This is a genomic window from Rhizobium sp. 01N447_2 (genome assembly GCF_056399245.1).
Window position 1 is genome coordinate 54,164 of record NZ_JBFTQY010000002.1, and the last position, 114,186, is coordinate 168,349.

108 protein-coding genes and 2 pseudogenes (2 of these 110 only partly in view) are annotated in these 114,186 nt (G+C 61.5%); 39 read left to right on the top strand and 71 right to left on the bottom strand.

Annotation, left to right across the window (positions count from 1 at the left end; genetic code table 11):
* From AC1ECN_RS01610 to AC1ECN_RS01625, 4 genes and pseudogenes are all read left to right on the top strand, one after another.
* A protein-coding gene (locus AC1ECN_RS01610; protein ID WP_130673453.1) for a sugar ABC transporter ATP-binding protein crosses the window boundary here: on the top strand, positions 1-1,325 show its 3' portion. 196 nt of this gene lie to the left of the window's left edge; the window shows 1,325 of its 1,521 coding nt (coding positions 197-1,521); the start codon falls outside the window, past its left edge; the stop codon is at positions 1,323-1,325.
* Entirely contained in the window at positions 1,309-2,331 is a 1,023-nt protein-coding gene (locus AC1ECN_RS01615) for an ABC transporter permease (protein WP_477951966.1), read from the top strand. The genes AC1ECN_RS01610 and AC1ECN_RS01615 overlap by 17 nt, the downstream gene beginning before the upstream one ends.
* Positions 2,332-2,477: 146 nt before the next feature.
* Positions 2,478-3,425: a glutathione synthase gene (gshB, locus tag AC1ECN_RS01620; protein WP_130662696.1), complete on the top strand. Its 948-nt coding sequence runs from the start codon at positions 2,478-2,480 to the stop codon at positions 3,423-3,425.
* Between the two features lie 274 nt (positions 3,426-3,699).
* A pseudogene (locus AC1ECN_RS01625) lies at positions 3,700-4,347 on the top strand (magnesium chelatase domain-containing protein); the annotation flags it as partial.
* Positions 4,348-4,422: 75 nt separating this feature from the next.
* Here AC1ECN_RS01625 and AC1ECN_RS01630 read toward each other — a convergent pair.
* The 8 genes from AC1ECN_RS01630 to AC1ECN_RS01665 all read right to left on the bottom strand — a co-directional run bounded on the left by AC1ECN_RS01630 (position 4,423) and on the right by AC1ECN_RS01665 (position 14,740).
* On the bottom strand, positions 4,423-5,412 hold the full coding sequence (locus tag AC1ECN_RS01630) for a ComEC/Rec2 family competence protein (RefSeq protein WP_477951968.1): 990 nt from the start codon (positions 5,410-5,412) through the stop codon (positions 4,423-4,425).
* On the bottom strand, positions 5,402-6,094 hold the full coding sequence (locus tag AC1ECN_RS01635) for a response regulator (protein ID WP_477951970.1): 693 nt from the start codon (positions 6,092-6,094) through the stop codon (positions 5,402-5,404). Before AC1ECN_RS01635 ends, AC1ECN_RS01630 begins: the two co-directional genes overlap by 11 nt.
* Positions 6,094-8,145 (bottom strand): ATP-binding protein, encoded by a 2,052-nt coding sequence (locus AC1ECN_RS01640; RefSeq protein WP_477951972.1) that lies wholly within the window; start codon positions 8,143-8,145, stop codon positions 6,094-6,096. The genes AC1ECN_RS01635 and AC1ECN_RS01640 overlap by 1 nt, the downstream gene beginning before the upstream one ends.
* Positions 8,146-8,160: 15 nt before the next feature.
* The gene (locus AC1ECN_RS01645; RefSeq protein WP_477951974.1) at positions 8,161-9,903 is read right to left on the bottom strand and encodes an N-6 DNA methylase; all 1,743 of its coding nucleotides are present in this window, start codon (positions 9,901-9,903) and stop codon (positions 8,161-8,163) included.
* 180 nt (positions 9,904-10,083) lie between these two features.
* Positions 10,084-10,752, bottom strand: a complete 669-nt coding sequence (locus AC1ECN_RS01650) for an HNH endonuclease (protein WP_477951975.1) — start codon at positions 10,750-10,752, stop codon at positions 10,084-10,086.
* Positions 10,753-12,522: 1,770 nt separating this feature from the next.
* Positions 12,523-13,287, bottom strand: coding sequence for a ParB N-terminal domain-containing protein (locus AC1ECN_RS01655; RefSeq protein WP_477951977.1), 765 nt, complete (start codon positions 13,285-13,287; stop codon positions 12,523-12,525).
* A complete protein-coding gene (locus AC1ECN_RS01660) occupies positions 13,284-13,445 on the bottom strand; it encodes a hypothetical protein (protein ID WP_477951978.1) in 162 nt (53 codons plus the stop codon). Before AC1ECN_RS01660 ends, AC1ECN_RS01655 begins: the two co-directional genes overlap by 4 nt.
* 620 nt (positions 13,446-14,065) lie before the next feature.
* On the bottom strand, positions 14,066-14,740 hold the full coding sequence (locus AC1ECN_RS01665) for a recombinase family protein (RefSeq protein ID WP_477951980.1): 675 nt from the start codon (positions 14,738-14,740) through the stop codon (positions 14,066-14,068).
* Between the two features lie 142 nt (positions 14,741-14,882).
* On the opposite strand from AC1ECN_RS01665, the gene AC1ECN_RS01670 reads away from it, so the two are divergent.
* Positions 14,883-15,320 carry a hypothetical protein gene (locus AC1ECN_RS01670; protein WP_477951982.1) on the top strand — a complete coding sequence of 146 codons (438 nt, stop codon included), beginning with the start codon at positions 14,883-14,885 and terminating at the stop codon, positions 15,318-15,320.
* A 147-nt stretch (positions 15,321-15,467) separates the two neighbouring features.
* Here the strand turns inward: AC1ECN_RS01670 and AC1ECN_RS01675 are convergent, their stop codons facing one another.
* The gene (locus tag AC1ECN_RS01675) at positions 15,468-16,094 is read right to left on the bottom strand and encodes a hypothetical protein (protein WP_477951984.1); all 627 of its coding nucleotides are present in this window, start codon (positions 16,092-16,094) and stop codon (positions 15,468-15,470) included.
* A 117-nt stretch (positions 16,095-16,211) separates the two neighbouring features.
* On the bottom strand, positions 16,212-17,750 hold the full coding sequence (locus AC1ECN_RS01680) for a recombinase family protein (protein ID WP_477951985.1): 1,539 nt from the start codon (positions 17,748-17,750) through the stop codon (positions 16,212-16,214).
* 33 nt (positions 17,751-17,783) lie between these two features.
* On the opposite strand from AC1ECN_RS01680, the pseudogene AC1ECN_RS01685 reads away from it, so the two are divergent.
* A pseudogene (locus tag AC1ECN_RS01685) lies at positions 17,784-18,686 on the top strand (YifB family Mg chelatase-like AAA ATPase); the annotation flags it as partial.
* 444 nt (positions 18,687-19,130) lie between these two features.
* Positions 19,131-19,634, top strand: a complete 504-nt coding sequence (locus tag AC1ECN_RS01690; RefSeq protein WP_130662697.1) for a hypothetical protein — start codon at positions 19,131-19,133, stop codon at positions 19,632-19,634.
* An 81-nt stretch (positions 19,635-19,715) separates the two neighbouring features.
* On the opposite strand, the gene cysK is transcribed toward AC1ECN_RS01690, so the two are convergent.
* Both cysK and AC1ECN_RS01700 read right to left on the bottom strand, forming a co-directional pair.
* Positions 19,716-20,678 carry a cysteine synthase A gene (cysK, locus tag AC1ECN_RS01695; protein ID WP_003544751.1) on the bottom strand — a complete coding sequence of 321 codons (963 nt, stop codon included), beginning with the start codon at positions 20,676-20,678 and terminating at the stop codon, positions 19,716-19,718.
* Positions 20,679-20,823: 145 nt separating this feature from the next.
* A complete protein-coding gene (locus tag AC1ECN_RS01700) occupies positions 20,824-21,441 on the bottom strand; it encodes a LysE family translocator (RefSeq protein ID WP_130662865.1) in 618 nt (205 codons plus the stop codon).
* A gap of 232 nt (positions 21,442-21,673) precedes the next feature.
* On the opposite strand from AC1ECN_RS01700, the gene AC1ECN_RS01705 reads away from it, so the two are divergent.
* Positions 21,674-22,192 carry a Dps family protein gene (locus AC1ECN_RS01705; RefSeq protein WP_003544754.1) on the top strand — a complete coding sequence of 173 codons (519 nt, stop codon included), beginning with the start codon at positions 21,674-21,676 and terminating at the stop codon, positions 22,190-22,192.
* A gap of 47 nt (positions 22,193-22,239) precedes the next feature.
* On the opposite strand, the gene AC1ECN_RS01710 is transcribed toward AC1ECN_RS01705, so the two are convergent.
* Positions 22,240-23,142 (bottom strand): DMT family transporter, encoded by a 903-nt coding sequence (locus AC1ECN_RS01710; protein ID WP_130673454.1) that lies wholly within the window; start codon positions 23,140-23,142, stop codon positions 22,240-22,242.
* A gap of 111 nt (positions 23,143-23,253) precedes the next feature.
* Here AC1ECN_RS01710 and AC1ECN_RS01715 point away from each other — a divergent pair, with 111 nt between their 5' ends.
* Positions 23,254-23,718: an Lrp/AsnC family transcriptional regulator gene (locus AC1ECN_RS01715; protein ID WP_018070015.1), complete on the top strand. Its 465-nt coding sequence runs from the start codon at positions 23,254-23,256 to the stop codon at positions 23,716-23,718.
* Between the two features lie 6 nt (positions 23,719-23,724).
* Here the strand turns inward: AC1ECN_RS01715 and AC1ECN_RS01720 are convergent, their stop codons facing one another.
* Both AC1ECN_RS01720 and dut read right to left on the bottom strand, forming a co-directional pair.
* On the bottom strand, positions 23,725-24,624 hold the full coding sequence (locus AC1ECN_RS01720) for a GNAT family N-acetyltransferase (protein ID WP_130673455.1): 900 nt from the start codon (positions 24,622-24,624) through the stop codon (positions 23,725-23,727).
* Positions 24,624-25,094, bottom strand: coding sequence for a dUTP diphosphatase (dut, locus tag AC1ECN_RS01725; protein WP_130656832.1), 471 nt, complete (start codon positions 25,092-25,094; stop codon positions 24,624-24,626). The genes AC1ECN_RS01720 and dut overlap by 1 nt, the downstream gene beginning before the upstream one ends.
* 91 nt (positions 25,095-25,185) lie before the next feature.
* On the opposite strand from dut, the gene AC1ECN_RS01730 reads away from it, so the two are divergent.
* Positions 25,186-26,769 (top strand): peptide chain release factor 3, encoded by a 1,584-nt coding sequence (locus tag AC1ECN_RS01730; protein WP_017990055.1) that lies wholly within the window; start codon positions 25,186-25,188, stop codon positions 26,767-26,769.
* Positions 26,770-26,772: 3 nt separating this feature from the next.
* Here AC1ECN_RS01730 and AC1ECN_RS01735 read toward each other — a convergent pair whose 3' ends face one another.
* Positions 26,773-27,663, bottom strand: coding sequence for a LysR substrate-binding domain-containing protein (locus AC1ECN_RS01735; protein ID WP_477952092.1), 891 nt, complete (start codon positions 27,661-27,663; stop codon positions 26,773-26,775).
* A gap of 114 nt (positions 27,664-27,777) precedes the next feature.
* On the opposite strand from AC1ECN_RS01735, the gene AC1ECN_RS01740 reads away from it, so the two are divergent.
* A complete protein-coding gene (locus tag AC1ECN_RS01740) occupies positions 27,778-28,485 on the top strand; it encodes a glutathione S-transferase family protein (RefSeq protein WP_130673456.1) in 708 nt (235 codons plus the stop codon).
* Positions 28,486-28,530: 45 nt separating this feature from the next.
* Here the strand turns inward: AC1ECN_RS01740 and AC1ECN_RS01745 are convergent, their stop codons facing one another.
* A complete protein-coding gene (locus AC1ECN_RS01745; protein ID WP_130673457.1) occupies positions 28,531-28,917 on the bottom strand; it encodes a RidA family protein in 387 nt (128 codons plus the stop codon).
* Positions 28,918-28,944: 27 nt separating this feature from the next.
* On the opposite strand from AC1ECN_RS01745, the gene AC1ECN_RS01750 reads away from it, so the two are divergent.
* Positions 28,945-29,526, top strand: a complete 582-nt coding sequence (locus AC1ECN_RS01750) for an Lrp/AsnC family transcriptional regulator (protein ID WP_130673458.1) — start codon at positions 28,945-28,947, stop codon at positions 29,524-29,526.
* A 129-nt stretch (positions 29,527-29,655) separates the two neighbouring features.
* On the opposite strand, the gene AC1ECN_RS01755 is transcribed toward AC1ECN_RS01750, so the two are convergent.
* From AC1ECN_RS01755 to AC1ECN_RS01775, 5 genes are all read right to left on the bottom strand, one after another.
* The gene (locus AC1ECN_RS01755) at positions 29,656-30,057 is read right to left on the bottom strand and encodes a GFA family protein (protein WP_130673459.1); all 402 of its coding nucleotides are present in this window, start codon (positions 30,055-30,057) and stop codon (positions 29,656-29,658) included.
* A 75-nt stretch (positions 30,058-30,132) separates the two neighbouring features.
* Positions 30,133-31,665 (bottom strand): S10 family peptidase, encoded by a 1,533-nt coding sequence (locus AC1ECN_RS01760; RefSeq protein WP_477951991.1) that lies wholly within the window; start codon positions 31,663-31,665, stop codon positions 30,133-30,135.
* A 101-nt stretch (positions 31,666-31,766) separates the two neighbouring features.
* Positions 31,767-33,059 (bottom strand): CynX/NimT family MFS transporter, encoded by a 1,293-nt coding sequence (locus tag AC1ECN_RS01765; RefSeq protein WP_018070023.1) that lies wholly within the window; start codon positions 33,057-33,059, stop codon positions 31,767-31,769.
* A complete protein-coding gene (locus AC1ECN_RS01770) occupies positions 33,056-33,733 on the bottom strand; it encodes a FadR/GntR family transcriptional regulator (protein ID WP_018070024.1) in 678 nt (225 codons plus the stop codon). Before AC1ECN_RS01770 ends, AC1ECN_RS01765 begins: the two co-directional genes overlap by 4 nt.
* Positions 33,734-34,065: 332 nt before the next feature.
* On the bottom strand, positions 34,066-34,977 hold the full coding sequence (locus AC1ECN_RS01775) for a pirin family protein (protein WP_130673461.1): 912 nt from the start codon (positions 34,975-34,977) through the stop codon (positions 34,066-34,068).
* Positions 34,978-35,233: 256 nt separating this feature from the next.
* Between AC1ECN_RS01775 and AC1ECN_RS01780 the strand changes: the two genes are divergently transcribed.
* Positions 35,234-36,046, top strand: coding sequence for a class II glutamine amidotransferase (locus AC1ECN_RS01780; RefSeq protein WP_024322213.1), 813 nt, complete (start codon positions 35,234-35,236; stop codon positions 36,044-36,046).
* Positions 36,047-36,056: 10 nt separating this feature from the next.
* Here the strand turns inward: AC1ECN_RS01780 and coaBC are convergent, their stop codons facing one another.
* From coaBC to AC1ECN_RS01795, 3 genes are all read right to left on the bottom strand, one after another.
* Positions 36,057-37,262 (bottom strand): bifunctional phosphopantothenoylcysteine decarboxylase/phosphopantothenate--cysteine ligase CoaBC, encoded by a 1,206-nt coding sequence (gene coaBC / locus AC1ECN_RS01785; RefSeq protein WP_018070027.1) that lies wholly within the window; start codon positions 37,260-37,262, stop codon positions 36,057-36,059.
* A gap of 175 nt (positions 37,263-37,437) precedes the next feature.
* Positions 37,438-38,187 (bottom strand): SDR family oxidoreductase, encoded by a 750-nt coding sequence (locus tag AC1ECN_RS01790; protein ID WP_130673462.1) that lies wholly within the window; start codon positions 38,185-38,187, stop codon positions 37,438-37,440.
* Positions 38,188-38,315: 128 nt separating this feature from the next.
* A complete protein-coding gene (locus AC1ECN_RS01795) occupies positions 38,316-39,080 on the bottom strand; it encodes an SDR family oxidoreductase (RefSeq protein WP_130662707.1) in 765 nt (254 codons plus the stop codon).
* Positions 39,081-39,206: 126 nt separating this feature from the next.
* Here AC1ECN_RS01795 and AC1ECN_RS01800 point away from each other — a divergent pair, with 126 nt between their 5' ends.
* Positions 39,207-40,112 (top strand): LysR family transcriptional regulator, encoded by a 906-nt coding sequence (locus AC1ECN_RS01800; protein WP_130673463.1) that lies wholly within the window; start codon positions 39,207-39,209, stop codon positions 40,110-40,112.
* Position 40,113: 1 nt separating this feature from the next.
* Here AC1ECN_RS01800 and AC1ECN_RS01805 read toward each other — a convergent pair whose 3' ends face one another.
* Complete coding sequence (locus tag AC1ECN_RS01805) at positions 40,114-40,992, bottom strand: LysR family transcriptional regulator (protein ID WP_130673464.1); 879 nt, start codon at positions 40,990-40,992, stop codon at positions 40,114-40,116.
* Positions 40,993-41,083: 91 nt separating this feature from the next.
* On the opposite strand from AC1ECN_RS01805, the gene AC1ECN_RS01810 reads away from it, so the two are divergent.
* Positions 41,084-42,334 carry an MFS transporter gene (locus tag AC1ECN_RS01810; RefSeq protein ID WP_477951996.1) on the top strand — a complete coding sequence of 417 codons (1,251 nt, stop codon included), beginning with the start codon at positions 41,084-41,086 and terminating at the stop codon, positions 42,332-42,334.
* A complete protein-coding gene (locus tag AC1ECN_RS01815) occupies positions 42,331-42,717 on the top strand; it encodes a VOC family protein (RefSeq protein ID WP_130673465.1) in 387 nt (128 codons plus the stop codon). The genes AC1ECN_RS01810 and AC1ECN_RS01815 overlap by 4 nt, the downstream gene beginning before the upstream one ends.
* 17 nt (positions 42,718-42,734) lie before the next feature.
* Here the strand turns inward: AC1ECN_RS01815 and AC1ECN_RS01820 are convergent, their stop codons facing one another.
* From AC1ECN_RS01820 to ubiE, 8 genes are all read right to left on the bottom strand, one after another.
* Entirely contained in the window at positions 42,735-44,396 is a 1,662-nt protein-coding gene (locus AC1ECN_RS01820) for a urocanate hydratase (RefSeq protein ID WP_130673466.1), read from the bottom strand.
* An 18-nt stretch (positions 44,397-44,414) separates the two neighbouring features.
* On the bottom strand, positions 44,415-44,744 hold the full coding sequence (locus AC1ECN_RS01825; protein WP_130673467.1) for a TfoX/Sxy family protein: 330 nt from the start codon (positions 44,742-44,744) through the stop codon (positions 44,415-44,417).
* A gap of 3 nt (positions 44,745-44,747) precedes the next feature.
* The gene (locus AC1ECN_RS01830) at positions 44,748-45,845 is read right to left on the bottom strand and encodes a DUF917 domain-containing protein (RefSeq protein WP_130673468.1); all 1,098 of its coding nucleotides are present in this window, start codon (positions 45,843-45,845) and stop codon (positions 44,748-44,750) included.
* On the bottom strand, positions 45,826-47,106 hold the full coding sequence (locus tag AC1ECN_RS01835; RefSeq protein ID WP_130673469.1) for a Zn-dependent hydrolase: 1,281 nt from the start codon (positions 47,104-47,106) through the stop codon (positions 45,826-45,828). Before AC1ECN_RS01835 ends, AC1ECN_RS01830 begins: the two co-directional genes overlap by 20 nt.
* Positions 47,103-48,482 (bottom strand): dihydroorotase, encoded by a 1,380-nt coding sequence (locus AC1ECN_RS01840; protein ID WP_130673470.1) that lies wholly within the window; start codon positions 48,480-48,482, stop codon positions 47,103-47,105. The genes AC1ECN_RS01835 and AC1ECN_RS01840 overlap by 4 nt, the downstream gene beginning before the upstream one ends.
* Positions 48,483-48,628: 146 nt before the next feature.
* Positions 48,629-50,200 (bottom strand): aromatic amino acid lyase, encoded by a 1,572-nt coding sequence (locus AC1ECN_RS01845; RefSeq protein ID WP_018485317.1) that lies wholly within the window; start codon positions 50,198-50,200, stop codon positions 48,629-48,631.
* A gap of 198 nt (positions 50,201-50,398) precedes the next feature.
* The gene (ubiB, locus tag AC1ECN_RS01850) at positions 50,399-51,973 is read right to left on the bottom strand and encodes a 2-polyprenylphenol 6-hydroxylase (protein WP_130673471.1); all 1,575 of its coding nucleotides are present in this window, start codon (positions 51,971-51,973) and stop codon (positions 50,399-50,401) included.
* A 62-nt stretch (positions 51,974-52,035) separates the two neighbouring features.
* Entirely contained in the window at positions 52,036-52,812 is a 777-nt protein-coding gene (gene ubiE, locus AC1ECN_RS01855; protein ID WP_130665426.1) for a bifunctional demethylmenaquinone methyltransferase/2-methoxy-6-polyprenyl-1,4-benzoquinol methylase UbiE, read from the bottom strand.
* Between the two features lie 149 nt (positions 52,813-52,961).
* On the opposite strand from ubiE, the gene mutM reads away from it, so the two are divergent.
* From mutM to AC1ECN_RS01880, 5 genes are all read left to right on the top strand, one after another.
* The gene (gene mutM / locus AC1ECN_RS01860) at positions 52,962-53,852 is read left to right on the top strand and encodes a bifunctional DNA-formamidopyrimidine glycosylase/DNA-(apurinic or apyrimidinic site) lyase (RefSeq protein WP_130673472.1); all 891 of its coding nucleotides are present in this window, start codon (positions 52,962-52,964) and stop codon (positions 53,850-53,852) included.
* A gap of 23 nt (positions 53,853-53,875) precedes the next feature.
* On the top strand, positions 53,876-54,649 hold the full coding sequence (locus AC1ECN_RS01865) for an enoyl-CoA hydratase (RefSeq protein ID WP_130673473.1): 774 nt from the start codon (positions 53,876-53,878) through the stop codon (positions 54,647-54,649).
* A 192-nt stretch (positions 54,650-54,841) separates the two neighbouring features.
* On the top strand, positions 54,842-55,120 hold the full coding sequence (gene rpsT / locus AC1ECN_RS01870) for a 30S ribosomal protein S20 (RefSeq protein ID WP_003556028.1): 279 nt from the start codon (positions 54,842-54,844) through the stop codon (positions 55,118-55,120).
* Positions 55,121-55,975: 855 nt separating this feature from the next.
* Positions 55,976-57,526 carry a chromosomal replication initiator protein DnaA gene (gene dnaA, locus AC1ECN_RS01875; RefSeq protein ID WP_018070045.1) on the top strand — a complete coding sequence of 517 codons (1,551 nt, stop codon included), beginning with the start codon at positions 55,976-55,978 and terminating at the stop codon, positions 57,524-57,526.
* A gap of 137 nt (positions 57,527-57,663) precedes the next feature.
* Positions 57,664-58,746 (top strand): saccharopine dehydrogenase family protein, encoded by a 1,083-nt coding sequence (locus tag AC1ECN_RS01880; protein ID WP_130671821.1) that lies wholly within the window; start codon positions 57,664-57,666, stop codon positions 58,744-58,746.
* Positions 58,747-58,812: 66 nt separating this feature from the next.
* Here the strand turns inward: AC1ECN_RS01880 and hemW are convergent, their stop codons facing one another.
* Genes hemW through rph form a run of 4 tightly spaced genes read right to left on the bottom strand, consistent with a single transcriptional unit; the run spans position 58,813 to position 61,811 of the window.
* Complete coding sequence (gene hemW / locus AC1ECN_RS01885; protein ID WP_130654453.1) at positions 58,813-60,015, bottom strand: radical SAM family heme chaperone HemW; 1,203 nt, start codon at positions 60,013-60,015, stop codon at positions 58,813-58,815.
* 9 nt (positions 60,016-60,024) lie between these two features.
* Complete coding sequence (rdgB, locus tag AC1ECN_RS01890; RefSeq protein ID WP_018070047.1) at positions 60,025-60,669, bottom strand: RdgB/HAM1 family non-canonical purine NTP pyrophosphatase; 645 nt, start codon at positions 60,667-60,669, stop codon at positions 60,025-60,027.
* Positions 60,670-61,095, bottom strand: coding sequence for a VOC family protein (locus AC1ECN_RS01895; protein WP_477952005.1), 426 nt, complete (start codon positions 61,093-61,095; stop codon positions 60,670-60,672). It abuts the gene before it with no gap.
* A complete protein-coding gene (rph, locus tag AC1ECN_RS01900) occupies positions 61,092-61,811 on the bottom strand; it encodes a ribonuclease PH (protein WP_477952007.1) in 720 nt (239 codons plus the stop codon). Before rph ends, AC1ECN_RS01895 begins: the two co-directional genes overlap by 4 nt.
* Before the next feature lie 128 nt (positions 61,812-61,939).
* Between rph and hrcA the strand changes: the two genes are divergently transcribed.
* On the top strand, positions 61,940-63,028 hold the full coding sequence (gene hrcA / locus AC1ECN_RS01905; RefSeq protein WP_477952009.1) for a heat-inducible transcriptional repressor HrcA: 1,089 nt from the start codon (positions 61,940-61,942) through the stop codon (positions 63,026-63,028).
* Between the two features lie 111 nt (positions 63,029-63,139).
* Positions 63,140-63,772: a nucleotide exchange factor GrpE gene (grpE, locus tag AC1ECN_RS01910; RefSeq protein ID WP_018070049.1), complete on the top strand. Its 633-nt coding sequence runs from the start codon at positions 63,140-63,142 to the stop codon at positions 63,770-63,772.
* A 38-nt stretch (positions 63,773-63,810) separates the two neighbouring features.
* Here grpE and AC1ECN_RS01915 read toward each other — a convergent pair whose 3' ends face one another.
* Positions 63,811-64,755 (bottom strand): nucleoside hydrolase, encoded by a 945-nt coding sequence (locus AC1ECN_RS01915; protein ID WP_477952012.1) that lies wholly within the window; start codon positions 64,753-64,755, stop codon positions 63,811-63,813.
* 277 nt (positions 64,756-65,032) lie between these two features.
* Here AC1ECN_RS01915 and AC1ECN_RS01920 point away from each other — a divergent pair, with 277 nt between their 5' ends.
* The gene (locus AC1ECN_RS01920) at positions 65,033-65,458 is read left to right on the top strand and encodes an Hsp20 family protein (RefSeq protein WP_130660777.1); all 426 of its coding nucleotides are present in this window, start codon (positions 65,033-65,035) and stop codon (positions 65,456-65,458) included.
* A gap of 47 nt (positions 65,459-65,505) precedes the next feature.
* Positions 65,506-65,763, top strand: coding sequence for a BQ00720 family protein (locus tag AC1ECN_RS01925; RefSeq protein WP_003556039.1), 258 nt, complete (start codon positions 65,506-65,508; stop codon positions 65,761-65,763).
* 262 nt (positions 65,764-66,025) lie between these two features.
* Here the strand turns inward: AC1ECN_RS01925 and AC1ECN_RS01930 are convergent, their stop codons facing one another.
* The 8 genes from AC1ECN_RS01930 to miaB form a co-directional block, all read right to left on the bottom strand.
* The gene (locus AC1ECN_RS01930; RefSeq protein WP_130671824.1) at positions 66,026-66,727 is read right to left on the bottom strand and encodes a tRNA (guanine(46)-N(7))-methyltransferase TrmB; all 702 of its coding nucleotides are present in this window, start codon (positions 66,725-66,727) and stop codon (positions 66,026-66,028) included.
* 8 nt (positions 66,728-66,735) lie between these two features.
* Positions 66,736-67,974 carry a methionine adenosyltransferase gene (gene metK, locus AC1ECN_RS01935; protein WP_477952016.1) on the bottom strand — a complete coding sequence of 413 codons (1,239 nt, stop codon included), beginning with the start codon at positions 67,972-67,974 and terminating at the stop codon, positions 66,736-66,738.
* Positions 67,975-68,152: 178 nt separating this feature from the next.
* On the bottom strand, positions 68,153-68,569 hold the full coding sequence (locus tag AC1ECN_RS01940) for a helix-turn-helix domain-containing protein (RefSeq protein WP_017966725.1): 417 nt from the start codon (positions 68,567-68,569) through the stop codon (positions 68,153-68,155).
* A 152-nt stretch (positions 68,570-68,721) separates the two neighbouring features.
* Entirely contained in the window at positions 68,722-70,326 is a 1,605-nt protein-coding gene (lnt, locus tag AC1ECN_RS01945) for an apolipoprotein N-acyltransferase (protein WP_026170752.1), read from the bottom strand.
* An 80-nt stretch (positions 70,327-70,406) separates the two neighbouring features.
* Positions 70,407-71,552: a hemolysin family protein gene (locus tag AC1ECN_RS01950; RefSeq protein WP_018070055.1), complete on the bottom strand. Its 1,146-nt coding sequence runs from the start codon at positions 71,550-71,552 to the stop codon at positions 70,407-70,409.
* Positions 71,549-72,064 carry an rRNA maturation RNase YbeY gene (gene ybeY / locus AC1ECN_RS01955; protein ID WP_018070056.1) on the bottom strand — a complete coding sequence of 172 codons (516 nt, stop codon included), beginning with the start codon at positions 72,062-72,064 and terminating at the stop codon, positions 71,549-71,551. The genes AC1ECN_RS01950 and ybeY overlap by 4 nt, the downstream gene beginning before the upstream one ends.
* The gene (locus tag AC1ECN_RS01960) at positions 72,064-73,116 is read right to left on the bottom strand and encodes a PhoH family protein (protein WP_024322191.1); all 1,053 of its coding nucleotides are present in this window, start codon (positions 73,114-73,116) and stop codon (positions 72,064-72,066) included. The genes ybeY and AC1ECN_RS01960 overlap by 1 nt, the downstream gene beginning before the upstream one ends.
* Before the next feature lie 18 nt (positions 73,117-73,134).
* Positions 73,135-74,544 carry a tRNA (N6-isopentenyl adenosine(37)-C2)-methylthiotransferase MiaB gene (miaB, locus tag AC1ECN_RS01965; protein WP_477952020.1) on the bottom strand — a complete coding sequence of 470 codons (1,410 nt, stop codon included), beginning with the start codon at positions 74,542-74,544 and terminating at the stop codon, positions 73,135-73,137.
* A gap of 102 nt (positions 74,545-74,646) precedes the next feature.
* On the opposite strand from miaB, the gene AC1ECN_RS01970 reads away from it, so the two are divergent.
* A complete protein-coding gene (locus tag AC1ECN_RS01970; RefSeq protein ID WP_130671826.1) occupies positions 74,647-74,850 on the top strand; it encodes a hypothetical protein in 204 nt (67 codons plus the stop codon).
* 12 nt (positions 74,851-74,862) lie between these two features.
* Here the strand turns inward: AC1ECN_RS01970 and olsA are convergent, their stop codons facing one another.
* The 8 genes from olsA to AC1ECN_RS02010 all read right to left on the bottom strand — a co-directional run bounded on the left by olsA (position 74,863) and on the right by AC1ECN_RS02010 (position 80,391).
* A complete protein-coding gene (gene olsA, locus AC1ECN_RS01975) occupies positions 74,863-75,660 on the bottom strand; it encodes a lyso-ornithine lipid O-acyltransferase (protein ID WP_024322189.1) in 798 nt (265 codons plus the stop codon).
* Positions 75,661-75,687: 27 nt separating this feature from the next.
* On the bottom strand, positions 75,688-76,116 hold the full coding sequence (locus AC1ECN_RS01980; protein ID WP_003544875.1) for a Fur family transcriptional regulator: 429 nt from the start codon (positions 76,114-76,116) through the stop codon (positions 75,688-75,690).
* 82 nt (positions 76,117-76,198) lie between these two features.
* On the bottom strand, positions 76,199-76,699 hold the full coding sequence (locus AC1ECN_RS01985) for a GNAT family N-acetyltransferase (protein ID WP_197727373.1): 501 nt from the start codon (positions 76,697-76,699) through the stop codon (positions 76,199-76,201).
* Positions 76,696-77,358, bottom strand: a complete 663-nt coding sequence (gene tsaB / locus AC1ECN_RS01990; RefSeq protein ID WP_018495656.1) for a tRNA (adenosine(37)-N6)-threonylcarbamoyltransferase complex dimerization subunit type 1 TsaB — start codon at positions 77,356-77,358, stop codon at positions 76,696-76,698. The genes AC1ECN_RS01985 and tsaB overlap by 4 nt, the downstream gene beginning before the upstream one ends.
* A gap of 88 nt (positions 77,359-77,446) precedes the next feature.
* Entirely contained in the window at positions 77,447-78,013 is a 567-nt protein-coding gene (locus AC1ECN_RS01995) for a NifU family protein (protein WP_017958704.1), read from the bottom strand.
* 185 nt (positions 78,014-78,198) lie between these two features.
* Positions 78,199-78,690 (bottom strand): universal stress protein, encoded by a 492-nt coding sequence (locus tag AC1ECN_RS02000; protein ID WP_003544884.1) that lies wholly within the window; start codon positions 78,688-78,690, stop codon positions 78,199-78,201.
* 107 nt (positions 78,691-78,797) lie between these two features.
* Positions 78,798-79,862, bottom strand: a complete 1,065-nt coding sequence (gene trpS, locus AC1ECN_RS02005) for a tryptophan--tRNA ligase (RefSeq protein ID WP_024322187.1) — start codon at positions 79,860-79,862, stop codon at positions 78,798-78,800.
* Positions 79,863-79,992: 130 nt separating this feature from the next.
* Complete coding sequence (locus tag AC1ECN_RS02010; RefSeq protein WP_024322186.1) at positions 79,993-80,391, bottom strand: VOC family protein; 399 nt, start codon at positions 80,389-80,391, stop codon at positions 79,993-79,995.
* Between the two features lie 188 nt (positions 80,392-80,579).
* Here AC1ECN_RS02010 and AC1ECN_RS02015 point away from each other — a divergent pair, with 188 nt between their 5' ends.
* Entirely contained in the window at positions 80,580-81,008 is a 429-nt protein-coding gene (locus AC1ECN_RS02015; RefSeq protein ID WP_018070065.1) for a YcbK family protein, read from the top strand.
* Between the two features lie 24 nt (positions 81,009-81,032).
* Here AC1ECN_RS02015 and murJ read toward each other — a convergent pair whose 3' ends face one another.
* From murJ to mutS, 4 genes are all read right to left on the bottom strand, one after another.
* Complete coding sequence (gene murJ, locus AC1ECN_RS02020; RefSeq protein WP_018070066.1) at positions 81,033-82,613, bottom strand: murein biosynthesis integral membrane protein MurJ; 1,581 nt, start codon at positions 82,611-82,613, stop codon at positions 81,033-81,035.
* Positions 82,614-82,637: 24 nt separating this feature from the next.
* Entirely contained in the window at positions 82,638-85,544 is a 2,907-nt protein-coding gene (locus AC1ECN_RS02025) for a [protein-PII] uridylyltransferase (protein WP_024322184.1), read from the bottom strand.
* A 134-nt stretch (positions 85,545-85,678) separates the two neighbouring features.
* Complete coding sequence (locus AC1ECN_RS02030; RefSeq protein ID WP_003544896.1) at positions 85,679-85,954, bottom strand: hypothetical protein; 276 nt, start codon at positions 85,952-85,954, stop codon at positions 85,679-85,681.
* A 9-nt stretch (positions 85,955-85,963) separates the two neighbouring features.
* Positions 85,964-88,690, bottom strand: coding sequence for a DNA mismatch repair protein MutS (gene mutS, locus AC1ECN_RS02035; protein WP_477952028.1), 2,727 nt, complete (start codon positions 88,688-88,690; stop codon positions 85,964-85,966).
* A gap of 113 nt (positions 88,691-88,803) precedes the next feature.
* Here mutS and AC1ECN_RS02040 point away from each other — a divergent pair, with 113 nt between their 5' ends.
* Together AC1ECN_RS02040 and AC1ECN_RS02045 are read left to right on the top strand one after the other, a co-directional pair.
* Positions 88,804-91,089, top strand: coding sequence for an NADP-dependent malic enzyme (locus AC1ECN_RS02040; RefSeq protein WP_477952030.1), 2,286 nt, complete (start codon positions 88,804-88,806; stop codon positions 91,087-91,089).
* A gap of 290 nt (positions 91,090-91,379) precedes the next feature.
* Entirely contained in the window at positions 91,380-91,919 is a 540-nt protein-coding gene (locus AC1ECN_RS02045) for a L,D-transpeptidase family protein (protein ID WP_130671830.1), read from the top strand.
* A gap of 31 nt (positions 91,920-91,950) precedes the next feature.
* Here AC1ECN_RS02045 and olsB read toward each other — a convergent pair whose 3' ends face one another.
* From olsB to AC1ECN_RS02075, 6 genes are all read right to left on the bottom strand, one after another.
* Entirely contained in the window at positions 91,951-92,829 is an 879-nt protein-coding gene (gene olsB, locus AC1ECN_RS02050; protein WP_130671831.1) for a l-ornithine N(alpha)-acyltransferase, read from the bottom strand.
* A 108-nt stretch (positions 92,830-92,937) separates the two neighbouring features.
* Positions 92,938-95,220, bottom strand: a complete 2,283-nt coding sequence (locus AC1ECN_RS02055) for a PAS domain-containing hybrid sensor histidine kinase/response regulator (protein ID WP_130671832.1) — start codon at positions 95,218-95,220, stop codon at positions 92,938-92,940.
* Between the two features lie 55 nt (positions 95,221-95,275).
* Entirely contained in the window at positions 95,276-95,779 is a 504-nt protein-coding gene (gene lspA / locus AC1ECN_RS02060) for a signal peptidase II (RefSeq protein WP_018070073.1), read from the bottom strand.
* Entirely contained in the window at positions 95,776-96,636 is an 861-nt protein-coding gene (locus tag AC1ECN_RS02065; RefSeq protein ID WP_024322180.1) for a TrmH family RNA methyltransferase, read from the bottom strand. Before AC1ECN_RS02065 ends, lspA begins: the two co-directional genes overlap by 4 nt.
* Complete coding sequence (locus tag AC1ECN_RS02070) at positions 96,633-97,730, bottom strand: class I SAM-dependent methyltransferase (protein ID WP_477952035.1); 1,098 nt, start codon at positions 97,728-97,730, stop codon at positions 96,633-96,635. Before AC1ECN_RS02070 ends, AC1ECN_RS02065 begins: the two co-directional genes overlap by 4 nt.
* A gap of 187 nt (positions 97,731-97,917) precedes the next feature.
* Complete coding sequence (locus tag AC1ECN_RS02075) at positions 97,918-98,565, bottom strand: NUDIX hydrolase (RefSeq protein ID WP_018070076.1); 648 nt, start codon at positions 98,563-98,565, stop codon at positions 97,918-97,920.
* 68 nt (positions 98,566-98,633) lie between these two features.
* Here AC1ECN_RS02075 and AC1ECN_RS02080 point away from each other — a divergent pair, with 68 nt between their 5' ends.
* Together AC1ECN_RS02080 and AC1ECN_RS02085 are read left to right on the top strand one after the other, a co-directional pair.
* A complete protein-coding gene (locus AC1ECN_RS02080; RefSeq protein ID WP_018070077.1) occupies positions 98,634-99,089 on the top strand; it encodes an SRPBCC family protein in 456 nt (151 codons plus the stop codon).
* A gap of 37 nt (positions 99,090-99,126) precedes the next feature.
* On the top strand, positions 99,127-99,561 hold the full coding sequence (locus AC1ECN_RS02085) for a GNAT family N-acetyltransferase (RefSeq protein ID WP_018070078.1): 435 nt from the start codon (positions 99,127-99,129) through the stop codon (positions 99,559-99,561).
* A 39-nt stretch (positions 99,562-99,600) separates the two neighbouring features.
* Here AC1ECN_RS02085 and AC1ECN_RS02090 read toward each other — a convergent pair whose 3' ends face one another.
* The 3 genes from AC1ECN_RS02090 to sppA form a co-directional block, all read right to left on the bottom strand.
* Positions 99,601-99,933 (bottom strand): LapA family protein, encoded by a 333-nt coding sequence (locus AC1ECN_RS02090; RefSeq protein ID WP_017966752.1) that lies wholly within the window; start codon positions 99,931-99,933, stop codon positions 99,601-99,603.
* Positions 99,934-100,092: 159 nt separating this feature from the next.
* On the bottom strand, positions 100,093-100,392 hold the full coding sequence (locus AC1ECN_RS02095; protein ID WP_003544934.1) for an integration host factor subunit beta: 300 nt from the start codon (positions 100,390-100,392) through the stop codon (positions 100,093-100,095).
* Between the two features lie 29 nt (positions 100,393-100,421).
* Complete coding sequence (gene sppA, locus AC1ECN_RS02100) at positions 100,422-101,372, bottom strand: signal peptide peptidase SppA (RefSeq protein ID WP_024322176.1); 951 nt, start codon at positions 101,370-101,372, stop codon at positions 100,422-100,424.
* A gap of 225 nt (positions 101,373-101,597) precedes the next feature.
* Between sppA and lptC the strand changes: the two genes are divergently transcribed.
* The 7 genes from lptC (at position 101,598) to ptsN (ending at position 107,901) form a co-directional block, all read left to right on the top strand.
* Complete coding sequence (gene lptC / locus AC1ECN_RS02105; protein WP_024322175.1) at positions 101,598-102,263, top strand: LPS export ABC transporter periplasmic protein LptC; 666 nt, start codon at positions 101,598-101,600, stop codon at positions 102,261-102,263.
* A gap of 15 nt (positions 102,264-102,278) precedes the next feature.
* The gene (locus tag AC1ECN_RS02110; RefSeq protein ID WP_477952040.1) at positions 102,279-102,914 is read left to right on the top strand and encodes an LptA/OstA family protein; all 636 of its coding nucleotides are present in this window, start codon (positions 102,279-102,281) and stop codon (positions 102,912-102,914) included.
* Positions 102,915-102,954: 40 nt separating this feature from the next.
* The gene (gene lptB / locus AC1ECN_RS02115) at positions 102,955-103,731 is read left to right on the top strand and encodes an LPS export ABC transporter ATP-binding protein (RefSeq protein WP_020397421.1); all 777 of its coding nucleotides are present in this window, start codon (positions 102,955-102,957) and stop codon (positions 103,729-103,731) included.
* Between the two features lie 155 nt (positions 103,732-103,886).
* A complete protein-coding gene (rpoN, locus tag AC1ECN_RS02120) occupies positions 103,887-105,446 on the top strand; it encodes an RNA polymerase factor sigma-54 (RefSeq protein ID WP_477952042.1) in 1,560 nt (519 codons plus the stop codon).
* A 129-nt stretch (positions 105,447-105,575) separates the two neighbouring features.
* The gene (locus AC1ECN_RS02125; protein ID WP_130671835.1) at positions 105,576-106,499 is read left to right on the top strand and encodes a DMT family transporter; all 924 of its coding nucleotides are present in this window, start codon (positions 105,576-105,578) and stop codon (positions 106,497-106,499) included.
* 291 nt (positions 106,500-106,790) lie between these two features.
* A complete protein-coding gene (gene hpf, locus AC1ECN_RS02130; RefSeq protein WP_017958734.1) occupies positions 106,791-107,366 on the top strand; it encodes a ribosome hibernation-promoting factor, HPF/YfiA family in 576 nt (191 codons plus the stop codon).
* Positions 107,367-107,436: 70 nt separating this feature from the next.
* On the top strand, positions 107,437-107,901 hold the full coding sequence (gene ptsN / locus AC1ECN_RS02135; protein WP_477952044.1) for a PTS IIA-like nitrogen regulatory protein PtsN: 465 nt from the start codon (positions 107,437-107,439) through the stop codon (positions 107,899-107,901).
* A gap of 88 nt (positions 107,902-107,989) precedes the next feature.
* Here the strand turns inward: ptsN and AC1ECN_RS02140 are convergent, their stop codons facing one another.
* The 3 genes from AC1ECN_RS02140 to AC1ECN_RS02150 all read right to left on the bottom strand — a co-directional run bounded on the left by AC1ECN_RS02140 (position 107,990) and on the right by AC1ECN_RS02150 (position 112,885).
* Entirely contained in the window at positions 107,990-110,329 is a 2,340-nt protein-coding gene (locus AC1ECN_RS02140; protein ID WP_130671836.1) for a methyl-accepting chemotaxis protein, read from the bottom strand.
* Positions 110,330-110,677: 348 nt separating this feature from the next.
* On the bottom strand, positions 110,678-111,577 hold the full coding sequence (locus AC1ECN_RS02145) for a ribokinase (protein WP_018070087.1): 900 nt from the start codon (positions 111,575-111,577) through the stop codon (positions 110,678-110,680).
* A gap of 81 nt (positions 111,578-111,658) precedes the next feature.
* Positions 111,659-112,885 (bottom strand): DNA recombination protein RmuC, encoded by a 1,227-nt coding sequence (locus AC1ECN_RS02150; protein WP_130671838.1) that lies wholly within the window; start codon positions 112,883-112,885, stop codon positions 111,659-111,661.
* A 204-nt stretch (positions 112,886-113,089) separates the two neighbouring features.
* On the opposite strand from AC1ECN_RS02150, the gene AC1ECN_RS02155 reads away from it, so the two are divergent.
* On the top strand, positions 113,090-114,186 hold the 5' portion of the coding sequence (locus AC1ECN_RS02155) for a globin-coupled sensor protein (RefSeq protein WP_130671839.1). Its footprint extends 400 nt past the window's final position; 1,097 of the gene's 1,497 nt are visible here — the first part of the coding sequence; it begins with the start codon at positions 113,090-113,092; its stop codon lies beyond the right edge, outside the window.

The following is a 114,186-nucleotide window of genomic DNA, read 5'->3' on the forward strand; positions in this document are numbered from 1 at the left end:
TTCTATTCGACGGCAAGCAATACCATCCGGCCTCGCCGTTGGAGGCGTTCAAGGCGGGCATCCGAGTCATTCACCAGGAGCTGCACCCGCTTTCCAACCTCACGGTGGCGGAAAACCTGTTGTTCGAGCATCTGCCGCGCCGCTACGGCCTCGTGAACTACAAGGAAATGAACAGCAGAGCGGCGGAACTCCTGGAAGAGGTCGGCCTTGACGTCGCCCCGACGACACTGGCGAGCCGCCTCAGCGTCGCCCAGCTTCAACTGGTCGAGATCGCCAAGGCGCTTTGCTACGAAAGCAAGCTTCTCGTTCTCGACGAACCGACGGCAACCCTGACCTCCAAGGAGGTCGATCGTCTCTTCGAGATTCTCAAGCGGCTGAAGCGGCGTGGCGTGACCACGCTCTACATCTCGCACAGGCTGGAGGAGATCTTTGACGTCGGCGACGATGTGACGGTGCTGCGCGACGGCCAGCATGTGATCACGCGTCCGCTGTCCGGACTTGCTATTCCTGACATCGTCGAACTCATGGTCGGGCGCAAGCTTTCGGATCATGGCATTTTTCGCAACGACAGCACCGTGTCCGGCGAGGCGCTCGGTGTTTCCGGCCTGAAGGTGACGCGCAATAGCCCGGAACTGTCATTTTCCGTGGCAAAGGGGGAAATCGTCGGCATTGCCGGCCTTGTCGGCAGCGGCCGGACGGAAGCGGTTCGCGCCATATTCGGCGCCGATGCCAAAGCGGCCGGCGAAATTCGCGTGAATGGCGATCCGGTTGAGATAAATTCGCCTAGGGATGCCGTTGCTGCCGGGCTCTGCCTGGCAACCGAAGACCGCAAGATGCAGGGCTTGATGCTCGACATGAGCTGCGCTGAAAATGCCACCATAACCGATCTCGGCAAGATCTCCCGCAACGGCTTGATCATGCGAAGGACGCAGGACGATCATTCGCAGCGCCTCGTGCGTGAACTGCGCATCAAGACCCCGTCCATCCATCAGGCGGTCAGGACCTTTTCCGGCGGCAACCAGCAAAAAGTCGTCATTGCAAAATGGCTGTTCCGCGGTCCAAAAGTGCTGATTTTCGATGAGCCGACCCGTGGAATCGACGTCGGTGCAAAGGCCGAGATTTATGAGCTTCTGTGGAAGTTTGCGGCTCAGGGAAAAGGCGTTCTGGTAGTCTCTTCGGATCTGCCGGAGCTCATCGGCATTTGCCATCGCATCATCGTATTCTCCGACGGCAAGATATCGGGCGAAATAGTTCGGGAACAATTTGACGAGAGCAGGATCCTTTCGCTCGCCTACAAGGAGTACAGTCGTGTCCGCCAACATTGAAAAACAGACCGAGGCGAAAGAGGTGAGCTTCTGGGACAAGCTTGTCCGGATCTCGCTGAAGGAGGCGGGCGTCGCCATTGCCCTCATTCTGATCCTGGCGTTTTTCTCGGCGACGGCGCCCTATTTCGCAACGCCGGAGAACTTCCTGAAGATCTTCGTGCAGATTGCCATCAACACCGTGCTTGCTGCGGGCATGACCTTCGTCATCCTCGTTGGCGGCATCGATCTCTCGGTCGGATCGCTGCTTGCCCTTTGCACGGTGATCGGTGCGACGATCATGATCAATCCGGCATTTTCGCCATGGCAGGCGATTGTTCTCGCATGTCTTGCGTCGATGGGCACGGGTGCTGCCCTTGGCGCCGTCAACGGGTGGATTTGTGAGAAGTGGAAGCTTCCTTCCTTTATCGTCACCCTTGGAATGCTGAACGTCGCGAGCGGCCTGGCGCGCGTGGTCAGCGACAATTCCACGATCACCGGCMTGCCTCAGCCTTTCGTCGATTTCGGCAACCTGATCTTCTGGGGCATATTTCCGTCAATCTTTCTGATTGCGATCGTCGTCGTCCTCATCGGCTGGTTCGTGCTGCGCTATACCGTCTTCGGGCGCTTCGTCTTCGCGATCGGCACCAATGAAGAGGCTGTGCGGCTATCGGGGCACGAGCCGAAACGATACAAGATCGCGGTCTTCACGATCTCAGGGCTGACGGCCGGCATCGCGGCCATGGTCTATCTGCTCCGCCTCAATGTCGGCAGCCCGGTTGCGGGCATCGGCTACGAGTTGAATGCGATCGCCGCCGTTATTATCGGCGGAACCAGCCTTTCGGGTGGCAAAGGCTCGATTGTCGGCACGCTGGTCGGCGCCTGCATTCTGCAGGTGCTGTCAACGGGATTGCAGCTCTTGGGCGCCGACGACAATATCAAGCCGATCGTTATCGGCGCCGTCATCGTGCTCGCCGTCATTCTCGACAGCTATCGCGGCCGGTTGATGCGGAAACTCGAGACGCGGTGAAAAGCAATTGCAGCAAAACTGTGCAGCGGTTTTGCGTCCGGAGTTGCACAAAAGCGAAAATGCTCCAGCGCCGGAAGCCCTTGATTGACCGTTGCGTTTGATATCTGGCCGACCTACATCTGTCCGGCATTCAGCGAGGGATGGAAATGGCCAAGATCACCAATGTAGCGGTCCAGATGGACCATGTCGCAGGCATCAATATCGCAGGCGATTCCACCTTCGCCATGAGCCTGGAAGCCCAGGCGCGCGGCTACAGGCTCTTCCATTACACGCCCGATCGCCTGAGCTTCCGCGACAACAGGCTCTATGCCAGCGTCGAGCCGATGGTGCTGCGCGACCTCAAGGGCGATCACTACGAGCTTGGCGCGCCGGAGCGCGTCGACCTCGCGACCATGGATGTCGTGCTGCTGCGCCAGGATCCGCCCTTCGACATGGCCTATATCACCTCGACGCATCTGCTCGAGCGCATCCACCCGAAGACGCTCGTCGTCAACGATCCGGCTTGGGTGCGCAATTCGCCGGAGAAGATCTTCGTCACCGAATTCTCCGACCTGATGCCGAAGACGCTGATCACCAAGGATGCCGCCGAGATCCGCCGCTTCCGCGACGAGATGGGCGACATCATCCTCAAGCCGCTCTACGGCAATGGCGGCGCCGGCGTCTTCCATTCGACCCGCGACGACCGCAACCTCTCTTCGCTGCTCGAAATGTTCGGCCAGCTTTTCCGCGAGCCCTTCATCGCCCAGCAATATCTGCCCGACGTGCGCAAGGGCGACAAACGCATCATCCTCGTCGACGGCGAATTCGCCGGCGCCATCAACCGCGTGCCGGCCGAACACGACAGCCGCTCCAACATGCATGTCGGCGGCCGCGCCGAGGCGACCGAGCTGACGGCGCGCGAAAGTGAAATCTGCGCCCGCATCGGCCCGGCGCTGAGGGAGCGCGGCTTCCTGCTCGTCGGCATCGATGTGATCGGCGATTACATGACCGAGATCAACGTCACCTCGCCCACAGGCATCCGCGAGGTGAAGAAGTTCGGCGGCGCCGATATAGCAGCCCTGCTTTGGGATGCGATCGAGCGCAAGCGCGGCTGAGCCAGCCGGCCCATGACCGTTCTGGTCCCGCGACCGAGCACAACCCTGGTCACAGCGGATGCAAGATTGTGTTCTTTGATTGTTCTTGTTTTATTCCGTCTTCCATGCCAGATTGCAACCGCTAGCCTTAATGCATGTCGCCCAAAAGTGTGCAGCGGTTTTGGGACCACGACATGCATCGAATAAAGACTTGAAGCGCATCGCATCGATGCGACGCGCTTCAGGGGTCGGAGGGCGGCGGTATGGTAGAGTTTGCGGGACAAGGGATGGGCTTATGGTCGCGCGTGTCAGTACGGTGGCATTTCAGGGCATCGAAGGTGTGCCGGTCGAGGTCCAGGTCATGGTCGCTCCCGGCAAGGTCGGCATGCAGATCGTCGGCCTGCCCGACAAGGCGGTTGCCGAAAGCCGCGAGCGCGTGCAGGCCGCTCTCCACGCCTCCGGCCTGGCGCTGCCGGCCAAGCGGGTGACGGTCAATCTGGCGCCTGCCGACCTGCCGAAGGAAGGCTCGCATTTCGATCTGCCGATCGCGCTTGCCCTGATGGCCGCCCTCGGCGCCATTCCCGCCGATGCGCTGTCGGACTTTGTCGTCGTCGGCGAACTCAATCTCGACGGAACGATCGCCGCCATATCAGGCGCGCTGCCGGCTGCGATCGGCGCCAATGCGCTCGGCAAGGGGCTGATCTGCCCGGCCGAAAGCGGCGCCGAAGCCGCGTGGGCGGGTTCGGAAGTCGATATCCTCGCCCCCCGCAGCCTGATTGCCCTTGCCAATCATTTCCGCGGCACGCAGGTCCTGTCTCGGCCGGAGGCGTCGATCCGCGCCAATGCCGCAAACCTGCCGGATCTTGCCGAAATCAAGGGCCAGGAAAGCGCCAAGCGGGCGCTCGAAGTGGCCGCGGCCGGCGGTCATAACCTTTTCCTGTTGTGAACAAAAGACCCTGTTCGAGATCGAGGCTAGTCTCGCGGAAAGACGCACGGTGTGCGCCGACCGGCGGAGACATCATTTCGCTGCTAGCGGCTTCGTACAGAGGGAATCGGAGATATTTTTTCCAATCCAATCATAATGGTTCTTTAGGCCAAGATGAGTTTCCGCAGCCTCATCAAGCGCGAAGGTTATTGTACCAGCGCAACAAGCATTGGTCTTTTTCCCATGGGCGGGCGCGGTGTCGAGATGGTTGTAATCCAATCCGGTGATATCGGCTGCACAAGATTTGGATAACTGAGTGCACGCAATGTGAGCGTTCGGCTTGGTCTCTCTGATTGCGTTGACGATCTCTGGCCTTGGCGTTCCGTATCTGCCTCTTCCTAGTGAAAATATAACAAGCTGGGGATCAACTGCCTCGATCAAAGTCTTCGCAAATTCCGTGGCGTCGCCGTACTCTGGCGTGCCTCCATGATGTGGAAATATCAAGATCTCAGCATGCAGGTCGATACCTCTACGCCTAAGATCTAACAGAGTTGCTGAACTCATATCTCCAGGCAACAGCGCCTTGGAGACGCCGTCTTTGACTACCTTAATGACCGCCGATGCGGCGTTGGTAGTGATCGCATTCCCGGAGATGTCGGTTCCTCCGACGCCCACAAAAGCTGAGGCACCCCCGGGCGATAGGACTTCCAAGCTCACCTCACCGAGGTTCATAACCCCCGGACTTTCCGCCGTTAGGGAGCTTTTTGCATCGACGCCACGAGAGATCGCATCCTCAACTGCTACCAAGAACGTTTTGAATGCCAATGAGGTTCGTTCTGAGTTCGGGTTTGCCCGGAGCGCCCCTACAGAAATATCCTTCGACAAAAGTATGTTAGTTATGCCCACGAGATGATCAGCGTCCGCATGGGAAACCAGAACAATATCGATGTGCTTTATTTTTTTCTCGATGAGCGTGTCAAGCAATACGGTATTGCCGGGGCAATCTATAATGCAGTTCTTCTCGGAAAGAATTAACGTGCTGTTTCCGTGGCCAACATCGAGGATTCTCAGCTCAGAAGCCATGATCTTGAGGCTCCGGTGCCAATTCGAAGTCCTCGTAATATAAGTCCGCTGCTTTCTCTGCGTTGAGGTTGACCCTAACGAATAGGAAGCCCCCTGGTTTCACATGCGTTTGAAGTGCAGCTGGGATCAAATCGAGCGGGAATGTCACAGCCGAGTTCTGGCTCCAACTTGGCAGGAAACCTACGACCATAGGCGGATTGCCTTCGACAGATTCCACCGCGAATGTTGACCTGTATAGCTGACGATCTGGCGAGTGTTGACCCGTCAACTCAAGCCTGACTCTCTCGAAAAGCTCTCGAAAGTCAGCTTTGTCTATTTTGTTTCGCGGAAGTATAACCGGGACCTGGGAGCGGAAAGGTTTGAACTTCGCTTCGTCCGTCTCAGTGAATTGAGTGACCAATATGGTTGGCTTATTTATTTTATTCAAACGGGCAGCAAGCTCGATACCTTGTATTTGCGCAAAGCCGTGAGTGGATAGTCGCTGGTCAGTGAAGACGTAATCTACGCCGTCGCAAGCATCCGAAACCAGCCGGTCAATATCTTGGCCATATTTTCCATTAAGCGGCTTGGCGTTGAATCCACCTTGTTGCAGCCAAAATACAGCTTCTTCGCGAGTGTGCGTATCATCATCGATGATTGCCACGACAGGGGGAGAGTATGTAGCGGTACCTTGTTGCAGCATTACACAGTCGGCCTCTTCAAATTGATCCGAAACTCAGCGCCACCATCTTCGCCCAGCGCGATAGCTTCCACGGTGCCACCAAGATCCGCGACCGAATCACGGACAATTGTAAGCCCAAATCCGGTTCCTTCGGGAGAAGTAGTAACCCCCGGAAGCCAAAYTTCTTTGAGGTCAACGCCTTTAATCCCACCAGCGTTATCCGAAATGACCATCGTTATCTGGTCGAGATCTTCTTGTATCTTAACAAATATCTTGCGGTCGCTTTGATCTATATCGTCCCGTTCAAACGCAGCGATGGCATTAGCGAACAGGTTTGCCAAAATGCCCTCGACGAGAGCGACACTCCCAGTGATTGCCGCGCTCGAAGGGAGATCGGTCTCAACCGAAATGCCAGCATTCGAGAAAATCAGTTCGAACGTTTTAATAATGTCTTGCAGACAGCTAACAAGATCTACCCGGCCGGGTCGGCGTTTCTCCTTCTTTAGAAGCGATAGGGGCAATGATACATAACTCTCTAGTCGCGTTGCTGCATTGATGGCGAACTGAAAAACCTGCTGTGCTTGGCTCCGGACGGCTTCGGGAAGACGGTCCACCATGGCGGGAAGAGTTCGGACCAGCGTTCCTAGGGGTTTTCCTATTTCGTGCGAAAAGACGGCAGATGTCATCCCAGCAGTCGCAAGCGATCTATACAGCTGCAGGTCGTCACGAAGGCGGCGCTCTTGCCTCTCGCTGGCCGCCACCAAGTGGTCGAATGCAATCTTGAGCGGCTTGCTATCGTTCTGTGGCATTTTCTCGAGAATTTGATCCACGGATTTCGCGGCAGATCGGCGCTCGTTATTCGTCTCTTCACGTTCTTGAGTGCGACGCCTCTCGGCTAAACTAAGCCTATATCGCGCGAGCCAATCCATTGCCTCTTTGGCGAAGTCCCTCAGTTCGTTGTACGCCTCGTTTTCGATATATCCAACTCTGTCAGTCTTCTGTTCGAGTCTGCCAGATGAATTATCTACCACTACCTTCCCGAGGGTCGTGTTCGTTGACGGCCTTTCCTCCGGGTTCTGCGCCCTTCTGAGGTTCATTTCGAGCCAATCTACGCCGCGCTCACCATATGGTGGTACTCTGATCGGGCCTTCAAAGACATGGACACCACCCACAATCGATAACCATTCGCGCACTTCCGCAATGGTTGAGGATCGAGTCGAGAATGACTTTTTATCGAGAAGATAAATCCAGAGATCGAAGATCGCGGGGACCGTGCTTGGGCGGGGTCGACCCTGAGCTTGGGCCAGAACCTCATCCTTCCAATCAAGCAATTCGAAACTAGCCTGTCCTGACGAATCTAGGGTTGCGCGTAAGTGATACTCTGCGTCACCGAAGTATGACTTCTTAACTTTGTTTGTAAGGTCTTCGAATCCCGGCACCTCCAATTCGGTACGAAAGCCCTGCGTTTCTTGGAAAGGATCCGATAAAAGAATTAGGGTGCGAGCTAGGCGTTCAAGCTCAATCCGAGTCAACGGCCTCTTGAGATCTTCAATCGATATCTCGGTTCCCGATGGTTGGTCCGATTGCAGTGTGTCGATCTGCAGTCTTACTTCCTCAACCGTTGTGGCCAAATCATAAGCAGTCCAATCTAACGTGACTGCGTACTCAGTTCCCGGTTCGGCGGCCGGCCGGCTCCTCACCACAGCTTTTCGTCCCAACCGTAAGGCCGACAGACGGCCCAGTCCCTTGTCGCCGACTGGTACTCGATTAAACTTGGGGGTCGGGGTTTTTGATTGCTTTCCTGATCTTCCGAGAACCAGCCAGCCGAGGTCAATGTCGTCGCGGGTCATGCCGATCCCGTCATCGGACAGTACGAGAGTGCCACCTAGCTTATTATCTAGCTTGACCCAGCACACCTCCGCGTCGGCGTCATAGGAGTTCTTAACAAGCTCGGATATTCCTTGGTCAACGTTGGCCACGAGGCGCTCGCCCAGATGAACGAGAGTAGACGGAGCAAAGCGCAGACTGCTCCAATTTTGGTTTGCATCTTCGCCATCCGCAGAATCTTCCATCAATCAACGCCCCTTTTAAGGCTCCCGTCGCCCGATCGTCTCCAAATATGCATAACGAATCGCCTCTTCGGGAGAGGAAAATGCTTGAAATCCCGCTGCCAAAGCTTCCGGGTTTGGTAGGGGCAGTTCTCGTAGTACCTTCGTGCTGACACTCACCGTTCCCGACACGCGGCGGAAGCAGTCATCAACAATACTACTCGTTAAAAGCTCCAAGAGTGTCTCAATCGCCACAGCCTGTTTTTGCTGAGGGTCGGGCAGTACGACAATTGTATGGTTTTCCGTGACATATCCAGTCGGATTGCGATCAGCGAAATCGCGAGACACAAGTCCACCGACCAGTCTTTTGGGCTGGTTCCTATTGGTAGTTCTCTGGAGAACTATAGACTGACCTCGAATTATGGCTGTGCTTCCCGGGTTGATTGTCACGAATGATTTCAACGAGGAATCGTTAGAGCGCTTTGGGCCCGAGGATGGCACAACCGTCTTGTCTGCCTTGACTGAGTGCGCCCACAGAAGCGGGATTTCGTCCGGTCGAGGTTCCTCATCATTTCGCAGTTGGGTTCGCGACCGATTCCAAACGAAATATCCCGCACGCAAAATATAGCCGTAGCTCGACAGTCGACTGAATCGAGGATCAAAGAAGTCAAAGTTGAGCCCCGCCTTCGATTGCGATGGCAAAACCCAAACTCCGTCAGCGTTATGAGGAACGGACAAAGCTCCGACCTCAGTACGACACCCATCGGCACCAATGGTTCCAACACTTGGCGTCCCCTTACTGCGGTTGTTTGTGGATTCCTTGGTCTTACGAAGAATGACAACGCAGGTGTCTTGGATCACATCGACAAAGACGTCAGACCGACGCTCTATCAGGTCCACTGAAAGTATCGTTGCTTGGCTACGAATGTGGTTTCTCAGCGATCTGAAATACGGTCCAGCGAGAAAGCTCGTCGGAATAATGAGGCCAATCAATCCTCCGACTTTCGTCCGTTCCAAAGCGGCCCCTATGAAGAGCGCGTAGAGATTTGCGTGGCCCTCGCATATAACATCCTTCCAGCGGTCCAACGTTCGAGGCGATGGCCTCATTATTCTGCCATATGGCGGATTGCTGATAACAACGTCGACCAATTTATCGGCAGGTGATCGGAGCGTATTCTGGCGCTGAATGATCTGTTTTAGAGGGCGACCCAGCGCTTTGAGTTCCTCGCCCAGCAAATCGGATAGAAGCATGTGGCTAAGTTCGGTAAGTCCAGGCTCCACATCAATGCCCGATAGGCGGGACTCAATGTCGGATATCATGTCCGCGCTGGCACTGTTTCTCGCACGGGCAATCGTTTGGATTCGGCGAGCCAAAGGTACGAGGAAAGCGGCTCCACCTGCTGCGGGATCGAGAACTGTATGGTGCTCAAGATCTAAGCCTTGCTCAACGAGACGGTCAATCACCTGCTCACATAAATGAGGCGGGGTAAAATACGTCGCTAATCGCTTTCTTCGACTGGACGGCATCAACAATGTGTAAAGCGAACTGATCCAGTAATATCGCTCCGAATCGAGCAGTCCGTGGAAGAAACTGTTGATAGCAGGAGAGAGGTCTTGGTCGCGTGCAATCAGCTTCCGGCACAGTTCGATTCGGGCCAATAAGTGCCAATTGCGGGATTTCGCAACTCCGGTGGCGGCACGCTTCAGCTCAAAGCTGCGCCTAACCAAACCGTCAAGAGGAACAACTTCAGTTTCAGGAAGCCCGATTAGGAAGGTATTCATATTCCAACTCACCGGCGGGCGTGGGTCTCAAATGTAGACGGACGACTAGCTACCTTCGATAGGCCGCTGCCAATATTTAAACATTTGAAACACGCGCGAAAAGAGTGATGGTAGCAGTCGTCCCCACTCAAGATCGGAGATAGACCCACTGAGGTGAAAACCGCATCGCGGTCACGATGTTTATTTTGCCTCCACGACTATGTCCGACACAACAAATACCGGTGATCTCACAACTTTCCCGTTGTGATAGCGAATAAATTCCTCGCCGATTTTTCGGACATGTGGGTCGCGGATTCGATGGAAGTCCAACTGGATTGCCCCGTAATCGAGTAGAGCGTGATGATTAGGACATACCACAATTATGTTGGCTTCGATGTCAGGACCATTGTGCGGCGGACCCAGCGGCTGAATATGATGGGCTTCTGAATAAGTTACATCTCCTGAAAGCTGCAACGCCTGCCCGCAGAGTTGGCAGGAGTTGCCGTGTAACTGCTTTACTCTCCGCGCCATGAGCGTGTCGCGCAAGATTCTATAGGTATGAGTTTCAATTCTGCCCGCTGGTTGCGCGATATCCGCCGCGTCGGGAGCTATGCTGGCTATTTTCCGCAGTCCCCACAACCCAGCCCCAATTCCGCGAACGCTGTAGAAAAGGTTATGCTTACCCTTATAACTTTCGCTATCGCTTGAATTGTATTCAAGCTCGCGTCGGACAATGGCTTGCCAAGAGTTCGGGAGAGCCTTTACTTTATTCGCCTCGACTTCCTCGTATATCTGTCCGAGTGAGCCGATACCTCCCAGCCGCTCGAGTGCGCTGCGAACGTCATCGCGCCAAACCATCATTTCCCCCATCTAGCTTTCGCCAATCAAGAAGTAACAACGACCTACATAAGTTCCCGTTAACGCGAGGGGGCGAGGGTTGCTCGACCAGAAGGGGCGTTCGGCAGACTACCTTTTCGGTAGGCCCTCGACTTCTCAGTTGGACAACCGTCTCGCGCAAAACAAGTGCCCCCGCCAGTCTCGCGTTGAATACAAGGGACTCCTTACTGTTGGATCCAGTCGGTTGCGCTGAGACCCTGACCCGAGAAATCTCTGAATGTCTGGAACGTCCGTCCAAAAAAGGACAGGCGCACCCAAAGCCCGTCGCGGTGCAATTCGATTTCGAGGCGCCTAGTGTTGAAATGCATTGTCATTCCTTGCGTTTTGCGATGCGCACCCTTGCGGTAAGTGCCTGCCCTCAGTAGGGACCTCATGCGAAACCGTCCACTGCGAGAAATTGCCTACAATTTCAATTACTTATTCACTTTTCCAGCTATCGCAACAGTGCAATCGTTATTCCGCACGTCGGTCTCTGCCCTTGTCTGAACATCGCCGGCCAGATCGCACCAAAGGTGATGCATCAGTAGTGCTCGGTGAGCCGTACCGGGTTTGGCCAACAGGTCGCCACGTGCCGCGATGTTGTTTCGAGCCTTGGCAAAGGCGGGCCCGAATAGAAATTCTGGCTCCGCGCATCGCACCGCATCTGCAGCCAGCCCGGAGTTTCCGAGGGTCGATACGCGGAGGTTTCCCTGACAGCCTCGTTCGCATGGAACGGGACTTCGAGTGTCGTAGGTGAAAGCCATATCGCCGGCCATATAGGCTTCACCGAATAGAGCGACAGCGTTGCGCTTATACGCCCCTCCATCTGGTTGCTGACTTGTCCTCCACGGTCCCCGGTGCGCAACTCTTGTGGGCGTCCGATGGATGGACGTTGCATACTCAATCGGCGTTGACCGCAGCGTAAGTTTGGAGCGGGCCCATACAGGTTTGTTCCCAGCATCTGAGAAGTAGTGCCCAGCGGGCCTCCACCAACTCAGTGCAGATCCCTGTTACCCCCAAACTTGGCACGTTGCGGTCTCCACTGGACGAGGCCCCGACGTTCACCCCGTTGAGTCGTCGGTCCCTTCTCCCAAGGATCGAAGGTGCCGGCGGTTTCGTAGAACATGATGGTGGCGATGTCTTCCGGGCTCTTGGTCGAGATTGATACGATGGCGTCTGTAAATTTAGTGCTTATTGTGCCTCATGCGGGACCGGCGCTTGGGTTGTCCCTGATGAGGGGGCTTGGGGAGCAATAGGTTGCTTCTATGTCGCTTCGGTGGGTGCAGTCTGAACCGCTCGGGCCAGTCGTCGCCTCTCGGTCAACTTGTCGTTATAGCCGGGAGGTGTAAGGCGTTCGATCTGGCGTCCGGTCACACGCTGCCATGCTTTTCTGAGCTCCCATGTGTACCGCGACTTGTCTTTGAAGCTCGCGTTCGCGGCTGGGGGAGGCGGGAGTTGGGCTATGGGAATGCCCGCCTTGATACATTCGACAAGCCAGTTGGGTTGCGTCCTTCGGGTAGTTGCGTCCTTCCCACTTCGAATATCTGCTCTCATTTCATCGTGTTCCGTTCCTGAAATAGAAGAAGGCCCAGATTGCTCCGAGCCCCTCGTTGATGTTGTTCGTCTGTGTCTGTAAATGTGTTGGACTATCAGGGTTAGAACGCTACAGACCCTGCGCTGTAAGGGTTTCAGAGGTCTGCTTGCGTATAGGAAGTGGCAATTGCCATCTTTCCGCCTAAGCCGTTGTAATCAAAGGAGTTGCTATCAGAAGTCATCAATTGCCACGGCAGCAGCCACGCTAGCAGCCCTGGGCCACTCCCGCTTCCCGTTAACAGAGGCCGCCACCTCAAGGACCGTGGCCGCTGCTATTGCCAAAACCTTCCGGGCCTTTCGATTGTCAGTCATCGCACGCATGCATGCCTCGTACTCGTTCAAGGCTGCTTGTGCCGCTCTGGCATACCCCTCGTCCACATCGCGGTCCTTAGGTCCACCGTGGTCCTGCTCTTCAATCCCATTGCCATTCATAGCCCTGTAGATCGCCGGGAAGTCAGCAGCCATCCACGATGGTAGCTGCCGCCGCGACACGATTCCGTTCAGGTCCTGTGCCATGTCGCTTGCCGTTTTCACCCTCCTGCCCCGTCCGCTGCGATGCTTCCCCGCACGGACATACGCCCTGAAGATGCCCCTTCGTACCACCCTGGTGAGCTTCAGTTGGAGCCCGTGAGACCTGTTCGCGATCACGGCCAGCCATGCGATCTCCTCGGGTCTCGCCACGACCACTTCGGCCACGATGGTCCTGCCGCCGTTTACCTTGGTCGCCTCGACGCGGTGCCAACCGTCGACGAGCGTATAGCCCTTAGTTTCATCAGAGGGATCGGTCCGCGTGACCTTGATAGGCGGAAACTCTGCCCCGCCGGCCATCTGCTCCGCATAGCGCCGCACCGTGTACCGCTCCGTCCTCTCTCTGATCTGGGTCTCCTGCAACATGAGAAGCGCACCTAGATCGAGAACAATCGTCTCCCCTGTCATTGTTCGTTCCTGTCCAGCCCGTGCGCCTCGTCGGGCACCCACATTCGCTCCCTGCGTTCCTCCTTATCGACCGCCTCCCTCACTGACGCCATGATGCTGCGTTGGAGCTTCTGCCTTGCTGTGGACGCCTTGGTCTTCTTTCGTAGTCTATAGGTCATTCATATGTCCTCATTGGTTTCTGTGGTTCCTCATGGTGGCTGGGGTCTTGCGTGGTTGCGGTGCATTTGCTCATGTCCCGTTGGGACCGATCGCGAGACATGCGATCTCAAAGATCTTAGTCAGTTCTGTGCAGCGATTTGCACACGGCAGCGCTCCAACCCGTCTCGCCTGTGAGGAGCAGGTCTGACAGGCGGGCGCTAACGTGTACAAACATGGATGCTAGCGGAGGCCTTATCGGCCTGCCGTTGGGGTGCGGCATGCTTCGCTCAACCTAAGGCACCTCGGGTCATGCTAGGGGAAGGGTTATTCGGGATTTCCACCCAGAGCGGCGAAAGCCTGTCCGTCCACCTTGATCATGCTAGGGGAGGCCTTATCGACCTGACGTTGGGATGCGGGATGCTTCGGTCAGCCTAAGGCACCTTGGTCATGCTAGTGGTCACCCTGTTCCGGCGACCCGTGCCAGTGGGGCCCCTATTTAGGGGGCTCGTCTGACAAGCAGTCACCTTGGTAAAGCTAGGGGTCACCCTAACCCAACCCTACCATTGTGCTAGGGGACAACCAATTCGGCTTGACCGTGCTAGTGGACAACCAATTCGCACTCATTGTGCTAGGGGGTCACCTATTCGTCTGCGCGTTGTCCTCGTCCACGGTCGATAACTCTGGACACCTGTGTCGCTGTCCAGCTTCCACCCCGCGACGTCTTCACGTCGTTCGCGTTCAGTGCATCTGCAATCTGCGTCAGGGTCGCGCCGCCGTCCCTCATGGGTCCTATGGTCGCCATCAGTTTCCGGGCTTCCCCGGCTGCCTTTTCTTGAATGGCCTCGTTGCGCTTCATCGTCTTATCCCGCAAGCCACCAAGCTGCGACCCTCGGGATTTCGCCACTGCCAGCGCCGCTTTGGTACGCGCCGAAATGAAGTCGCGCTCCATCTCCGCCATGACTGCGTACATATGGAGCATGGCCTTGTCCGCCCTCGGGAGGTTCGCCACGGCAAACTTCACCCGCTTGTCCTCCATAAGGGTCGCGATGCGGGCAACCTTGCGGCTCAGTCTGTCCAACTTTGCGACAAGCAGCACTGCTCCGGTCTTCCGGCAAAGGTCCAGCGCCTTCTGAAGCTCGGGCCGATCATCGTTCGCGCCGCTCTCGATATCCTGAAAGCTGCCAATGACTTCGTAGGGCACGTCGCTGTAGTTCTTGAGATAGACGTCTATGTCGAGGTCCTGCGCTTCTAGCCCTAGACCGCTCTGCCCCTGCCRTGCCGTGGAAACCCGTGTGTACCGAACATATTGCAGCATTGTCTTGCCTGCCCCGTTGTGCCTGTAAAAGGACATGTAGAGGGTCGTTTATCTAATGTCAACGTTCGTTGTGCCTGTAAATTAAGACGGCGCTTGCTTCAGGGTTGCTGCCTGACTATCTGGAATCCATTGAGAGGGCGCGATGATTGCTTGGCTGCGGGAAGAGTTGAAAGTCCGGAAATGGGATAGGAAGGCGCAGTTGATCCGCGCTAGCTTTTCCGAAGATATCCACAGGGCGCATGTGGCGCGTGATTGGGACAAGAGAAACGACCTGTCGTTCAACGCAGACTTTGACGCATCGCAATACGAAGATGAGGCGGCTGAAATCCGCTCAAATCGCCTTGTTCGACGTGCCCGCCGCTTGTCCCTCCCAATTCCCTCTAGGCAAGGGAATAGCGCCCATTGGTGTCAGTCGCAGACGCTGGGGACATGGGCGCTGACTGATGTCGGGTTCGCCGAGTTGCGGAGGGCAGTGAGGCTAGAGGAGAAGGAGCGCCGCGACGTGTGGCTTGCTTTGGGCGGAATGCTTGTAAGCCTCTTGAGCCTTGTCGTTGCCATCATTGCCCTGCTGAAGCCGTGACGGTCTCGTGACCTAGCCCCTAGTTGAATGCCCATGGTCCGCCCCAGCCCCTATGGTGAACCGGGGGTACGCCGGGGGTGTAGCGCCACAGCCTTCCTCAATAATGGGGGCTGAGGGATTTTTGGCATTTTTTATTCGCGAGTTTCTTCAGTCCCCATACCCGTACTGCGCCATTGTCTTGGCGACGTCGTAGTACCACAGCGCCTTTGCCGTCAGCCAACAACTTAATCCCGTGTCGGCCCACTCGTCGGCGACGTCCTGCCTTGCGGCTTCTGAGGTGGCCTTTGCGAAGTCATGCTTGATGTGTTCGACAATTTCCCTGACCTTGGGCTGAACTTCAGTCAACCTGTAGAACGCTTTGGCAGCAAGGCGGGTCCTGCGCTGTTCTAACGTCTCGTTAGCATAGTAAGCAGCCCATCGCGCCCTCCCACTAGCCGACCATTTGGCCTTCTGCTCGGCTGTAGGTTCAGGTCGGACGTAACTATCCCTGTATGCCCGCCGCCGCGCCTCCCGCTCTTCTTCGGTTAGCCTCGGTTTCGGCGGGCCCTTAGATCTGCGGTAGCGGGCAACCTGTTCGGCGTTCCACCGGTCCCGCCATTCCTTGTCCTGCTTCTTGCGGTCAAACCATTTCCGCTGTGCCGCCGCATGTGCGTCTCTACGTTCCTCATCAGTGGCGTAGAGCTTGCGCGGTGCCTTGCCGGCTGCATCCTGCCTCTTCCGGTATGCCTTTTGCTGGAGGGCCCGTGTGTGTTCACGAAGCTCTTCCTCAGTCATCTCAGATCGTCTCGTGTAAGTCATTCACTCCTCTATGTTGATTGTTGGTCAGATCAGTATCACCACGGCCACGACGCAATCCACGTTCTGGGATGGCACTGCCACAGCGTGCCCTTGTCAGGCTGCCTCAGCAAAGGTGTATAGCACCTCTACCGGGCTCTCTTCCGTATGGCGCCAGTGTAGTCGTAGGTACCCCGTGTCATAGTCCACAACTACCTTGGCAAACAATTGCCGTAGGGTAGCGTTGATCTTGGCTATTTCTCTACCCTCGGTGCGGCTGCAGAACTCGGCCACGGTGTTTTCTATTCGGTTGGTGATCGTGTCAGCTACGCGTTGGCCAAGCTCTTCGAGATCCTGCCGTATGCGCTCCAACTCTGCTTCCTTCCCTGCGATGGCCTTCGCGATGGCTTTCGAAGTGTCGCCTTGCGCGACCGCCTCAACGAGGTTCTGGATTTGCTCCTCGACTACCTCATCCTGGAGCAACATGTCGCGATACTTTGCCTCGACCTCGGCGTTGGGTGAGGGCGTCAGATGGTGCAGGTAGGTTCCTAGCGAGACCACTGCCTCTTCGATTGCCGCGAGCTTCACCTGCTTATACCGGCAGCCGGCCCCGGCCTTCGCCTTCGTGCAGACCAGATACGGTTTGCCGCCCTTACGCCCACCCTTGTTCACCCTGGTCATCGTTGCCCCGCACGTGGGGCACTTTGCAAGACCGGCGAGAACGTTGGCTGGCGCAGCCATACCAGTGTTTCCTGCGGTGAGGTTTAAGCCACGGCGGCTGCTCATTGCCGCGACCTTCTCGAATACCTCGACATCAACGATAGTCGGGAAGTACCCCTCCACAGGCTCGAGTGGTGTCCGCACCTTACGGCCAGCGACTACGGTCAAGGTATGGGGAGTGAAGCGTCCTATAACGGCTGGGTTCTCTAGTAGCTTCTTGACGTAGGATCTGTGCCACATGTCCGAGCGCTTGAACGTTGTTGTACCCGCCTCAGTGAGCTTTGCCGCGATCGAGTGTTGTCCCAGACCTTCGAGGCACATCGTGAAGATGCTGCGGACGACTTCGGCTCTCTCAGGGATAACTTCATAAGCTGTACGCTGGTCGTTTAGTTTGAGCCAAGCGGGACAGATGGCCGTTAGGGGCGCGGTCGCCGCCTGCAGTCTTTTACCCACCCAAGCTTGCTTCAGCCGCCGGGACTTCATGGCGCTTTCTTCGTTGGCTCTTTGGGCGACCATCAGGGCGTACATGAAGGCCATGGGGTCTTCGTTCAGAGAGGCTTCCGTGTAAACGCGCTGGTCCGCCAGTGTCACCACGGTGATCTTTGCTTCGCAAATGGCTTCCAATATTCTGACGGCTTTGCGGGGCACTTTTCGGCTGATGCGGTCGAGGCTCTCAACAAGCAGGTAGCTTCCTGCGGGGATGTCGCCATGTTTGACGGCTTCAAGAAAGTCCCCAAGCCGTCCGGTTTCCTCGTTAGCGCCATGGAAAGCAGATATCCCGAAGTCTTCGAATGACTTGTTGTCAAGCTCCAGACCGTGTGTCTTGGCATAGAGTTCGGTTGCTGCAGTCTGACGCCGCAAACTGTCGCCCTTCAACTGCTCAGGGGTCGAGAAGCGGATATACGAATAAGCCTTGGGTCGTTTGATTTTGCTCATCGCGCAGTAATGAATGAAGGAGGGTCCATTGTCAACAATATGCTGATGGTCGGTCCTCCGGGCTCCGGCAAGTCGATGCTGGCGGCCAGGCTGCCATCGATCCTGCCGCCGCTTTCCGCCGCCGAGCTGCTGGAAGTGTCGATGGTCCATTCGATCGCCGGCCAGCTCTCCGGCGGCAAGCTTTCCGATCGCCGGCCCTTCCGCACCCCGCATCATTCCGCCACCATGGCAGCCCTCGTCGGCGGTGGCCTGCGCGCCCGTCCGGGCGAAGCTTCGCTTGCCCATCACGGCGTGCTCTTTCTCGACGAGTTTCCCGAATTCACGCCGCAGGCGCTCGATGCGCTGCGCCAGCCGCTCGAAGGCGGCGAATGCGTCATTGCCCGCGCCAATCACCGCGTTTCCTATCCGGCCAAATTCCAGCTGATCGCGGCGATGAACCCCTGCCGCTGCGGCATGGCCGGCGAGCCGGGCCACACCTGCGCCCGCGGCCCGCGCTGCATGAGCGATTACCAGGCCCGCATCTCCGGCCCGCTGATGGATCGCATCGATATCCGCATCGACGTGCCGGCCGTCTCCGCCGCCGATCTGATCCGGCCGATGGCGGCTGAAACCAGCGCCGATGTCGCCCGCCGCGTCGCCCGCGCCCGCGAGATCCAGCAGGAGCGCTTCGAAAGCACCGGTGCAAAGGGCATCGGCACCAATGCCCGCTGCTCCACAGCGATGATCGAGAAACTGGCCGAGCCCGATGCCAGCGGCCTGCAGCTGCTGCGCGACGCCGCCGAAAAGATGAAATTCTCCGCCCGCGGTTACCACCGCGTACTGAAGGTCGCCCGCACCCTCGCCGATCTCGACGGCAAGCCAACCGTCGGCCGCATCCATCTCGCCGAGGCGATTTCCTATCGCATTGCTGGAGAGAGGTTGACGGCTGCGGCCTAAGAAGAAGGGTGGATGCGCGCAGATATTTTGAAGCATTAGTCGTCAGGTCGCCTACCTCCGTCGATCCGTCAATCGCGTTTGCGCTGATCGCTGCCCTCAGCGACATCCCCGCTGATGCGCTGTCGGATTATGAGATATGTCGCTGTCGGCGAACCCAATCTCGACGGAACGATTGATCGCTGCCATAACGGGCGCGTTGCCAGCCGCGATCGGCGCGAATGCCGTGGCAAGGGTATGATCTGCCGAAGGCGGTGCCGAAGCTGCCTAGGACGCCGATTTAGGCATCCTCCATGTCGCTTAATCCATTAGGGGCAAGAGCCTCTCCTCACTTCGTTGCTCTTTACAATATTAGCTTCGGCTGAAAAAATCTTAAGAAGGATGTCGGTCTGTTCGACATAGTCGATCGGAAGTGAAGGATGAGAAAGCCTGTCGCCGGGGATGCCCATGAGTAATGAATTTCCGGGCTCAAACGCCAAACCCTGGGAAGTCCTAAACTTGGCGAATGCCTACTCTCGCGCTTCGATCCTCCTATTCAGCGAGGGTCAGAAGCAAGTTGCACTATCCATCGCACCAGCTCGAATGTGCGCCATTCACGCCATTGAACTCTACTTAAACGCCTTCCTGCGTCATGAGGGCGTTACTCCGGAGGAAATACGAAAACGGATGCACAATCTCGCTGAGCCAATGTTCGTTGCTAAACTTAAACTGAGAAAAAAGACTGCCCTGCATCTGGAAGCAATGACAGCAAAGCGGGAGTACCTCATCTCGCGCTATGCTCCGGAGCGGACGAAAGAGCACACTGAGCTGAATCGTTTGCACGCGACAATGGCGGAAGTCATGGCAAAGGTTCGCAAACATTTGGATTCAACTAGCTCAAGTGGGACATCGACAATCGTTATTCCGGATTACCACAGAACTTTCGTCGGGCTTAGATTGGGATGCAGGTGACGGCATAAAAGAAGGGGCGCCGAAGCGCCCGCTATTTTGCAAGATAAATGGCCGCAGGAAAGACCCCGGCCAAAGCCAGCCTCAGCTCCCGAGACCCTCGAACAGCGCCGTCGAGAGGTAGCGCTCGGCGAAGGAGGGGATGATGATGACGATGTTCTTGCCGGCATTCTCGGGACGGATGCCGACCTTGATTGCGGCGGTCAGCGCCGCACCCGAGGAGATGCCGACCGGTACGCCTTCGAGCCTGGCCACCAGGCGCGCCTGTTCGAAGGCCTCGTCATTGGTCACGGTGACGACCTCGTCATAGATGCCGGTATCGAGGATCTTCGGCGCGAAGCCGGCGCCGATGCCCTGGATCTTGTGCGGGCCGGGGTTGCCGCCGGACAGGATCGGCGAATCGGCTGGCTCGACGGCGATGATCTTGATCTCGGGCTTGCGGCTTTTCAGCACCTGTCCGACACCGGTGATCGTGCCGCCGGTGCCGATGCCGGAGACGACGATATCGACCGTGCCGTCGGTGTCGTTCCAGATTTCCTCGGCCGTCGTCTTGCGGTGGATCTCGGGATTATCAGGGTTTTCGAACTGCTGCGGGATGACGGCATCGGGAAGGGAGGACGCCAGTTCCTCGGCCTTGGCGATGGCGCCCTTCATGCCCTTTGGCCCCTCGGTCAGCACMAGCTCGGCGCCGAGCAGCGCCAGCATCTTGCGACGCTCGACCGACATCGTCTCCGGCATGGTGAGGATCAGCCGATAGCCCTTGGCGGCGGCGGCAAAGGCGAGCGCGATGCCTGTGTTGCCGGAGGTCGGCTCGATCAGCACCGTCTTGCCGGGAGTGATCTTGCCCTGGGCTTCGAGGCCTTCGATCATCGCGACGCCGATGCGGTCCTTCACGGAGGCGATTGGGTTGAAGAATTCAAGCTTGCCGATCAGGTTCGCCACGACGCCCTTTTCGCGCGCCAGCTTGTCGAAGCGCACGAGCGGCGTGTCGCCGATGGTCTCGGTGATCGAGGAATAGATGCGGCCGCGGCCGGGCTTGTGCGACATGGGTGCTCTCCCTTTGAAATCCTGCTCCTGAAATCGAGGGGGAGAATAGGGTCAAAGGCCCGTCTAGGCCAGACCGCGTTCGACCTGGAGGAGTGATCAGGAGAGAAAAAAACCTTTGAAAACCGTTTCTTGCCGAATGTTTATTTCAGGCCGCTCGCGTGGCGATGAAGGCTGCCGTGCCGGCGAGGATGCCGGCGGCAACCCGGTTCAGCGCCTGCAAGGCCCGAGGCTGCTTCAGCATCGTGCGGGCCCGCGAGGCAAGCAGCATATAGGGCACCACCACGATGATCAGCACCATGAAGGTGGTGGTGAGCAGGAGCGCATAGTCTCGCAGGCCGATATTGCCGATATCGATCAGCGTCGGCACCAGGGCGACATAGAAGAGCATCGTCTTCGGATTGCCGAGCGTCACCAGCAGGCCGGAGAGGAAGGATAGACCGATATTGGTGGATTTCCGCGCCGCGATATCCTGCGGCAACAGCCCCGCCGTCCAGAGTTTCCAGGCGATGTAGCCGAGATAAAGGACGCCGGCGATCTTGATTGTTATGAACACCTCGGTGAAGGTTTGCGCCACGAAGGCAAGGCCGAGAATGACCGCCGTGAGATAGGTCATGTCGCCGAGCACCAGGCCGAGACCCATGAAGAAGGTCTCGCGGAAATTCGAGCCGAGCGCACGCGCAACGATTGCGGTAATCCCGGGTCCCGGAATGGCCGCGGCGATGAACAGCGCTCCGGCATAGGTGATCAGGACGGTGAGGCTCATCTTCTTAACCCTCAGGGCTTCCACCGCCCATCTATAGGCAAGCGCCGCTTCCTCATCAATGCTTTGGCGCTGATCGGTCCATAACCATACGGAATAGGTCTGCTGGACCATGATCCACTTGGAAAGCGATCCGGCCTTGCTATTTCTCTCTCTGCAAATGCGCGTTCAGCGCGGCCCGCCGCGTTTTCCCGGCCGGTGGCGCTAGAGATTTTCATCACCAAGGAGAGATTAAATGTCCCATACGCCAGCCGAAACCCGCAGGCTTTCGCCACTCAAGACGCCGTCCAGCTTGTCGACCAACGCCACTACCGATATTTCGGCGGCGCTGACCGCGCTGCTCGCCGATGTCTTTACCCTTTATGTGAAGACCAAGAATTTCCATTGGCACATGTCCGGCCCGCATTTTCGCGACTATCATCTGCTGCTCGACGAACAGGCGGAACAGATCTTCGCGATGACCGACGACATTGCCGAGCGTGCCCGCAAGATCGGTGGCACGACGCTGCGCTCCATCGGCCAGATCGCTCGTCAGCAGCGCCTTTTGGACAATGACGCGGATTTCGTCACGCCCGAGGACATGTTGTCGGAACTGCGCGAGGATAACGTTCAGCTCGTTTCGCTGCTGCGCGAGGTGCATGGCCTTTGCGACGAGCACAATGACGTCGCAACCGCCAGCCTGATCGAGAACTGGATCGACGAGGGCGAGCGCCGCACCTGGTTCCTGTTCGAAACGACGCGCCCGCAGAGGTAACGTCGGCAACCGGGCGTCTCAGCCATCCCGATCGGGACGCCCGGTTCTCAGCTCTCCAGCGCCCGCGGCCGCAGCCAACGCGGCGTCCAGCCGAGATTCATGCCGGCGGCGGCAAGAAGGATGATCGCCGCGCCTGCGATCTGCATCGGCTGCAGCGCATGGCCGAAGGCCAGCCGGTCGACGAGGATCGCCGCGATTGGATAGATGAAGGACAGGGCGCCTGTGAGATGCGTCGGCAGCCTCTGGATCGCGCCATAAAGCAGCACATACATCAGCCCGGTATGGACGACGCCGACGGTCACCAGGATCGCCCAGGACCCAACATCGGCGGGCGGATGCGAAAAGTCCGTCATCGGCGCCAGCATCAGCATGCCGGTTGCGACCTGGATGAGCGCGATCAGATGCGGCGGCGTGCCCTTCAGCCATTTCGCGGCAAGGGCTGCAAGCGCATAGAAGAAAGCAGCACCCAGCGCCATCAGGATGCCGAGGCCGTAACCGTCAGATGTCGCCCCGCCTGTCCCCGGTTTTGCTTCGACGATCGCCACCATGCCCGCGAAGGCGAGCGCCAGCCAGAACAGCTTGGTGGCGGTGATCTTCTCGCCGAGAAAGAGCGCGCCGAGCACGAGCAGCATGAAAGGCTGGGTGTTATAGACAGTCGTCGCGATCGAAATCGTCGCATGTGAATAGGAGGCAAACAGCAGCAGCCAGTTCAAGACGATGGCGATGCCGCCTGATATGGCGATGCCGAAGGCGCGCAGCGTGATGATGCCGGGCCGCAGCAGCCCGAGAGCGCCGCAGATGACAAGCAAAGTGAGCGCGCCGAACAGGCAGCGCCAGAAGACCACGCCGCTGACGGGTTGACCCGACATGACGACGAACCAGCCGATCGTTCCCGAGATCAGCATCGCTGCCGTCATTTCCGCCGTGCCTCTTTTGATGTCGCTGCCCATGATTGCCTCCACTACGATGGCATAAGAATATTGCGGCGAGAGGCGATTTTATATATTAATAAAAAGGAAGTTTATCGAAACTACCTAATCATAAGAGGAAAATTGATCGCTGTGGCTAATGATGTGCAACCGCTCGACGAAATCGATCAGGCCATTCTGGAGGCGCTGGCTGGTAATGCGCGGATCTCACTGAAGGAACTGGCGCAGCAGGTCGGCCTGTCCTCGCCGAGTGCCGCCGAGCGCCTGCGCCGGCTGGAGGAACGCGGCGTCATCAAGGCCTTCACCATCGATCTCGATCCCGCCGCCGTCGGTTATCCCCTGCAGGCGATCGTGCGGGTGCGTCCTCTGCCGGGACAGCTGCACATCGTCGAGCGGATCATCCAGGAAATTCCCGAAATCATCGAATGCGACAAGGTGACGGGTGATGATTGCTTCATCGCCCGCCTGGTCATCCGCTCCATGGCCGACCTCGACGGCATCCTCGACCGGGTTGCCGAAAGAGCGGAGACCAACACGGCGATGATCAAAGCCTCGCCCGTCAAGCGCCGCCTGCCACCGCTTTCCCGCCGGAAATAGGGAGATCTAGAATTCCGCCATCGGCGACAGCATCGCCGGAAAATCCGGGGTGGCACCGCCGAGCCCGCGCAGCATCAGCCGCGTGCCGCTTTCCAACGATTGTGGAACACCCTCCCAGCCGAGTTTGTCGGGACGGAACAGCACCTCGACGGAGGCGGGCACGATCTCCAGTCCGCCAAGGATCGCGGCAAGCGAGGGCATCTCCGCCGCCACGACGTCGAGAAGGCTGAAGCGGCCCGCCGCATCCATCTTCCAGGCGATGGCCGCCTGCAGCTCTGCCAGAAAGCTGATGCGGATATCGGGATCGAGCCGGGTATTGATGAGAAACATGGCTGCATTGACCGTAACCGCCAGCGAGGTCGAAACCGGGCTGCGGCCTTTCAGCAGCGATTGCAGCAGCGCAAGATCCTCCGCGTTTGTCGGCAAAAGCGGCCGGGCGCGGGCGGCGGAAGACGAAGGGTCGGGAGCCGCTCCCTCGTATCGGTGCAGCGGTATCGCGTGGAAACCGTAGGCTTCGTAGAGTGACGGCTTGTCGGTATAGAGGATGACGGCTTCAAAGCCCTGCCGCTCGCACCAGTCGAGCGCTTTCACCGTGACGTCGCGATAGAGGCCGCGGCCGCGCCACGGTGGCCGCACGGCACCCGATTGTAGCCCGGCGGCATGGACGATCCTGCCGTTGAGGACGAAGGGCAGCGCAAAGGCTGAAATATTGGCCGCAAGTTCGCCTTCGGAATCAAACCAGCCGAAGGGCATGCTGGTAGGGTCGGGTCCGCCAAGCTGCTGCAGCGGCCCGATATCGATGCCGAAAATATCCTTGAGCAGGCAGACCAGTGCCGCCCAGCCGACGGGATCGCCGAAATAGCCCTGCCGGAAGGTTAGGCCAGCGCTGTCGAGGCGCTGTGCCATCAGACGCCGGTGGAGCCGAAGCCGCCTGCGCCGCGCACCGTTTCGCTGGCCTCGGTGATCTCCGCCACCCGCGCCTGGGTCACCGGCGCGATTACCATCTGGGCGATGCGCATGCCGCGCGAGATGACGAAGGGCTCGTCGCCGAGATTGATGAGCAACACCTTCACCTCGCCGCGATAGTCGCTGTCGACGGTGCCCGGCGAATTCAGGCAGGTGATGCCGTTTTTGAAGGCCAGGCCGGAACGCGGCCGCACCTGTCCCTCGAATCCTTCGGGGATCTCGAAGATGAAGCCGGTCGGCACCAGAGCCCGCTTGCCGGGCAGAAGCGTCAGCGGTGTTGCCTCGTCGACGGCGGCACGCAGGTCCATGCCTGCCGCTCCCTTGCTTTCATAGGCGGGAAGGTCGAGGCCTTCGCCATTGGCTAAGCGGATCAGGTTCAGCGTCGGGCGCGTATCGTGATGAATGGTCATGGCCCATTACTTTGCGCCCGCGGGCCCGAGGTCAATTGCATTGCCGGGCTTTAATCGCTAGATACGCGGCAATTCCACAGGATTCACAAGCATGGCCGAAAGTCTCGCCGAGGCGGTCTCCCGCCGCCGCACATTCGCTATTATCGCCCACCCGGACGCGGGTAAGACGACGCTCACTGAAAAGCTGCTGCTGTTCGGCGGCGCCATTCAGCTTGCCGGCGAAGTCAAGGCGAAGAAGGATCGCATGCAGACGCGCTCCGACTGGATGAAGATCGAGCGCGAGCGCGGCATCTCCGTCGTCACCTCGGTGATGACCTTCGAATATAACGACAATGTCTTCAACATCCTCGACACGCCGGGTCACGAGGATTTCGCCGACGACACCTATCGCACGCTGACCGCCGTCGATGCCGCCGTCATGGTCATCGATGCCGCCAAGGGTATCGAGCCACGCACGCTGAAGCTTTTCGAAGTCTGCCGCATGCGCGATATCCCGATCATCACCTTCATCAACAAGATGGACCGAGAAAGCCGCGATCCCTTCGAGATCCTCGACGAGGTGGAAGAGAAGCTGGCGCTGGATACGGCGCCGATCACCTGGCCGATCGGCCGCTCGAAGACCTTTTGCGGCTCGTACAATATCGCCGCCAACACGGTGCGCGGTTCGGATACCGAAATCGAGGGAACGCCGGTCAATGGCCCGCAAAGCGTGGCCGGCAGGCTGCCGGAAAACGAGCGCCAGGTCTTCATCGAGGAGACCGAGCTGGCGATCGAGGCCTGCCGTCCCTTCGACCGCGAAGCCTTCCTGGAAGGCCATATGACGCCGGTCTTTTTTGGCTCGGCGCTGCGCAATTACGGCGTTCGCGACCTCATCAACGCGCTCGGCGATTTTGCGCCGCCGCCGCGTGACCAGGTCGCCGACACCAGGACCGTGCATGCGACCGACGACAAGATGACGGCCTTCGTCTTCAAGATCCAGGCGAACATGGACCCCAACCACCGCGACCGCATCGCCTTTGCCCGCATCTGCTCCGGCAAGCTCGAGCGTGGCATGAAGGCAAGGCTTGCCCGCACCGGCAAGCAGCTCGGCCTGACGGCGCCGCAATTCTTCTTCGCCTCGCAGCGCCAGCTCGCCGACACCGCCTATGCCGGCGACGTCGTCGGCATTCCGAACCACGGCACGCTCCGGATCGGCGATACGCTGACCGAAGGTGAATCGCTGGTCTTCCAGGGCGTGCCGAACTTCTCGCCGGAGATCCTGCGCCGCGTGCGTCTGGAAGACGCGATGAAGGCGAAGAAGCTCAAGGAAGCCCTGCAGCAGATGGCCGAGGAAGGTGTCGTCCAGCTGTTCTCGCCGGAAGACGGTTCGCCGGCGATCGTCGGCGTCGTCGGCGCCCTGCAGCTCGACGTCTTGAAGGAGCGGCTGATGGCCGAATACGGCCTGCCGGTCTCCTTCGAAATGTCTCGTTTCTCCGTCTGCCGCTGGATCTCGGCCGAACAGCCGGCCGATCTGGAGAAATTCCTCACCGTCAAACGCGGCGATATCGCCCGCGATCTCGACGGCGATCCGGTCTTCCTCGCCCAGGACGGTTTCTCGCTGCGTTACGAGTCCGAGCGCCATCCGGCGATCAAGATGGTCGCCATCAAGGAATATCACGCCGCCAAGGCGGCGTGATCATCATCCCGCCAGCCGTTCCGCCAGGAAATCGACGACGGCGCGCACCGCCGGCAGTTGGCCGCGCCGATGCGGCATGAGGATCGTCGTCTCGATGCTGCCGGCCGTCCACTCCGGCAGCACCCGCACCAGCCGCCCGTCGGCCAGCGCCTTGCGGCAGACGGATGTCGGCAGGCAGGTGATGCCAAGCCCCGACATGGCCATTTCCATCAAGACATAAGGCTCATCCGCCGCCATGACGGAATGCAGCGTGACGAGAGCCTCATCGCCGCCCGAATAAAGCCGCCACTGATCCTCCATCAGGCTGGTCATGATCGTCGCATGCTGTGCCAGCTCCTCCGGCCGGYGCGGTTCGCCACGGGCGCTGATATAATCCGGCGAGGCGAGAATGTAGAAGGGATGGCTGGCGAGCTTCCGCTGCACCAGCGCCGAATCCGGCAGCGGCCCACGGTGGCTGCGCAGCGCGATGTCGAAGCCTTCCTGCACGATATCGACGAAGCGGTCCGTCACGTGCACGGAAAGCCGGAGCTTCGGATGGCGTGCCGCCAGCGCCGGCAGATGCTCCGTCAGCGTGAACTGCGCTGTCGGCACCGAGGCGGTGAGGCGAACGCTGCCGGCGGGTTCGGCCAGATGCCGCCGCACGATGCCTTCGGCCATCTCTGTCTCGATGATCGAGGCCTGGGCGTGCTGAAAGAATTCCCGGCCGAGCTCGGTTAGCGCGAAGCTTCGCGACGTGCGCTGGATCAGCCGGACGCCGAGCCGTGCCTCCAACTCCGCAACGCGTTTGCTCACGGTCGATTTCGGAATCCCGAGATGCCTGGCGGCGGCCGTGAAGCTGCCGCTGTCGACGGCCTGCACAAAAAGATGGAGGTCGTTGAGGTTGAAGAGCGCTATTGCCATCTTCCAGATATGTGGACATTGCGATGCATTTATAGCCTCTACCGCATGATCGTCCACATATGCACATTCATCGCGTCCAAACGGGTTCAATTCTGAAAGGAACGATTGATGTCACCCATATTGTTTTACGGCGTGCCGGAGGGCTGCTCCTTCGGCTCGATCGTCGCGCTGGAATGGTCCGGCCTGCCTTATCGGCTCTGCCGCGTCGAGATGCCGGAAGTGGTCTCCAGCGAAGAATATAAGCGGATCAACGCGGTCGGCGAAACGCCGTCGCTGCTGCTCGAAGATGGCAGAACGATCAGCGAAAGCATGGCGATCCTCCACCATATCGGCGCCGGCACGATCGGCAAAGGTCTGGGCTTTGTGCCGGGGTCGGCGGATTTCGATCGCCTGAACCAGATGCTCGCCTTTCTCAACACCACCTTCTTCAAGGCCTTCGGCCCGCTCTGGTATGCGATCGAGCATTCAATGGAGCCGGAAGAGAAACAGGTCCTCACCGCCTATGGAATCGCGGCGGTCGAAAAGGCGCATCATACGCTGGAGCGTCTGCTCGAAGGTCGCGAATGGCTTCTCGGCAATGGGCCGAGCCTGGCGGATGCCTATTTCGTCGGCATCGCCCGCTGGAACGACTTTCACCAGATCGTCGACCGCCGGCAGTTTCCCGGCCTGCATCACCTCTATGAGCGCATGCAGCAGGAACCGGCCGTGCGTTTTGCCCATGCGATCGAGCATCGGCAGGAGGCGAAAAGCAGCGGCGGTTTCCGCGGCGAGGTCGATCTGGCCGAGGCGCTCGGCCTGTTGAAACAGGCGGCCTGATCACCACAGCCGTCGCACCCCTGGGGGTGTGACGGCCATTTGCCGTCAGCCGGCAGCGACGATCTCGATCTCGACGAGCCAGTCGTCGCGCAGCGTTTCGACGATGATCGCCGTGGTCGGCACGGCGCGGCCGTAGAGGGCCCGAAGACGGGCATTCTGGTTCGCCTCCATAAAGGCGCCGTCGGTGAGATAGCTCGTCAGCCGCACGATATTGTCCACCGTCATATCAGCGGAAGTGAGGATGGCGCGCAGATTGGACCAGATGAGCTCCAACTGGCCTTCCAGATCGGCCGCGGCCGTTCCCTGTTGATCGAGACCCATCGTGCCGCTGACGAAGAGCAGCCGCGACGGTTGCCTGACCTCCAGCGCATGGATGTAATCAGGGCTGGCCGCATAGATCCCGTTTGCTGGATTGCGCGCGATCGTCTCCATAAAATTTCTCCTGTTCCGAATACTTTGTTGAATAATAGCAGTGTCGGCGATTATTCTTCGGCAGAAAGGGGATTTTGCGGAATGACAAGAAATACAGACGATCTTCGGCAGGGACGTCGGCAGCAGTCGGTCATCGATGCATTCGACCGAAGAATATTAGCCGCGCTCGCCGCCGACAGCAGCCAGAGTTATGCCAGGCTTGGCGAAGCGGTCGGCCTCTCGGCGCCGGCCGTGCATGAGCGTGTGCGCCGCCTGAGACAATCCGGCGCCATCAAGGGCGTGCATGCCGCACTGGATGGCGCAGCGCTCGGCAAGCCGCTGCTTGCTTTCGTGCATGTGGAAGCGGCCGGCTGGGGCAAGAGCGAGCGGCTGATGCAGGTCCTGCAGTTTCCCGAGGTCGAGGAGATGCATTCGGTCGCGGGCGACGCCAGCGTTCTCTTCAAGGTCCGCACCGCCAGCCCGCAGGCATTGGAAGCTTTTCTGGCGCAGATCCATGCCGTTCCCGGCGTCACCGGCACCCGCAGCTATATCGCCCTTTCCACCTATCTGGAGCGTCCGGTACAGGCCGGCGTGACCGACAGCTGGCCGGAGATGCCTCGGCCGGAATAGGGGGCGGGATGTTGAGCCGGCGCCAGCCTAGAGCGGTTCAGCTTTTAACGGAAGCGCAGGACCGCTCTAGCCTTTTGTTTTTACGCAATTCCGAACGGAAAACCGCTTCGCACTTTTCCTGGAATTGCTCTAATCCTCGCCCTCGAAGCGTGGCAGCGTTTCGATATTCTCCACCCCGGACAAAGCCGAGCGGCACCATATCTGCTTTTTCGGCGTCAATTCCCGCCGCTGGTCGATGCCGCCGACGCGGATGCCGATCGCGCCGCCTTCGCCGTCTGTGCGGTAGAGCGGCGATCCGCAATTCGGGCAGAAGAACTGACGGCTGAGACCGCCGCTGTCGCCATATTTTGCGTAGCCTCTTGGCTCACCTGATGTGAGCGTGAAACTTCGCGGCCGCGCTGGTGCTGTGATGCGATAGGCCGAGCCCGTCAACCGTTGGCAATCGGTGCAATGGCAGATCGAGACCCGCTCCGGATCGATCTCCGCCTGATAGCGGATCGCCCCGCAGTGGCATCCTCCGGTGATATGCATCGGCAAGTCCCCAAAGCGTGTCGCGCAAAAGTGTACAGCGGTTTTGCGATCATGACATGCGGAAAACAAAGAACTCTAGTCCGCCGGCTGAGCGGCCGGGCGTGTGGCGTAGAAGGCCTTTGCATCCGCCGTGAAGGCGGCCCGCTGATCGGCTTTCGTATAGAACATATGGCCGCCGCGATAAAGCTTCAGCCCGACGCGGCCGCCGGCGAGCGAGGGCGGCAGATGGTCGACCACGTAGCGGCTGACGCCATAGGGCGTCACCAGATCGCTGTAGCCATGCGCAATCAGCAGATGGAATGCTGGGTTCGAGGCGAGCAGTTGCCGGATGTTGTCGGTGGCGCTGGCCTGGAATCGCGATCCGCCGCCGCGCCCGCCGCCCCATTCCCAGCGTCGGCTGATATCGCCGTCGAGCAGCGAATAGGTCATCTCGGTCTTGAAGCCGAGCTCGTTGCGGGCGTAATCGGCGAAGGCGCCGCCATAGGCGCGGGTGAAGCCGTCGAGGATGGCGTCGTCGCCGCGGTCGTAATCCGATTCCGGATAGGGATCGGGTGCTGCAAAGGAGGCGTCGTACGAGCTCATCACCTCGCCGCTGCCCGCGTCCGAATGTTTGACGAAGGAACTGCCGAGGAAGCCGCGGTTGCGGGTGACGATATCCTCGGGAATGCCGGTCAATGCGGCGATCCTGCCATAGAAGACGGCGGCGTCGGCACCCATCGGCGGCGGCCCCGCCAGCGTCGTCAGATAGTCCCCGAGCGCGAAGGTCTCGGCCTCCTTCTGCTTCTCTTCGTCGAAGGCCTTGTGCCGGTCGAGTTCGGCTGCCGCCAGCGACGGCAGCTCCAGCGCTGCGCCGAGCGGGAACTGATCGGCATTGAACATCAGCTGGCCCTCGAGCAGGGGGGAGAGCATCACTGCGCCGGCGACGATGATGCCCTGGCTTTCCTGAAGCGCCGAGGCGACCTTGGCGGCGCGAAAGCCGCCATAACTTTCGCCGAGAAGATATTTCGGCGAGTTGGAACGGTTGTTGTGCGCGACATAGAGCGCGATCGCCTTGGCGATGCTCTCAGCATCGGCACTGACGTTGTAATAATTGGAAGCGTCGTCCGCCTTTGCCGTTCGGCTCCAGCCGGTGCCGATCGGATCGATCAGCACGAGATCGGTGAAATCGAGCCAGCTCTGCGGGTTGTCGACGAGTTTCGCATTGGCGCCGTCGCGTCCGTCCGGCCCGAAATCGAGTACCTTCGGCCCGACCAGCCCGAGATGCAGGAAGGCGGAAGCGGCACCCGGCCCACCGTTGAAGGCAAAGGTCAGAGGCCGGTTCGGCCCGCCATCCCGCGCGACATAGGCGGTGTAGAAGATCGCGCCGGTCTGCGCCCCGTCCTGGCCGAAGAGATCCAGCGTGCCGGCGGTGGCAGTATAGGCGAGCTTCCGGTCGCCGATCGTCAGCGCGTGCTCGGTGACGGAATCGGCCGGCAGCAGCTTCAGCACGCCGTCGCGCGCGCCGCTCTGGACATTCGCCCTTGGTTGATCGCTTTCCTGCGCATAGGAAAGGGCGGGGGCCAGCATTGCTGCAAGCGCGGTGAACAKAAACAGGGTTCGTATGCGCAAGATGTCTCCTCCGGCGGTGGGCAATGAGAGGCTGAGATAGCGTAACATCCGCGGCCGACGACCGGCATCAAGAGATGGTGATGAACAGGTGAGCGAGCGGCTCAGCCGTCCTTTTCGACCGCGTGAACGTTGATCTCGATCGCGCGGCCGGCCTTCCAGCCGTTGATTGCCGCGCCGAGCCCGAGCGCAACGAAGAGGGCCGCGCACCAGGAAAAACTTCCGGTCCAGCCGCGGATGAGGCCGACGATGAGGGGGCCGATGGCGGCGAGCAGGTAACCGACACATTGCGCCATGCCGGAAAGATGGGCGGCGACATCGGGATCGCGCGAGCGCAGCACGATCGTCGTCATGGCCGCCGCGATCAGTCCACCCTGGCCGATGCCCTGCAGCACCGCCCACAGCCAGACCGTCGAAAGCGGCGCGAAGAGCAGGCCGAGCAGGGCGGTGACGGCGACGCCGCAGAGGCTCGCATTGATCAGCCGCTGGTCCCGGCCACGCACGGCGATATGCGGCACGATCAGGCAGGATGCCGCTTGCACCATCACCGACAGCGAAACGATCGCCCCGGCAGTGACGCCGTCGAGCCCGCGTTCGCGTAAGATAGGGACCAGCCAGCCGAAGACGCAATAGGCAAGTGCCGATTGCAGCCCCATGAACAGCGTCACCTGCCAGGCGAGCCGGTCGCGCCAGAGGCCTTTGACGTGGAAGCCATTTCGTCTTGCCTGTCCGCCGCTGCGAAGAACTTCAGGCAGCCAGAGCAGGCTGACGAACAGGGCGGGCAGCGCCCAGATGGCGAGCGCGCCCGCGAGAGAGCCGCCTAATCCATGCTCGATCGGCAGCGTCAGCCCGGCCGCACTTGCCGCCCCGGCACAGAGCGCCATCGTGTAGAAGCCGGTCATCAGCGCCGCGCGCCCGGCGAAATCCCGCTTCACCAGCCCCGGCAGCAGCACATTGCCGACGGCGATGCAGGCGCCCGCAAGGGCGGTGCCGATGAAGAGCAGCGGCACGGAGGAAAGCCCGCGCAAACCCGTGCCGAGGGCCAGAAGCAGGAGAACGCCGAGCAGCGTGCGTTCCGTGCCGAGGCGCTGGGCAAGACGAGGCGCAAGCGGCGAGAAGGCGCCGAGGCAGACGACCGGAAGCGTCGTCAGCAGGCTGGCGCCCAGCGTGCTGAGGCCGAGCTCCGAGCGGATTTCCGGCAGAAGCGCCGAGGCGCTCGAGAAGACCGGGCGCAGGTTGAAGGCGATCAGCACCAGGCTCGCGCCGAGCAGAAAGCGGTCCGCCGCTCCCCGCACCGGCGTTGCCTGCGGCGGTAGAAGGCTGCCGGCCTCGGCCTCTACAAGCAATTCGTCGGCCGCCTCGAGCGCGCTGGCGGCATTGTTGGAAGGCGTGTTCATGACAGGATCATCCGGTCGAGTGCGGCAAGAACCGGCGCCATGAAGCGCCGCACCCCCGCATCCGCCTTGTCGGGATCGCCGGTTTCGATGGCGTCGACGATATCGGCATGCGCCTGCATATCGGGTTCCGGAATATCCTTGCCGAGCGTCGCCGCGATGGTATCGGCGATCGAGGCCGAGAAAAAATCATAGATCTCGATCATCGCCCGGTTGCCGGAGGCGGCGATGACCGCCTTGTGGAAGGCGAGGTCGCGTTCGATGAAGGCCGCCTGGTTGCCGCCGTCGTAATTGCCGCGTTCGGCAAGCAGTCTGCGAAGCCCGGCAACAATCTCCGGCGTCTTGCGGATCGCCGTCAGCCGGGCTGCCTCGACGTCGAGCGCCAGGCGCGCCTCGAACTGGTCGCGCAGGCTGGCGCGCCGCGCCATCGTCAGCGGCCGGCCGGCATCGCTGGTGGCGCGGACATAGGTGCCCGAACCCTGCCTTGTTTCGAGATAACCCTGGGAGGCGAGGACCCGCACCGCCTCGCGCACCGTGCCGCGGCTGACGGACAGCATGGCCGACAGCGAGGCTTCATTCGGCAATTTCTCGCCGACCGCCCAGCGTTTGCCGAGAATGTCGTCGCGGATCGCCTCGATCGCCTCATCCGCGAGATTGGTCTTGCTCAGTGCGCGCATCTCACTACTCATAAAGTCATCAGATGACTTTATGAGTAGTGAGATTTCGATCTTTCGTCAACGCCTGACGTCAAGACAATAAAGACATCAAGACAATAAAAAAGGGCCGCCTCAGCGACCCTTTCCATGAGTTTGGCCTCAAACTGGCCTGGACTGTCTATGCAGCCCCAGGAAGGCGGGGATTAGAGCGAGGGCTGCCTCGCCTTCGTCACCTCTTCCATGCCCGTTACGAGGTCCGAAATCTCATTAGACATTGGATCACCTTCCTTTCGTTCTGTTGCTGATGGCTTAAAAGTAGGCCGATTCTTCGCAGATGCAAGAGAGAAATGCGTTCAGTGCGCAGCTTTGATGAAGGTGCCGTTCTGCAGTTCGCGCATCGCCTGCATGATTTCCTCGCGCGAATTCATCACGATCGGGCCGTGCCAGGCAACCGGCTCCTCGATCGGCTTGCCGGAGACAAGCAGGAAACGGATGCCCTGGTCGCCTGCCTGCACCGTCACTTCGTCGCCGCTGTCGAAGACCACGAGCGTGCGGTTGCCGGACATGTCGCGGATATTCAATTCCTCGCCGTCGACATCCTTCTCGACGCGCACGCCGAAGGGTTTCGATGCATCGCGGAAGGTGCCGGAGCCGGCGAAGATATAGGCGAAGGCATTGCGGTAGGTATCGACCGGCAGGCGCTTCTTCCGGCCGGGCGGCACCGAAACGTCGAGATAGATCGGCTCGGCGGCGACGCCATCGACCGGACCGGCCTTGCCCCAGAAATCGCCGCAGATCACCCGCACCGCCGTGCCGTCATCATCGACGACGACAGGAATATCGGTGGATTTGACGTCCTGGTAGCGCGGCGCCGTCATCTTCAGCGAGGAGGGCAAGTTCGCCCAGAGTTGGAAGCCGTGCATACGGCCGGCAAAATCGCCCTTCGGCATTTCCTGGTGCATGATGCCGCTGCCGGCTGTCATCCACTGGATGTCGCCGGCGCCGAGCAGGCCGCTATTGCCCAAGCTGTCGCCGTGCTCGACGGTGCCGGCGAGCACATAGGTGATCGTCTCGATGCCGCGATGCGGATGCCAGGGAAAACCGCGGATATATTCCGCCGGATTGTCGTTGCGGAAATCATCCATCATCAGGAAGGGATCGGTCATCGCGGGATCGCCGAAGCCGAAGACGCGGTGCAGCTTGACGCCGGCGCCTTCCATGGTCGGTGTGGCAGTACTTTCATGCTTGACGGGGCGGATCGACATGGCGTCCTCCTAGAGGTTCAACTTGGCGGCGACTATAGCCGCCCGGCTGCCGGGCGCGAAGTCTGCGGGGCAGACAACGCAGTGTTCACAAAAGAACACAGCGTTTCGCCGAATTTGAAGAGGTCAGGCGTCAAGAAATCGTCATGTTTCACTTGCAAACCGGCCGGGCGTTAAGCTGTTATTAGCGACGACATTCGACAATTCAGTTGCGTTTCAGCATTTCCCGCCGATGCGGCGGGTTCCGGAGCAAAGAGCCATGTGTCGCTGGGCAGCCTATCGCGGAGACCCCCTCTATCTCGAGGAGTTGGTATCCTCGCCCGCCCATTCCCTGATCGAGCAGTCGCATTGCGCCACCCGCGCCAAGACCGCGACGAATGGCGATGGCTTCGGCATTGCCTGGTATGGTGATCGGCCCGAGCCCGGCCGCTACCGCGATATCCTGCCCGCCTGGTCGGATTGCAATCTGAAGAGCCTGGCGAGGCAGATCCGTTCGCCGCTCTTCCTCGCCCATGTCCGCGCTGCCACAGGCGGCGGCACGCGCCGCGACAATTGCCATCCCTTTACCCATGAGAGCTGGTCCTTCATGCACAATGGCCAGGTCTCCGGCTTCGAGCGCCTGCGCCGGCCGATGGAGGCGATGCTCGACGACGAGTTGTTCAATGCCCGCGGTGGCACCACCGATTCCGAATTGATGTTCCTGCTGGCGCTGCAGTTCGGCCTGCGCGAAGCGCCGATCGCCGCGATGGCGGAAATGATCGGCTTCATCGAGGACCTGGCGGAAAACACCATCGGCTCGGTGCTGCTGCGCTTTACCGCTGCCTTCTCCGACGGCAAGGCGCTTTATGCCATCCGCTATGCGACCGATCGCAAGGCGCCGACTCTTTATGCCTCGCCGGTTGGCAAGGGCTATTGTCTTGTGTCGGAGCCGCTGAACGACGATGGCGATGCCTGGGCCGAGATCCCGAACGGCAGCGCCGTCACGGTCGGCGAAGGAGGAATCGACGTCGCGGATTTTCGACCGGGCAAACGGGCGGCCGTCAAATCGCAGCGCATCGTCGTTCCAGCCTGATCCCTCGGCGTTAACTGAACTGCTTGGCGATCAGCGCCGCCAGCCGTTCTGCCACCTCTTCCTTCGCCAGGTCAGGCCATTGCTCGATGCCGTCGCGGCGGACGAGTTTGACCCTGTTGCGGCCGCCGCCCATGATGCCGGTCGCCGGCGAAACGTCGTTGGCGACGATCATGTCGGCGCCCTTTCTCTCGAGTTTCGCCTTCGCATTGATTTCGACGTCCTGCGTCTCGGCGGCAAAGCCGATCACCAGCTTCGGCCGCATCGTGTGATGGCCGACAGTCTTCAGGATGTCCGGATTCTCCGTCAGCGCCAGCGTCGGAATGGATTCGCCGGGATGTTTCTTCAGCTTCTGGTCGGCGGCCGAGGCCACGCGCCAGTCTGCGACGGCCGCGACCATCACCGCGATGTCGGCCGGCAGTGCGGCCAGCACGGCATCGCGCATCTCCTCGGCCCGCTCGACATGCACGACGGTAACGCCGACGGGGTCGGAAAGCGTCACCGGCCCTGAAACAAGCGTCACATCAGCCCCGAGTCTTGCAAGCGCTGCGGCGATCGCATGTCCCTGCCGGCCGGAGGAGCGGTTGGCGATGTAGCGCACCGGATCGATCGGTTCGTGGGTCGGTCCTGACGTGACGATCGCCTTGCGACCCTTCAGCGGTTTTTCTCCGTCATCGAGCATGATTTCGGCCGCAGCGACGATCTCCAGCGGTTCCGCCATCCGGCCAAGCCCGGCCTCCCGGCTTTCCGCCATCTCGCCGGCCATCGGCCCGACGAAGCGGATGCCGTCGGCTCGGAGCATCGCGGCATTCCGCCGTGTCGCCGGGTGCGCCCACATGGCGGGGTTCATCGCTGGTGCGGCAAGCACCGGCCTGTTCGTCGCCAGAAGCACGGTCGAAGCGAGATCGTCGGCAAGCCCGTTCGCCATCTTCGCCATCAGATCGGCGGTGGCAGGGGCGATCAGCACGAGGTCGCATTCGCGCGCCAGGCGGATATGGCCGATATCCTGTTCGTCCTGCCGCGAAAACAGATCGAGGAAGACATGGTCCGCCGCCAGTGCACCGACGGCAAGCGGCGTGACGAATTCCTGCGCGCCTTTGGTCATCACAGGGCGCACGCTCGCGCCGCGCTCGCGCAGCCGGCGGATCAGATCCAGGCTCTTATAGGCCGCGATGCCGCCGGAGATGATGAGGAGGATGCGTTTGCCGCTGAGAGCCATGGCCTTCTACCCGTCGCCTTTTCTGACCGTCCTCGACCCTAAGCCTTTGGCGGAGAACATGCAATCGCGCCGACGACATGCAGCGGACCTGCTCGGGTAGCCGCTGCATGACGATCGCGATCGCCATGCCGAAGCCGGCAAGCAGCGCGGCAGCTGGTCCCGCCGCGCTCGTGGGTCAGAGGTTGCTCATCCCGCCGTCGATGATGAGTTCGCTACCGACGATATAGGCCGCCTCATCGGAGGCGAGGAAGACGATCGTCTTGGCGACTTCGCTGGGATTTCCGAAGCGGCCGACGGGGATCTGGGCCTGGATCTGCCCGGCCATCGCCTTGGATTGGGCTTCCGAAGCGCCGAGCTTGCTGTAAAGCGGCGTGGCGATCGGACCGGGGCTGACGGCGTTGACGCGGATGCCGCGGCCGATGAGTTCGCCCGACAATGTCTTGGCAAGCGTCAGCAGCGCGCCCTTCGTCAGCGAATAGACGCTGGAGTTCGGCATGCCGATATGGGCGTTGATCGAGGTGTTGAGCACGATCGCGGCTTGCTTCGAAAAAATCGGCAGCAGCGACTGAATCAGGAAGAACGGTCCTTTGACGTTGATATCAACAGACTTGTCGAAGGCGGCTTCGCTCCACTGTTCCAGCGGCCCGAATTCGGCGACCCCGGCGTTGACGAAGAGGATGTCGAGCGTGCCGAAAGCCTCTCTCACGCTATCGGCGACGGCCTTCTGGCCGACCGCATTGCCGGCATCGGCCTGGATGACGGTGGCTTTGCCGCCAAGTTCGGCGCGGGCCGCCTCGACGCTTGCCGCGCTGCTGCCGGTAACGACGACGCGGGCGCCCTCGGCGATGAACTGGCGGGCGGTCTCGAGACCGATGCCGCTGGTGCCGCCGGTGATGAGGGCTGTCTTGTTTTGCAGGCGTGACATGATGACGTTCCTTTGATCGAATTTTGGGCCGCGGCCCGTTGTTGGGAGAATGCCCTGAAAAAGGCGGCGCGATAAGCCGGCGCGTTGAAGGATCATCAACCCGCAGCGGATAATCGCGCCGCGCCGTCTCAGGTGCGGGTGATCGAAGCGCCGCCGTCGACCAGCGAGGCCGTGCCGGTGACGAAGCTCGCATCGTCGGAGGCGAGATAGAGAACCGAGCGGGCGAGTTCTTCGGGTGTCGCGACACGCTTCAGCGCATGCAGATTGGTGACGAAGGCCTGCTTCTCAGGCGTATCGTTCATGTCCCGATACATGTCGGTATCAACAGCACCCGGCAGGATGGCATTGACGCGCACGCCCTGCTGGCCGAATTCGACGGCGAGCGCCTGCGTCAGGCCGATCAGGCCGGATTTGCTGGCGGCATAGGCGGCAACGCCCGGAAAAGCGAAGCTGTAGCCGACGAAGGTCGAGGTGAAGATCACCGAGCCGCCGCCATTCTCCACCATTGCGCCGATCTGGTGCTTGGCGGCGAGGAAGGAGGCCGTCAGATTGATCGCCAGCGCCTCGCTGAAGCCTGTTTCCGAAACGGCGGTGCTCGGACCTGCTTCGCCGAGCGTGCCGGCATTGTTGAAGGCGATATCGAGCTTGCCGTAATTTGTCACGGCGGCGGCGACCAGCGCCTTGTGATAGTCTTCCGAGCGCACGTCGCCGGCAATGGCGATGGCGTCGCCGCCCTCTGCCTTGATCTCGGCGACGAGACTGTCGAGTTCGCCCTGGCGGCGGGCGCCGACGACGACCTTGGCGCCTTCGGCGGCAAAGAGCTTTGCCGTGGAGCGGCCGATGCCGGAGCTTGCGCCGGTGACGATCGCGACCCTGTTGTTCAAGCGGTTCATGGTTCCATCTCCTGCGTTTAAGGTGAGGCGGCCCCTGCCGTCCCTTTCGATGAGTGGAAGATGGCATTTTCCATTCGTTCGGATTAGTCTCCAGACCGGGGAACTCGAATTCGGAAAAGCCGAACGATGATCAGGATCGAAGGTATTGCGGCTTTCGTCGCCGTGGTTGAGGCGGGCTCGGTCAGCGAGGCGGCCCGGCGCCTGCGGCTGTCCAAATCCGTCGTCAGCGAAAGGCTGGCCGAACTGGAAAAGTCGCTCGGCGGCATGCTGCTGCACCGAACGACGCGCAAGCTCACCTTGACGGAGGATGGCACGGTCTTCCTCGAGCGCGCCGCGCGCATCGTGCGCGAGATCGAGGAGGCCACGGCCGATATGGCCGAGCGGCGCGGGACGCTGTCCGGCCCGATCCGCATCGCCGCCCCCGTCACCTTCGGCCGCATGCATCTCGGCCCGGCGCTTTATCCTTTTCTTGCCGAACATCCCGAGATCGAACTGACCCTCGATATCGATGACCGGCGCGTCGATGCCGCCTCGGACGGTTATGATGCCATCATCCGCAACGGCCCAATCGCCGATAGCCGGCTGGTCGCCTGGAAACTCACGCGCAGCCGCCGTCTTCTCTGCGCCTCGCCGGATTATCTCGCCCGCCAGGGAATTCCGTCGTCGCTGGCTGATCTCAACAGCCATCGCGGCATCTTCTACACCAATCGCGGCGTTGCCGACTGGCGCTTCCAGACGCCCGACGGTGCGATCGTCGTGCGCGCGAAACTGGCGCTCGGCATCAACAATGGCGATATGCTCCGCGACGCCGCGATTGCCGGGCTCGGCATCGCGCTGCTGCCGGCCTTCATCGCCGGTTCGGCCATCCGTGAGGGCCGGCTTGCCGAAATCGATGTCGGCCATAGGCCGGAGGCCGAATTCATCTATATGGCCCATCCCGAGGGCCGAAATCCCTCCGCCAAGCTCCGCGCCATCGCCGACCACCTGAAGAAGAGCTTCGGCGATCCGCCCTATTGGGATCCGACGGGCTAATTCATGAGCTCAGCAGGCTGATCAGGTTCTCGGTGACCGGCGAGCGGTGTGTTTTCAGGATTGCCAGCGCCAGGCGCGCCACGGCCGGCGGCCCCTCGATCGGCCGGTAGGCCACACCTTCGAGCTTGATCTGCGAAATCGAAGCGGGCACGATCGAGACGCCAAGATCGGCCGCCACCAGATTGACGACCGATGAGATCTGCGGCGCCTCCTGTGCCACGGTCAGCTCGAACCCCGCCCTGCGGCAGGCGAGCACGACATCGTCGTAGAGGCTCAAGCCCACGAGCCGCGGAAAGAGGATGAAGGGTTCTTCCGCCAGCGCCGCAAGCGGCAGCTTGCTGCGCCGTGCCAAGGGATGGCTGGCAGGCAGGGCGATCACCATCGGCTCATCCGGCAGCCGCCGCAGCCGGATACCGGCGGGATCGTCGAGGCCGGGGCGCATGAAGGTGGCGTCGAGCTCTCCGCGTTCCAGCTTCTGTATCAGCGCCAGCGTATTCATTTCCGTCAGCGACAGCTGCACCTCCGGCCAGCGCGCGCGAAACCGGCGGATCGTCGTGCTGACCACGGGGTTGAAGGCGGAGGAGGCGGTGAAACCGAGCGACAGCCGGCCGGTCTCGCCGCGATTGGCGCTTTGCGCCGCAAGTTTCGCCTTTTCCGCAGCCGCCAGCGACGCCTTTGCCTCGCCGAGGAAGGCCGTACCCGCTGCCGTCAATTCGGCGCCGTGCGGCACGCGGTGAAACAGCGCCGCACCCACTTCCCTCTCCAGATCGCGGATCTGCTGGCTGAGCGGCGGCTGCCCGATGCCGAGCTTGCCGGCGGCACGGGTGAAATTGCCTTCCTCCGCGACCGCCAGGAAATATCTCAGGTGCCGCAACTCCATTGCCATCTCCAAAACCTATCGAAATCGCCAGTTTCATATATTGGACAAATGGAGTGGCGTTGACTAGATCGGAGGCCGGAAGGATGAAGATATGCCGACGAGAGCGCATGCCGTGAAGACCGCCGAGACAACCACGATCCCAGGACAAAAACACTACCTGACCCGCAGAACCGGCGCCTATCGCCGCGCCAGCCTGGCGCTCTTCCTGTCTGGCTTCTCCACCTTCTCGCTGCTCTATTGCGTGCAGCCGCTGCTGCCGATCTTCTCTCAGGAATTCTCCGTCAGTCCGGCCGAAAGCTCGCTGTCCCTGTCGCTCTCCACCGGCTTTCTCGCGGTCGCCATCGTCTGCGCCGCCGCCGTCTCGGAAGGCCTTGGCCGCCGCAGCCTGATGTCGATATCGCTGGTCGGCGCGGCATTGCTGACCATCGCCACCGCCTTTGCCCCGAACTGGCATCTGCTGCTCGTCATCCGCGCTCTCCAAGGCCTCGTTCTCGGCGGCGTGCCTGCTGTCGCCATGGCCTATCTCGCCGAGGAAATCGATCCGCGCGGTCTTGGCGCCACCATGGGCCTTTATGTCGGCGGCACGGCCTTCGGCGGCATGTCCGGCCGCGTACTGACAGGCATCTTCGCCGAATATCTCACCTGGCGTCCGGCGCTTTTCATCATCGGCGCCATCGGCCTTGCCGCCGCGATCGGCTTCATCGCCCTCCTGCCGCCGTCACGCAATTTCGTCCGCCGGCCGGGCTTCGATCCGCGCTTTCATGCAAAAGCCTGGCTCGGCCATCTCAGCAATCCGGCGTTGCCCTTCATCTTCGCCATCGCCTTCCTGGCGATGGGCTCCTTTGTGACCATCTATAACTATGCCGGTTTCCGCCTGGTGGCGCCGCCCTACGGCCTCAACCAGACCGAACTCGGGCTGATATTCACCGTCTATCTCTTCGGCATCGGCGCCTCCTCGAYCGGCGGCCTGCTCGGGGACAGGATCGGGCACTTTTCCGTGCTTCTCTTCGGTCTGGCACTCACCGCCGCCGGCAGCGCGTTGACGCTCTTTGCCTCGCTCTCGGTCATCATCCTCGGTATAACAGTGCTCACGACCGGCTTCTTCATGAGCCATTCGATCGCCAGCGGCCTCGTCGGCAAGCTGGCGCATGGCACCAAAGGCCACGCCTCGTCGCTCTATATGCTCGCCTATTATGTTGGCTCCAGCCTCATGGGTTCGGCGGGCGGCTGGTTCTATGCGGTTGAAGGCTGGGCCGCCGTCGTTATCTTCACGCTTGCCATGCTGGCGCTGGCCTTCGCTTCCGCCTGTCTTGCCCAGCAATTCGCGAGGAGAAAAGCATGATCCGCATAGACCGCCTCGACCATCTCGTGCTGACCGTCGCCGATATCGCCATCACCTGCGATTTCTATTCCCGCATCCTCGGCATGTCGGTCGAAACCTTCGCGGAAGGCCGCAAGGCGCTGAAATTCGGCGGGCAGAAGTTCAACCTGCATCAGGCCGGCCACGAATTCGATCCCAAGGCGAGACACCCCACACCCGGCTCCGGCGACCTCTGCTTCATCGCCGAGACACCGCTTGCCGATGTCATCGCTGATCTACAGGCCGCGGGCGTTGCAATCGAAGAGGGTCCGGTCGAGCGCACCGGTGCGACCGGGCGTTTGCGCTCGGTCTATTTCAGGGACCCCGACGGCAACCTCATCGAAGTCTCCAATCTGATTGCCTGACGTCCGCCTCCTGCGCATCAACCAAGCCGGATATAGGGCACGTCCTTCTTCGCCACCTCATCAAGCGCCTCCTCATAACCCGCATCGGCGTAACGCATGACGCCAAGCGCCGTATCGTTGGTCAGCGCATGGTCGAGCCGTTCGTCGGCGCCATCCGTGCCGTCGGCGACGACGGTGACGCCGCAGCTCGTCATGTAGCCGGCGTAACCGCCGCCGCCGGAATGGACGACGACGAGATCGGCCATCGACGAGCAGAGCATCATCGCATCGATCAGTGGCCAGTCGGCGATCGCATCCGAGCCGTCCTTCATGCGCTCGGTCATGATATTGGGATGCGCCATGGCGCCGGCATCGAGATGGTCGCGGGAGAAGGCGACCGGGCCTTTGAGTTCGCCGCTCGCAACCAGCGCATTGACGCGGCGGGCGAGTGCCGTGCGTTCGCCATGGCCGAGCCAGGCGATGCGGGCCGGCAGCCCCTCGAAGGGCACGTGCTCGCGCGCCAGCCGGATCCAGTTGGTGATGATCTTGTTGTCGGGGAACATTTCGAGCAGCAGGTCGTCGATGCGGGCGATGTCGCTCTCCTCGCCTGACAGAGCCATCCAGCGGAATGGGCCGATCGCCCGGGCAAACAACGGCCTGAGATAGGCTTCCGTGAAGATCGGGATGTCGAAGGCATTGGCGACGCCGCCCTCTTTGGCCTGCGTGCGGATCAGATTGCCGTTGTCGAAGACTTCGGAACCCTTTTTCTGAAACTCCAGCATCGCCGTCACATGCTCGACGATCGAGGCGCGGCTTGCCGTCATCAACTGGCCCTGGCCGTCGTCGCGCAGGCCCTTGACCTGATCGAGGTTCATGCCCTTCGGCACGTAGCCATAGACGAGGTCGTGCGCCGAGGTCTGGTCGGTGACGATGTCGGGCACGATGCCGCGCCGGGCGATTTCCGGATAGACCTCCGCCGCATTGCCGACGAGGCCGACGGAAAGCGCCCGCTTGTCCTTCACCGCCTCATCGATCATCTGAAGGGCGGTATCGAGATCGGGTGCGATTTCCTGGAGGTAACCGATCTGCTGGCGCTTGCGGGCCCGCTCCGGATCGATGTCGACGCAGAGGATCGCAGCCCCCGCCATGCGGCCGGCGAGCGGCTGCGCTCCGCCCATGCCGCCGAGGCCCGCCGTCAGCACGAACCGGCCGAGGAGGTCGCCGCCGAAGCGCCGCTCGGCGATGCGCATGAAGATCTCGTAGGTACCCTGGATGACGCCCTGGCTGCCGATATATTGCCAGGCGCCGGCCGTCAGCCCGCCCCAGCAGATCAGCCCCTTGCGCTGCAGCTCGTAGAACACTTCGGCCTTTGCCCATTGTCCGACGATATTGCAGTTCGCCATGATAACCAGCGGCGCCTTGGCATGGGTGCGCACCAGCCCGATCGGCTTGCCGGACTGGATGAGCAGCGTCTGGTCCTCCTCCATCTCGGTCAGCGCCTTGACGATGCCCCTGTGCGCCGCCCAGTTGCGGGCGGCCTTGCCGAGAGCTGCATAGACGATCAGATTGTCGGGGTCCTCGCCGACGGAGAGCACGTTTTCGAGCAGCCGCAGCAGCGCCTCCTGCCGCCAGCCCTTGGCGCGCAGGTCCGGCCCGCCGGGAATCGGAAATTTCGGATGACGTGGATTGGCCTTCGGCATCGTGGGTTCCTCGTTTTGCTACTTGCTCGGCAGCGATTCCACATAGGCGAGCGCGGCATCAAGCAGACGCCGTCTCAGGGCATCGTCGCCATAAACTTCGGCATTGCCTCGCACCCAGCCATGCATCACCCGCTCGCCCGACAGCATCTGGATCACGCCTGGCAGTGCCAGCGCCCAGCCGTCATTGCCCTTGCCGAGTCGGATCAGCATGCCGTCATGGCGCGCGCAGCAGAGAAGATTGCCGTTCAGCATGAAGGCCCAGCCGCCGAACATGGATTTTTCGGCAAGACCCGGCCGACCGCCGAGTTCCTCACGCATCAGTTCTTCAAGGCCGGGATCGCGCGCCATGGCTCAGGCCCTCGTTGCCAGTGCATAGCGTGCGATCTCGATCCCCATCGCCTTTTCGACGACGGGATAGACGGTTGGATCGAGCACGCTTGCCGACAGCGGAATGATATCCATCGGCACATGCAGGATGAAGACATGCATGCCCTCCTGAAGTTGGCCGACGCTGAGCGGCTCGCCCTCCGGCGAAAGCGTGGTGATCACCGCGGGGAAGGTCGCAAGCCTTTTGCCATCCGCATCGTCCACCGCCATATATTCGTTCATCACATGCAGCGTCACCGATTTTTCGCCCGAGCCGACGGTGATCGTGCCGATGTCGAAGGCTTCCTTGGTGTAGACGACGTCCTTGCGGGTGATGACGCCCTCGGCAAGGATATGTCCGCCCGTCGTCTTGCAGATTGCATCGATGATGGCTGATCCGCCGCGCTTCTCCGCCGCGATGATTGCTTCGCCGAGCGCAAGCGCCATCGAGATGCCGCCGAGTGCGGCATGGCTGCGGACATAGGAGGCCCGGAGCGGATTGCGGCAGCTGGCGATGAAGCCGCCGGATTGGTCGGCGGCGGCGCGCAGCACCGGCGAGATCTTCGCCGTCGCTCCCTTCACCACCAGCTCGATATAACGATTCTCCCCCCGATTGCCGCCGACAGCGGTCTGGATCATCGGCTCGGGCGAACCGGCCATGCCGATCGAGCCCATGTCGCCCGTCGGATGCGCGCGGATATCCCCGACCGCGTCGACCACCTTGGTGCCGAGGATTGCTGACGGCAGCCAGCCGTTCAGCGTCGAGGATTTGCCGTTCTGGCCGATGATCAGCCCGGAAAGCTTTTCGCCGAGCGCCTCCTGTAGCAATTGCACCGCCTTCACATAGTCGATGCCTTGCATTTCCCAGGGCGTGGTGGAGGCCGGCGCGCCGATCGCGGCCGCAGTCGCAATCCAGTCCTCGTCCTTCAACTCGTCGATCGAGACCAGCTCCGGCTTGCCGACATTGACGGCGGCATAACCGAGCATCCGTCCGTGATCGGCCCAGCCGCCGCCGCCGGCTGCATAGACGGAGCCGCCTTTGACGGCAGCTTCCACGTCCTTCTCAACGAGTATGCGTCCCATCGGTCCTCTCCTGATTCAAGCTCGCATCCATCTCGCGCACCGCCTCGAAAAGTACGGCGGCGCCGAGCGTGATATCGTCATTCTCCGCCCACTCGTCGGCCGAATGGCTGCGGCCTTCCCGGCAAGGCACGAAGATCATCGCCGCCGGTGCCACCTTGGCGATCCAGGCCGTATCGTGTCCCGCGCCGGAGGCCATGCGCCGATGTTTGGCGCCGACCCGTTCGCAGGCAGCCTCCAAGATCGAAAGCAGTCCGGCATCGCCAGGCGTCGGCTGATTGTCGGAAACCCGGTTTGGCGTCTTGATCGTCACGCCGTAGGCGCCCGCCAGCTTTTCGACATGACCGTTGAGCCAGCGGCAGAATGCCTCCATGTCGGCGCGGATTTCGGCACGGCCATCGATGAGCAGCACCACCTTCGACGGCACGACATTGGCGGCATTCGGCTCGATCCTGAATTCGCCAACCGTCGCTGCGAAATGCCCCGGCGATTTGGCAAGTTCGGCGGAGGCATTGCGGATGTCGAGCACCAGCTGTGACGCCGCCACCAGCGCATCCGCCCGCCGGTCCATCGGCGTCGTGCCGGCATGGTCGGCCCGCCCTTCGACGGTGATCTCGATACGGGTGATGCCTGATATCGCGGTGACGATGCCGACATCCTCCTTTTCGGCTTCGAGCACCGGCCCTTGTTCGATATGAAGCTCCAGAAAGCCTGCTATATCGGGCCTGTTCTGCTGCATCAGCACATCGGGTCGGCCACCAACCTCGGCGATGCCCTCGGCCAGGTCGCGCCCGTCGCTGACGCGCGAAAGCCAGGCCTCCGGCAGTTGGCCGGTCATGCCGCGGCTGCCGATGCAGGACACGCCGAAGATGCTCACCTCCTCGGCGAGGAAATCGACGATTTCGAGATCGTGATCGAGTTCGATATCCTGATCGCGCAGCGCGCGCGCCACCTCCAGCGCCGAGATGACCCCGGCAATGCCGTCAAAGCGGCCGCCATCCGGCACCGTGTCGGAATGCGAGCCGACCATGATCGTGCCGAGCCACGGTTTCCGGCCTGTCCGCCGGCCGATCAGATTGCCGGCGGCATCGATCCGCGTTTCCAGCCCCGCCGCCTTCATGCGTGCTTCGATATAGGCCCGGCCGTCGAGAAAGACCGGCGAGAACGCTCGCCGGGTCCAGGGATGCCCCGGCTCGGTAATCCCGGCCAGCGCCTCGATATCGTCAGCGATCCGGCTGGCATTGACGGGAAGATTGCGGCTCATGCTTCAGCTCCCGCAATGACCTGGCGCGGCAGCGGCCGCACGAACCGGCCGGTGCCGGGCTCAGCCAGCACCTTCGCGCCCTCGGCAATCTTTTCGCCGCGTAGATAGGTGGCCGAGACGGTCCAGGGCAGGCGGATGCCGTTATAGGGGCTCCAGCCGACGACGTTGTTGCCGCTTGCCGATGCATCATAGACGCTTTCGCGCGGCTCGAGCACGACGATATCGGCGTCCTTGCCCGGGGTCAGCGCGCCCTTGATATGGTCGAGCCGGAAATGCTTCGCCGGGTTCTCCGCCATCAGCCTGGCGGCCCAGGTCAAAGGAATGCCGCGTTCGGTGGCACCTTTGACGAAAAGCGGCACCATCACCTCGAGGCCGGGAACGCCGGAGGCGTTGGCGAGCATGTCGGGATTGGTCTTGCGGTTTTCCGACCAGCTGACGTGATCGGTCGAGACCAGCCAGACATCACCCTCGGCCACCTTCCGCCAGAGCGTCTCCACCTCGGCGCGCGGCCGCACCGGCGGATTGATCTTCGCCTTGCCGCCGAGCCGCTTTACGTCGTTTTCCTCGTCGAGCGTCAGGTAGTGGATGCAGCATTCCACAGTCGCCGCAAAGCCGTCGCGGCGATAGGCACGCGCGATATCGTAGCCGCGCCCGAGCGAGCAGTGCACCACATGCGCCGGGCAGCCGGTATGAGCACCCGTCTCGAAGATCGTATGCATCGCCAGCAGCTCGGTGATCGGCGGCCGTGACAGGCCGTGCGCCCGCCAATCAGAAATGCCGCTCGCCTTCACCTGCTCCATATAGGTGCGCACCGCCTCATCGTCTTCATTGTGCACGCCCGCCGTCAGTCCCGTCGGCGCGATTGCCGCAAAGCAGGCATCGAGCAGGGCCGGAGGAATGCGCGGAAAACGCTTGGGATCGGTGCCGAAGGTCGAAAACTTGAAGGCCGCGACGCCTGCCTCCACCATCTCACGGATGCGCGCCGGGCCTTCTTCCGGATCGACGGTGCCGTAAAGCGCAAAGTCGACCCGCGCCTGCGGACCGGCATGGTCGATCTTCCGCTTCACCGCCGCTGCCGAGCAGACGAGATTGCCTTCGTCATAGGGCATGTCGACGATGACAGTCACGCCGCCGGCCGCTGCCGATCGTGTCGACCAGAGGAAATCCTCCTGGTCTTTCTGGGAAAGCGAATGCACCTGCGCGTCGATCGCACCGGGCAGGATCAGCGCTTTTCCGAGCAGATGCCGTTCGCGGCCCGCAGGCGGCACGCCGAGGCCGACCTCGGCGATCTTGCCGTCGCGCACGGCGACATAACCCTCGTCGAGAATGCGGTCGGGCAGCACCACCGTGCCCTGCAGAACGAGATCGAAGTCCATGGCGCTTCCTTCCTAAGCTGAAATCAGATTGCCGCTCGAGCATGATGCCGAAAAGTGTGAGCGGTTTTCGGACGACATCATGCTCTAACTCTCAATTTAGAACAGGATTCAGATTTTGGGCCGACTGGGCCTAAACTCATCCTGTTCTAGGGGCTGGTCAGCCGCTCCTCGATGCGCTCCAGCGAGCCGAGCGCGAAGAAATCGTCGAAGGAGGCGATCGGAACCTGATCGGTCAGCTTCGAAACGAAGTCGTCCGAACCAAGTTCCTCCTCGATTGCCTCGACCTCAGCCGAAAGCGGCCGGTCGACGGTATAGAAATCCGCATGTTTGCGCACGACCTCGTAGAGCATGGCGGCAACGCCCTTCGGTTCATCGCCGAGAATGTCGATCGCCTGGGCCGACAGCAGCGCTTCGAGGGCTGCGAGACGCTTCAGCGCCCGCATCTGCCGGTCGAAGCGCTCGATGACCAGCGGCAGGAAGGCCGCCTCGTCCTCCAGCCCGGCCGCAACCACCAGCGACTGCGCCGACACGGGATTGGACATCGACAGCACGCGCGAGAAGATCTCGCCGGCAAGTTTGATGATCGGCCCGAAACCGGTGGCAATCCGCCCCGGCGGCACGAGATTGACCGGCAGGTCGCGCCGCTGGCCGTTGCCGAGAATGACGCAGCGGTTGAAGGCATTGCGCGCCGCATGCGCCATGCAGAGCGCGGCCGATTCGAGCAGGATCGTCACATCGAGCGGAAGCGAGCCGCCCGACGTCATCACCCGGCCTTCGACCACGACGGGATTGTCGTCCGAGCGCCCGGTGGCGGCAAGGATCTTGTGGCCGGTTGATAAAAGGTTTTCGATCACCGCGCCGAACACCTGTGCGATCATGCGCAGGCTGAGCGGATCCTGCACATGGGTTGCGACGGGCCAGTTCCACTCGTCGGAGGCATTGCAGAGCCAGGCGCCGATCAGCGCCTCACGCGCCGTTCCGACATGCCGAACGGCTTTCCAGGGATCGCGGGACGCGCCGAGCGCGCCGGCCGCCATCATCGCTGTCGCCAGCAGGACGCGGATCGAGGCCGCGGCGTTGCGCGTCGTTTCCGCTGCCGAGGCAAAGCTCACCGCATTGATGCTGAGCGAGGCGAGGCTGTCGCGCGGCGCCATCCGCATCGGTTCCAGCCCGGCCGCCTGGAAAGCCTCGGCCGCCTGCATCCGGTTGCCGCGATAGATCGCTTCGCCGACGCCGGTCAGCACCGCGCCGATCTGTCCCATCAGGCCGATATCCGCACAGCCGATCGAGCCGGTGCGGCGCACGACCGGGATGAGGTCGGCCTCGAGCATCCTGATATAGGCTTGGATCAATTCCGGCGTGCAGCCGACCTGGCCGGTCAGCGCCGTGTTGATGCGGATCGCCATGGCATTGCGCACGATATTGCAGGAAAAGGGTGTGCCGGTGCCGAAATGATGGGCGCGCACCAGGCCGAGATTGAAGGTGTCGAGTTCGTCGGCCGACCACTCCACGTCTTTCATGGCGCCGACGCCTGTCGTCGAGCCGTAGACCGGCATGCCGGAGGCAATCGCATCCTCGACGACCTCGCGGGCGATCGCGATGCGGGCCATGCCTGTCGCCGAAGCCGAAATCGCAGCCTTGCCCGCACCAATCGTCACCATCTCGGCAAAACCGAGCGGTTGTCCGGAAAGTTCGATGCCAAGGCGTTCGTGCTTCATGTGCCTATCTCCCTAGAACAGGATGATTTTAGGCCGGATCGGCACAAAATCTGAATCCTGTTCTGAATTAAAGAGTCAGAGCATGATGTCGAAAACCGCTCACACTTTTCGGCATCATGCTTTGAAGACGAGACTAAGCGAGCCCTCCGCCAGATGGGATATCCCAAATGCCGAACACAGCATGTTTTTGGCAGCCGATCAGCTCAGCATCCAGGCAATATAGACAAGCGTCAATGCGATGATCCACAGCGCAATCCTGGCCGAACGGTTGTGCCGCGCTTCGGCCTTGCCGATCGCCTCCGCCGTCTCAGCATCGAAGCGCAGCCCGTGCTCGCTCATATGCAGCAGCTGATGGTGGAATTTTTCCGTCTTCGCTGCGATTTCCGGCACGGCCTCGGCGAGCTTGACCGCCGCCTTCAGCCCATCCTTGAGATCGGTGGCGATCCGCTTCGGTCCGAGATTGGTGCGGATCCAGTCGCCGACGACAGGCTCGGAGGCCTTCCACATGTTGAAGCGCGGATTGAGCATGCGCGACACGCCTTCGACCACGACCATGGTCTTCTGCAGCATCACCAGCTCCGGCCGCGTCGCCATGTCGAAGAGTTCGGTCACTTCGAACAGCAGCGTCAGCAGCTTGCCCATCGAGATCGTCTCGGCCGGCTGTCCATGGATCGGCTCGCCGATCGCCCGGATCGCCTGGGCGAAGCTTTCGACATTGTGATGTCCGGGCACATAGCCGGCCTCGAAATGCACCTCGGCGACGCGGATATAGTCGCGGGTGATGAAGCCATAGAGGATTTCGGCGAGGAACCGCCGCTCCTTCTTGCCCAGCCGCCCGACGATGCCCATGTCGACGGCGACGATCATCCCGTCCGCATCGACGAAGAGATTGCCCGGATGCATGTCGGCATGGAAGAAGCCGTCGCGCAGCGTGTGGCGCAGGAACGACTGGATCAGCGTATCGGCAAGCAAGTTGAGATCGTGGCCCGCCGCGCGCAGGCCCTCGACATCGGACATTCTCGTGCCGTCGATCCACTCCATGGTGATGACGTCGCGCCCTGTGCGCTCCCAGTCGACCTTCGGCACGCGGAAGCCGGGATCTTTTTCGGTATTCTCGGCGATCTCGGAAAGGGCCGCTGCCTCCAGGCGAAGATCCATCTCCACCTTTGTCGTCTGCTCCAGCGTCTTCGTCACCTCGACCGGCCGCAGCCGCCGGCTGGACGCCAGGAAACGCTCCTGCATATGGGCAACGAGATACATCGCCTCGATGTCATGGGCAAAGCGCTGGCGCACGCCGGGCCGCACGATTTTGACGGCGACCTTCTTCCGGCCCTCGGCGCTATCGACCTCGGCCGGATGCACCTGCGCGATCGAGGCGGCGGCGATCGGATCGCCGAAGCTCGCATAGAGCTCGCCGATCGGCCGTCCGAGCGAGCCTTCGATATTGGCCTTGGCGGCGGCAGAGGGAAAGAAGGCCATCCGGTCCTGAAGCTGCGACAGGTCGTTGGCGAATTCGACGCCGACGACATCCGGCCGCGTTGCCAGGAACTGCCCGATCTTCACATAGGAGGGACCGAGCCGCTCGACAGCCTGGGCCAACCGGTCGCTGCGCTTCTGATGCCGCGCCTTGCTTCGCTCGAAAATCGTGACGAAGGATTTGGCGAGCGCGACCGGAGGCGGCAGCCCTTCGGAAGGAAGGGCCGACACGACACCCTCACGCAAGAGCACCCAGCCGACGCGCCAAAGGCGGAAATATGCGCCGAAAGTACTCATGTTCTGCTTGATTCTCGCGCGACGCTATTCGAAAACCGCTCTACACTTTTCGGCGTCATGCGTCAGAGCTTCCAGCCGGAATGGAGTGCGGCGATGCCGCCGGTGTAATTGGTAAAGGTGACGCGCGAAAAACCGGCCTGGCGGATCATTGCCGCGAAATTCTCCTGGTTCGGAAACTTGCGGATCGATTCCACCAGATATTGGTAGGGTTCGGCATCGCCGGTGATCGCCTTGCCGAACTGCGGAATGGCATTGAACGACCAGGCGTCGTAGATCTTGTCGAGAAGCGGCATATCGACTTCGGAAAATTCCAGCACCAGCAGCCGTCCGCCGCGCTTCAAGACGCGATAGGCCTCAGACAGCGCCACATCGATCCTCGGCACGTTGCGGATGCCGAAGGCGATCGTATAGGCGTCGAAGCTGCCTGCCTCGAACGGCAGTTCCTCGGCATTCGCCTCGACGAAGGTGAGGTTGCCGGAAAGCTTCTTCTTTTCCGCCCGTTCGGCGCCGACGCCGAGCATCGAGCCGTTGATGTCGAGCACGGTGGCATGCGCCTGTCTGCCCGAGGCTTCGACGATGCGGAAGGCGATATCGCCGGTGCCGCCGGCCACGTCGAGCACCTTGTAGCCCGGCTCCTTGCGCGGGTTCAGTGCGGAGATCATCGCATCTTTCCAGGCGCGGTGCATACCCATCGACATGACGTCGTTCATGATGTCGTAGCGCTTGGCGACCTTGTGGAAGACCTGGTTGACCAGGCTCTGCTTCTCGCCATCAGGCACCTCGCGGAAGCCGTAGGAGGTCTCCATGCCGCCATCGGCGGAAGTGCGGCTTTCTGACATCAGACTGCTCCGTTCCTGAAGATTCGGGCGCGGCGGCCATAGCGAAAGACAGCGCGCGACGTTATCTATGGGCCGCATTCTCCGCGGCACACTGGCGCTATAGCGCACATCGTCGCCGGTTGAAACACGTTAGAGATAGATGGGTTAAGATGCCGGAATTGCCAGAAGTCGAAACGGTGAAACGCGGCCTGACGCCGGCGATGGAGGGCACGCGCGTCACCAGGCTGGAGCTGCGTCGCGGCGATCTGCGCTTCCCCTTTCCCGACGCCTTCGCGGACAGGGTTTCCGGCCGCACCATCGTCGGCCTCGGCCGCCGCGCCAAATATCTGCTGGTCGATCTCGACGACGGCAACACGCTGATCTCCCATCTCGGCATGTCCGGTTCGTTTCGCATCGAGGAGGGGGCGGCCTCGGCCACGCCAGGCGAATTCCACCATGCCCGCTCGAAGGACGAGAAGCACGATCACGTCGTCTTCCATCTGCAAGCCGCAAGCGGCCCGCGTCGTGTCGTCTACAACGATCCGCGCCGTTTCGGCTTCATGGATATGGTGGGACGTGCCGATCTCGCCGCCCATCCCTTCTTCCGCGATCTCGGCCCGGAGCCGACGGGAAACGAGCTCAGCGCCGCCTATCTGGCCGAACGCTTCCGGGACAAGGCGCAGCCGCTGAAGAGCGCGCTGCTTGACCAGAAGAACATTGCCGGTCTCGGCAATATATATGTCTGCGAGGCGCTGTGGCGCGCGCATCTTTCGCCGATCCGTGCCGCCGGCACGCTGGTGACGGCAGGGGGCCGGCCGAAGGCGCAGCTCGACCTGCTCGTCGCCTCGATCCGCGACGTCATCGCCGATGCGATCGCAGCCGGCGGATCGTCGCTGCGCGACCATATCCAGACCGACGGATCGCTCGGCTATTTCCAGCATTCCTTCTCCGTCTATGATCGCGAAAGTCAGGCTTGCCGCACGCCCGGCTGCGGCGCTACGGTCGCCCGCATCGTCCAGGCGGGTCGCTCCACCTTCTATTGCGCCACCTGCCAAAAGTAAGAGTGAGCAACCGGGAGAACAGCATGGCCTATGAGACCCTGATCGTCGAAACCCGAGGCAATGTCGGCCTCGTCACGCTGAACCGCCCGCAGGCGCTGAACGCATTGAATTCCACCGTCCTGAAAGAGCTGAAAGAGGCCTATGCCGCCTTCCACGCCGACGAGACGGTCGGGGCGATCGTGCTCACCGGTTCCGAGCGCGCCTTTGCCGCCGGCGCCGATATCAAGGAGATGCAGCCGCTTGAGTTCGCCGATATCTATAAGAGTGATTTCATCAGCGGCTGGGATGAGGTCGCCAAGGCACGCAAGCCGGTGATCGCTGCGGTCAGCGGATTTGCGCTCGGCGGCGGCTGTGAGCTCGCCATGATGTGCGATTTCATCATCGCCTCGGAGACGGCGAAGTTCGGCCAGCCGGAAATCACCCTGGGCGTCATTCCCGGCATGGGCGGCTCGCAGCGGCTGACGCGCGCCGTCGGCAAGGCGAAGGCAATGGATCTCATCCTCACCGGCCGCATGATGGATGCGGCGGAAGCCGAACGATCGGGACTCGTTTCGCGTGTGGTGGCGCCCGATCGCCTGCTCGACGAGGCGCTGGCAGCGGCCGAAAAGATCGCCTCGCTTTCGCGTCCCTCGGTGATGATGGCCAAGGAGGCGGTCAACCGCGCATTCGAGACGACGCTGGAGGAGGGCTTGCGTTTCGAGCGCCGCCTGTTTCACAGCCTCTTTGCCACGGACGACCAGAAAGAAGGCATGGCGGCCTTCGTCGAGAAGCGCAAACCGGCTTTTACGCACCGTTAAATGCTTTTAGGCGCTTGCCAGTGGTAAAGCGTGAAAATCCGCGTTGACGTGGGCCGGCTTTAGAGTTATATGCCCGCCCACGGTTCGGAAAGCCGGTTTGGTTTTCCGCGATTGCTCCCGCATTGCTGGATTTTGTGGCCGCAGGGCCCGCGGTAATGGCGGAGTTTGTTCGAATTCTTGAGAGAGGCATCCATGGCCAATACAACTTCGGCGAAAAAAGCGACCCGCAAGATCGCCCGCCGTACCGACGTCAATAAGGCTCGTCGCTCGCGCGTTCGTACTTTCGTTCGCCAGGTCGAAGAGGCCATCGCATCCGGTGACGCCGCCAAGGCGAAGGAAGCTTTCCTGGCTGCTCAGCCCGAGCTTGCCCGCGCCGCCAGCAAGGGCGTGCTGCATGCCAACACGGCATCGCGCAAGGTCTCGCGCCTGGCCGCTCGTGTGAAGGCTCTTTCGGTCACCACGACCGCGTAATCTTCCATTAAGGACTTCTTCTTTATGATTAGCCCGGTAATTTTACCGGGCTTTTTCGATTCCACCGATCAGCCCCTGCATGGTTAATCTGACGACTGTTTCGTGTCAGCGCCATGACAGGAAAAATTGTATAAAAACAATGGTTTGCGCAAGGATGCTTTCACGCCGCGCGACTCTGCCCCAAGCTTCCGGGACCACAGGCGAGTCAAGAGGATTTTATTTTTTTTCTTTCAATGCGTGTCAAAATAGCCCGAACGGGGGAATCTCTTTGATTCAACTGCGATTCTTTTTTGACGCTGGTGTGACGCCCGAAAAGGGCAGGCGGAGTCAATGCCCGCTTCTTAATTTTGCGTAAAATTCATCGTTGATATTGCCTTTTGATCCTGCCTAAATGGCTTTCAACAAAGGGCGCGGACATCACCTGCACAGGCTCGGTCTTAACTGCCACGTCGGCAGGGCGATAAGTTTGTGCCGTTTGTTACGGAGCATTGCGCTTCCGTTTTTTCAAGCACTCGACGGATTTGAGCCGTAACGTGGCTGTTACGGAGCGGGGATGTTTTGTGCCTTCATTGGCCACACGTTTAAGGCGAGGCCAGCGGAGAAGGTTAAAGTTATATTGCGTTCGGGCTGGTCGGCCGAAAACGAGGTTCGACCGCCAGCCTGGCACGGAAAGCCGATGAAGGTTGCCGCATGAGCGCGGCACCTGCAACGGAGTTCTGCGCCGGTCCCTTATGGGGCAGTGTTTGAGTGAACCGGCAGGCGAGCGGCTCATGAGGATCCGTCAGCCCGCCAAAGCGGGGATGATCGGGCGGCCGTTTTAGCGGATGCCGCCCGGTGGAATTGAAAGGCGGCATTATGCAGATGAATACGATGACGACGGGCGGGCTCGACAATGGGGATGCGGCACCGCAGGCGTTCGGCTCCATTCGCCTCGAAGTGGGCGAAGCAAAGGCGGAAATGAAGCAAAGCATCTTGTTTGAGCGCGTCAGCGCGCGCTTGAAGGCCCAGGTCGGTCCTGACGTCTATGCCAGCTGGTTTGCCAGGCTGAAGCTGCATTCGGTATCGAAGAGCGTGGTTCGCCTTTCGGTTCCCACGACCTTCCTGAAGTCGTGGATCAACAATCGTTATCTCGATCTCATCACCGGTCTGTTCCAGGCCGAGGATCCGGAAATTCTTAAAATCGAAGTCCTGGTGCGCACGGCAACGCGCCACGGCACGAAGGCGCTCGATGAGGCGGCCGCGCCGGAACCAGCCGCCCCCACGCAGATGCGTCGCCCGACAAGCGCGCAGCCGGCCGGTCAGGCCGTCCAGCAGGCGGTTTCGGCTGTTGCCGCCGCAAGGCCTGCAAGCTTCGGCTCGCCGCTCTTCGGTTCGCCGCTCGATAGCCGCTTCACCTTCGACACCTTCGTCGAAGGCAGCTCGAACCGGGTCGCACTTGCGGCTGCAAAGACCATCGCGGAAGCTGGTCAGGGCGCGGTGCGCTTCAACCCGCTCTTCATCCATTCGACCGTCGGTCTCGGCAAGACCCACCTGCTGCAGGCGGTCGCCAATGCGGCGGTGCAGAACCCGCGGGCGCTGCGCGTCGTCTATCTGACGGCCGAATATTTCATGTGGCGCTTCGCCACCGCGATCCGCGACAATGATGCGCTGACGCTGAAGGATTCGCTGCGCAACATCGATCTCTTGATCATCGACGACATGCAGTTCCTGCAAGGCAAGATGATCCAGCATGAATTCTGCCATCTCCTGAACATGCTGCTCGACAGCGCCAAGCAGGTMGTCGTTGCAGCCGACCGTGCGCCCTGGGAGCTGGAGTCGCTCGACCCCCGCGTCCGCTCGCGCCTGCAGGGCGGTGTGGCGATCGAATTCGACGCGCCGGATTACGAAATGCGTCTCGAAATCCTCAAGCGTCGCCTTGCTGTGGCCCGGCTCGAAGACCCGTCGCTCGACATTCCCGCCGAGCTGCTCCAGCACGTCGCCCGCAACGTCACGGCCAGCGGCCGCGAACTCGAAGGCGCCTTCAACCAGTTGGTCTTCCGCCGCTCCTTCGAGCCGAACCTGTCGATCGAACGCGTCGATGAACTGCTCGCCCATCTGGTCGGCTCCGGCGAGCCTCGCCGTGTGCGCATCGAGGATATCCAACGCATCGTCGCAAGGCACTACAACGTCTCGCGTCAGGAACTGGTCTCGAACCGCCGCACCCGCGTCATCGTCAAGCCGCGCCAGATTGCCATGTATCTGTCGAAGACGCTGACGCCGCGCTCCTTCCCGGAGATCGGCCGTCGTTTCGGCGGGCGCGATCACACGACCGTGCTGCACGCCGTGCGCAAGATCGAGGAGCTGATTTCGGGAGACACCAAGCTTTCGCACGAAGTCGAGCTTCTGAAGCGCTTGATCAACGAATAATCGACGGGTTTTCTTAAGGATTCAACGGCCGGAAGCGATTCCGGCCGTTTTCCTTTATAAGTTTTTTATTCTATACCTCCCGCGCATCAACTGCATGTCAAAGACTGAAGCGCCAAAACGGCGCGTGGGAGGAATGAATGAGTTTTGAAAAGATCGCCGTCCTCGGCCTGGGCAAGGTCGGACGGCTGGCGGCGACGCTTTTGCATGAAGGCGGCTTCGAGGTCATCGGCGTCGACGCGCAATTGCCGCTGAGCGACGTTCCCTTCAAGTGCCGCACCGGCGATATTTCCGATCCCCAGGTGATCGGCGAACTGCTCTCGAATGTCGAGGCGGTGCTCTCCTGCCTGCCCTATCATTTGAACATCGAGCTGGCGCGCGCTGCCCATCTTGCCGGTATTCATTATTTCGATCTGACCGAAGACGTTCCCACCACCAATTTCATCATCGAGCTGTCGAAGACATCACGCGGCCTGATGGCGCCGCAATGCGGCCTGGCGCCGGGTTTCGTCGGCATCGTCGGCGCAAGCCTGGCCGACGGCTTCGATCGCTGCCGGTCGATCCGCATGCGCGTCGGTGCCCTGCCGCAGCACCCGACCGGACTGCTCGGTTACGCCTTCAACTGGTCGCCCGAGGGCGTCGTCAACGAATATCTGAACGACTGCGAGGTCATCGAGGGCGGTGTGCGTAAGCTCGTCTCGCCGATGGAATGGCACGAGACCGTCTATGTCGGCGGCGTCAAGCTCGAAGCCTTCACGACGTCGGGCGGCCTTGGCACCATGTGCGACACCATGCTCGGCAAGATCGACAATCTCGATTACAAGACCATGCGTTATCCCGGCCATATGGAGCTGATGAACTTCTTCTTCCACGAGCTGTTGATGCGCGACAAGCGCAAGCTCGCCGGCGAGATCCTGACCAATGCCAAGCCGCCGGTTGAAGACGATGTCGTCTATGTCCATGTCGCCGCCGAGGGCACCGAAAATGGCAGCCTGCGCCGCAAGGAGTTCGTGCGCGCCTATTACCCGATCGAGATTGCCGGCGCGCGCCGCACGGCGATCGCCTGGACGACGTCAGCCTCCGTCGTCGCCGTCATCGAGATGGTCCGCGACGGCCTGCTGCCGGCGACCGGTTTCCTGCACCAGGAGCATATTCCGCTGGAGACGTTTTTGAAGACGCCGACCGGCAGCCTCTTCAAGGCTGGTGCCACCAGCCACGGCTAAGGAATGCGTTGCTGCGCGGCGGTGATGTTCAGCCGCCGCGTACAAATCCCTCGAGCCGTACGGACGTCAGCAGGCGAGATCGGCGACGACGGAATCGAGGATCAGCATGCCGGACGGCGTGCAGCGCAGGCGTGAATTGCCGATCCGCTCGATGAATTTGTGTTCGAGCAGGAATTCCTCGCGTTTCGGGTCGAGGTCGCGGCCCGAAAGCTGTTGCCAGCGGGCGAGATCGACGCCTTCCCTCAGCCGCAGCCCCATCAGCAGTAGTTCGTCGGACTGTTCCTCGAAGCCGAGCCGCTCCTCGTCGAGAATGCCGTGCCCATCACGCTCGACCATGTCGAGCCAGGCTTCCGGCTTGCGCTCGGTCGCCGTCGCGAGCTTCTCGGTGCCACGCGTCAGCCGGCCGTGGGCGCCTGGGCCGATGCCGGCATAATCGCCGTAGCGCCAATAGGTCAGGTTATGCCGGCTTTCGGCCCCTGGCCGGGCATGATTGGAAACCTCATAGGCCGGCATGCCCTCGCGTGCCGTGATCTCCTGCGTTGCCTCGTAGAGCAATGCCGATTGCTCGCCGTCCGGCACGATCAGCTTGCCGGCCTTGTGCAGGCCGTAGAAAGGTGTGCCTTCCTCGATGGTCAGCTGATAGAGCGAAAGATGGTCGACCGCATAGGAGATCGCCTCCTTCAGTTCCTTTTCCCATTCCTCGACCGTTTGGTCGGGCCGGGCATAGATGAGGTCGAAGGACATGCGCGGAAAGATGTCGCGCGCCAGCCTTATCGCCTTCAGCGCGTCGGCGACATCATGCAGCCGGCCGAGGAATTTCAGATCCCGGTCGTTCAGCGCCTGCACCCCAAGCGAGACGCGATTGACGCCGGCCGCCCGGTAGCCGCGGAAACGTTCGGCTTCGACGCTCGAAGGGTTGGCCTCCATGGTGATCTCGATGCCGGCAGGCACATGCCATTGCCGCGCAATGCCGTCGAGAATGGCGGAAACCGTTTCCGGCTTCATCAGCGACGGCGTGCCGCCCCCGAGGAAGATGCTCGTCACCGTCTTCGGCCCGCTGAGGGACCGGACCGTCTCCATCTCCTTCAGGAAGGCTGATGTAAAACGCTCCTGATCCACCGGCTGGTGGCGCACATGGCTGTTGAAGTCGCAATAGGGACACTTCGCCGCGCAGAAGGGCCAATGCACATAGACGCCGAAGCCCGGCTCGCCGGTATCGGGGAGCAGAGCCGCGTCGCGCGAGGTGCTTGGTGTGTCGAGATTGCCCACGGACCGACCTTATGCCTCCAGGCAGGTTTCGACAAAGAGTTTGAAGGCGCGGGCACGGTGCGACAGCGCTTGCGGCTTGCCGACGTTCCAGCCGTGTTTTTCCTCGCCGCTCATTTCGCCGAAGGTGATGTCGTAGCCCTCGGGCTGGAAGACCGGATCGTAGCCGAAGCCCTGCGTGCCGCGCGGCGGCCAGACGACGCTGCCTTCCACCTCGCCGCGGAACAGCTCCGTGTGCCCATCCGGCCAGGCAAGGCAGAGCACGCTGATGAAACGCGCCCTGCGCTGTTCCGGCTTTGTTGCGCCMGCATCCTGYAGCGCCTTTTCCACCTTCGCCATCGCCATGTCGAAATCGCGCGTGCCGTTAGATGTCTCCGCCCAATTGGCGGTGTAGACACCAGGATCGCCGCCAAGCGCGTCGACCACCAGCCCGGAATCGTCCGAAAGCGCCGGCATGCCGGCGGCATTGGCCGAGGCGACCGCCTTGATCGTCGCATTCTCCTCGAAGCTTGTGCCGGTCTCATCCGGTTCGACGAAGTTCAGCTCGGCCGCCGATTTGGCGGTGAAGCCGAGCGGCCCGATCAATTCCTGGATCTCGCGGATCTTGCCGGCATTGTGGCTGGCGACAACGATGGTCTTCGTTTCAAGCTTGCGCATTCAGATATCCTGTTCGATGCCCCAGATTTTAKCCTCCGCGCATTCCAGGCTGTTGCCGGCCGGATCGCGGAAATAGATCGAACGGCCGCCGTTCGGCCAGTGCACTTCGGATTCGATCGCCACGCCCGCTGCCGTCAACCGCTCGGCCATGGCATCGATATTGCCGCCGGACACCCGGAAACAGGCATGGCCCTGGCCGCTCGTGCCGTGCGGCGGCACCTGCAGCGATCCAGGCGCCGGCGGCTTTACCGTTTCCTCGGGATTGAAGATCAACAGAACGCCAGGCCCACAGCGGAAGAAGACATGCCGGTTGGCGGCGCGGGTGATCTTTTCAAGCCCGAGAACGTCTTCGTAAAACGTCTCGGCCTGGTCGAGATCCCGCGCATAGAGCGCCGTTTCCAACATGCCCTCCAGCATGGGGCTCACCCTTCGATGGCTTGCTTCTGCAGCGCCACGAGTTCGCCGATGCCGTTCCTGGCAAGCTGCATCAGCGAGGTGAATTCGCTTTCGCTGAACGGCGTGCCTTCGGCCGTGCCCTGGATCTCGACGATGCCGCCGGTGCCCGTCATGACGAAGTTCGCATCGGTCTCGGCCGAGGAGTCCTCGATGTAATCGAGATCGATCACTGGCTGGCTGGCGAAGATACCGCAGGAGATGGCGGCGACATGATCCTTCAGGACCCGGTCGACCTTGATCATGTTGCGGCTTTCCATCCATTTCAGGCAGTCGTAAAGCGCGATCCAGCCGCCGGTGATCGAGGCGGTCCGCGTGCCGCCATCGGCCTGGATGACGTCGCAATCCAGCGTGATCTGCCGTTCGCCGAGCGCCTGCAGGTCGACGACGGCGCGCAGCGACCGGCCGATCAGCCGCTGGATTTCCTGGGTGCGGCCGCCCTGCTTGCCGGCGGCAGCCTCGCGCTTCATGCGTTCGCCGGTCGCCCGCGGCAGCATGCCGTATTCGGCCGTGACCCAGCCCTTGCCGGTATTGYGCAGCCATGGCGGCGTCTTTTCTTCGAGACTCGCCGTGCAGAGCACATGCGTGTCGCCGAACTTCACCAGGCAGGAGCCTTCCGCATGCTTGGAAAAATTGCGCTCGAACGAGACCTTGCGCATCTGGTCGATTTTTCTGCCTGAAGGCCGCATTCTTATCTCCTGGAGTTTATTTGACCGCTTCTACGATTGGCGGCGCTCATTTGCAAATTCCCTTTTGCCACGGGTGTTAGTTTGACTTACTTTTCGGGAAGTATCATCAGCACGGGTTCGAAAGCTTCATGGGCATCAGGTCGACGTCGGTTTCGGATGCTGTAGCTGCGCTGGACGAGCGCTCCAGGGAAATTTTTCGTCGCATCGTCGAAGGTTATCTGGAAAGCGGCGAGCCGCTCGGTTCACGCAACCTGTCCCGTATCCTGCCGATGTCGCTGTCGCCGGCCTCGGTGCGCAACGTCATGAGCGATCTCGAAGAGCTCGGCCTGATCTATTCGCCGCATGTCAGCGCCGGCCGGTTGCCGACCCAGATCGGCCTGCGCTTCTTCGTCGATGCCTTCATGCAGGTCGGCGACCTCTCCGCCGAGGAACGCGCCAACATCGACCGCCAGGTGCGGGCCGAAAGCGGCGGCAATCCCGTCGAATCGATGATGAACGAGGCAAGCCGCATGTTATCCGGCATTTCGCGCGGCGCCGGCCTCGTCATCACCTCGAAAAGCGATCCGGTGCTGAAACATGTTGAGTTCATCCGGCTCGAACCGACAAAGGCGCTGGCCGTGCTCGTCGGCGATCACGATCAGGTGGAGAACCGCATCATCGAGCTGCCGGCGGGCGTCACCTCCTCGCAGCTGACGGAGGCGGCGAATTTTCTCAATGCGCATATGTCCGGCCAGACCCTGCCGGAACTCCGCAAACAATTAAGCCGGTTGAAGGACGACGTCCGCCACGAGCTCGATGCCCTGTCGCGCGATCTGGTCGAGCGCGGCATCGCTGTCTGGGCCGGCAGCCCGGACGAGGGAAAGCCGACGCAGCTCATCATCCGCGGCCGCGCCAACCTGCTCGAAGGCCTGGCCGGCGCCGAGGATCTCGACCGSCTGCGCCTGCTGTTCGACGATCTCGAGAAGAAGGACAGYCTGATCGAGMTSCTSAAYCTSGCCGAAAGCGGYTCGGGCGTGCGCATCTTCATMGGWTCGGAAAACAAGCTCTTCTCGCTGTCCGGCTCGTCGCTCATCGTCGCACCCTATCGTGACGATGACGATCGCATCGTCGGCGCTGTCGGCGTCATCGGCCCGACGCGGCTCAATTATTCCCGCATTGTGCCGATGGTGGACTATACGGCCCAGCTCGTCTCCCGCCTTTCGCGCAACCAGCTTTGACGCCGCAACTGCCAAGCACGCGGAATTTTCGCTTCTTTGTCACGCAGACTTGATTTTTTTCGGTCAAACCTCGATATCGGGCGCATCTGAAGACACCAACCGGAGACCGTCATGACTGATGACACGACGAAAAACGGACCTGACGCAACTGCGGCGGATGCCGCAGCCGATGCTACCGCCTACGTCGAGAACGAAACTGCGCAGGAAGAGGCCGTCCAGCCGGACGCGCTTGAGCTTCTGAAAGCCGAAAACGGCGAACTGCGCGACCGCTATCTGCGCCTTGCTGCCGAGATGGACAATCTGCGCCGGCGCACCGAGCGCGAGGTGAAGGATGCCAAGTCCTATTCCGTCGCGGGCTTTGCACGCGACATGCTCGCCGTCTCGGACAATCTACGCCGCGCGCTTGATGCCATCTCTCCGGAGACCAAGGCTGCGGCCGATGCCGGCCTTAGCACGCTGATCGAGGGTGTCGAGATGACCGAGCGCGCCATGCTGTCGGCTCTCGAGCGCCACGGCGTTCGCAAGCTGGAGCCGGTTGGCCAGAAGTTCGATCCGAATTTCCATCAGGCAATGTTCGAGGTGCCGAACCCAGACGTGCCGAACAATACGGTCGTGCAGGTCGTGCAGGCAGGCTTCTCCATCGGCGAGCGCGTGCTGCGCCCGGCCATGGTCGGTGTCGCCAAGGGCGGCCCGAAGCCGGCGGAAGCCGAAACCAACTCCGTCTTCGACGAGAAGGACGCCTGATATCCCTTCCTCCTGGGGAAGAAGGGAAAGCCGAAGCGTTAGATGCGGGCGAAGCGTTCGATCAACAGATCGAAAAAGCCATCCGCATCGACATGGCGCATAACCTTGGCGTTGCGCTTGCGCTCGGTCACATGCCACCAGTCGACGACCGTCATGCCGACGGTGAGTTCGGACTGGACCTCGATCTCGACATTGCAGTCCCGGCCCTGGAAAAGCTCCGGCTTGAGCAGGTAGGCGACGACGGTCGGGTCGTGCAGCGGCCCGCCGTCGGAACCGTATTTCTCGATGTCGAAGCGTTCGAAGAATTCCAGCATCTCGACCATGGCCTTTGCCGGCGCCGTGCCGATCTCGGCCATGCGTTTCACCCGGTCCTTGCGGGTCAGCAATTGATGCGTCACATCAAGCGGCATCATCACGATCGGAACGCCTGAGCGGAAGACGATATCGGCGGCTTCGGGGTCGACATAGATGTTGAATTCGGCCGCCGGCGTGATGTTGCCGCCCTCGAAGAAGCCACCGCCCATCATCACCAACTCGCGGATGCGGGGGATAATGTCGGGCGCCTTCTGGAAGGCCATGCCGATATTGGTGAGCGGCCCGAGCGTACACAGCGTCACTGTGCCTTCAGGCTCATGGCGCAACGTCTCGATGATGAAGTCGACGGCATGGCCGGGCTGCAGCGCCATCGTCGGCTCGTTCAGCTCCGGACCGTCGAGGCCGGTCTTGCCGTGCACATGTTCGGCCGTCACCAGCTTGCGGGCGATCGGTGCGTCGGCGCCGGCGAAAACCTTGGTCTCCGTCCGTCCGCTGAGCTCGCAGACGATGCGCGCATTGCGGCTGGTGAGCGAAAGCGGCACGTTGCCGGCGACCGTCGTGATCCCCAGCACCTCCAGCTCATCGKGACTGCCGAAGCCCAGCATGATGGCGGCCGCGTCGTCCTGGCCGGGATCCGTGTCGATGATGATCTTTCTTGCGCTTGCCATTCCGATCGTTCCATCCTCGCAGTGCGTGTTATCGGGCATGCACCGATTTCTTCACGTCCCGTCACAAATCAGCACAATCCGCGCGGGCATGTTTTGATGCGAGGCAGCAGGCGCTTTGTCAAGGAAAGAGCCTGACGTCAGCTTAAAATTGAGAAGGTGGCGCCGACACGTCGCGCCCCATGCCTTGCAGCGCCGGGCTCCTGTCCCCATATTAGCGGCATCCGGATGCTGCACTTAAGGTCCGGGATGGTCGCTTGCGCCAAGGACTTGAAAAGAGATGAGCCGCATTACCCCTTTCGCCAGCCCGCTGCTTCTGGGCTTCGATGCAATGGAAAAGACGCTGGAGCGCATTTCCAAGGCGAGCGACGGATATCCGCCTTACAATATCGAACGCATCGGCGCCGACAGCGGTGCGCCGGAACGTCTGCGCATCACCCTTGCCGTGGCCGGCTTCAGCGAAGAGGAACTCGATGTCTCCATTGAGGAGAACCAGCTTCTGATCCGCGGCCGCCAGGTCGAGCAGGTCGAGCGGGACTATCTCTATCGCGGCATCGCCGCCCGGCAGTTCCAGCGTACCTTCGTTCTTGCTGATGGCATGCAGGTGCTCGGCGCCGGCCTGAAGAACGGTCTGCTCTCCGTCGATCTAATTCGTCCGGAACCCGCGCGAATGGTCAAGAAAATTAACATTTCGGTCTCACAGTAGCACAACGGTTTGTCGAACCGTTGGTCCCTTCTCCCGGAGGAACAGGAATGTTGATGAAAGAAGCCACGTCTCACTTGACCAAATCCGAGCTTGCCCACATCGGCAACGGCGAGGTCGCCTATATCAGAAAAATGCGGACCGATGAGGTCGCCAAGTGCTTTCCCGAGGCGCCGGATATCGATCCGACCGTCGATCTCTGGGCGCTCTTCGGCGCCGACGGCACGCCGATCCTGCTGACGGATAACCGCTCCAGCACCTTCTTCAAGGCTGCCGAGGACGAATTGAAGACGGTCAGCCTGCACTGACCGTCAACGACCGTCTGTCGTGTTTTACCGCGTTCCGGCACGGGGTCCCCTTATTCATTTCGCTGCGGTCGGGACTGTTGTCGCGACATTGCGCCTACAGCGCCGCGCGTCTTTAAAGCATGTCGCGCAAAACTGTGCAGCGGGTTTGCGATAACGACATGCGTAAAAACAAAGACCTAAAGCGCAAGGAGCGAATCTGAAAGATTGCACCGCGCTTTAGAGACGAGCAAAGGATGCCGCGGCACTTTGAATTGCGGTAGGCTCAGATCTTCCTGAATGTCAGATAGGCCGAAGACCGGCTTTCGCGCCGCGCCTTGGCCTCGTAGCGTGTACTCGGCCAGCCCTCATAGGGCGTCAGCCAATCTGCTGCATTGTCGGCCATCCAGTCAAAACCGCCATGGTCGCGGCATTTGATCAGCGTCCAGTTCACATAGGTGTCGATGTCGGAGGCGAAGCAGAACAGGCCGCCGGGCTTCAGCGCGCGATGAAAGCGGTCGAGATTGGTTTTCGAGACGAAGCGCCGCTTCCAGTGCCTCCGCTTCGGCCAGGGATCGGGATAGAGCAGATCGATTATATCGAGTGAACCGTCCGGCAGCCAGTCGAGCAGCTGCGTCGCGTCGTCATTATAGACGCGGATATTGGAAGCGCCGGTCTCGCCGATGCGCGACAGCAGCTTCTGCATGGAATTGACGAAGGGTTCTACACCGATGAAGCCGGTCGAAGGTGTCTCCAGCGCGCGGTGGATCAAGTGCTCGCCGCCGCCGAAACCGATTTCCAGCCGCAATCTTTCGACTGGAACCGGGAAGAGGGATGTCAGCGGCTCGGGGGGAGCCGCTGTAAGATCGATCAGGAATGCCGGCAGGAGACTGTTCAGCGTCTCGGCCTGCTGTTCGCGCAGGGTCTTGCCCTTGCGGCGACCGAAGAAGGCTTCGGTCGCCCGGCTGCGGCGTTCCATATCCGTCATGCTTTATCTCAGGCCTTCACGCTTTCCTTGAGCGCCTTCACGAGGTCGGTGCGCTCCCAGGAGAACGAGCCGTCGCGGCCGGCCTTGCGGCCGAAATGGCCATAAGCAGAGGTCTTGGCATAGATCGGCTTGTTGAGGTCGAGATGGCGGCGGATACCGGTCGGCGAAAGGTCCATGTTCTTGCGGATAGCCGCTTCGATCTGATCCTCGGTGACCTTGCCGGTGCCGTGCAGGTCGACATAGATCGACAGCGGCTGGGCGACGCCGATCGCGTAGGAGATCTGGATCGTGCAACGGTCGGCAAGGCCGGCGGCGACGACGTTCTTGGCAAGGTAGCGGGCGGCATAGGCGGCCGAACGGTCGACCTTCGTCGTGTCCTTGCCGGAGAATGCACCGCCGCCATGCGGAGCGGCACCGCCGTAGGTGTCGACGATGATCTTGCGGCCGGTGAGGCCCGCATCGCCGTCCGGTCCGCCGATGACGAACTTGCCGGTCGGATTGATGTACCACTTGCAATCGTCGGCGATCTTCAGTTCACCGAGCGCTTCGCGGATATAGGGCTCGACGACGGCGCGGACCTTGTTCGAATCCCAGCTCTCGTCGAGATGCTGGGTCGAAAGCACGATCGAGGTTGCTTCCGACGGCTTGCCGTCGACGTAACGCACGGTCACCTGGCTCTTGGCGTCGGGGCCGAGCTTGGCGACTTCGMCGTCGCCCTTCTTGCGGGCAATCGCGAGCAGTTGCAGGATCTTGTGGGAATAATAGATCGGGGCCGGCATTAGGTCCGGCGTTTCGCGGCAGGCGTAACCGAACATGATGCCCTGGTCGCCGGCGCCTTCGTCGCCCTGCTGGTCGGAGGCGCTGTCGACGCCCTGCGCGATATCGGCCGACTGCGAGTGCAAGAGCACGTCGATCTTGGCCTTCTTCCAGTGGAAGCCGTCCTGCTCGTAGCCGATATCCTTGATGGCGCGGCGGGCGGCAGCCTTGAACTTCGACGGGTTGATGACGTCCTTGCCGTCCTTGTCCTTCTTCATCAGGCTCGGCGGCAGGCGGACTTCGCCGGCGATGACGACGCGGTTGGTCGTCGCCAGCGTTTCGCAGGCAATGCGCACGCCCCATGGATTGACGCCGGTCTTGGCCGCTTCGCGGTAGACCAGATCGACGATCTCGTCGGAGATGCGGTCACAGACTTTGTCCGGATGACCTTCGGCAACAGATTCGCTGGTAAAGAGATAATTCGCGCGCATTTCGGGATTCCCCTCAAAGAACAAAAGCCAGCTAGTAGGTACTCAGTTCGAGGGCCGATGACAAGCGCAGAAGGACATAAATATATCTTTATATCTGCGGCAATGTGACAAATTTTGCCCCAAAAACGCAAAAAAGGCGGCCTTTCGACCGCCTTTCGAATTCTGCACTGGTCTTGGTTCAGTCGGCGTCGGCTTCAGCGGCCAGGGCTTTCACCAGCTCCACGACCTTGCGGCGAACCTTGGGATCGGAAATCTTGACGAAGGCGCGATTGAGCTGCAGTCCTTCCGAGGAGGACAGGAAATCGACGACGTAATTCGAGCTGGAGGCTTCCATGCCGCCGCCGCCGGCAGAATGTTCGCCGGGCGCGTCCTCGAAGAAAAAGGACACCGGAACATTGAGGATGTTCGAGATGTTCTGCAGGCGGCTTGCGCCGACGCGGTTGGTGCCCTTTTCGTATTTCTGGATCTGCTGGAAGGTGATGCCAAGGCTTTCGCCAAGCTTTTCCTGGCTCATGCCCAGCATCGTACGACGGAGGCGAATACGGCTGCCAACATGGATGTCGATCGGATTCGGCTTCTTTTTGTTTTCAATCATGGTCGTGCCCTAGCTAAGAATTTCAACCTGTTTCTAACCGGCATGCCCCTGATCCATCCCAAAACGCCACGTTGCAAGAGGTGAGGAACCCACCTTCGAACATACGTTAAGAACGCCGATTGTCATCACTATGCAATTTTAGGGGTTTTTGGTCAATTCAACCCGGAAATAAAACCTCTGCGAGAAATTAGCGCAATCAGAATCAGCAGTGCCTCGGTCAACCAGAAGTATGTTTGCTGGGGGTATGTCGTTCCGAGTCCCGCGCTGTTGCTATCGAGCGTTGCATCGATGAAGCCGGTTTCCTCAAGATCGAGGCCCGCAATAATTTCCCCATGGGCGTTCACCAGCGCTGAAATGCCGCTATTGGCATCACGAATCAACGGCAGACCGGTTTCAACAGCCCGTACCCGCGCCTGCTGGAAATGCTGATAGGGGCCGGGCGTCGCGCCGAACCAGGCGTCATTGGTGATATTGAGGATCGCATTGGCGTCTTTTATGTCGCCGGTCATTTCGCCGGGGAAAATGATCTCGTAACAGATCAGCGGATAGAGATTGAGGCCGCCGGGCAGCGTCAGCAGGTGCCGGCTTGCCGCGGCCGAAAACCCTCCTGGTATTTCGACGACGTTCTGAATGCCGAATTCGGTGAGCACGTCCTCGAAGGGCAGGTATTCGCCGAAAGGCACCAGATGCACCTTGTCGGAGGCGCCGATGATCTGGCCGCGGCCGTCGATCACGTAGATGGAATTATAATAGCGCGTCGGAGTGCCCGGTCCCATCTCCTCGGCGCGCACGGCGCCGGCGATCAGCACCTGGTTGTCATCAAGCGTATCGGCGATCCGCGTCAGCGCATCCTGGTTGTCGGTCAGGATGAAGGGGATCGAGGTTTCTGGCCAGACGATGATATCGGGTTTGCGTCCGCCATTCTTCGGTGCTTCAGCCGAAAGCTTCAGATGCGTCTCGAAGATCGCGGCGCGGTCGGCGTCGTTGTCCATCTTCGCCGCCTGGTCGATTGCCGGCTGCACCAACCGCACCACCGGCCGCTTGTCCTCCGGCAATGTGTTCGGCCGCGGCGCGAGATAGAGAGCATAAGCGCCATAACCGAGATGAGCGGCAAAGAGCAGGACGGCGAGCGCGATGCCCGGCCGCGCGCCTTGCCGCGTCCCGGCAAGGGCAGGCGCAGAAAAAACGAAGACGGCAAGGGTCGTCACCCCCATCGCCCCGATCACATGCGCCGACTGCATCATCAGCGGAACCGGCATCATGCCGTAGCCGATGGCGTTCCAGGGAAAGCCGGTGAGGATCACGCTTCGAAGCCACTCCATCAGCCCGAAGCCAGCCGCAAGCGCGGCGATCCGCCCCATGCCATCAGACCAGACGATGCGGGCAAGGGCGGCCGCCAGCCCGTAGAAGATCGCAAGACAGGCCGGCAGCCCGAGGATTGCCAGCGGCAGCGCCCAGGCGAATTCCTCCTGATCGACCAGCAGCGCATGGCCGAGCCACCAGAGGCCGGCGACGAAATAGCCGAAGCCGAACAGCCAGCCGGTGGTGAACGCCGGCCACAGCCTGCCGATCAGGCCGCTTTCAGGCGAAGCCGCCGCCCCGTCGATCAGCCAGACGAGCAGTGTGAAGGAAACGAACATCGCCGCGAAAAAGCCGAAGGGCGGCAGCGCCAGAACCGCGAATGCCCCGGCGGCGATGGCCAGCAGCGACCGTTTGAAACCCCAGACGAGGATAACCCTGTCCGCAAGCCGCTCCATGCGCACTCCCATCAAACCGCGAATCAACCCGATCGCAGTCTTTCAAAAAAGCGGCTCTTTGTCCCGTCAGTTGGGTCCTGTCAGTTGGCGGTCGATTCCGCCGGCCGGTCGTCGCCGGCCTCGGAGCCGGGGGCGATGTCGCCATCCGTCTTGGCGCGGCGGCGAACCGCGTGGCGCTTGCGGGTAATGCGCAGCCGTTTGATGCGGCGCGGATCGGCGTCGAGGATGTGGAATTCGAAGCCCGGCAGCGCCTGCACGACCTCGCCGCGCACCGGAATGCGGCCGAGCGCCGAGAAGATCAGGCCGCCCAGCGTATCGACCTCGTCGACCTGCTCGCTGATGTCGAAATCCGGCCCGATCGCGGCGGCGATCTCTTCCAGTTCGACGCGGGCGTCGGCGATGAAGACGTCTTCGGCGACGCGTTTGAACATCACTTCTTCATCGTCATGTTCGTCGTCGATGTCGCCGACCACCATTTCGACGATGTCCTCATGCGAGGCAAGCCCGTCGGTGCCGCCATATTCGTCGATGACGAGCGCCATCTGCGTGCGGTTTACTTGCATCCGGCGCAACAGGTCGGACGCCAGCATCGACGGCGGCACGAACAGGATCTTGCGGATGATGCCAGCCTCGGCAAGCGTCTTTTGCAGGTCGACGCGGGCGAGATCGAAATTCTGCTTGGCCGAACGCGTGGTCTTCTGGATGTTTTCGGGCGCAACCTCGATCGCCGGCACGACAGCGGCCGGTTTCGTCGGGCCGCGGCGTTTGTTGCGCGCCTGCTTGGCGACATAGGAGAGCAGATCGCGGATATGCACCATGCCGCGCGGATCGTCGAGCGTATCGGCATAGACAGGCATGCGCGAACGGCCGGATTCCTCAAAGAGGATCATCAGCTCGCCGATGGTGATGTTCTGGTCGACCGCCTCGATATCGGCGCGCGGCACCATCACGTCGGCGACGCGCACTTCGCGAAAGCGCAGGATGTTGTTGAGCATCGCCCGTTCGTCGGGCGAAAAGGCATCGTCGCCGGCCGCATCGGTCATCAGCGCGTCGGCGAGATCCTCGCGCAGTCGCGAGCCCTGCTGCGGGCGAAGCATGCGCGCGGCGCGCGACCAGAAGGATTGCGATCGGCCGGATGGCCGACTACTACTGCCTGCCTCGTCCGAAGAGGAGGATGGCTCGGAGTCCTTGGCGTCTGCCGCCGGCTTCGTCGTAAAGTCGCTCATGGTTCCATTTTAAGGTCTTGACCCTCGTAAGGATCAGATAGGCCGAGCTGCGCCAAAATGCGAGTCTCCAGCCCCTCCATAATTTCGGCTTCGGCACTATTCATATGATCGTAGCCGAGAAGATGCAAGAAACCGTGCACCAGAAGATGGGTCAGGTGGTCGTCGAAGCTCTTTTCCAGCTCGGTCGCTTCCCGCTCCACCGTCTCCCGGGCGATGATGATGTCGCCGAGCATCGGACCGGGCATCTTGCCGGGCTGAACCGGAAAGGCGGGGAAGGAGAGCACATTGGTCGCCTTGTCCTTGCCGCGCCATTCGGCGTTGATGTCCTGGATCGAGGCATCGTCGGTAAAGACAAGCGAAACCTCGGGCGGCATCGTCGGGAAGGGCTGCTTCTCGCTGTCGCGGAGATAGATTGCCGCGGCACTGAGCACGCGTTCGCAAAACGACTGCAGCGTTTCCTCGCCGGGCCAGCCGATGTCCTCGACGCTGATCTGGATGTCGAGTTCGGCCATCAGTCCTGCCGGCTGACGTCTTCGGTTTCGACGGCATAGGTGGAATCATAGGCCCTGACGATGCGCCCGACCAGCGGATGGCGGACGACGTCGGTATCCTTGAAGCGCACGATCGAGATGCCCTCGACGCCGTTCAGAAGCTGCAAGGCCTCGACGAGGCCGGATTTGACGCCGCGTGGCAGGTCGATCTGGCTCGGGTCGCCGGTGACGATCATGCGCGCATTCTCGCCGAGACGCGTCAGGAACATCTTCATCTGCATCGTTGTCGTGTTCTGCGCTTCGTCGAGGATGATGGCGGCGTTGGCGAGCGTGCGGCCGCGCATGAAGGCGAGCGGCGCGATTTCGATGACGCCGGCGGCGATCGCCCGGTCGACCTTGTCGGCGGGGATCATGTCGTAGAGTGCGTCATAGAGCGGGCGAAGATAGGGATCGACCTTTTCCTTCATGTCGCCGGGCAGGAAGCCGAGGCGCTCGCCGGCCTCGACCGCYGGACGCGACAGGATGATCTTTTCGACCGCGCCGCGCTCCAGCAACTGGGCGGCATGCGCGACGGCAAGATAGGTCTTGCCGGTGCCGGCCGGGCCAACGCCGAAGACGAGCTCGGCGCGTTCCAGCGCCCTGATATAGGCGTCCTGCGTCGGCGTGCGGGCGATGATCGTCTTCTTGCGTGTCGAAACCTGCGCCATCGTCAGCTTGGCCTTGCGTTCCATTGTGGGAAGGCTGAGCTGGTCGTCGGCGGCGACCGCCATGCGGATTGCGCCCTCGACGTCGGATCGTTCCACGCTGCCGCCTTTCTGAAGTTTTTCATAGAGATAGTCGAGCGTGCGCCGCGCCTGATTGGTGGTGACGACATCGCCTGTGATGACGACGGAATTGCCGCGTGCCCGCGCATCGATATTGAGCCGTTGCTCGAGCAGCTTGAGGTTCTGGTCGAATTGACCGAACAGCTCGCTGGCGAACCGGTTGTTCTCGAACGTCAGGACGAAGTGATTGGTGTCGCTCGGCGTGCGGGGGTGGCGCGGTGAAGAAGAAACCAATTCTTGTCCGTTCAAGCGGTCGGGCTCCTTAGGTTAAACCGCAGCCTCTGCGCGTTCGGCAAACAGGCTGTTTGTTCCGGTTCCGGTGATTCGCACTTTAATAATGTCACCGATTTGCGATGCTTTTGCATCAACATTCACTGATTGAAGCCAGGGAGAACGTCCGATTAGTTGTTCCGGCATGCGACCGGGCTTTTCGAGCAACAGGTCGATCTCCTTGYCGATGCAGGATTCGGCAAATTCCTGCTGCTGCTTCAGGAGAAGCATTTGCAGGCGTTCCAGCCGTTCTGCCTTGATTTCTTCCGGCACCTGATCCTTCAGTTCCGCGCCGGGTGTGCCCGGCCGTGTCGAGTATTTGAACGAGAAGGCCTGTGCATAACGTACCTCCTCCACAAGCCTCAGTGTATCCTCAAAATCCTCATCTGTCTCCCCCGGAAAGCCGGTGATGAAATCGCCGGACAGGGCGATGTCAGGCCGCACGGTGCGGATGCGCTCRATCAGCGCCAGATATTCGGCYGCCGTGTGACGCCGGTTCATYGCTTTMAGGATCCGGTCCGAGCCCGATTGCACCGGCAGATGCAGATAGGGCATCAGCGCCGGGAGGTCGCGATGGGCGTTGATCAGCCGGTCGTCCATGTCGCGCGGATGGCTTGTGGTATAGCGCAGCCGCGCAAGGCTGGGGATCTCCGCCAGGCGATAGAGCAGGTCGCCGAGGCTCCATGCCTCGCCTTGGCTCCCGGCGCCGTGCCAGGCATTGACGTTCTGCCCGAGCAGGGTGATCTCGCGCACCCCGCTTTCCACGAGCTTTTCGGCTTCCTCGACGATCTGGGAAACCGGCCGCGACACTTCCGAGCCGCGTGTATAGGGCACGACGCAGAAGGTGCAGAACTTGTCGCAGCCCTCCTGCACCGTCAGGAAGGCGGTGACGCCGCGGGCGCGGATCTTTCGGCTCTCGGCGATCGGCAGATGCTCAAACTTGTCCTCGATCGCATATTCCGTATCGACGACGCGGTGGCCTTGTTTGGCCCGGCGCAGCGCCTCCGGCAGGCGATGATAGGTCTGCGGGCCGATGACGACGTCGACGGCGGGTGCGCGGCGCAGGATCTCCTCGCCTTCGGCCTGGGCGACGCAGCCGGCAACGCCGATCATCATCTCCCGGCCGTCCGCCGCCTTCTTCTTTTTCATCTCGCGCAGCCGCCCGAGCGCCGAATAGACCTTCTCGGCCGCCTTCTCGCGGATATGGCAGGTGTTGAGCAGAACGAGGTCCGCCTCTTCCATATCTTCCGTCGGCTCGTAGCCGTCGCGGGCGAGCGCGTCGCTCATGCGCATGGAATCGTAGACGTTCATCTGGCAGCCATAGGTCTTGATGAAGACCTTGCGGCTGTTGCTGCCATCGCGGGGTGTCGATTCCGGGGCCTGGAGAAGGGCGCTGTCCTGTGTCATGGCGCGCTATTTAGTGGTTTTTGCCGCCGGAGAAAATCGAAATCTTGCTTTAGAGCCTTTCCTGGTCAGATTGCGGCATTCTGTTGGCTCAAGCGGAGTCGGATGGTCGATCGGCCGGCGCGCGTCGTAGCCAAGCTCTACGGCCAAGCCGGCCGGTCGATCAGGCGGCCCGTTTCAGCCAACCCGAAGGGCGGGCATCTTTCCGTCAGGGCAGAGGCGATCGGCTCGGACGTACCAAGGGGTATGCCCTTCGCCAATCGCCTCTGCCCTGACGAAAACCTGCTCCGGCAGAATGCTGCAATCTGACCAGGAAAGGCTCTAAGAGATTTCCCGCCCGCGCAGGCGGCTGTTCAGGAGGTTGCGGATGCGCAAGGCGATCGTCGCGCTTACCTCCTTGCGGCTGGTGTCGGCGCGGTAATCCACCGCCTCGCCGAAAGAAACCTCGGCGTCGATGGCGCCGCAGCGCACGATGTCGATGAGATGCGGCAAGAGGTCGAGATCCCCCGGCCAGGCGGCGAGCCGCCGGTGATAACGCCCCATGGCGATGCCATGCACCCTGGTATAGGCAACCGCCACCGGCTGCACCACGACCGTTCCCGTCGGTGACGTGGGCACCGCCATCGCGGCAGCACCGAACAGCGAGGACTTGACCTCCAGCAGCCGGTTGCCGTCCGAGGTCGTGCCCTCGGGAAAGAGCACGACGATCTCACCGTCGGCCATGCGCCCGGCGATCTCGTTTGCCTGATGACCGGTCTTGCGCCGCTCCTCGCGCACGACGAAGACGCTTTTCTGCAGCTTGGCGAGCGCGCCGAAGATCGGCCAGTCGCGAACCTCGATCTTGGCAATGAAGACGACGTCGGCAACGGCCGACATCACCATGATATCCAGCCAGGAGGAATGGTTGGAACAGAGCATCAGCGGCCGGCGATCTTCCAGCTTGCCGCTCACGCGGACGCGGATGCCGAGGCAATAGCAGACGATACGGTGCCAGACGCGCGGAAGCCTGCGGCGCAGCCGCCAGTCGAACCGCAGCGCCAGCACCTGCAGCGGCATGAGCACGAGGCTGACGGCAAGGATGACGACCGCAGCGAAGGCGATGCGCAGCCAGGCGATCAAATGCTGGTCTCCCAGGCTGCCATTGCTTCAGAGGTCTTCTTTCTTCAACGGAACGCCGTAGAGCTCCAGACGGTGGTCGACCAGCCGGAAGCCGTGCTCGCGGGCGATGCGCTCCTGCAGTGCCTCGATCTCCGGCGAGCGGAATTCGATGACCGTGCCGGTCTTCAGGTCGATGAGGTGGTCGTGATGCTCTTCCGGCACCGTCTCATAGCGCGAGCGCCCGTCGCGGAAGTCGTGGCGGGCGATAATGCCGGCATCCTCGAACAGTTTCACGGTGCGATAGACGGTCGAGATCGAGATCTTCGCATCGACCTTCACCGAGCGGCGGTAGAGTTCTTCGACGTCGGGATGGTCTTCCGAGTCTTCCAGGATACGCGCGATCACGCGGCGCTGCTCGGTCATGCGCATGCCGCGTTCGGTGCAAAGCTCCTCAAGGGTCTTGGCTACATCAGTCATCGCCCGCCTATAGAGATATTCGTGTTTCGACAACGCCGCACGGCATTTGCCCCGGCCTGCATGTCATCTCGCTGCCAGGGAACTACCGAAGAACGCGCTTCATGACAAGCGCCGTGGAGAGGGCGCCGTTTTCTTGTCTGTAGTAACCCTGGCGTTCGCCGACCTTTTCGAAGCCGAGCTTGCGGTAGAGGCCAAGTGCTGCCGTATTGCCGTTGTCGACCTCGAGAAACATGCTCTCGCCGCCGCGCGCGTGTGCTTCCCGCATCGCCGCCTGCATCAGCCGCCAGCCCAGTCCGGCGCGGGCGACCTTCGCCTGCACGGCGATCGTCAGGATCTCCGCCTCGCCGGCGACATGGCGGGCAAGGATGAACCCCGGAAGCGGCTTTTTCAGGATGGCATTGGTCTGGCGCGCGACGAAGCCGAAGACGGTATCCTGCATCAGCAGGCCGTGAAATTCACCGTCGCCCCAGGGCCGGGCGAAGCGCTCGCCGTGCAGGACGGCGACATCGCGGCAATCCTCGCGCTCCATGGCGATGATCTCGAATTCCGGTTTCAGCGTCAGATAGGCTTCCAGCATCGTCATACTCGTCGCGCAATCGCGTACCCGGCCTGCGGCTTGGCATCGGGTCCGCGCAGATAAAGGGGCTTCGGCTTTCCGGCATCGGGGGAGGCGGCAGCGCCCAGGCGCGCCACGATGGAGATCGGGAATCTGTTGATGTGATCGCCGCCGGCGTCAGCCTTCAGCAGCGCCGTCGCCGAACCGGTGATCTCGCCGTCGAAGCCGGCGGCAAAAGCCTGCGCTTCTGCAACGCTGACCGCCCGTGGCGTGTCGAGCGGAGAACCGTCGGCTGCAAAGGACTGGAGGTAGATCTCGTCGCGCTTGGCATCCATCGCCGCCAGCACGGCGCGATGAGGCGTCTTGTCGCGCTGGGCTGATGCCATGACTTCGAGCGTCGTGATGCCGACGGCGGGAACATTGAGGGAGAGCGCAAAACCGCGGGCTGCGGCAACGCCGACGCGGATGCCGGTAAAGGAGCCGGGACCGATGGTGACGGCAAGGCGGTCGATATGAGAAAGCGCCAGTCCCGCCTGATCCAGCGCGCGATCGACGATACCAATCAGATGTTCAGCATGCCCCTTGCCGATCATGTCCGATGCCTCCCCCAGCACCGTATTCCTGCCGCTGTCATAGACAGCGGCAGCGCAGTCCACACCCGCCGTGTCGAGCGCCAGAATAATCATGCCATCAATTTCCGAATAAACCAGTGTCGCCTATCGATAAATCCGTTCGGCCGAACCTGAGATGAACAGCCGGACGAATTCAAGGTTTTTAAGCGGCAATCACTTCCTGCACTTCCGGAACGAAATGGCGCAGCAGGTTCTGCACGCCGTGCTTCAGCGTTGCCGTCGAAGACGGGCAGCCGGCGCAGGAACCCTTCATGTTCAGGTAGACCTTGCCGTCCTTGAAGCCGCGGAAAGTGATGTCGCCGCCGTCTTGGGCAACGGCCGGGCGCACGCGGGTTTCCAGAAGTTCCTTGATGGTCAGCACGATCGATTCATCGCCTTCGTCGAAGAATTCGTCGCCGGCATCGGCGTCTTCGGAAAGGATGGAGGCATCGCCCATGACCGGCTTGCCGGACATGAAGTGCTCCATGATCGAGCCCAATATAGCCGGCTTAAGATGTTGCCAGTCGGCATTATCCTTGGAGACGGAAATGAAATCATAGCCGAAATAGACGCCGGTGACGCCTGATATTTCGAACAGGCGGGCGGCGAGCGGCGAGGCTTGAGCCTCTTCGGCGCTGCGGAACTCGGCCGTGCCGTTTTCCATCACCACTTTGCCCGGCAGGAACTTCTGCGTGGCAGGGTTCGGCGTGGCTTCGGTCTGAATGAACATCTGGTTCTCCATGCGGCCGGCCCATGGTCTCGACCGTCTTTAGAATTCTTCAAAAGAAGATAAGCCGATTGACGGCTCTAATCAAGAGACTTGTACTCAAGAAAAGCTGGAACAGGATGATTCTAGGCCTGATAGTTAGAGCATGATCTCGTCCGAAAACCGCTCACACTTCTCGGCATCATGCTCTAGCAGAGGGCGTCGATTTCCTCGTTGGTCAGCGTATCCGGCAGCACGGTGACCGGGATCGGAAACGCCGCAGCGCGACCGGCGACCGAGGAGACCAGCGGCCCTGGACCTTCCTTCGCAGAACCGGCGGCCAGAACCAGAATCGCCACATCGCGGTCTTCCTCGATCACGGCATTGATCTGTTCGGCAGCACCGCCCTCGCGGATGACGACCTCAGGCTCGATGCCGATCGTCTCGCGCACGATCTGGGCGATCTTGGCAACCACCGCCTCGGCCTCTTCACGGGCTTCGGCTCGCATGATCTCTTCGACGCCGAGCCATTGCTGGAAATCCCCATCGGGGATCACATAGAGCAGCACCAGCCCGCCATTGGAATTCTTCGCGCGCCGGCCGGCATAATGAACGGCGCGTTGGCATTCGGGTGTACCGTCGATTACCGCCATGAATTTGCGGCGGTGACCTTCGAGCCGTGAGAGTCGCTTCGATACCATGGCGCGGACTCTGACACCCGAAGCGGAAAATTTGCAAGCCCAGTTTTTGCCCTGATGCCCCAGAAGAAATCCTCTTCTCCCGCGACAGGGAGAAGAGGAGATTTATCTCAATAGAGGAAGCCGATGACGTCGCGCACCTGTTGCATCGTCACCTCGGCACGGGCCCTTGCGCGCTCGCCGCCCTTGCGCAGGATCGCGTCGATATGGCTGGTATCGTCCATCAGCCGGCGCATCTCGCCGGTGATCGGCGCGAGCACGTGGATCGCCAAATCGACCAGCGCCGGCTTGAAGACAGAGAATTGCTGGCCGCCGAATTCGGCAAGCACGTCCGCCTTCGACTTGTCGGCGAGTGCGGCATAGATCGCCACCAGATTGTCGGCTTCCGGACGGCCCTGCAGCCCGTCGATCTCGCTCGGCAAACCGTCCGGATCGGTCTTGGCTTTGCGGATCTTCTTCGAGATCGCGTCCTCGTCGTCCATCAGGTTGATGCGCGAGAGATCGGAGGGGTCCGATTTCGACATTTTCTTGGTGCCGTCGCGCAGCGACATGACACGCGGTGCCGGTCCGCCGATCAGTGGCTCGACCATCGGGAAATAGGCATGCACCGGCTCGTTGCCGACGGTGATGTCGACGCCGTAGCCGGTCCTGCTGATATGCTCGGCATAGTCGAGGTTGAATTTCATCGCGATGTCGCGGGCAAGCTCCAGATGCTGCTTCTGGTCCTCGCCAACCGGCACATGGGTGGCGCGATAGACGAGAATGTCGGCAGCCATCAGGCTCGGATAGGCGTAAAGGCCGAGCGAGGCCTGTTCGCGGTCCTTGCCGGCCTTGTCCTTGAACTGCGTCATGCGGTTCATCCAGCCGATGCGGGCGACGCAGTTGAAGATCCAGGCGAGTTCGGCATGCTGCGGCACGGCCGACTGATTGAAGACGATATGCTTTTCCGGATCGATGCCGGCGGCGATGAAGGCAGCGGCGATCGAGCGCGTCTGGCTCGGCATGTCCTCGTGCACGAGCTGGGCGGTGAGCGCATGCATGTCGACGACGCAATAGATGCAGTCATTKCCTTCCTGCAGCGCCACGAACCGGCGGATCGCGCCGAGATAATTGCCGAGATGCAGATTGCCGGTCGGCTGTACGCCGGAGAATACGAGTTTCTTGAATTCGTTCATGTCGTCCTCAATAGGCTGGTGGAGGGCCCACGCTGTCACAGTTTAAATTGCTGCAGAATACAGCAGGGCTTTTCGCCCATATTGCTAACGCCGCGGCTTATGCACGGGCAATCGGTCGCAATCAAGGGGTTCAGGCGGCAGTGTGCTGGATCAGATCGAAAGTGTTGCCGTAGGGATCCGCAAAGACCGCCACCGTGCCGTAAACCTCGTGACGCGGCTCTCCCAGAAAGCGCACGCCGGCCGCCAGCATCGCGGCATGGTCGTGGGCGAAATCGTCGGTCTTCAGAAAGAAGCCGACACGACCGCCGGTCTGATTGCCGATGGCTGCGCGCTGCGTCTCGTCTGCCGCCTGCGCCAGCAGAAACGCGGCGCCATCCCCACCCCTTGGCTTCACCACCACCCAGCGCTTGCCCTCCGGCTGCGGCTCGTCCTGAAGGCAATCGAAACCGAGGTCGTCGCAATAGAAGGCCTTGGCGCGGTCGTAGTCGTCGACGACGAGAGTGACGAGGAAAAGAGACTGGATCATCATGTGTTACCTCGCGTTTGAGATGTTTATTCCAGTTTCGAGCGGCGATATCCCGGTTTTTAAGCCGAATTGATCAACCGTCTTACTCATAATGGAGTATAAAATTTCACAAAAAAGCTTTTTTTGAACTGAAAATCCGCCGCGTGGCACCGGCGCCGATGGGGTTGCTGCGATAGCCGATCGGAGGGACCATGCAGAACGCAACTTTGCTCGCCATGGCAGGCCTTTTCGCCCTACAATCAGCAACCGGTGCCGTCGGTCAAGACATGAAACGGCACGGTGTTCATCTTCCAAAACATGAGGCACGCCTCGCCTACACGGTCCAGACCGTCAGCGTTCGTGCCGGCTGCTTTCCCGGGCGCCTGCGAGCGGTCCTGTCGTATATTGCTGCGAAGACCGGCCGCCGCCCCGTGATAACCTCGGGTCACAGGCCGCATCCCCGCCGCCATGGGTCCCTCCACGGGAAATGTCTGGCGGCCGATTTCAGGATGCCCGGCCTGTCGGAGCGCACCATCATATCAGCCGCAAGAAGCGCGCCGGGCATCGGCGGCATCGGCAGCTATTGCAACGGCATCATCCATGTCGACGTCGGACCGCAGCGACGATGGGTCGATTGCTGAAGCAATAACAGGAAAAGTGCGACCTCACCCGTCCTTTGCCGGTGCCGGCTTGCGGTTGAGATTGCGTCGGATCATGCCGAGATTTGCCCCGCCGACCAGGAAAGCGGCGGCGAAATAGATCAGCATGGCGATCGCAATCAGCAGCCCGAGGGTGCCGATCTTGGTGATAAGCGGCGCGCCGGAAGCAAGCCACGGCGCCCAGTGCTGCTTCAGGAAGACAATGGCAGCACCCATCACGGCCGCAGCGACGATCAGCAGGGCGGTGCGCTTTGCCAGCGCCCATTCCCATGTCAGATGGCCACGGCGCAAAAGCGTGCTGAACAGCAGCACGGTGCTGATCCAGCCGGCGGTGGCTTCGGCAACCGCTATGCCGGGCGCGCCCATATAGGGGAAGAGGGTCAGCGCCGTGGCGCAGTTGGTCGCAACCGCGATGGCCGAAAAGCGCATTGGCGTCTTGGTGTCCTCGCGGGCATAGAAGCCGGGCTGCAGCGCCTTGATCAGCACGAAGGCCGGCAGGCCGATGCCGTAAATCGCCAGGATCGAGCCGACGACGGCGGTATTTTCCTGATGGAAGGCGCCGCGCTCATAGAGCACGCGGATAATCTCGTCGGACAGGATCCAGAGCGCGAAGGCGGCAGGGATCGTCAGGAACAGCACGAATTCGATCGAGCGGTTCTGCAGGTTTCCAGCCTCGCGCAGGTTGCCGCCCTTCAGCGCCCGGGCAAGTTCCGGCAGAAGCACCACGCCGACGGCGACGCCGACGACGCCGAGCGGCAGCTGATAGATGCGGTCGGCATATTGCAACGCTGCGATCGCGCCGTCGCGGGACGACGCAATCGCCTGACCGATCAGTTGGTTGATCTGGGTGATGCCGCCCGTCACCGCAGCCGGCACCGCCAGGATCAGCAGCCGCTTGACGTTCGGCGTCATCTTTGGGAAACGGAAGCCGATGCTCATGCCGGCCGCAAGCACGCCGACATAGACGACGGCGAGCTGCAGGACGCCGGCGGCAAGAACGCCCCAGGAGAGATACCAGGCGGTCGCCAGCGGATCGGCGCCGGTATAAAGCGCATAAAACAGCGCCCCGATCATCACCACATTGAGGAAGACCGGCGCGATGGCGGCGGCGAAGAAATGATGCAGCGAATTCAGCATGCCGCTCATCATCGCCGTCAGCGACATGCACATCAGATAGGGAAACATCACCGCCGCCATGCGGATGGTGATCGAGAACTTGTCGGGATCGTCGGCAAAACCCGGCGCGATGACGAAGCGCACCAAGAGCGGCATGGCAAGCTCCATCACGATGGTGATGAGGAGCAGCACCGAAAACAACACGCCGAAGACTTCTTCCGAAAAGCGCTTGGCGCCTTCCGTACCGTTTGCCTCGATCTCCTTGGCAAAGAGCGGCACGAAGGCGGCGTTGAAGGCACCCTCGGCAAACAGCCGGCGGAAGAGGTTCGGAAAGCGGAAGGCGGCGTAGAAGACGTCGGCCATCGGTCCGGTGCCGAGGGCGGCTGCCATCAGCGTTTCGCGGGCGAAGCCGAAGATGCGGCTCCCGAGGGTTGCGCCGCCGACGGTCGCGAATTTCTTGACGAGGCTCATGCGTTTGGGCTCATGCGTGTTGGCTCATACGGGGGAACCGGCTTTCTTGTCGGTGGAGGGCGATGTCCGGGCGGTGGCGGCGGGCGCGATGATGCCAGAAGGCATGCGCTCACGCAGTTCGTCCTCCTCCTCGGCCATGACGGCCTTCATCCGGGCGGTGATGTTGGCRCGCTTGCTGTCGCCGGAGATTTTCTGGCCGACCAGATCGGTGACGTAGAAGGTGTCGATCACTTTCTCGCCGAAGGTGGTGATGCGGGCCGACTGGATGTCGAGCGACAGATCGGACAGCACGGCGGTGATCTCGGACAGCAGTCCCGGCCGGTCGAGGCATTCGACTTCGATGACGGTGAACTTGTTCGACAGGCTGTTGGTGATGTTGACCGACGGCGGAATGACGAAAGCCTTGCTTTTCTTGCGGTTGCGCGCGCGCGTCGCGATGACCTCGGGCAGCCGCTTGCGGCCGGACAGCACGTCCTCGATCATCCGTCCGATCGTCGCCGCACGCCGCAGCTCGTCGGCATCGTCGGTAAATTCGCGGCTGACATGGATGGTGTCGAGCGCCCGCCCGTCCGATGTGGTGAAGATCTGGGCGTCGACGATGTTGGCGCCGGCCGCGGCACAAGCGCCGGCAATGACGGCGAGCAGCCGCGGATGGTCGGGCGACAGCACGGTGATCTCTGTAATCGCGTGGAAACTGTCGGTGCGCACCGTGGTCGCGAGCGCCTGGCCCGCCTTATCGGCCTGGCGGATGAAATGGGCGTGGCGGATCTGGTCTTCCAGCGGCACGGAAAGCAGATAGGGCTGGTAGTGCAGCTTGGTATAGGTATTGCGGTCCTTCTGGCTCCAGTCGGCGAGCGCTGAATGCAGCGCCTCGGCGGCGGCATTGGCCCGCTCCTTGCGGGAGACCTCCGAAAAGCCGCCGGCGAGCAGCAGCTCGGTTTCATAATAGAGCGTGCGCAGAAGCTGGCCCTTCCAGCCGTTCCAGACGCCCGGACCGACGGCGCGGATATCGCAGATCGTCAGGATCAGGAGCATCTTCAGCCGGTCGAGCGACTGTACGCGGTCGGCGAAATCGGTGATCGTCTTGCGGTCGGTGAGGTCGCGGGTCTGCGCCACCATCGACATGGTCAGATGTTCCTCGATCAGCCAGACGACGATCTCAGTCTGCTTCTGCGACAGGCCGAAGCGGGCGCAGAGCTTGCGGGCGACGCGGGCGCCGGCGATCGAATGATCCTCCTGGCGGCCTTTGGCGATGTCGTGGAGGAGAACGGCGACATACAGCGCCTCGCGGTCCTCGATGCCGGGCATCAGCTTGTTGGCGAGCGGATGCAGATCCTCGGCGCGCCCCTTGTCGATCTCGGAGAGAATGTCGACGGTGCGGATCAGATGTTCGTCGACCGTATAGTGATGATACATGTTGAACTGCATCATCGCGACGATCTTGCCGAATTCGGGGATGAAGCGGCCGAGCATGCCGGCCTCGTTCATGCGGCGCAGGATCAGCGCCGGATCACGCTTCGACGTCAGGATCGACATGAACAGCCGGTTCGCCTCGTCGTTTTCCCGCAAGGCGTTGTCGATCAGCGCGAGCGAACGGGTGACGCGCTTCAACGCATCCGGATGGAATTCCAGCCCATTGATGTCGGCGACATGGAAGAGCCGGATGATGTTGACCGGATCGCGCTTGAAGACCTCGGGGTCGGCGAGCGCGATACGGCCGCGGTCTTCGACGAATTCGACGCTGCCGGCGATCTTGCGATTGCGATGGGTGAAGCGGCTGATGACGCCGGTCAGGCCCGGGATCGACTTCGCCTGCTGGTCTTCAAGCGCAGCGCAGAGGATGCGCGTGAGATCGCCGACATCCTTGGCGACAAGGAAATAGTGCTTCATGAAGCGCTCGACGGCCGAAAGGCCCGGGCGCGTGTGATAGCCGAAGGCTTCGGCGATCTCGCGCTGGATGTCGAAGGACAGGCGCTCCTCGGCCTTGCCGGTCAGGAAGTGCATATGGCAGCGCACCGCCCAGAGAAAATCGTCGGCTTTCTCAAGCAGACGGTATTCGTGCTTGGACAGCACGCCGAGTTTGACCAGTTCCGCCTGGTCGCGCACGTGATAATAATATTTCGAGATCCAGAACAGCGTGTGCAGGTCGCGAAGCCCGCCCTTGCCTTCCTTGACGTTCGGTTCGACCAGATAACGCGTGTCGCCCGCCTTGCGGTGGCGTTCGTCGCGCTCGGCAAGCTTGGCGGCGATGAATTCGGGACCGGTGCCGGTGACGATTTCCTTGTCGAAGCGGGTCTCGAGCTCGGTTCCCAGCCGCTGCAGGCCGCAGATGTAGCGCATCTCCAGGATGGCGGTGCGGATCGTCATGTCGGACTTGGAAAGCGCGATGCATTCCTCCACCGTGCGGGTGGCGTGACCGACCTTGAAGCCCATGTCCCAGAGCACATAGAGCATGAATTCGACCGCCTTGTGCGTCTCTTCCGCCGGCCTCGGCAGGAAGAGGAAGAGCAGGTCGATATCGGAGCCCGGCGCCAGCGTGTCGCGGCCGTAGCCACCAACGGCGGTCACCGCAAACTTGTCTTTCTGATGCGGAAAGATATGGGCGGTGGCGAAATTGTAGAGGACGGTGATGATCTGGTCCTGCAGCCAGGAAATCCGGTAGGCGCAGTTCAGCCCGCCGCCGTCGGCCATAAGTGCCTCGCGCGCCTTCTGCCGGCCCTCCGTGCTCGCCTTCTTCAGCACGGCCAGAAGATCGGCGCGCAGGATGTCGGGCCGGTTGCGGTTGGCCTCGGCAACGGCGTCACACTGCTTCTGCAAGAGCTCGACGTCGAGGATATTGGAGAAATCGAGGTCGCGCATCGCTATCGCCGGGGCGGTTTCCTGTTCATGCCGGACTGCCGGTTCACGGCCTGCCGCTTGTTTCGTCTGCATGCGCTATAGCCCCTTTGCCCGGCGATTGACACGGGCTTTGATACTGCAAGAACCTTTAAATTTGGCGAAATGGTGTTGGTTCGCTGCAAGAGGCGAGGGCGCTTTGACGCAAGCCGCCGGCTTTCCCGGAATCCTCAGCCGGCAGCCCGCGCATTCAGCAGATGCAGCACCTGCCGTGTCTCGCGCATGATCTCCTCAAGCGCCTGCCTGTCGCATTCGCGATAGCCGGCCTTGGCAATCGAGGTTCCGAGCTCCGAGATCACAGCGCAGCAGCGGGTTATTTTCAGCATGCCGATCGGCGACGTCCAGCCGCGGGCGTTGCGGTCCTTATCGGCGCGCCGCATCGTATCGAGCATGGAGCAGATGAGCGAGAGGCGCTCGGTTTCGCGAACCAGTTTTTCCATGAACACGGCGCGCTCCTATTTCAGCTTCTTCTTGAGATCGTAAAGCGCATCCATTGCCTCGCGCGGCGTCATGTCGTCAAGGCTCATCGCCTTCAACGCCTCCTCGACCTTGGAGGCCCCACGGACTGTTTCCTCGCGGCGCACCGCCACCTGGAAAAGCGGCAGGTCGTCGATCAGCTGGCTCGCCGGGTTCTTGCGGTCGGCATCTTCCAGGCGGGTCAGCACATCACGGGCTCGCGCCACGACCGAGGCCGGAAGCCCGGCAAGGCGCGCGACCTGAATGCCGTAGGAGCGGTCCGCCGCACCCGGCCCGACCTCGTGCAGGAAGATGACGTCGCCGTCCCATTCCTTGACGCGCATCGTCGCGTTCGATAGCCGGCCAAGCTTTTCCGAAAGCACGGTCAGCTCGTGGAAATGCGTGGCGAAGAGGCCGCGGCAGCGATTGGCCTCATGCAGGTGCTCGACGGCGGCCCAGGCGATCGAAAGACCGTCGAACGTCGCGGTGCCGCGGCCGATCTCGTCGAGGATGACGAGGGAACGGTCACTCGCCTGGTTGAGGATCGCCKCCGTTTCCACCATCTCGACCATGAAGGTCGAGCGCCCGCGCGCCAGATCGTCGGAGGCGCCGACGCGCGAGAAAAGCCGGTCGACGATGCCGATATGGGCCGATGTCGCCGGCACGAAGGAGCCCATCTGCGCCAGGATGGCGATCAATGCGTTCTGGCGCAGAAAGGTCGACTTGCCGCCCATATTAGGGCCGGTCAGCAGCCAGATCGCCCCGTCCCGATCGCCGGTCTTGGGCGACAGATCGCAATGATTGGCGACGAAGGGGCCGCCCGCCTGCCGCCGCAGCGCCTGCTCGACGACCGGATGGCGGCCGCCCTCGATGGCAAACATCTTGGAGCTGTCGACCTGCGGGCGGCAATAGGCCTGCTCCTCGGCGAGAAGCGCCAGACCTGCGGCGACGTCGATGACGGCAAGCGCCCGGGCGCCCGATTTGATCGCCTCGGCTTCCGCAACGACGGCCGCCGTCATCCTGTCGAAGGCTTCGAGTTCGATCGTCAGCGCCTGGTCGGCGGCATTGGCGATACGGCTTTCGAGGTCGGCAAGTTCGGTCGTGGTGAAGCGCATCGCGTTCGCCATCGTCTGGCGGTGGATGAAGCGGGCCTTCGCGTCCGCCGTCTCCGTCATCGGTGCGGCATTGCCGGCGGTGACTTCGATGAAATAACCAAGAACGTTGTTGTGCTTGATCTTCAGCGACCGGATGCCGGTTTCCTCGGCATATTGCAATTGCAGGCCGGCAATGACGCGACGCGACTGGTCGCGCAGTGCCCGGACCTCGTCGAGCTCGGCGCTGGCACCGTCACGCAGGAAGCCGCCATCGCGTTTCAACAGCGGCAATTCGTCGGCGAGCGTTTCGGCAAGCAAGTTTTCCAGTGCGGCGGGAAGGGCGTGCAGCCCGGACAGCGCCTGGCTGAGCTCTTCGGGCAGCATCGCCTTGCCGAGCATCGCCGCAACTCCGCCCGCCGCGTCAAGACCCTGGCGGATCGCCCAGAGATCGCGCGGGCCGCCGCGGTCGAGCGCCAGGCGCGACAGCGCGCGCGGCATGTCGGGCACATGTTTCAGCGTGTCGCGCAGATTGCCGCAGAGCAAGGGTTCGTCGATCAAGAAGCCGATCGAGTCGAGCCGCGCATTGATGCAGGCGGGATCGGTCAGCGGCGACATCAGCCGTTCGGCGAGAAGCCTGGCGCCGCCGCCGGTGACAGTGCGGTCGATCGCCTTCAGCAGCGAACCGTTGCGATCGCCCGAAAGCGTGCGGGCAAGCTCGAGATTGGCGCGGGTAGCGGGGTCGATGAACAGTGTCGAAGCCGCACTTTCCCGCTCCGGCTTTCCAAGCGGCGGCCGCTCGGCGATCTGCGTCTTCTCGACATAGGCGACGGCGGCAGCGGCGGCCGCCAGCTCGGCGCGCGAGAAAGTGCCGAAGCCGTCGAGCGTCGCGACGCCGAAATACCGCGCGATCCGGCCTTCGGCGCTGGCGCTGTCGAAGAGCACGGCCGGCTGCGGCACGGCTGTCCGGCCGAGCACGTCGAAGACCGGCTTGAGTTCGGGATCGTGGAAGATCGTGTCGGGCAGGATGAGTTCGCGCGGATCGATGCGCAGGATATCGGCAAGCAGGCGCGAGGCTTCGGTCTCGGCAAGCCGGAAGACGCCGGTGGAAATATCGATCCAGGCAAGGGCCAGCAAGGCCTCGCCGCTGGCGCGAATGCGGGTCAGCGCCATCAGATAGTTGGATTCCGAGGGCGAAAGCAGCTTTTCCTCGGTGATCGTGCCGGGAGTGACGAGGCGGACGACGTCACGCCTGACGACGGATTTCGCGCCGCGTTTCTTCGCTTCCGCGGGATCCTCGATCTGCTCGCAGACGGCGACGCGGAAGCCGAGCGAAATCAGCTTCTGCAGATAATCGTCGGCCGCATGCACCGGAACGCCGCACATCGGGATATCCTGGCCCATGTGCTGGCCGCGCTTCGTCAGCGTGATACCGAGCGCGCGTGAGGCTTCCAGCGCATCCTCGAAGAACAGCTCGTAGAAATCGCCCATGCGATAGAAGAGCAGCGAACCCGGATTGTTCGCCTTGATCTCGATAAATTGCTCCATCATCGGCGTCGCCGAGGCACGGCTTTCCGCCGTGGCGAGCTCGGCCGCCGAAAAGGCTTCATTCCCTGTGTCTATTCGTGCGTTCACGGAGGTGGAGTTTTTCCCAAAAAAACAGGTGCCAACCCTATCCGCGCGCCGCTATAGATGACAACAGCATTTGAGGAAGAGCAAAGCGTCGCCCACAGGACGTTGGAGGATTTATGCCCGATATCGATAAGAAGGACCGGCCGGTGACCTCAGTTACCGACCAGGAGGCGCTCGATTTTCACGCAATGGGCCGGCCCGGCAAGCTGGAGATCAACCCGACCAAGCCGATGGCGACGCAGCGCGACCTCTCGCTTGCCTATTCGCCGGGCGTTGCCGTGCCCGTCAAGGCAATCGCGGCCGATCCGCAGACCGCCTATGATTACACGGCGCGCGGCAATATGGTCGCCGTCATTTCCAACGGCACGGCAATCCTCGGCCTCGGCAATCTCGGCGCGCTGGCTTCGAAGCCTGTCATGGAAGGCAAGGCGGTGCTCTTCAAGCGCTTTGCCGACGTCGATTCCATCGACCTCGAGATCGATACGGAAAATGTCGACGAGTTCATCAACTGCGTGCGCTTCCTCGGTCCTTCCTTCGGCGGCATCAACCTTGAGGATATCAAGGCTCCGGATTGTTTCGTCATCGAAAGCCGGCTGCGCGAGCTGATGGATATTCCCGTCTTCCATGACGACCAGCATGGAACGGCGATCATTGCCGCTGCCGGCCTGATCAACGCGCTGGAGCTGACCGGTCGCGACCTGAAGACGACGAAGCTCGTCTGCAACGGTGCGGGTGCTGCGGCGATCGCCTGCGTCGAACTCATCAAGGCGATGGGTTTTGCGCCTGAGAACGTCATCCTCTGCGACACCAAGGGCGTCATCTACCAGGGCCGCACCGAGGGCATGAACCAGTGGAAATCGGCGCATGCGGCAAAGACCGACACGCGCACGCTGGAAGAGGCGATGAAAGGCGCGGACGTCGTTTTCGGCCTGTCGCAGAAGGGCGCGTTTTCGGCCAAGATGATCCGCTCGATGGCGGAGCGGCCGATCATCTTCGCCATGGCCAATCCCGATCCCGAAATCACGCCGGAAGAGGTGGCCCGCATCCGCGACGACGCCATCATGGCGACCGGCCGTTCGGACTATCCGAACCAGGTCAACAACGTCCTCGGCTTTCCCTATATCTTCCGCGGCGCTCTCGATGTCCGTGCCTCGACAATCAACGACGCGATGAAGATCGCCGCCGTCAAGGCGCTGGCAAATCTGGCCCGCGAGGACGTGCCCGATGACGTGGTTGCCGCCTATCAGGGCAACCGGCCGCGTTTCGGGTCGCAATACATCATCCCCGTTCCCTTCGATCCCAGGCTGATCTCGGCGATCCCGGTCGCAGTCGCGCAAGCCGCGATCGAAAGCGGCGTTGCCCGCAAGGTCATCACCGACATGCCCGGCTATGCCCGCGAGCTTTCGGCGCGCCGCGATCCGATCGCCTCGACGCTCGCCAGACTCTACGAGCGTGTCCGCCRCCATCCGAAGCGGATCGTCTTTGCCGAGGCCGAGGAAGAACAGGTCCTGCGCGCCGCGATGTCCTATGCCAACCAGGAGCTCGGCACCGCCATCCTGCTCGGCCGCGAGGATCTGATCCGGGCGACGGCGGAACGCGCCGGCATCGATCTCAACCGGCCGGGCTTCGAAATCGTCAATGCCCGGCTTTCGACCCGGGTCGAGGCCTATATCGACTATCTCTATGCCCGGCTGCAGCGGCAGGGTTATCTCCACCGCGACGCCCAGCGGCTGATCCATAACGACCGCAACCACTTCGCCGCCACCATGGTGGCGCTCGGCGACGCCGACGGCATGGTGACGGGCATCACCCGAAACTATTCGACGGCGCTCGAAGATGTGCGCCGCTGCATCGACGAGAAGCCAGGCCACCGCGTCATCGGCGTGTCGCTGGCGCTCTGCCGCGGCCGCACGGTCTTCGTTGCCGATACGGCGGTGCACGACATGCCGACGGCCGTAGAGCTTGCCGATATCGCCGAAGAGGCCGCCGGTCTGGCGCGGCGCATGGGTTATCCGCCGCGTGTCGCGATGTTGGCCTATTCCACCTTCGGCCATCCCTCGGGCGAACGCTCCGAGCGGGTGCGCGAGGCGGTGAAGATCCTCGACAAGCGCCGCGTCGATTTCGAATATGACGGCGAGATGGCCGCCGACGTCGCCCTGAACCGCAAGGTGATGGAGCAATATCCCTTCTGCCGCCTCTCCGGCCCGGCCAACGTTCTCGTCATGCCGGCTTTCCACTCGGCCTCGATCTCGACCAAGATGCTGCAGGAACTCGGCGGCTCCACGGTGATCGGCCCGATCCTCGTCGGCCTCGACAAGCCGGTGCAGATCACCTCGATGGGCGCCAAGGACAGCGACATCGTCAACATGGCGGCGATCGCCGCCTATGGGGCGGGTTCGTAAACCTCGTCCTGCGTTTCTGAGACGCCTTTTGGTGCCCGGCTGACAGTGCGTCGGCCGGGCATTTATCCGGCTTTAGACTGGCGCCGAGGGGTGAAGCATCATGATCGCCAAGGCTTGCTAGATCAGGATGATTTTAGGCCCGATCGGCCTAAAATCTGAATCCTGATCTAAATCAAAGAAATAGAGCATGATGTCGTCCGAAAACCGCGCACACTTTCGGCATCATGCTCTAGCCATTGCCGGCCCGATCGTGCCCGGCCTCGAGCGCGCCTCCTGAAGATGAGATCAAGTTGAGAAACAAGCTTGTCGTTTTAGTCATCGTGGTTGCCAGCTGCTTCGCTTATACGAAATTGATGGCCAGGGTCGGCTCAGGCTCGCCGCCTCCGGATGCGCCATTGGAACAACGGGCTGACCTCATTCGCGTTTATAAATCCGAACGTCGCATGGTCCTTCTCAGAGGCGATGCTCCCATCTCTACATACCGGATTTCTTTAGGCACGGCTGCCGATGCCGGGCCCAAGCAACGAGAAGGTGACGAGAAAACACCTGAAGGGCGTTATGAAATAGACTGGCGAAATCCAAAGTCTATGGCGTATCTGAGCCTRCATATTTCCTATCCAAACCCGGATGATCGGCGCAATGCTGAAGCCGGAGGCTTTCCAGCCGGGGGCGATATCATGATCCACGGGCTTCCCAATGGCTGGGGCCTATTCGGAAACGTCCATCACCTTTGGGATTGGACGGATGGGTGTGTTGCAGTAACCAACGCGGAGATGCGCGATATCTGGGCCCGCGTCCCCGCTCATACCCCGATAGAGATCATGCCCTGAAGCATTGCCGGCGCGGTGACTGGGAAAGGTTCTAGCTGGCGAAGCGGCCGGCGTCGGCGCCGTAATAATTCAGGTAACGGTCCGAGATGCTGGTGATCGGCAGCACGATCAGCACGTCGGTCGTGTTGAAGGCATGATCGACGACCGCGCTGGAGCCGACCATCGCACCGAGGCGCAGATAGCCCTTGATCAGCGGTGGCAGGGCCATCAGCGCCCGCTTGGGGTTGATGGCCTCGACGGGCATCAGGTCCATGTTGCGGGCCAGATCCGGCAGGGCGCCGACAGCCCATTCGTTCTTCGCCAGCGCATTGTGATAGAGGAAGGACAGCGCCAGCGCGTGGCTTTCGAGATAGACGCCGGGGAAAGAGGCGCAGCCGAACATGGCGCTGACGCCATGCTTCAGCGCATAGGCCCAGTTGCCCTGCCACAGGAGCTCGACGGTGCGCTTGGTGCGGTATTCCGGCAGCACGCAGGAGCGGCCGAGCTCCATGAAGCGCTTGTCCGGATGTTTGGCGATGAGGCCGTCGATTTCGAATTCGGAAGCCGAGTAAAAACCACCATTGGCGATGGCGACATCTTGACGCAACAGCCTGTAGGTGCCGACGATCTGGTCTTCCGGGTCGCCCTCGATCGAGCGGTCGAGAACGAGAAGATGATCGCAGACAGCATCATAGGCGTCGACGTCGCGCTGGCGGCGCATGGCGTCCAGAGGCAGCTGCGCCTTCATTTCGTCGACGAAGACGCGGTAGCGCACGGCCTGGGCGGCATCGATCTCGCATGCCGTGCGGGCAAGGCGGGTCTCCAGATTGCCGATGCGGCCGAGGATATCGCCGTCCTTCTGGACAGCAGCCGTCGAGGGCCGTGCGGGCTCCGCGGTGGTGTCACGATTCAGGATGTCGATGGCGGACATGACGATTCTCCCGTTGCCGGCTTATCGACGCCATAAAACACTTCTCTGCGACAGGAAAGTGACATTTTGAGTTTCCAGGCGCAAGAAGTGTGCCGGTTTCTGAGGCGCTCACCGCGCCTCTGCCCGGCGGGCGGAAAGGGCGGCAACCGCCTGAACTTCGGTCAGCAGCCGCACCGGATCGACCGGCTTTACCATGACGCGGTTGGCGCCATTCAGCAAGACCTGGCGGCGCGATTCGTCGCTCTTGTCGGCGGTCAGCACGATCACCGGCACCGAGGCAAGATCGAGCCGCCGTTCATGGCCGCGCAGGCGTCCCAGCATTTCGATGCCGTTACCACCAGGCATCGAGAGGTCGCTGATGATGATATCGGGCCGGGCATTCGCCTCGCAGAGCGCGTAGTCGAGCAGGGCCTCGAAATCTTCGACATGGCGCACCTTATGCCCGCCCTTTTCCAGGACGACGCGCACCAGCATGGCATTGATCGGGTCGTCCTCGCCGAGCAGGATGCTGAGCCCGCTGGCGGCAACCAACGTCTCCGCCACCGAAAGGCCGAAGCCCGGCTGGTTGTCGTTCAGCGCGTCGCGCTTCTCCATGCCGCGCATGCGCCCGCGCAGCACGTCGATCAGCGACTGCTCGCGCAGCGGCCGGATGAGCCAGGCGTCGAAAAGGTCGAGCGGATGGGCGCTGCGCTCTTCCGGATTGACGAGCAGCACCTTGCGCAGGCCAAGGGCGGCGATGTCGGCGCGATCGGCAAGATGGGCGGAAAATTCTGCCGACATCCGATGGTCGATGATGATATCGGTCGGCCGCCGTCCGCCCTTTGCCAGGCCGAGCAGTGTTGCCCGCGCCGTCTCGCCGTCGCCGACGAGATGGCAGAGGCCGCCGAGCGTGGTGATCGTCTCGGCAATGGCTGTGCGCGCCGCACCGGCTGGGGCGAGCAGCACGACGCTGTTGCCGGCAAGCAGCGTGTTTCGCCGGTCGGGGCGCTCACTGCCGATATCGACAGGGAAGCGGATGGTGAATTCGCTGCCTTTGCCCTTTTCGCTGGCAACCGTCAGCGCGCCGTTAAATTCGCGCATGATGCGGGCGGAGATGGCAAGGCCGAGCCCGGTCCCGCTGCTCTTGTCGGCAACGCTCCCGCCCTGCTCGAACTCGCCGAAGACGCGCGCCTGCTCCTCCGTCGTCATGCCGGGACCGCTATCGGTGACGGTGATCGAGATGTCGTCGGCGTCGAGCGATACGCGGATGAAGACACCGCCGACCTGGGTGAACTTCACGGCATTGCCGATGACGTTGAAGAGAACCTGGCGCAGCCGCGCCGGGTCGAAGCTCATATTTTCGGGCACGTCGGACGACACTGTGGCGCCGATCTCGATACCCTTTTCATGCGCCCGGTGGGCGAGCATCTCGACGACGCTTTCCAGAAGCTTGCGCAGCGATTCCGAGCGCGGGTGCAGCGCGAAGCGGCCGACCTCAATGGTGGAGAAGTCGAGCAGATCCTCGACGAGTTGTGTCAGCGCATGGCCGGACTGGCGGATGTTCGCGAGATAGTTCTGCTGTTCCTGCGTCAGCCGCGTCTCGGCGATCAGATGCGTCATGCCGAGGATGCCGGAAAGCGGCGTGCGCACCTCGTGGCTGACGGTGGCAAGCAGCCTCGATTTGGCGGCGCTGTTATATTCGGCCTTCTGCCGGGCCTCTTCGCGACCCTGCGCGATGAGCCGCTCGTCGGTCACGTCGCGGGCAACGCTCTGCAGCAGCAGGCGGCCATTTGCCGGGTCGCGGGTGACGACGTCGCGCCAGAGGAAGATGCGCTGGCCCTCCGGTGTCGAGATCTCGACATCGTAGCAGTGCGGTATCGGGCCGGGGCGGAAGGCAAGCCCGATCTCCTCGCAGGTTTTTCCTTCCGGACGCAGCCGCCCGCTCAGGCGGCGAAAAGTATCGTTGGCGGAGATGATGCGCCGGTCCATGGTCCGGCTGACCGTGATGTCGCCGAGCACGTCGTGCACGTCGGCAAACAGCTTTGCGCCAGCGTTCCAATCCTGCAGGGATTTGCCGGGGCCTTGCCCGGCCTTGCGCGGCCGAACCATCAGCAGGGCATAACTGGCGATGACGGCAAGGCCAAGAACGACAAGGCCGCCCGAAAGAAGCAACGGATCGCCGGCATGGGCAAGCAGCATCAGGATCGTTGCGGCAAGAAGGCCGGCGCCGCCCAGCCAGTAGAACAGCAGCCGCCTTGTCGGTGCGGTTCCCCTCTGACGATCATCGGCTCCCTGAGGTGCCGATGCGCCGGGTCGTGAGGAAGAGGCCTCCATCCGCTTCTCATGCGGCTTGGCGGCGGGTCCACCGAAGGCGGCGGACAATCTTTCCTGCAACTGTCCCAGGTTCTGCATGCTATCTGGATAACATGAGGCCCGTTCCGAATGCCTTCAGGATTTCGATAAGATTTTAGCGGCTGGCCTTTTTTGGCAGCAGCAGCTCGTCGAGAATGACGCAACCCGCGCCGATGGTGATGAAACTGTCGGCGAGATTGAAGACCGCGAAGGACCAGCTCTCGGTGTAGAAAAGAATGTAATCGATCACATGACCATAGGCGAAGCGGTCGACGAGGTTGCCGATCGCGCCTGCGATGATCAGCGCATAACCGAGATGAGCGATCCAGCGGTCCTTCGCTGTGCGGTGCCACAGCCAGATGACGAAGGCGACGATGACGAGCCGCATGCCGACGATGAACCAGCCGTCCATGCCGGACAGCATCGAAAAGGCGACGCCGAGATTGTAGGTGCGGTAGAGCGCCAGCATCGGAATGACCGGCACCGCCTCCTGCAGCGGCAGAGTGTGATCAACAGTGATCTTGACAACCTGGTCGATGAGAACGGCGACGACGATGAAGAAGAGGATCGGTGCCGGGCGCGAAAACAGCGCAGGGCGTGCATGCGTCTGTTCGGTCATTTGCCCTCGGCAAGTGAGAGGAGATGGCGGCGCGCCTCGAAAAGCATGACGGCGGTGGCGACGGCGAGGTTGAGGGAATCGGCGCGGCCCTGCTGCGGAATGCGGGCAAGCGCATCGGCCTCCCTGGCAAGCTGCTCCGGCAGGCCGGATTGTTCGTTGCCCATCAACAGCACGACCGGCTTCTTCCGGTAGTCGATCGTCCGGTAATCGACCGCGCCGGCAAGATGCGTCGCGACGACGGAAACGCCGGCCGATTTCCGCCAGGCGATGAATTCCTCAGGTGTCGCCCGCGCGACCGGAACGGCAAAGACCGAGCCCATGGTGGCGCGCACGGTTTCGAGCGAAAAGGGGTCGGTCGTTTCTCCGAGCAGAATGATGCCGGAAGCGCCGGCCGCATCGGCCGTGCGGATGATAGTGCCGAGATTGCCGGGGTCGCGCACTCGGTCGAGCGCCACCCATGTCTCGCCCTCCTTTGGCCGGATACCCTTGAGCGGTGTCCAGCGCTGCTCGAAGATGCCGACGACCATCTGCGGATTGTCACGGCGGGTGATCGAGGCGATCACCTTTTCGCTGACTTCGAGCACCAGCCCGCCCGAGGCGACGGTCCTTGCCGCCATCTGCTCGACCAGCGGCTTGCCTTTGGCGGCCTTGGCATAGACCAGCGTGCGGATCGCCCAGCCGAGTTCGATCGCATCGATGACGAGCTTCAGTCCTTCGGCGAGGAAAGTGCCGCTTTCCTCGCGCGACTTCTTGTTCGTCAGCGCCTTGATGTCCTTTATGATCGGATTGGCAAGCGAGGTGACTTCCTTCACCTGTCCGACCCTGCGCGGCCCCTGATCGTGGAAGTCCTTGCTCATTTGGGCACCCAGCGGGAAAAGAGGGAGGTGGAAAGCGCGCGGCCCTGCGTCCTGCCGTCGGTGCCGGCTTCGCGAATCACCAGCTCGCCGGATTCGACCACGCCGCCGGCGCCGCGCATCGTCTCGCGCATCAGCTCGTGGATCGAATAGAAGCTGGCGCGGATCGAATAGGCCGTCAGCACCAGGCCCACCGCCTTTGGCGACAGGATCTCGCGGCAGACATCGAGCATCAACGGCAGATGCTCGAAGAGGTGCCAGACTTCGCCATTGGGGCCGCGGCCGAATTTCGGCGGATCGGTGAGGATGATGTCGTATTGGCTGCCGCGGCGTTCTTCGCGCAGGATGAATTTCATCGCGTCCTCGCAGATCCAGCGGATCGGCAACTTCTCCATGCGCCCGAGCGCCTGGTTTTCCCTTGCCCAGCCAATCGCCTTCTTCGAGGCGTCGACATGGGTGACCTCGGCTCCGGCTGCGGCGGCGACAAGCGAGGCGACGCCGGTATAACCGAAGAGATTCAGCACCTTCAGCGGCCGGCCGGCCTTTTCGACCTGCTCTTTCATCCAGCTCCAGTGGACGATCTGTTCGGGGAAGACGCCGACATGGCGGAAGGAGGTGAAGCGGCCGAGGAAATCGACGCCGAGCAGGTTGAGCGGCCAGGTCTCGCCGAGTGCCTCTTTCGRGAAGCGCCAGCGGCCGGTGCCTTCCTCGTCGGTGTCGCCGGTGAAGGCGGCATCGACCTTTTCCCAGACTTGGGGCGCCAGCGAAGGCCGCCACAGCGCTTGGGCCTCGGGGCGGATGATGCGGTAGGGGCCATATTGCTCCAGCTTTTCGCCGTTGCCGCTGTCGATCAGGTGGAAGTCGCCGGCCCCGAGCGATTCGAGGATGACGGGCACGCGCTCAGTCGGGCGCTCGCCGCTGCGTGTTATCAGGGGACGCACGACGGCGGCAGGCACAGCAGCCTCGCGCACCGCCTCGCGGGTTGCCGCGGGCCGCGCGACCGGCTTTGGCGGCCGGCCTGCCCGATCGTCCCTGCGGCTTTCACCGGAAGGACCTGATGTTTTCTTCTGGCCCGGCCGGCCTTCTCTTTGTTTCAACGTGCTCTTCCGCATCTCTGTCGGGGTGGCTTATCGGCTTTGCGTCCTCTACAGCGCCGTGCGTCTTTTTGAGACGCGCAAAGGACGCTGCAGCACTTGAATTATGCAGTAGCCCAGAAAAGCGTGCCGGATCAACTGCGCAGCCGACCTGACCCGGGCAAGACGACAGGGTCTCCCGGCGCGGCGCCTATTTCAAGCCCTCGGAGGCTTGTGTGCGAAGCCAGCTTTCCGCCGCATAGAGGGCTGCGACATGCATCGATTGCATGATGACGGCGCCGGACTGCAGGTCGCCAAGGGTGGCAGCAAGATCCGCAAACAGCAGGTCGACCTTCTCGCCGGGGTCGAATGCCGGTTCGCCGACCTTGCTCAGGCCGAGCGCCAGCCAGCTCGTCACCACATTGCTGTGATTGGCCGCATTCGGATAGGAGGTGAGCAGCTTGACGAAGGTCGAGGCTTCATAGCCGGTCTCTTCCCGCAGTTCGCGCCGTGCCGCCGTCATCGCCGCATCGCCGGTCTTGCTATCGCCGGGTTCGACGCCGCCGGCGACGAGACCGGCCACGATCTCGCCGCGGCCGTGCCGGTATTCGCGCGTCAGCAGCACGCGCCCGTCGGGCATCAGCGGAATGACGTTGATCCAGTCAGGATAATCGAGCACATGGAACGGCGCGATGACGGTTCCATCGGCGGTGACGCAATCGTCGCTCCGGACCCGGATCCAGCGATCTTCATAGGTGATACGGCTTGCCGTCACGCTCCAGGGCTTCAGTTCGTCGTTCATCGGCCCATCCCCTATGTGTGTCAAATGTGTGCCAGATCGGAACCCGGCAGATAACATTCCGTCCCGCCTTGGCAAAGCGCTTTCCCGCTGGGATAAGATGAGCTGATCGGAGATGGGGCCATCGAATGGATTTCACCGGCGAAGAACGCATCGCCGCGCCGCGGGACGTCGTCTGGGCAGCGCTCAACGATCCCGAGATCATGCGCGGCTGCATTCCAGGCTGTCAGGGCATCGAGCGGCTGTCGCCGAGCGCTTTCGAGGCGACGATCAAGGTCAAGTTCAGCCTGCTGTCTGCCACCTTCCATGGGCTGCTGACGCTCTCCAATGTCGATGCGCCGAAGAGTTACACGTTGTCGGCCGAAGGCAAGGGCGGTCTTGCCGGCTTCGCCAGGGGCAGCGCCGATATCGTGCTCGAGGAAAGGGGTGTGGAGACCATCCTGCACTACCGGTCGAAGGCCGAACTCGGTGGCAGGCTCGCCCAGCTCGGCGCCCGCCTGCTCGATTCGACCTCGCAGAAGCTCGCCGAAGGGTTCTTTTCGGATTTCAATGCCGCCGTCGTCGCGAAGATGGCGGCCGGTTAGGCTTGGCGCGGGCTGAGGGTTTGTTTAAATCGACGTCATGACGTGGACCATCAGGCCGCCGCGGGCGGAAGACCAGGAAAGGCTCGCGGAGATTTATCTTTCCGTGCGCCGCGAAACATTCGTCTGGGTCGATCCCGGCAAGTTCTATCGCGAGGATTTCGCCGCCCATACGAATGGCGAGACGGTTTTCGTCTGCGCGCATGAAAGCGGCAGCGTCGCCGGCTTCCTGTCGCTCTGGCCGGAGGACGATTTCATCCACATGCTCTATATCAGCCCTGAATTTCATGGGCAGGGCGCTGGCACGGCGCTGCTGCACGCCCTGCCGGAATGGCCGCAACACCGGTACAGGCTGAAATGCCTGGTGAAGAACCGGCGGGCGAAGGCGTTCTACCTTTCCCACGGGTTCCAGGTGACCGGCAACGGCGCCTCGCCGGAGGGTGACTATGAGGAATTGAGCTTTTTTCCGGTTTGAGACGCCGCCAAAGCCGGCCGTCGACATGCCAATCCGGTTTTACCGCGCCGGCAGCTGCCCGGCGATTTCCTCGGCACGGTTTTTGTGGCGGTCGGCCTCGCCTTGCCAGCGAATGGCTTCCTTGGCCTCGGTGCGGGCGCGCTTGCGGTGTTTGCCCTGGCTGAACCAGGTGGCGGCCGCGCCGATCAGCATGCCTGTGATCAGCGCGATGAACAGGAAGACGAAGAAGGGCGCGGAAACTGCAAGCACCTGGTCTTCCGGCCGGAACGGATTGAAGGCGAGCGTGACGCTCTGCCGGTTGGCGACGCAAAAGACGATGAGGATGACGCCGAGCGGCAGCAGAATCAACAGGTTGACGATCTTCTTGGCCATTTGAGGTCTCCACGCGGCAGATTGCGCCGGTCTTTTTGCGGGGCGCGTTTCATGCTTACAGCGCCACGCGTCTCTTCAGACGCGTAAAGTACGATGCGTTACCAGAATAGGAAAACGGCCCTCAAGTTCAAGTGCGGTTTCGCCGCAGGCAGCGACGGCTCAATCCTCTTCGTCGGCCTGGCCGGGATTGAGCCGCTCGCGCAGCTCCTTGCCGGTCTTGAAGAAGGGAACCCACTTCTCCTCGACGAAGACGGTATCGCCGGTCCGCGGATTGCGACCGGAGCGGGAAGGGCGGTTCTTGACCGAAAAGGCGCCAAAGCCGCGCAATTCGACTCGGTTACCCGCAGCCAGTGCATCCGTGATCTCGTCGAGAACCGCGTTGACGATATTCTCGACGTCGCGGTGATAGAGATGCGGGTTGCGTGCCGCAACTATCTGCACCAATTCGGACTTGATCACATTCGCCCCCTTAAATTATTGATTTCTTATCAATCGTGGCCAACCTGCCAAACTGAAAGCAGCCCGTCAAGAAGCAACTTTGGGGGCAGGATTCCATTGATATCCTGGGTTTTCATGAGATCATCATAACCGAAGATCGTAATCAACCGGGAAACAGCCCCAGCGAGCAGAAAGGGCGTATTGCTCTTCTTGTCCCAGTCCACCATCGGCAGTTCGCCGTCGACGCCGCGCGACGTCAGATAAGCGCGGATCTCAGCCTCGCCGCCGATTGCATCGACGAGTTTCACCTTCAGCGCCTGGCGGCCGGTATAGATCGTGCCGTCGGCCAGTTTCAGCACCTCGTCGCGCGGCAGCTTGCGCCGGTCGGCAACCAGGTCGACGAACCAGTTATAGCTGTCGACCACCATGTTGCGGATCATCGCCTTGGCCTCTTCGCTCGCCTCGTGGAAGGGCGAGGGCTCGGCTTTCAGCGGCGAAGACTTGATCTCCTGCAGCGAGACGCCGATCTTGTCGAGCAGCGGCTGGATCTGCGGGTACTGGAAGATGACGCCGATCGAGCCGGTGATCGAGCTGTCGCCGGCAATGATCGTATCGCCGGCGGTGGCGATCATGTAACCGGCGGAGGCGGCAAGTGTGCGCACGTCGGAGACGACAGGCTTCTTGGCTGATATCGCACGGATCGCCTTGAAGATTTTTTCGCCGCCATAGGTCGTGCCGCCGGGCGACGAGATCGAAATCACCGCTGCCTTCACCTGGTCGCTGGTCTCGACCTTCTTCAGCCGCTCCAGAAGTTCGTCGTCGTCGACGATCAGTCCAGATATCGTCACATGGGCGATATGCGGGCGCTCCGTCCCGGCATCGCCGAGGGCAAAGTGGTAGAAGGCGAAACCCAGTGCCACGATGAGGGCCACCGCGATGAGGCGCCAGAAGCCGAGCTTGCGGCGCAGCCGCCGGCGATCCGCGATGATCGAACTGTCCATGGAAACCTCCAGCGCTGGCACCGGCTTCGGCACGCCGCCGATCAATCCGGTGAAATAGGGTGGCAGCGACCCGTACGAATGCCACTTTTAAATGTTTTTCCGTTTTGTTGCTTGTTGCAGAAAAAATTCCATATTGGCAAGCCAATGTAATAATGCGAAACGAACTGTGATTGGCGGCCCGCTTTGTTATCGAGGCGCGGCGATCACCGCACATGGACAAGGCCTATGCTCGATACCCTGAAGAACAACGGACATGCCGCCTATTCAGGGTCCGGCAAGAATGCCTATGGCGATGCGTTGTTCCATTCCGCCCGCGTGCGCCGGCTGAAAATATTGCTGCCGGTGGCGGCCCTGGTCATCGCAGCGAGCCTAACCGCGGTGGCGTTGGTCCGCATCTATCTGCCCGAGAACATCAAGTTGGAAGGCGCCAAGATCGAGAACGGCAAGGTCGTGATGGAAAAGCCGGCGATCGCTGGCCGCAATTCCGACGGCATCAACTATTCGATGCTGGCCGAAAGGGCGTTGCAGGACATCCGCAATCCCAATCTCATCACGCTCGAAACCATTAAGGCCGCTGTGCCGATGAATGACGGCCTGATCGCCCGCGTCGTCGCCTCTACCGCCGACTACAACCGCGCCACCGACAATCTGCATATGACGGCCCCCTTCACTTTGGTGCTGAGCAGCGGCCTCAATGCGAATTTCCAGTCCGCGCAGCTCGACATCAAGGGCGGAAACATGCGGAGCGACGACCCCGTCACCATCACCAAGGACAATGCCTCCATTGTTGCGCAGACGCTTCAGATAACCGATAAGGGGCGGGTGATCACATTCGAGGGGAATGTTCGAATGAATGTCGATCCATCCACCATCCATAAACAGGGCACTTAACCAGCCGGGTCATCCATGACAAAAGATTGTCGCATTTCCACTTGCAAGACAGGCATGGCATTCATTGCCGGCGCATTTGCCCTTATTCTGACGGCCTCGGGCGCGGGTGCGCAGTCGACCACGATGTCGGGCATGAAGCTTTCCAACGACCAKCCGATCCAGATCGAAAGCGACAAGCTTGAGATCCATGACCAGGAACACACCGCGCTCTTCACCGGCAAGGTCAAGGTCGTCCAGGGCACGACGACGATGCAATCCGGCAAGATGACCGTCTATTACAAGGATAAGGCGGCAAAGCCGGCTGCTGACGGCGCCCAACCCGCCGCCCAGCCGGAGCAGTCGGCCTCGCTTGCATCGGGAAGTGCTGATATCGACAAGATCCTGGTGACGGACAAGGTCCTCTTGACCTCGGGCACGCAGACGGCGACCGCCGATGACGGCAATTTCGACATGGCCTCGCAGACATTCATCCTCACGGCAGATGAGGGAAACAAAGTTATTCTATCGGACGGGCCGAACGTCTTCACCGGCTGTAAACTGACGGTTCACATGCAGACTGGCCAGGCGGAGCTTGAAAGCTGCGGCGGGCGTGTCCAGATTCAGCTCGATCCGAAATCGAAGCCGAATACACCGCAGCAGAAGCAGAACTGAGAAGCCGGCCTCCCACGTGAAATTATCATCGCTATCCACCATGTTCGGCAAGCCCGGGCCACAAGCTGCGGGCGCCGCCGACAAGAGCCGCTATCAGGGAACGCTGATTGCACGCGGTCTGACGAAGACCTATGCGACGCGGCGCGTCGTCAACGGCGTTTCGCTGGTGGTGCGCCGTGGCGAGGCCGTTGGCCTGCTCGGCCCGAACGGCGCCGGCAAGACCACCTGTTTTTATATGATCACCGGCCTTGTGCCGGTGGATGAAGGCACGATCGAGATCGACGGCAACGACGTCACGACCATGCCGATGTACCGCCGCTCGCGCCTTGGCGTCGGTTACCTGCCGCAGGAAGCCTCGATCTTCCGCGGGCTGACAGTGGAAGAGAATATCCGCGCCGTCCTCGAAGTGCATGTGAAGGACAAGGCCGAGCGCGAGCAGAAGCTGAACGAGCTGCTGGAGGAATTCCATATCCAGAAGCTGCGCAAGAGTGCCGCCGTCGCCCTGTCCGGCGGTGAACGCCGCCGCCTCGAAATCGCGCGTGCACTTGCGACCGACCCGACCTTCATGCTGCTCGACGAGCCCTTCGCCGGCGTCGACCCAATCTCGGTCGCCGACATCCAGAATCTCGTTCACCACCTGACGGCGCGCGGCATCGGCGTTCTCGTCACCGACCACAATGTGCGCGAGACGCTGGGTCTCATCGACCGCGCCTACATCATCCATGCCGGTGAGGTGCTGACCCATGGCCGGGCGAACGACATCGTCAACAATCCGGAAGTGCGCCGGCTCTACCTCGGCGACAATTTCAGCCTCTGATACCGGGCGACCCGCAGAAATTCACCTTGTCGGCATAGTTCCGCTTGACCAAATACAATAAAAAAGCAATTTTTGGGCCAACTTGGATTTCCGTGGCCTGAAGCCTTGATCGGACGCGGTTTCCCGGAGGAATTGAGGGGAGTTTCGCGTCCGTCATGGCACTGTCCGCCAATCTTTTCCTGCGCCAGACCCAGTCCCTGGTGATGACACCGCAACTGATGCAATCCATCCAGTTGCTGCAGATGACGCATTTTGAACTCACCCAGTTCATCGCCCAGGAAGTCGAGAAGAACCCGCTGCTCGAATTTCCGTCGAATGACGGCGAGGGGGGCGGTGAACGCGGCGAATCCGAAGACGGCGAKTATGCTCATCAGCCGGAGGATGCTGGGTCGGATGACGGTTACGACAACCGGACCGAGGCGCTTTCCAGCGACTGGTATGACAATGGCGGCAGCGCCAGCACGAGCCGGCTGAACGACGAACTCGACGCCAATTACACCAACGTCTTTCCTGATGACGGTGCCCCGCAGCGCCTCGATGCGCCGGAGCTCGTCAGCCAGTGGAAATCGATGCCGGGCAGCGGCGAGGGCGCCGATTACGATCTCGATGATTTCGTCGCCGGCCAGGTGTCGCTGCGTGATCATCTCGCCCAGCAGATCCCCTTCGTCCTGCCTGACATGGCCGACCGGCTGGTCGCGCAGAATTTCGTCGACCAGCTCGACGACTGCGGCTATCTGCAGGCCGATATCGTCGAGGCGGGCGAGAGGCTGGGCACGAGCCTCGCACAGGCCGAGCGCGTGCTTGCCACCCTCCAGAGCCTCGATCCGCCGGGTGTTTTCGCCCGCAGCCTCGCCGAATGCCTGGCGATCCAGCTCAGGCAGAAGGACCGATATGACCCCGCCATGCAGGCTCTGGTCGAAAACCTCGAACTCCTGGCGCGGCGCGATTTCGCCACGTTGAAGCGGCTCTGCGGCGTCGACGAGGAAGATCTTCTCGACATGCTCGGCGAGATCCGCCAGCTCAATCCCAAGCCCGGCAGCGGTTTCGAGGCGGGTGTTTCCGAAGCGATCATGCCGGATGTGGTCGTCAGAGCCTCCTCCGAGGGCGGCTGGCTGGTCGAGCTCAATCCGGATACGCTGCCGCGCGTGCTGGTAAACCAGTCCTATTTTTCCCGCGTGACTCGGAATGGAGAGGATCACGCCTTCCTCTCCGATTGCCTGCAGAGCGCCAACTGGCTGACCCGCAGCCTCGACCAGCGGGCAAAAACCATCATGAAGGTGGCAAGCGAAATCGTCCGCCAGCAGGACGCCTTCCTGCTGCATGGCGTCGACTACCTGCGCCCGCTGAACCTGAAAACGGTCGCCGAGGCGATCAAGATGCATGAATCCACAGTCAGCCGCGTCACGTCGAACAAATACATGCTGACGCCGCGCGGCCTCTTCGAACTCAAATATTTCTTCACCGTCTCGATCAGCGCCGTCGCCGGCGGCGACAGTCATTCGGCCGAGGCCGTGCGTCACAAGATCCGTGCGCTGATCCTGCAGGAGAGCCCGGAGGCGGTGCTTTCCGACGACGATATCGTCGACATGCTGAAGAAGGGCGGCGTCGATCTTGCCCGCCGCACGGTTGCGAAATACCGGGAGGCGATGAACATCGCCTCTTCGGTGCAGCGCCGCCGCGAGAAGCGGGCGCTCGCCAAGGTCGCCGGCTTCTGACGCTGTCATACTTCGACCTGGATCGAAGCATCCCGCCCGCAAATCCCGTTATTCCTCTCCAGCGCCCTGCGTCTTTTCAGACGCGCAACGGCGCTGTAACCATCTGAATTTTCTTGAACGAAGATCGAAATGCCGACGATGACGCCGCAAAATCTGAACCTTGCCAGGGAGCTTTTCCTGCTGCTGGTGCTGGCGACCCTCTGGGGTTCCTCCTATAGCTTCATCAAGATCGGCGTCGAGACCATCCCGCCGATAACGTTGATCGCCGCCCGCACGCTGATTGCCGGCGGTATTCTGCTTGCCGTGCTGCGCCACCGGCGTGTCCGCCTGCCGCGCGATGGTGCGATCTGGCGCCGGTTTTTCGTTCAGGCCTGTCTGAACAGCGTCGTCCCCTTCACGCTGATCGCCTGGGCAGAACAGTCCGTCGATGCCGGATTGGCGGTGATCCTGAATTCGGCAACGCCGATCTTCGCCTTCCTGCTGACCGTGCTGATGACCCGCCATGAGCAGGTGACACTGCGAAGGCTTTTCGGCGTCATGGCCGGGCTTGCCGGCATCTGCCTCGTCATCGGCGTCGAAGCGCTCGGCGGTCTCGGCGAAAGCCTGATGGCGCAGCTTGCCATCATCCTGGCGACCATCTGCTATGCAGGTGCCGCGATTTTCAGCAAGAACTTCAAGGGGCTCGATCCCGCAGTGCCGGCGGCCGGCTCGTTGATTTCAGGCGCGGTCATTCTCCTGCCCATGAGCCTCGTCGTCGATCGGCCATGGGAACTCGACCCGTCGGCGGCATCGGTGCTGGCGCTGCTTGCCCTCTCCGCCTTTTCGACGGCCCTTGCCTTTACGATCTATTTCCGTCTCGTCCAGACGCTGGGTTCGGTCGGAACCACCTCGCAAGCCTATCTCAGAGTGCCGATCGGTGTTGCGATCGGCATCGTCTTCCTCGGCGAAAAGCTGAGCCAGACGGCCTGGATCGGACTCGTCTGCGTCATATCAGGTGTCGCAGCCATGACGATCCCCGCGAGGGCGAGCGCAACGCAAGCGCGAAGCGCATAAAGTTGATGGGGTGGCAATCGGCGGCATAACTTGCCCAGCAAGGTATCGACTACACGTTACCCGGGCGCCGCCGATGGTGATTCTCGCCCTATTGACTTTTCGGTAACCTCTGGCTAGAAGCCCGCCGCAATCGATGCCGCGAACGGCGTCTGTAGTTATCCCCAGCATCAGAAGGGTACCAAGGACCCGCAGGCCTAAGCCGATCTTGCTTGAGATTGTGCGAAGTGCTTGGATGAACCTGAGGCTTGGCGTAAACTGATACCCGCAAACGACCATAAGAAGGGAAACTCCATGAGTGTGCGTGTATCCGGGAAACATATGGAAATTGGTGAATCCTTCCGTCAAAAGATCGAGGACCAAATTGGTATGGCCATCACGAAATACTTCGACGGGGGATATTCCGGCCAGGTTACCGTGGAAAAGGCGAGTTCTCGTTACTCGGCGGACTGCAAGCTGCATCTCGACAGCGGCGTGGTACTGCATGCGGCCGGCGAGGCGACCGACCCGCAGTTGGCTTTCGACGCTGCCTCCCAGCGGATCGAAAAACGGCTGCGGCGTTACAAGCGCAAGCTCAAGGACCATCACGCCGGAAACCATCTGAATGGTTTTGCAGAGGTCTCCTACACGGTTATGGATTCCGTTCCTGATCACGATGATGAAATCGCCGACGATTTCGCTCCGGCGATCGTCGCTGAAAGCACCAAGCAGCTGAAGACCATGTCGGTCGCCACCGCCGTGATGGCGCTCGACATGACCGACGAGCCGCTTCTCCTGTTCCGCAGCCCCGGCAAGGAACATCTGAACATCGTTTACCGTCGGCACGACGGAAATATTGGCTGGATCGATTCAGCCAGTATCAAAGGCTGAGATCAGCGTGGTGAGCGGCGGTGTTGCCGCCGCTCCTTGCATTTGATCCCGGCGACAGAAGGAAAAAGAAATGGCATTGGCAGATTTGCTCCATCAGGATGCGATCATTCCCGCCCTCAGAGTAAATTCCAAGAAACAGTTGCTTCAGGAATTGGCTGCAAGAGCCGCCAGGATCACCGGGCTTTCCGAACGGGAGATCTTCGACGTTATCCTGCAGCGCGAACGCCTGGGCTCGACCGGCGTCGGCAACGGCATCGCCATTCCCCACGGCAAGCTGGGAAACRTCCATTCGATCGTCGGCATCTTCGCTCGGTTGGAGCAGCCGGTCGATTTCGAGGCGCTGGACGACCAGCCGGTCGATCTCGTGTTCCTGCTGCTTGCGCCGGAGGGCGCGGGCGCTGATCATCTCAAGGCTCTGTCGCGTATCGCCCGCGTGCTGCGCGATCACGATCTGGTCGCCAAGCTGCGCGCCACCGATTCCTCCCAGGCGATCTATGCCTTCCTCAACGAAGAGCAGACGTCGAACGCTGCCTGACGCACGTCGCGCGATAACGCATCGCATTCTCGAATGCAAAAAGGCGCCTGATCTATCGGGCGCCTTTTCATTATGAGGGGTTGAACGATCAGAACTCTTCCCAGCTGTCTTGCGCCACGGCAGCGGATCCACGCGACGGGGCAACGGAGCGACGGATCGCCGGCGCGCTCACGCGAGGCGAAGGGGCCGCAGCCGCTGGCGCCCGCATCTTTTGCGCGACCGAGGCAAGCGCTGCGGCGTTCCCCGAACCCGAGACATTGAAGCGGGTGGCGAGCGCCTTCAGCGTCTGTGCCTCGTCGTTGAGTGCGACGCTGGCGGCGGTCGCTTCCTCCACCATCGCCGCATTCTGCTGCGTTACCTGGTCCATCTGGTTCATGGCCTGGTTGATTTCCTTCAAGCCGACAGCCTGTTCGCTGGCCGATGCCGAGATCTGCCGGATGAGGTCGTTGATGCCCATCACCTGTTCGGCGATCTTGTGCAGCGTGCCGCCGGCGCGCCCGACGAGATCGACGCCTTCCTTGACCTGGACGGCCGAGGTGTTGATCAGCGTCTTGATTTCCTTGGCGGCATTGGCCGAACGCTGCGCGAGTTCACGCACCTCCTGGGCGACGACGGCAAAACCCTTGCCGGCTTCCCCGGCACGCGCCGCCTCGACACCGGCGTTCAGGGCGAGCAGGTTGGTCTGGAAGGCGATCTCGTCGATGACGCCGATGATCCGCGAAACCTCCGTCGAAGATTGTTCGATGCCTTGCATCGAGGCAATCGCCTTCTGCACCACTTCGCCGGACTTTTCCGCATCCTGGCAGGCGAGGTTGACGTTGTCGGCTGCCGTGCGCGCATTCTCGGCGCTGGAATCGACCTGCGCGGTGAGCTCGTTGAGCGCGGCCGCCGTCTCTTCCAGGCTTGCGGCCTGCTGCTCGGTGCGCTTGGCGAGGTCGGAAGCGCTGTTGCTGATTTCGCCGGTGCCGGAGCCGATGTTGGCGACGCTGAGGTTCATCGTGTTGATGGTCTCTTCGAGGCTCGCAAGGGCGGCGTTGAAATCCTGTTTCAGCTTGCCGTATTCGCCGGGGAATTCGTCGGTGATGCGATGACTGAGATTGCCCTGCGACAGCTCGGAAAGGCCGGCGCCGACGATCGAGACGATATGGCGCTGCAGCGACACCGATTCCTGGCGTTCCGATTCCGAGCGGCTGCGCTCGGTCTCGGCGGCCTGCCGCTGGTCGGCGGCCTCGTCTTCGAGGCGGCGGCTGTCGGCGAGCGTGAAGCGGAAGCCTTCGAGCGCCTTGGCGACCGAACCGACTTCGTCGCTGCGGTCCTGGGCGGCGATCGGCTCGCCGTATTGGCCGTCGCTCAGTGCCTTGACGCTGGCGACGAGTCCGCCGAGCGGCCGCTGCACGAAAGAGCGGACCGCGAAATAGAGCGCCAGCATGACGGCGCCGAGCACGATCAGCCCGTTGATGATCATCATGTAGGTCTGGTCTCGCACCGGCGCGTTGATCGCCGTGTGCGGCACGTCGACGAGCACGACCCAGGTGGCGTTGACGCCGGGGACCGCGAACGGATAGACGACACGATCGAAGGGATCGAGGCCGTCATAGGTGAGGTTCCTGACGAGACCGGGCTGCTTGCTCGACAGCGCCGTCTTGACGATGTCGGCGCCCTCGCCGTCATATTCCTTGGTCATCAGGTCGGGGATCGGCGCGACGATCCAGTTGCCGGCCTGCGACAGCAGCGTGACGCGGCCCGAACCGAAAGGATGCAGCGCCTGCAACTTGTCGGTCAGCGACTTCAGCGAAATATCGACACCGCCGACGCCGATCATCTTGCCGCCAGACATGACCGGATAGGCAATCGAGGTCAGCAGCGTCGGCACATCCGTTCCCTCGGCCATATAGGGCGTGGTGATCGCGCCCTTGCCACTGTCGGCGGCGAGCTTCCACCATGCGGCGGTATAATCATTGTCGAAGGTCGAATATTGGATGCCGCCGTCCTTGGTCTTCGACCAGTAGGGCGTGAAGGCGCCGTTCTTGTTGGTGCCTTCGTCATTGTTGTTGGCGATCTCGGTGGTCTTGCCGTCAAGCGCGCCGAGCTGCTCGCAGAACCAGCTGCCGAAGGCGAAGGCATTCTGCTCGAGATTGGCCTTGAGCACGTTGATCATGCCCTTGCGATCGAGCGACTTGCCTTCATGGCCGCGGCCGATGACGCCCGACATGGTGCGCGCGGCGCTGGCGAGTTCGCCGACATTGGCGGCGATTTCATTGGCGATCGATTTTGCCTCGAGGTTGGCCTGATCCATCGTCAGCGTCTGGACGCGATCCCGGGTCTGGCCGATGAGGAAAAAGTTCGAAACGATGAGAACAAGCGCGATGGCGATGCCGGTGATAACGATGAGTTTCGCGGCAAGCGATTTCATGCGAAAAATGAACATGGGGTCCTCAGGCAAGGATGCGCCGAACGGGCATTCTCCGGCGCAGGAGCAAAGGCTTCGCCCCGTCATGGAGCTGCCGCCTACAGCGCCGCGCGTCTTTTCGAGACGCGCAATGGACGCTGTAGCACTTTGAATGGCTGCATAATTTTATCCTTAAATCGATTCCGATTTAAGGAATGATGCAGTGGATGGCCGGAATCCGAAAGGCGGGAAGGAGCCGGCGACCACGAGCAGCATCGCCGGAGATCTCTTAAATTTGAATGAAACTCGATCGATCGAGACAAGGAAAATCGCCGGAACGCCCTGAATTACAGGGAGTTTTGCCGGCGGCTTCGCAATGAGACGCCTCTATATCCTGTCTGCGACTTCCTCGCTCAAAGGGATCGAAGGTTGCGCCCCAGCCTTGAGGCATGCGAGCGAACCGGCAACCGCCGCGCGGCGCAGCGCCGAGACAAAATCGAGGCCGTCGTCGAGGCTGGCGGCGAAATAGCCGCAGAAAGTGTCTCCCGCGCCGACCGTATCGACAGGTTCGATCTTGAGGCCCTGCGCCCTTGAAATCGCCCCGTCGCGGATGGCGATGACCCCGTCGGCGCCGAGCGTCACGATCAGCGTCTGGCCGGTTTCCGCATGCAGGCGCACAAGGGCGGCCTCGCGCGCTTGCGCGTCCATGCCCTCCTGTCCGGCGAGCCGCTCGAATTCGGTCTCGTTGGCAATGACGATATCGGCAAGCCGGCCGAGACGCGGCGCATCGGGGATCAGCGGCGCGAGGTTGAGAATGCTGGTGACGCCCTTGGCGCGGGCGGCCGACAGCGCGCGTTCAACGGCGGCAGCCGGTACTTCGAGCTGCAGCATCAGGATATCGCCTTCGTTCATGCGGCCGATCGCCGTCTCGGCATCGGCAGGCGTGACCTGGCCATTGGCGCCGGGAACGACGGCAATCATGTTCTCGCCATCGCCGCCGACAAGGATCAGCGCCGTGCCGGTGGGAGCGTCGACATGGTTGATGAGGGAAAGGTCGGTGCCTGCATCATCGAGCAGAGCCAGCGCCTCCGCAGCGAAAGCATCCTTGCCGACGGCGCCGGCCATATGCACGTAGCGGCCGGCGCGGCGCGCTGCCAGCGCCTGGTTGGCGCCTTTGCCGCCGGCGGCCGTGGCAAAGCCGTTGCCGGCCACCGTCTCACCGGGCTTCGGCAGGCGCTCGGTCGTGGCGATGAGATCCATGTTGATGGACCCGAAAACTGTGATCATGAATGTGTCCCGTCTTCTGGAGCCTGCAAGTGACATCATKCTCCTGCATGTTTCATGCGGGCGCGACACTGCCCGAAGCGGTCACTCCTCGTCAACCACCCGCAGCTTCAGAAGCCCGGTACGGCTTTCCACCGATTTGACGGCGGCTTCGCTGTCGCGGGCGGGCTTGGCATCGCCGCTGCCGGCCTCGAATTCCAGCGCTTCGATCCTGGCGCCGCGCCTGGTGAGCTTGTCGGCTGACGTGACCACCATGTCGATATCCTTCTGTGCCATGGCGAAATGGCCCTGCAGCTTGCGCACCCGCTCATCGAGGCGGCTGAGATCGTCCATCAGGATCGCCACTTCGCCCTGGATCAGATGCGCCTGCGCCCGCATGCGCTGATCCTTGAGCACGGCCTGGATGACCTGGATCGACAGCATCAGCAGCGACGGCGAGACGATGACGATACGCGCGCGATGCGCCTTCTGCACCACCGGTTCGAAATGCTCGTGGATCTCGGCGAAGATCGATTCGGACGGCACGAAGAGAAAGGCTGTATCCTGGGTTTCCCCCTGGATCAGATATTTCTCGGAAATGTCTCGAATATGGATTTCCATGTCGCGGCGGAACTGCTGGCCGGCGATCTTGCCTGCCTCGGGGCTGCCGGCGTCGCGGATCGCGTTCCAGGCTTCGAGCGGAAATTTCGCGTCGATCACCAGCGGCGGCGCGCCGTTCGGCATACGAATCGTGCAGTCCGGCCGCGAACCGTTGGAGAGCGTCTGCTGGAAGGCGTAGGCGCCCATCGGCAGGCCGTCGGCGACGATCGTTTCCATCCTGGACTGGCCGAAGGCGCCGCGCGTCTGTTTGTTGGACAGAATGGCCTGCAGCCCGACGACATCCTTGGCGAGCGTCTGGATATTATTCTGCGCGGCATCGATGACCGCCAGCCGCTCCTGCAGCCGCTGCAGGTTCTCATGCGTCGATTTTGTCTGCTCGGTGATCGTCGAGCTGACGCGCTGCGACATGCCATCGAGGCGTTGGCTGATCGTCTGGTTGAGTTCGCTCTGTCGCGCGCCGAAGACCTCGGTTATCGCCGCGATGCGGCCCTGCATCTCCGCCTGGATCTTCAAAAGCTCGGCCATGCGCGCTTCGTTTTCCTCAGCACGAAAGCTTGCCTCCTCCGCCTGCTCGCGGCGAAGGCCGGCGCCGCGCAGCAGAAGCACGATCACCAGCAGGGCGAGGGCGGCGAGAACGCCGCCGACAAGCGCCAGCATGGCCGGGCTGATCGAGGCAAGGGAAAGGGCGAGCGATTCGGAATGGATGGTCATGCGGCAAGCATAACAGAAGAAACGGCGATATATAGATCAAAACGTGAACGGAATGGACGACCCGCAATATCCTCGCACGCTATCGCTCTTCCGCGCTCGGGGAGAAGAAATCGCCGTCCGATTTAACGATTGCTCAACCATATTGGCCAAAACCTGCGGCGCAGAAATTCCTTCCCGCGCCGCGCGCCAAGTACAGAGATCTCCATGACCGCCCAGCAGACCGACAATGCCCTCAGGCAGCGCCTCGACTTCATCGAACTGGATGAGGCGGCGCGCAAGTCGATGCGGGATCTGCGCCCTGTCATATCAGAGCTGATCGGCGGCGCCCTTGATAAATTCTACGCCAAGATCGCCAAGACCCCCGCTGTCGCCGGCTTCTTCGCCGATAAGAACCATGTCGGCCATGCCAGGAAGCGCCAGCAGGATCATTGGGCCAATCTCGCCGGCGGCGCATTCGACGAGAGCTATGTCAACGGCGTGACCGCAGTCGGCCGCACCCACGCCCGCATCGGGCTGGAGCCGCGCTGGTATATTGGCGGTTACGCCATCGTCATGTCCGAGCTCGTCAAGGGCATCATGGAGAAGCAGTGGCCGTCGATCTTTGCGCGCCAGCAGGGCAAGGCATTGGCCGAGAAGCTGTCGGCCGTCATCAAGGCCGGCATGCTCGACATGGATTATTCCATCTCGGTCTATCTGGAGACGCTCGAAGCCAAGCGTCGCGCCCTGGAAGAAGAGCGCGCCCAGGCCGAATCCGACCAGGCGATCGCGCTGGAGCAGCTGCGCCGCGGTCTGGAAGCGCTGTCGAACGGCGATCTCGAAGCCACCCTGCCGTCCGACCTACCGGGCAATTTTAGGCACATGGCCGAGGATTACAACCGCGCCGTCAGGGCGCTAAGCCAGTCCTTCGCCTCCGTACGCGAGACCTCGGGCCATATCATGAGCGGCGCCGACGTTATATCCAATGCGACCAACGATCTGGCGCTGCGCACCGCCCAGCAGGCGGCAGGCGTCGAGGAGAGCTCGGCCGCCCTGCAGCAGCTGTCCGTCAGCGTCGGCCAGACGGCCGCCAATGCCGAGAAGGCTTCGGCCGCCGTGCGCGAGACGCAAGAGAAGGCGAAGAACTCTGGCGAACTCGTCACCAGCGCTGTCTCGGCGATGGCCGGCATCGAGAAATCCTCGACCGGGATCTCCAAGATCATCGGCGTTATCGACGAGATCGCCTTCCAGACCAACCTGCTGGCGCTGAACGCTGGTGTCGAGGCGGCGCGCGCCGGTGATGCCGGCAAGGGTTTTGCCGTTGT

Excerpts from the sequence above, each read along its gene's own strand:
- AC1ECN_RS02125 (WP_130671835.1), top strand. The coding sequence starts at position 105,576 with ATGCCGACGATGACGCCGCAAAATCTGAACCTTGCCAGGGAGCTTTTC.
- AC1ECN_RS01675 (WP_477951984.1), bottom strand. The coding sequence starts at position 16,094 with ATGACTGAGGAAGAGCTTCGTGAACACACACGGGCCCTCCAGCAAAAG.
- mutM (WP_130673472.1), top strand. The coding sequence starts at position 52,962 with ATGCCGGAATTGCCAGAAGTCGAAACGGTGAAACGCGGCCTGACGCCG.
- AC1ECN_RS01635 (WP_477951970.1), bottom strand. The coding sequence starts at position 6,094 with ATGCTGCAACAAGGTACCGCTACATACTCTCCCCCTGTCGTGGCAATC.
- AC1ECN_RS02090 (WP_017966752.1), bottom strand. The coding sequence starts at position 99,933 with ATGGCCAAGAAGATCGTCAACCTGTTGATTCTGCTGCCGCTCGGCGTC.
- AC1ECN_RS01660 (WP_477951978.1), bottom strand. The coding sequence starts at position 13,445 with ATGACCTATAGACTACGAAAGAAGACCAAGGCGTCCACAGCAAGGCAG.
- AC1ECN_RS01650 (WP_477951975.1), bottom strand. The coding sequence starts at position 10,752 with ATGGGGGAAATGATGGTTTGGCGCGATGACGTTCGCAGCGCACTCGAG.
- AC1ECN_RS01705 (WP_003544754.1), top strand. The coding sequence starts at position 21,674 with ATGTCCCATACGCCAGCCGAAACCCGCAGGCTTTCGCCACTCAAGACG.
- AC1ECN_RS01630 (WP_477951968.1), bottom strand. The coding sequence starts at position 5,412 with ATGGCTTCTGAGCTGAGAATCCTCGATGTTGGCCACGGAAACAGCACG.
- AC1ECN_RS01680 (WP_477951985.1), bottom strand. The coding sequence starts at position 17,750 with ATGAGCAAAATCAAACGACCCAAGGCTTATTCGTATATCCGCTTCTCG.
- AC1ECN_RS01825 (WP_130673467.1), bottom strand. The coding sequence starts at position 44,744 with ATGGCGCGCGATCCCGGCCTTGAAGAACTGATGCGTGAGGAACTCGGC.
- AC1ECN_RS02145 (WP_018070087.1), bottom strand. The coding sequence starts at position 111,577 with ATGATCACAGTTTTCGGGTCCATCAACATGGATCTCATCGCCACGACC.
- AC1ECN_RS02085 (WP_018070078.1), top strand. The coding sequence starts at position 99,127 with ATGACGTGGACCATCAGGCCGCCGCGGGCGGAAGACCAGGAAAGGCTC.
- AC1ECN_RS01745 (WP_130673457.1), bottom strand. The coding sequence starts at position 28,917 with ATGGAGACGATCGCGCGCAATCCAGCAAACGGGATCTATGCGGCCAGC.
- rpsT (WP_003556028.1), top strand. The coding sequence starts at position 54,842 with ATGGCCAATACAACTTCGGCGAAAAAAGCGACCCGCAAGATCGCCCGC.
- AC1ECN_RS01980 (WP_003544875.1), bottom strand. The coding sequence starts at position 76,116 with ATGACTGATGTAGCCAAGACCCTTGAGGAGCTTTGCACCGAACGCGGC.
- AC1ECN_RS01970 (WP_130671826.1), top strand. The coding sequence starts at position 74,647 with ATGGTCGATCGGCCGGCGCGCGTCGTAGCCAAGCTCTACGGCCAAGCC.
- AC1ECN_RS01835 (WP_130673469.1), bottom strand. The coding sequence starts at position 47,106 with ATGAGCCGCAATCTTCCCGTCAATGCCAGCCGGATCGCTGACGATATC.
- AC1ECN_RS01950 (WP_018070055.1), bottom strand. The coding sequence starts at position 71,552 with ATGAGCGACTTTACGACGAAGCCGGCGGCAGACGCCAAGGACTCCGAG.
- AC1ECN_RS01880 (WP_130671821.1), top strand. The coding sequence starts at position 57,664 with ATGAGTTTTGAAAAGATCGCCGTCCTCGGCCTGGGCAAGGTCGGACGG.
- AC1ECN_RS01795 (WP_130662707.1), bottom strand. The coding sequence starts at position 39,080 with ATGAACCGCTTGAACAACAGGGTCGCGATCGTCACCGGCGCAAGCTCC.
- olsB (WP_130671831.1), bottom strand. The coding sequence starts at position 92,829 with ATGTCCGCCATCGACATCCTGAATCGTGACACCACCGCGGAGCCCGCA.
- AC1ECN_RS02140 (WP_130671836.1), bottom strand. The coding sequence starts at position 110,329 with ATGTTCATTTTTCGCATGAAATCGCTTGCCGCGAAACTCATCGTTATC.
- ubiE (WP_130665426.1), bottom strand. The coding sequence starts at position 52,812 with ATGTCAGAAAGCCGCACTTCCGCCGATGGCGGCATGGAGACCTCCTAC.
- coaBC (WP_018070027.1), bottom strand. The coding sequence starts at position 37,262 with ATGGCTCTCAGCGGCAAACGCATCCTCCTCATCATCTCCGGCGGCATC.
- AC1ECN_RS02065 (WP_024322180.1), bottom strand. The coding sequence starts at position 96,636 with ATGAGCAAGGACTTCCACGATCAGGGGCCGCGCAGGGTCGGACAGGTG.
- ubiB (WP_130673471.1), bottom strand. The coding sequence starts at position 51,973 with ATGAGTACTTTCGGCGCATATTTCCGCCTTTGGCGCGTCGGCTGGGTG.
- AC1ECN_RS01740 (WP_130673456.1), top strand. The coding sequence starts at position 27,778 with ATGTCACCCATATTGTTTTACGGCGTGCCGGAGGGCTGCTCCTTCGGC.
- AC1ECN_RS01775 (WP_130673461.1), bottom strand. The coding sequence starts at position 34,977 with ATGTCGATCCGCCCCGTCAAGCATGAAAGTACTGCCACACCGACCATG.
- AC1ECN_RS01710 (WP_130673454.1), bottom strand. The coding sequence starts at position 23,142 with ATGGGCAGCGACATCAAAAGAGGCACGGCGGAAATGACGGCAGCGATG.
- AC1ECN_RS01940 (WP_017966725.1), bottom strand. The coding sequence starts at position 68,569 with ATGATTGAAAACAAAAAGAAGCCGAATCCGATCGACATCCATGTTGGC.
- sppA (WP_024322176.1), bottom strand. The coding sequence starts at position 101,372 with ATGGACAGTTCGATCATCGCGGATCGCCGGCGGCTGCGCCGCAAGCTC.
- AC1ECN_RS01770 (WP_018070024.1), bottom strand. The coding sequence starts at position 33,733 with ATGCGCGCACTGAGCAAGACCAATCTCGCGGATGAGGCGATCGAGGCG.
- AC1ECN_RS01820 (WP_130673466.1), bottom strand. The coding sequence starts at position 44,396 with ATGCCGAAGGCCAATCCACGTCATCCGAAATTTCCGATTCCCGGCGGG.
- AC1ECN_RS02080 (WP_018070077.1), top strand. The coding sequence starts at position 98,634 with ATGGATTTCACCGGCGAAGAACGCATCGCCGCGCCGCGGGACGTCGTC.
- AC1ECN_RS01645 (WP_477951974.1), bottom strand. The coding sequence starts at position 9,903 with ATGAATACCTTCCTAATCGGGCTTCCTGAAACTGAAGTTGTTCCTCTT.
- AC1ECN_RS01670 (WP_477951982.1), top strand. The coding sequence starts at position 14,883 with ATGATTGCTTGGCTGCGGGAAGAGTTGAAAGTCCGGAAATGGGATAGG.
- AC1ECN_RS01995 (WP_017958704.1), bottom strand. The coding sequence starts at position 78,013 with ATGTTCATTCAGACCGAAGCCACGCCGAACCCTGCCACGCAGAAGTTC.
- AC1ECN_RS01920 (WP_130660777.1), top strand. The coding sequence starts at position 65,033 with ATGAGCCGCATTACCCCTTTCGCCAGCCCGCTGCTTCTGGGCTTCGAT.
- lspA (WP_018070073.1), bottom strand. The coding sequence starts at position 95,779 with ATGACCGAACAGACGCATGCACGCCCTGCGCTGTTTTCGCGCCCGGCA.
- AC1ECN_RS02055 (WP_130671832.1), bottom strand. The coding sequence starts at position 95,220 with ATGCAGAACCTGGGACAGTTGCAGGAAAGATTGTCCGCCGCCTTCGGT.
- tsaB (WP_018495656.1), bottom strand. The coding sequence starts at position 77,358 with ATGATTATTCTGGCGCTCGACACGGCGGGTGTGGACTGCGCTGCCGCT.
- AC1ECN_RS01815 (WP_130673465.1), top strand. The coding sequence starts at position 42,331 with ATGATCCGCATAGACCGCCTCGACCATCTCGTGCTGACCGTCGCCGAT.
- AC1ECN_RS01730 (WP_017990055.1), top strand. The coding sequence starts at position 25,186 with ATGGCCGAAAGTCTCGCCGAGGCGGTCTCCCGCCGCCGCACATTCGCT.
- AC1ECN_RS01720 (WP_130673455.1), bottom strand. The coding sequence starts at position 24,624 with ATGGCACAGCGCCTCGACAGCGCTGGCCTAACCTTCCGGCAGGGCTAT.
- murJ (WP_018070066.1), bottom strand. The coding sequence starts at position 82,613 with ATGAGCCTCGTCAAGAAATTCGCGACCGTCGGCGGCGCAACCCTCGGG.
- AC1ECN_RS02000 (WP_003544884.1), bottom strand. The coding sequence starts at position 78,690 with ATGGTATCGAAGCGACTCTCACGGCTCGAAGGTCACCGCCGCAAATTC.
- AC1ECN_RS02015 (WP_018070065.1), top strand. The coding sequence starts at position 80,580 with ATGCAGAACGCAACTTTGCTCGCCATGGCAGGCCTTTTCGCCCTACAA.
- ybeY (WP_018070056.1), bottom strand. The coding sequence starts at position 72,064 with ATGGCCGAACTCGACATCCAGATCAGCGTCGAGGACATCGGCTGGCCC.
- AC1ECN_RS01790 (WP_130673462.1), bottom strand. The coding sequence starts at position 38,187 with ATGTCACGCCTGCAAAACAAGACAGCCCTCATCACCGGCGGCACCAGC.
- AC1ECN_RS01840 (WP_130673470.1), bottom strand. The coding sequence starts at position 48,482 with ATGGACTTCGATCTCGTTCTGCAGGGCACGGTGGTGCTGCCCGACCGC.
- lptC (WP_024322175.1), top strand. The coding sequence starts at position 101,598 with ATGCTCGATACCCTGAAGAACAACGGACATGCCGCCTATTCAGGGTCC.
- dut (WP_130656832.1), bottom strand. The coding sequence starts at position 25,094 with ATGACCATTCATCACGATACGCGCCCGACGCTGAACCTGATCCGCTTA.
- AC1ECN_RS01700 (WP_130662865.1), bottom strand. The coding sequence starts at position 21,441 with ATGAGCCTCACCGTCCTGATCACCTATGCCGGAGCGCTGTTCATCGCC.
- gshB (WP_130662696.1), top strand. The coding sequence starts at position 2,478 with ATGGCCAAGATCACCAATGTAGCGGTCCAGATGGACCATGTCGCAGGC.
- AC1ECN_RS02010 (WP_024322186.1), bottom strand. The coding sequence starts at position 80,391 with ATGATGATCCAGTCTCTTTTCCTCGTCACTCTCGTCGTCGACGACTAC.
- AC1ECN_RS01925 (WP_003556039.1), top strand. The coding sequence starts at position 65,506 with ATGTTGATGAAAGAAGCCACGTCTCACTTGACCAAATCCGAGCTTGCC.
- AC1ECN_RS01930 (WP_130671824.1), bottom strand. The coding sequence starts at position 66,727 with ATGACGGATATGGAACGCCGCAGCCGGGCGACCGAAGCCTTCTTCGGT.
- AC1ECN_RS01765 (WP_018070023.1), bottom strand. The coding sequence starts at position 33,059 with ATGAACACGCCTTCCAACAATGCCGCCAGCGCGCTCGAGGCGGCCGAC.
- AC1ECN_RS01690 (WP_130662697.1), top strand. The coding sequence starts at position 19,131 with ATGAGTAATGAATTTCCGGGCTCAAACGCCAAACCCTGGGAAGTCCTA.
- lnt (WP_026170752.1), bottom strand. The coding sequence starts at position 70,326 with ATGGAGCGGCTTGCGGACAGGGTTATCCTCGTCTGGGGTTTCAAACGG.
- hpf (WP_017958734.1), top strand. The coding sequence starts at position 106,791 with ATGAGTGTGCGTGTATCCGGGAAACATATGGAAATTGGTGAATCCTTC.
- AC1ECN_RS01985 (WP_197727373.1), bottom strand. The coding sequence starts at position 76,699 with ATGACGATGCTGGAAGCCTATCTGACGCTGAAACCGGAATTCGAGATC.
- AC1ECN_RS01830 (WP_130673468.1), bottom strand. The coding sequence starts at position 45,845 with ATGGGACGCATACTCGTTGAGAAGGACGTGGAAGCTGCCGTCAAAGGC.
- AC1ECN_RS02150 (WP_130671838.1), bottom strand. The coding sequence starts at position 112,885 with ATGACCATCCATTCCGAATCGCTCGCCCTTTCCCTTGCCTCGATCAGC.
- AC1ECN_RS01845 (WP_018485317.1), bottom strand. The coding sequence starts at position 50,200 with ATGAAGCACGAACGCCTTGGCATCGAACTTTCCGGACAACCGCTCGGT.
- AC1ECN_RS01655 (WP_477951977.1), bottom strand. The coding sequence starts at position 13,287 with ATGACAGGGGAGACGATTGTTCTCGATCTAGGTGCGCTTCTCATGTTG.
- AC1ECN_RS01805 (WP_130673464.1), bottom strand. The coding sequence starts at position 40,992 with ATGGAGTTGCGGCACCTGAGATATTTCCTGGCGGTCGCGGAGGAAGGC.
- AC1ECN_RS01865 (WP_130673473.1), top strand. The coding sequence starts at position 53,876 with ATGGCCTATGAGACCCTGATCGTCGAAACCCGAGGCAATGTCGGCCTC.
- grpE (WP_018070049.1), top strand. The coding sequence starts at position 63,140 with ATGACTGATGACACGACGAAAAACGGACCTGACGCAACTGCGGCGGAT.
- AC1ECN_RS01755 (WP_130673459.1), bottom strand. The coding sequence starts at position 30,057 with ATGCATATCACCGGAGGATGCCACTGCGGGGCGATCCGCTATCAGGCG.
- AC1ECN_RS01800 (WP_130673463.1), top strand. The coding sequence starts at position 39,207 with ATGATCAGGATCGAAGGTATTGCGGCTTTCGTCGCCGTGGTTGAGGCG.
- lptB (WP_020397421.1), top strand. The coding sequence starts at position 102,955 with ATGTTCGGCAAGCCCGGGCCACAAGCTGCGGGCGCCGCCGACAAGAGC.
- AC1ECN_RS02075 (WP_018070076.1), bottom strand. The coding sequence starts at position 98,565 with ATGTTATCTGCCGGGTTCCGATCTGGCACACATTTGACACACATAGGG.
- AC1ECN_RS01780 (WP_024322213.1), top strand. The coding sequence starts at position 35,234 with ATGTGTCGCTGGGCAGCCTATCGCGGAGACCCCCTCTATCTCGAGGAG.